Origin of the sequence: Rhodococcus sp. Leaf247, assembly GCF_001426185.1 — a bacterium.
Taxonomy (GTDB): domain Bacteria; phylum Actinomycetota; class Actinomycetes; order Mycobacteriales; family Mycobacteriaceae; genus Rhodococcoides.
The window spans coordinates 980418-1094221 of record NZ_LMRP01000002.1; the positions used below are offsets into that span (position 1 = coordinate 980418).

Genomic DNA, 113804 nt, shown 5'->3' on the forward strand with positions numbered 1-113804 from the left:
CCGGCGGAAGGTTCTGCAACCGTCGCTGCCGCTTCTCCTCCGTCTCCTCACCCCCGCCCAGGCTGGGGAGGTAGCCACCCAGGCAGGCCTCCGGCAGGACGAGCAGTGAACTGCCGCGTCGTCGTGCCTCGACGATGTTCCTCTCGATCGTCGCGTAGGACTCGGCCATATCGCGGCCGAAGCGTTCCGACGCAACCGATATCACGATCTCGCTCATGCTCGTCCCAATCCTGTGACTGCGGCGGACACCGCAGAGGTGACGACGCCGTCGGGCCACCGCAAGGTGACGCCCGGCGTCCTGGTGAGTCGGCCGCACACAGCCGACGTTGCCGGTCCTGCGGCCGGGACGCGGCGTCCCGGCCGGTCCGCGGTGATCATCGCGAACCCTGGAAAACACGTGATCCACCGGCCGAGATCTGCGCCGACAGGGCGTGGTATCCGGGCGACGTCGATCTCCGCACCCGTCCCCGACGCTTCGGCCATCATCCCGGTCGTGCCGGCGAAGCCGGCCATACTGACGTCCTTGGCCGCTCGCGGAGCCGCGCGGGCCACGAACGATCCCATCGCCACCAGATCGTCCCGCGACCTCGTCGACGACGAATCCCATTGCGCACCCTGGTATCCGGCGCGCCAGCCACCGCCGAGATCGGCGGTCAGTCGCAGGTCGTCGCCCACGCGTCCACCTCCTGCGGGCACGGGGCGGGTCGTTCTGCCGAGTGCCGTCACGGACAGTGACGCAGGAACGCCCACCTGGGTGTGTCCACCGAGGACCGGCACGCCCCACGCGTCCCCGGCACGCGCCAATCCACGAATCACGCGCGTCAGGAGAGAGGTCGTCGGAGCGCCGACCGCGTCGAGCATCCCGACCGGTGTCGCGCCCATCGCCGACAGATCGTTCAGATTGACCAGTGCCGCGCACCACCCGGCCCATTCGGGATCGCGCTCGACCATCGACGGCACAATGGCGTCGCACGCGGCGACGATGTCGGATCCGGGGACCGGCACGCCGTCGTCACCTCGGAAACCACTGGCGCCCAGCCCCAGTGGGCCCGTCGCCAGCGGGGCGAGGACGCGGGCGAGCATCGATTTGGTGGAGTCGACCAGTCGCTGCACGGTATGCAGGGGCCACCGCATCGACTCGTGCGGCGTGTCGGCGATCCATGCGGCTCCCACGGATTCCCAGCCGAGCTCGGTGAACATCGGCACGTACTGCTGTTGCACCGTCGCGTCGAAACGCAGGACGCCGAGGGTCTCCACGTACGCGCAGGCAGCTCGCACCAGCGCGGGACCTACCGTCCGACCCCGGCTTCCGCGCGCGACCACCAGACGACTACCCGCCCACCACCCCAGGTCGACGTCCGTGCACGGCGCCACCCGTACGCCGCCCAGCACCGTGCCGTCCGGGGCTGTCGCGACCAGCACGGTCGCCCGCGGATCGTCGTCGACATCGTCGCGATCGGAACCCTCGAACAACCCCTGGTCGACGACGAACGACTCGCGCCGGAGTTGCCGGTAGGCACCCAGGTCGGCGTTCGACTCCGCCGGTCGCACCAGGAAGGGCGCGAGGACGGTCGACGGTTCACCCGTCAGGATGGACAGTTCTGACGCCATGTCAGCCCCCCATCGTCTGCAGCACACTGCAGGCACCGCACGCCGCGCATCCGGCCTTCTGATCGGTGCCCAGCATTCCGGCGTCGGCAAGCGCCTCGGCGACCCTCGTACTGACGTCCGCGAGCAGATCCGACGAGGGTGCGCGGGCACCGTCGACGTCGACCGCCAGCGTGCCGGGATGCGGACGGAACGGGACGACGAAGGGATAGACGCCCATCTCGATCAGCTCGGCGGCCCCCGCCACCAGCTCGTCCGGATCTTCACCGAGGCCGACGAGCAGGTACGTCGACACCTGGTTGCGGCCGAAGACGCGGACGGCCTCGACCCATGCCGCGCGGTAGTCGTCCAGCGGTACCGACGCCTTGCCGGGCATCCACGCCCGGCGGACGTCCTCGTCGAGCGACTCGACGTGGATACCGATGGACCGGGCACCCGCGTCGTACAACTCCGTGATGGTGGCGAGGTCACCGGGAGGTTCGCACTGCACCTGGATCGGTAACTCCGGAACTCGTGCCTTCACGGCCCGGACGCAGCGCGCCAGATGCAACGCTCCACGGTCGGTGCCGGCGGAGGTGCCCGTCGTCATGACCATCTGCGTGACGCCGTCGAGCCGCACCGCGGCCTCGGCGACGGCGGCGAGATCGGCCGGCTTCTTGACGGCCACCGTCGCGCCGCTGCGCAGCGATTCCTCGATGGAGCAGAACCGGCACCGCTGGGACTCGTCGTAGCGGATGCAGGTCTGCACCACCGTCGTCGCCAGGACGCCCTTGCCGTGCAGTTTGGCCAGCTTCTCGTAGAGGACGCCCTCGTCGGTCGTCAGGTCGTAGAAGGCCGGCCGGGCGATGGCGGCGATGTCGAGTCCGATGTCGTCGCCGTCGAACAGGACCCGGTCGCCGTCCAGGACGTACGGACTCGACGGGTTGCGCGGCAGTGCGGCGCCCAGGCCGTCGATGCTGACATGACCGTCGTCGCTGGGTCCCGCGCCGGCCGTGCGCCGCACGGGCGGAGTGCCGCGGATACCGAGAAGAGCGAGGTCCACGCGGTGGTTCCTGGTCTGGGTGACGGACATCGGACCGGCCTCAGACCATGTAGGTGGAGTTGATGATCGCGCCCTTGCGGGCGTAGTGGATCAACGCGTCCTGCACGTCGAGCGGGTGCGCGGGAATCACGCCCTCGATCAAGTCCTCCTCGCGGCCGCCGTGCAGCGCGAGTCCGAAGCGGCAGCAGAACACCGTGCCGCCCTCGGAGATGAACGTCGCCAACGCGTCGTTGATGTTCTGCTCACCGGGAAAGCCGGAGTCCCCGGTGGTCGGGAAGCCGCGCGTGGCGAGGCAGTTGATCGCGCCCGGACCGTAGAAGTACATCGCCGACTCGTACCCCTTGCGCAGGGCGCGGGTGGCCTGGAGCACCGCGACGAAACTGACCGACGACTCGTGTGCGATACCGTGCACCAGGGTGAAGTAGGACTCCCCGTCCTCCGCCTTGTAGTCGGGGAAGATCTTCGTCCCGCCATAGATGTTGCTGCCCTTGGGAAGTGACGGGTGCGGAATCTCGGCGAGCGAAGCGGACATGTTGTCGAGGATGGTCTGATCGAACGCGGCCACTGGAAACCTCCGAAGATGAGGGAGCGAGGGAGACGATCCGTCTCTACGCACAAGTACAAGCGCGACCGATGTCCGGATGGTCACCCGCGGAACAACGCCCGGTTTCGTCCTGCTCACTCGGGTAACGCGCAGGACACATGCGCCGCCGTCCGGGGGACGAATCGGACGGGGATAAACTGAGGACACAATGTTCACTCCCATCACGGTCGCCCTCTACGTGCTGCCACTCGTCGCTGCCGTCTGGGCGATGGTGAAGTTGGTCCGCAACAAGGCCCTCCTGCTGGCGAACCGCAGCGACCGCGTGTTCTTCCGCTTCCTCGTGGGCATCGAGCTTCTGGTGATCGCGCAGGCCGTGGTCGGATTCGTCGCCCTGGCCACCACCGACCGTGACGTGCACGCCGTCACCTTCGGCGCCTACCTCGTCGGGCTCGCTCTGCTGCTGCCCATCGGTGTGTGGTGGTCCCTCGGAGATCGCAGCCGCGGCGGAACGGCCGTACTGATCGTCGTCACGCTCACGCTGGCCGTCATGGTGCTTCGCCTGAACCAGATCTGGGCCGGCCATGCCTGACTCTCTGCAGACGGCGACCCGCTCCGGGCCGGGGCGCGTGCTGATCGCGCTGTACGCCCTGTTCTCCGTCGCGGCGGCGTCACGCTCGGCCGTGCAGATCGGCACCCGGTTCGACGATGCTCCCGTCGCGTACCTGCTGTCGGCGTTCGCCGCCCTCGTCTACATCGTCGGCACGGTCTGTCTGGCGCGAGCATCGGTCGTGTCGCGCCGGATCGCCACCGTGTCGTGCATCGTGGAGATCGTCGGCGTGATCGGCGTGTCCATCGCGAGTTATGTCGTGCCGCAGGAGTTCCCGGAACCCACCGTGTGGTCGCACTTCGGATCCGGGTACGTGTTCATCCCGGTCATCCTGCCGATCGCGGCACTGTGGTGGTTGCGCAGAACCGACGGACGGCCGTGACGATCAGTCGACGGTGAGGTCCTGCGCCTGCGGATGGCCGAACAGGCCGGGTAGACCACCGCTCGCGAGGAACACGACGTCGGTTCCGGGTACGACGTCGCCGTCGGCGACTGCCGCGATCAGTCCGGCGAGTGCCCGCGCCGAGTAGGTCGGATCGAGGACGAGGCCCTCCGTGCGCGCCGCGATCGTCGACGCGTGCCGGGCTCCCGCAGCGAGGCTCTCGTAGCCGGCACCCACCTGATCGGTGCGGATACGCAGTGCAGCCGTCGCCGACACGCCGTCCATGCCGCCCAGCATGTGGCGCACGCGATCTGCCGCATCGGGCACCGCGCCCGTGTCGACACCCAGCACGTGATCGGCTCCGAGGCCGGCGACCAGCCCGGCCATCGTGCCGCCGGACCCCACCGCGCACACCACCAGGTCGACGCCCGGCGCCTGTTCGAGGATCTCGTGCCCCGCGAGCCGGTACCCGTGTGCACCGACGCTGTTCGAGCCACCGAACGGAATGATCGCGGGGTGCCGACCCTGCCGTCGCAGCCTGTCGGCGACCCGCTGCGCTGCGGCATCGAGTTCGGTCTGTGTGTCGGACCCGTCATCGATCGGACCGATCCACTCGATGACGGTGCCCAGCAGCGCGTCGAGCAGCAGATTCCCCACGAAAGGTCGTGGATCACCCGGGAACACGAGGACCGAGTCCAGCCCCAGCCGGGCGGCCGCAGCCGCGGTCAGCCGCGCGTGGTTGGACTGTGGCGCACCGGTGGTGATCAGGACGTCGGCACCGTCGGCGACCGCAGCGCCCACCGTCCACTCCAGTTTGCGGATCTTGTTGCCGCCCGCTCCGAGTCCGGTGAGATCGTCGCGCTTCACCCGCAGATCACCGGCCCGGAGGCCGATCGCCTCTGACAACCGCGGCGCCGGTTCGAGGGGCGTCGGCCACGTTGCGAGTCGGACACGTCGAGCGTCGCGAGGAGCAGTCATCGGGGACCTTCCGGCCGGGGTGGTCTAACCCAGTTTCGCGAGATTGGTGACGCTGTCACGCACGTCGGACTCGAGCACCTTGGCCACGACCCCGCCGATCGGCCCGGACAGCAAGCCGCCGCGGAAGTTCGCGTCGAGCGTGAACTCCGAGCCCGCATCCTTCGGCGCCACCGACATCTTCAGATCGATCTTGATGCCGCCCTTGCCTTTTCCGAGCAGCGCGATCTCGTAGGGCTTGTCGTACTCGGTGATGGTCCACGTGATGACGTTGCGGAAACCCTTCACCTTGATCAGCGAATCGATGGTCACGCCTTCGCTCAGGGTGGTCGGCACGGGGCCGCGCCACCCGCCGAAGATGGTCATCCACTCCTGGAAACTCGACAGGTCGGACGCCCTGGCCCATGCCTCGTCCGGTGTCATCGTCGATTCCACCGACACGTTCACTCCGGCCACGCGGTCCTCATTCCTTGATGCGGTGATGCTTGCAGGATGGATCCGGGAAGCCCCGGTCACCGTCTCGAACATACCCACCATGGCGGGCGCGCAACCTATCCTGGCGTCATGGCATCGCTCGACGTCGCAGGGCAGCGGATCCCGCTCACCAACGTGGACAAGGTGCTGTTCCCCGAGACCGGCACCACCAAGGGTGAGGTGATCGACTACTACGTCGAGATCGCCCCCGCCATGCTGCCTCACCTCGCGGGGCGGCCCGTCACCCGTAAACGCTGGCCGAACGGCGTCGAGTCGGGAGCGTTCTTCGAGAAGAACCTCGCAGCGTCCGCACCGGACTGGCTGGACCGTCGTCGTCTGCATCATTCCGACCGAGTGGTCGTCTACCCGGTGTTCCACACCGCAGCGGATCTGGCATGGCTGGGACAACAGGCCTCACTGGAAGCCCATGTGCCGCAATGGCGATTCGAGGGCGACGAGCAAGGGAAGGCGACGCGCATCGTCTTCGACCTCGACCCCGGCGAGGGAGTCGACCTCGACACGTGCGCGGAGGTCGCGCTCGAGGTACGCAGCATGATCGACGGCATCGGACTGACCGCATTCCCCCTCACGAGCGGCAGCAAGGGAATCCACCTCTACGTCCCCCTGGACAAACCCGTGTCGTCGTCCGGCGCGTCGACGGTCGCGAAACGCGTTGCGACGCTTCTGGAAGAGCGGATGCCGGACCTGGTCACCGCCTCGATGTCGAAAGCCGTCCGGCCCGGGAAGATCTTTCTCGACTGGAGTCAGAACAACGGCAAGAAGACCACCATCGCGCCCTATTCACTGCGGGGACGGAGTCGGCCGACAGTTGCCGCACCACGGACCTGGGACGAAATCTCCGGGGGCGGCCTCGCACAGCTGAGCTTCGAGGACGTCCTCGAGCGTTACCGCCGCGACGGCGACCTGCTCGCGGCACTCGACCCGGAGATCGATCCCACGCCCGACACGGACTCGCTCGGCCCGTACCGAGGCAAGCGAACTGCCTCGCGCACACCGGAACCCGTCCCCACACGCACCGAGAAGAAGGACGCCACCGACCCCGTCTTCGTCATCCAGGAACACCACGCGCGACGCCTGCACTACGACTTCCGACTCGAACACGACGGGGCCCTGGTGTCCTGGGCAGTGCCGAAGAACCTCCCGACCGACGAGAAGAAGAACCACCTGGCCGTGCACACCGAGGACCACCCGATGGACTACGCCGACTTCGAAGGCACCATCCCGAAGGGTGAATACGGCGGCGGTGAGGTCACCGTGTGGGACCACGGCACCTTCACCACCGAGAAGTGGAGGGACGACGAGGTCATCGTCGAGCTCACCGGCTCACGCATCACCGGCCGGTACGCCCTGATCCGGACGAACGGGGACCAGTGGCTGGTCCACAGGATGAAACCTCGACCCGGATCCGCCGGAGATCAGCCCGCTGCGGACCTCCCCAAGCATCTCCGCCCGATGCTGGCCTCCCCCGGCGACCTGGCGGGGCTCGATGCGGACGAGTGGTCGTTCGAGGGGAAATGGGACGGCGTCCGCGTCGTGGCGACGATCGACCACGGAGACATCGTGCTCGAGAGCAGGACGGGGCAGGACCTCACGCGTCGCTACGCAGGGATCGCGGCGTTGGCGGCCGATCTGAGCGATCACGCCGTCGTCCTCGACGGCGAGGCCGTCGTCTACCGGGAGGACGGGGTCACCAGCTTCCAGATGCTGCAGGACGCGCATCCGGACGACGTGCAGTTCATCTGCTTCGACGTGCTGTACCTGGACGGAACCGACCTGACGGGCAAACGGTTCTCCGACCGGCGGCGCATTCTCGAGCTCCTGCTGTCCGGACTCGAGACGGTCACGCTGTCTCCGTTGATGCCGGGAACGGCCGCCGGGGCGCTGTCCGAGAGCGAGCGGCGCGGCTGGGAAGGCATCGTCGCCAAGCGCCGGGAATCGACGTACGAAGTCGGTCGCCGCAGCTCGGCATGGATCAAGGTCAAGAACTGGCGCACGCAGGAGGTCGTGATCGGCGGGTGGCGAGCAGGCCAGGGTTCCCGCAGCGGCGGTATCGGATCCCTGCTGCTGGGCATCCCGTCGGACGACGGCCTGCGCTATGTCGGACGCGTCGGCACCGGGTTCACGGCGCGTCAGCGCGACGAACTTCTGGACCTGCTGACACCGACGGTGGTCGAGACGTCCCCGTTCGACCGGCCACTGCCGACGGCCGATCGTCGGGACGCGACATGGGTGACACCGACCCTGGTCGGAGAGGTCCGATTCTTCGAGTGGACCGACGGCGGTTCGTTGCGGCATCCGAGCTGGCGGGGCCTGCGCGAGGACAAGAGCATCGCGGATGTGCGGCGCGAAACCTGACCACACGCGAAACGAAGAACTTTGGAGCCTACACAGGAACCGCTTCTACTGGTTGCCTACGTCGGCGTGGCTGTTTACGGTTCGGTAACGAGGCGGGGGCGTCGGTAACTCGGGTGGAGTCAGACGCTCGGGCGGTGTTCACTACATCTGTCGTTCGATAACCGCACAGTCGGTTCGTAGGAGTGTTCTGTGAGATCCATTCGTCGCCTCGTGTTGGCAACCGTCACTGCGGCGCTGTTCGCAGCCGCACTTCCCGGCACCGCATCGGCCGATGCGCAATATCCGATCCCCAACGCCGACCCGTTCTACTCGGCGCCGGGAGACATCTCCGGCCTCGCTCCCGGCACCGTGCTGGCCAGCCGTCCGATGCCGAATCCGCCGAACTTCGTCGGCGTGAACACCTGGCAGCTCGCCTTCCGCAGCACCGGCGGCGAGGGCAATCCCATCGTCGGCGTGACCACGGTGTTCATCCCCCAGGTCAAGGCCCCCGACGGCCCGTTGCTGTCGTACCAGCAGATCGTCAACGCACTCGGCCTCAAGTGCGCGCCGTCGCAGGCGCTGTACTCGGAGGATCCGAACGTCGTCATCCGCGACGCTGCAGCGCTGAACGTCGTCTTCTCCCGCGGCTGGTCGGTGGCCATGCCCGATCACCTCGGCCCCAACAGTGCGTACGGCGCCGCCAAGATGGGTGGTCAGATCACCCTCGACGGCATCCGCGCCGCCAAGAACTTCGAGCCGCTGCAGTTGCGCAACAGTCCCATCGGCATGGGCGGCTACTCCGGTGGTGGCATGGCCACAGCCTGGGCTGCCGCACTGGCACCGTCGTACGCACCCGAACTCGACATCGTGGGAAGCGCGCAGGGCGGCGTTCCGATGAACCTGGTCAAGATGGCCTACATGCTCGGCGAGAACACCCCTCACCCCGTGTTCGGGCTCGCACTGGCCGCGGCAATCGGCTTGGGCCGCGAGTACCCCGACCGGATGCCGGTGTCGCAGAGCCTGACTCCCCAGGGCACGTCGATGATGAACCAGATCGCCAACTCCTGCACCAACGACATCCTGTCCGTGGGTGCCAACCACAGCGCCGCGGAGATCACCGCGAACAGGTCGGTCTTCGCGGATCCGCAGGGACGCGCCGTGGTGGAGGAGAACAGCGTCGAGCTCTACCCCGGAGTTCCCCGCGCGCCCATCTTCGAGTGGCACAGCCCGACCGATGCGCTGATCCCCGTCGACGCCATCGACAGCTCCACCGCCCGGTACTGCCGCGCCGGAACCCCGGTGCAGACGCTGCTCACACCCAGCCCGGACCACCTCAGTGCTGCACTGCTCGGATTGCCTGCAGCACTGCAGTGGCTGAACGACCGGTTCGCTCGACTTCCGGCGCCCAGCACCTGCTGAGCTGCTGCTCAGGCCCGGACGGGCTCGTCGAACTGCGTGCGATACAGCTGCGCATAACGACCCGACCGGGCCAGCAGCTCCGCGTGCGTCCCGTTCTCCGCGACCCGCCCGTCCTCGATCACCAGGATCTGGTCCGCCGCGCGAATGGTGGACAAACGGTGAGCGATGACGATGGACGTCCGACCCACCAGGGCCTCGGACAGCGCTTCCTGCACCGCCGCCTCGGACGTGGAGTCCAGCGACGCCGTGGCCTCGTCGAGCACCACGACAGTCGGCTGAGCCAACAGCAGCCGTGCGATGGTGACCCGCTGGCGCTCTCCACCCGAGAAGCGGTAGCCGCGCTCACCGACCACGGTCTCGAGCCCGTCGGGCAAGGATCGGACCAGGTCTTCGAGTCGTGCGCGTCGGAGCGCGGACCAGATGTCGTCCTCCGTCGCATCGGGACGCGCCAATGTCAGATTGGAGCGCAGCGTCTCGTGGAAGAGGTGCCCGTCCTGCGTCACCATGCCGACGGTGTGGCGGATCGACTCCGCCGTCAGGTCTCGCACGTCGATACCGCCGATCCGCACGGCCCCGGAATCCACGTCGTACAACCGTGAGACCAGCTGTGCGATGGTCGACTTACCGGCACCCGAGGACCCGACCAGGGCCACCATCTTGCCCGGCTCTGCGCGGAACGACACTCCGTGCAGCACTTCCTCGCCGCCGCGCGAATCCAGCACGGACACGTCTTCGAGCGATGCCAACGACACCTTGTCCGCCGACGGGTAGGCGAACCGGACGTCGTCGAACTCGACGGTGACAGGACCCTCCGGAACCGTCCGGGCATCGGGCGCATCCGTGATCAGCGGATCGAGGTCGAGGATCTCGAACACTCTCTCGAAGCTGACGACCGCGCTCATCACGTCGACGCGCGCGCTCGCCAGAGCTGTCAACGGTGCGTACAACCTGGTGAGCAGCAGCGCCAACGTGACGACGGCTCCGGCGTCCAGCTGGCCGCGCAATGCATAGAACCCTCCGAGCCCGTAGACCAGCGCGAGCGCGAGAGCCGAGACGAGAGTCAGCGTCGTGACGAAGACGGTCTGCACCATCGCCGACCGAACGCCGATGTCGCGGACTCGGCCTGCACGCAGCGCGAACTCCGACGATTCGTGGTCGGGACGCCCGAACAGCTTGATCAGTGTCGCTCCGGGCGCGGAGAAGCGCTCGGTCATCTGCGTCGACATGGCCGCGTTGTGGGCAGCGGCCTCCCGCTGCAGACGCGCCAACCGGGTGCCCATCCGTCGGGCGGGGAGGACGAACACCGGGAGGAGCAGGAGTGCGAGCAGCGTGATCTGCCAGGAGATGCCGACCATCACGACCAGCGTCAGCAGCAACGTGACCACGTTGCTGACCACACCGGAGAGCGTTCCACTGAACGCGCGCTGAGCACCGATCACGTCGTTGTTCAACCGACTCACCAGCGCGCCGGTACGGGTGCGGGTGAAGAACGCGATCGGCATCTTCTGCACGTGGTCGAACACCCGCGTGCGGAGATCGAGGATCAGGTTCTCCCCGATTCGCGACGACAGCCAGCGATTGACCAGGCCCGTCCCCGCATCGAGGAGCGCCACGACGGCGATGACGACGGCCAGGATCAGGACGATCCGATAGTCCTTGCCCTGCACGATGGCGTCGACCACGCGGCCGGCCAATACCGGCGTCGCCACGGCGAGGACCGCCGCGACGACGCTGAGCACCAGGAATCCGATGAGCAGCGTGCGGAGCGGCCGCGCGAACACCATGATCCGGCGCACCGTGACGCGGGAGAACGGACGTCTGCCCTTGTCGTCGGTGTGCATGGACCGATACATCTGGTTCCACGCGGTCATTTCCATACTCATCGGGAATCCCCCTTGCTCGTTCGGCGCCTCTGGTGCGTGGTCCCCCCGGGTCGCATCGCGAGGTCGTCTGCCTGTGGGGCAACTGTCCGTGACAACCTCGGCGAGCTCCCCGTCATTCCGCCGTCATGCTGCGGCGACCGCGTCCTCCGCACGGGGTTCGAGCGCCAGGGCGACGATATCGGCGACGTCCGACATCGGGCGCACCTCGACCGCGGCGAGCACGTCCGCCGACACGTCGTCCAGGTCCGGCTCGTTGCGGGAGGGGACGAAGACCGTCGTCAGTCCGGCACGTTGGGCGGCCAGCAACTTCTGCTTCAGTCCGCCGATCGGCATGACTCGGCCGTTCAGCGACACCTCCCCGGTCATGCCCACGTCGGACCGCACGGGCCGTCCGGTCGCCATGGACACCAGCGCGGTCACCATGGTCACGCCGGCCGAGGGGCCGTCCTTCGGCACCGCACCCGCAGGAACGTGGATGTGGATGGCCTTGTCCAGCGCTGCCGGGTCGACACCCAGCTGCTCCGCGTGCGACCGGACGTAGGACAGCGCGATCTGCGCCGACTCCTTCATCACGTCGCCCAGCTGGCCGGTCAACGTGAGCCCGGCCTTGTCGCCCGTCGAGCTGGCCTCGATGAACAGCACGTCCCCGCCGAGACCGGTCACGGCGAGACCCGTCGCCACGCCGGGAACCTCGGTGCGTTCGTGCACCTCGGGCGTGAATCGGGGTCGACCCAGGTAGGTGCGGAGATCCGGTTCGTCCACCGTCAGCATCCGCTCACCGGTAGCAAGTTCGATGGCGACCTTGCGCAGCACCTTCGCCAGCAGTCGTTCGAACTGACGCATACCCGGCTCGCGCGTGTAGTCGGCAGCGATCTTCCGCAGCGCCGCGTCGGTGACGGCCACGTCGGAGTCCGTCATCGCCGCACGTTCGAGCTGGCGCGGCAGCAGGTAGTTCCGCGCGATGACCACCTTGTCGTCCTCGGTGTAGCCGTCGATGGTCACCAGCTCCATGCGGTCGAGCAGTGCCGTCGGAATCTGGTCGACGACGTTGGCCGTGGCCAGGAACACCACGTCCGACAGGTCCAGATCCAGGTCGAGGTAGTGGTCTCGGTACGTGTGGTTCTGCGCGGGGTCGAGCACCTCGAGCAGTGCCGCGGCAGGATCGCCGCGGAAGTCCGATCCGATCTTGTCGATCTCGTCGAGCAGCACCACGGGGTTCATCGATCCTGCTTCGGCGATAGCCCTCACGATCCGACCGGGCAGCGCACCGACGTACGTGCGCCGGTGCCCGCGGATCTCCGCCTCGTCGCGGACGCCGCCGAGCGCGACGCGAACGAACTTGCGGCCCAGGGCTTTCGCGACCGATTCACCCAGGGACGTCTTACCGACACCGGGAGGACCGGCGAGCACCATGACGGCTCCGGAACCACGTCCACCCACCACTGCCATGCTTCGTTCAGCACGGCGCGAGCGCACGGCGAGGTACTCGGTGATGCGGTCCTTCACATCGTCCAAGCCGTGATGATCCGCGTCGAGCACGGCACGGGCCGCCTCGATGTCGGTGGTGTCGACGGTGGTCACCGTCCACGGCAGCTCCAGCACCGTGTCCAACCACGTTCTGATCCAGCCACTTTCGGGGCTCTGATCGCTGGACCGCTCCAGCCGACCGACCTCCCGCAGCGCGGCCTCACGCACCGCGTCCGGCAACTCGGCGGACTCGACGCGGCCGCGGTAGTCGTCGGCACCGTCGGGTTCACCCTCGCCGAGTTCCTTGCGGATCGCGGCCAATTGCTGACGCAGCAGGAATTCCTTCTGCGTCTTCTCCATGCCGTCGCGGACGTCGCCGGCGATCTTGTCCGTCACCTCTACCTCGGCGAGGTGGTCGGTGGTCCACTCGGTCAGCACCGTCAATCGTGCTGCCACGTCCGGGGTCTCGAGCAGCTGGCGCTTCTGGACATCGGTGAGCCATGACGCGTAGCCGGCGGTGTCGGCCAGCGCGGACGGGTCGAGAAGCTTGTTCACCGAGTCGATCACCTGCCACGCCTCGCGGCGCTGCAACATAGCCAGAACGAGCTTCTTGTACTCCGCGGCGAGAGTGCGTACGGCCTCCGTCGGCTCCGGTTCCGACACCGGCTCGGCCTCCACCCACAGAGCGGCGCCGGGGCCACTGACGCCGGTGCCGATGTGTGCACGCTTCTCGGCCTTGAGCACCGCGGCCGGCTCACCGGTCGCGAGACGGCCGACCTGCACGATCGTCGCCACGACGCCGTAGGCGGGGTAGCGGTCGTCCAGTCGTGGGGCGATCAGCAGAGTGCCGTCGGCGCTGGTCCGCGCAGCGTCGACCGCAGCGCGGGCAGCGTCGTCCAGTTCGACCGGCACAACCATGCCGGGCAGGACGACGGGGTCGGTCAGGAACAGAACGGGCAAGCGAGTCGATTCGCTCATGGGGTCCTCCAAGGTTGCGCGTGATCAGCTCAACTTGTCGAAGTGCCCTCGTGTTCCCGCTGGTGAGCACGTTCGCTGGAGGCGTACAGGACGGTATGGACGGCCCGCGCACTGCCTGCTCCGGCGCACCTGGCGTCATTCCCGCGCTAGTTCCGTCTTTCCGCTGCTACTGCAGCAACCACGGTAAGACGGAACGGCCGCGGGAAAAGGAATGTGTCAGGGCATAGTCTTCCACCGGCGACCCAGCCGACCGGAAGGCACCCGAATGACCATCGCTCTGTATGTCGTCACGATTTTCCTCGCCGTCGCACTGACCTTCTCTGCGATCGGCAAGCTGACCAAGAGCGCGTCGGTGATGCCCATCATGGACAGCGTGGGTGTGCCCGCGAACAGGGTGCCGGTCTTGGCATATCTCGAGATCGCGGGCGCGGTCGGCCTGGTCGTCGGACTGTTCGTCTGGCCCATCGGCGTCGCGGCGGCGATCGGGGTCATTCTTTACTTCGTGGGCGCCGTGGTCGCACATCTGCGAGTGAAGGACACGGCGGACATCGGGCCGTCGGCCTTCCTCACCGTCGTGTCCGTCGCGGCACTCGTTCTGCGGCTCGTCACCGCCTGATCAGCTCTTCAGGGCTACATCCACACCGGTGACCGACTTGAGGAACGGGCAGATCGATCGCGCCTGCTCGAGCACATCCCCCGGATTGTCGACGCCCGGAAGGGTGACGGCCAGCTGGTAGGCGGCGTCGTAGCCCGCTCCGTCGGCATTGGAAAGGGTGACACGGCCCTCGACGGCTGCCCCGTCGAGCGATCCACCAGCCGTACCGACGGCGATGCGCAGCGATTCGAGAAGGCAGGAACTCAGGGCGGCCGCCATCAGCTGCTCGGGGTTGGTCGCTCCGCCGGGCCCACCCAGGTCGGACGGCTCGTGGACGTCCAGGGACAGCACGTCGTCGCTCGAGGAGATCGATCCGTCGGTAGCAGTGACAGTGGCGGTGTACAGGTCTTGACTCATACGTCTCGGGTGTCCGCGAACAGGGGGATGCAAACCAGGGCGTTCGTCACCGATGTTCGGCCAGGAACGCGACGACCTCGTCCCCGAACTTCTGCGGTTCGTCGAGGAAGAGCGCATGACTGCTGTCCTCGAAGAGGACCGTGCGTGCTCCCGGAACGGTGTCGCCGACGTAGCGAGCCGCTTCCCACGGGAACGCCTTGTCGTGCTTGCCCACCATGACGAGGGACGGGAGATCGAGCGTCGGCAACAGGTCCCGCCAATCGTGGTGGGTGTGATCGGCCATCACCGCGTTCCGGGCCGCGCCGGACATCTTCGCCATTTCTGCGTGAAGAATCTCGACGCGGTCGGCCGGGAGGTCCGTCGCCGTGATCTCGTCCAGTTGCTCCGCATCGAAGTCGCTGCGGTCGTAGAGAACTCGGCCCTGGACGGCAGCGAGGGATGCATCGTCGAAGATGCTGGTGTGAGCCAGCGACCATTCCGGGGTGCGGTACTGACGGGGAGTCTGGGCGACATAGATGGCCTGCGCGAGACGTTCGTTGCCGAAGAGTTCCTGGTACGACCAGATGACCGGGCACCCCAGCGACCAGCCCAGCACCGTCACGTCGGCCAGGTCGAGTGCCGCGAGAACGTCGAAGAGGTCCTTCGCCAGACGTGATACGCGGTAACCGTGGCCTGGATCCTCGGAATCGCCGTGTGCCCGCATGTCCAGCGCGATCACCCGGGAGTGCTCGGCCAACCGATCCATGCTGCCGGAGAAGAACTCCCCACTGAATCCCCAGCCGTGAAGCAGGACGAGCGGACGGCCGGCGCCCTGCTCTCGGTAGTGCAGGACTGTTCCATCGCTGACGGTCACGGTGCTCATCGACAGCGGATACCCCGCGCCGAGTCGTCGGTAACGGTGCGGTCACACCTGCGCCGGGTCGGTCCGTGCGGGGTTACAGTGCAGCCGACCAGCCACGTTGCACGTCAGGAGGCACCATGAGCGGCCCCGCGTACCCGGGACAACCCGGCCCGGATGATCAGAACTATCCCGGCAATCAGTACGGACAGCAGCCTCAGTACCCCCAGTACGGCCAGGATCCGCAGTACGGCCAGCCTGCGTACGGCGGACCGCCGGTCGCTCCGAAGAACGGTCTCGGCATCGCGGCGCTGATCTTCGGCATCCTGTCCATTCTCGCGTTCTGGACGTTCGGCTTCGGCATCCTGCTCGGCATCATCGCTGTGATCCTCGGCGTCATCGGACGTGGCCGGGTCAAGCGCCGCGAGGCCACGAACGGCGGAGTTGCGACCACCGGCATAGTCCTCGGCATCCTGGGAATCATCGGCGGAGCAGTCTTCATCGCGTTGAGTATCTGGGTGTTCAACGCTGTGGGAGGTCAGGACCTGACATCGTGCGTGGCCGACGCAGGCGGGGACCAGGCCCGACAGGAGCAATGCGCGCGCGATTTCACCGGCAACCTCGAGGAGCAGTTCTCGGTGACCATCACTCCGTTCCCGACGCCGTGACCGCGCAGGGTTGACCGTCGGTTCGACCGGGCATTCCCGACGTATGAGCGATTCTGCAGACACCCCCGTCGACACCGCGTCCATCGATCCTCGTGAGGAATCGAAGGGAACGGGAGCCGATACCGCTCAGAGCTCGGGTGAGCGGGACGAAGCTATCCGCGAGTTCGACAACCATGCCGAGGCCGAGCCGGCGCCGACCCTCGATCGCAGTGAGGCCGCCGTGGACGAGGGCAAGGATCTACCCACGCCGAGTCCGCGCGACGTGACCGCCGGCAACAAGGACGACAAGCAGACCTCGCGCCAGGACTAGAACAACGTGACGGGCTCCTGCGCGCCGACCGGCTCGGACGGCGTCAGGACTCCGTCGCGGATCTCGCGTGCCGCGATTCCCGCCAGTTCGTCCGCCATCTCGTTGAACTGATTTCCGACGTGGCCGCGGACCCAGCGGAATCGCACGGGTCCCTCACGTTCGGTGATCGCCCGATCGATCGCGCGGACCAGCTCGAGGTTGCGGACGGGGGCGCCCGTCGACGTACGCCACCCCTTCCGCTTCCATCCCACGAGCCACTCGGACGCGCACTTGATGGCGTACTGACTGTCGGACTCGATGAGCATCGGCTCCGGCCCGGGATGCGCCTGGACTGCCTCGAACAACGCGCGCAGTTCGGCGATCTGATTGGTGCCCGACGCTTCACCACCGGAGGCACTGGGGCCGGTGTGGTCGACCCAGGCCCAGCCGATGGCTCCGCCGGGGTTCTTCAGGCACGAACCGTCGGTACTCACGATGATCACCCTCGAGAGAGTACGGGCGGCCACCGACAATCCTGTGGTCCCGCGCCGTACGACGCGGCGGCTCGGCAGGCATAGTCTCGATGTCGGCCGCCACCCGTCGATCGAGGAGTTCCCACCGTGAGCACCCAGCCCGGAAGCCTTTCCACCAGCGACACTTTCCGCGCGCTGGTCGCCCGCGAGTCGGGGGACCGGATCGACGTGGGCTTCGAGACCGTCGACCAGTCGTTCCTCCCGGAGGGTGAGGTGACGATCCGTGTCGAGTACTCCGGCGCGAACTACAAGGACGCCCTGGCCGTCACGCCGAAGGGCGGTGTGGTGCGCGGATATCCGATCGTTCCCGGTATCGACCTCGCCGGCGTCGTCGTCTCCTCGAGCGACGACTCCATCGCAGTCGGAGATCGCGTCGTGGCGCACGGCTACGAGATCGGCACCGGCCGCCACGGTGGATACGCCGAGTACGCCCGCGTTCCCGCGGACTGGGTCGTCCCGCTCGCCGACGCACTCTCCACAGCGGACGCGGCCACCATCGGCACCGCCGGATTCACCGCCGCCATGAGCGTGCAGGCGCTGCTGGCACGCGGACTGACTCCCGAGGACGGTCCGGTGCTGGTAACCGGCGCGAGCGGCGGCGTCGGATCGGTCAGCGTCGACCTGTTGTCGCACCGCGGCTTCGAGGTCGTCGCATCCACGGGCAAGGAGTCCGCTCACGACCTGCTGACGACGCTCGGCGCGTCCTCGATCATCGGCCGGTTGCCGGAGGATCCCGACGCGAAGCCGCGCCCGCTGGGCAAGGCGCAGTGGGCGGCCGCGGTGGATTGTGTCGGAGGCAAGACCCTCGCGCACGTGCTGAGCACGGTGAAGTACGGCGGGGCCGTCGCGGCCAGTGGACTCACCGGCGGTCCGGGATTGTCGACGACGGTGCTCCCGTTCATCCTCCGCGGAGTGGCGCTGCTCGGCATCGACTCGGTGCAGTTGCCCATCGCCGCTCGACGCACGTTGTGGAGCGAGTTGGCCGACGAGTTCCGCCCGAGCCGTCTCGCGGACGTCACCACGGAGGTCGCTCTCGACGACGTCGAGGCAGTTCTGGATGCCTTGCGCGCCGGTGACAACACCGGTCGCACCCTCGTCCGCGTCCAGTAGTCGGGTCGCGGTGGACATCGTCCTGACCTCGGAGCACCCGCTCAGCGTGCGGTATTCGCTGTCGCCGCACCGACGTGGCGCCGGCGATCCGTCCCACCGCGTGGATACCGACGGGTCGATCTGGCGGACAGCGCGGTTCCCGACGGGACCTGTCACGTACCGCATCCGACAGGCCGGCCGCACCGAGGTGACGTGCGAGGCGTGGGGGCCGGGGGCCGCCGAGTTCCTGGACTCACTCCCGGGCCTGGTCGGACTGGAGGACGACGCCTCCGGATTCGAACCCGAGCATCGCCTGCTCGCCGAGGCTCACCGACGGTTCCCGCACCTGCGCATCGGTAGGACCGGCCGGGTCATGGAAGCGCTCGTACCGGCCATCCTGGAGCAGAAGGTGCACGGTATCGCCGCCTTCGCGTCGTGGCGATATCTCTTGTCCACGTTCGGTGAGCCGGCGCCGGGTCCCGCGCCACGCGGCATGCGGGTGCCGCCGCCCTCCGAGGTGTGGCGACGCATCCCGTCGTGGGAATTCCACCGCGCCAACGTCGACCCGAAACGTTCCAAGACCATCGTGCGGAGCGCGCAGTTGGCCGACAAACTCGAACAGATCACGACGATGGGACGCGAGGACGCCGAGCGGCGGCTGCGAGTCGTACCCGGTATCGGAGCCTGGACTGCGGCCGAGGTGATGCAACGGGCGCTCGGAGACACCGATGCTCTGTCCGTCGGCGACTATCACCTGGCCTCGGTGATCGGGTGGACACTCACCGGCGCTCCCATGGACGACGACGCCATGGTCGAGTACCTGGCGCCGCTTCGTCCGCACCGGTATCGAGCAGTGCGGCTGCTCGAGGTGAGCGGCACGGCCGTGCGGCCGAAGTTCGGCCCCAGGACACAGGTGACCGATCACCGGCTGCATTGAGTCCCGACGGTTGCTGGACGGTGTGTGCACACAGGTGCTGGTGAGCGCACACCCTTACCCGCACGCAGGAGCGGGTGTTCGGCTCACACGGGCGGTGTACACACGGCTACGGGAACAACCGGAGTACGGTCTGAGTTGAAGCTTCAAGTCAACCTCGACCCGAAGGACACCCGATGGCCATCACTCGCCTCAACCACGCCGTTCTCTACGTCCGCGATGCCGGGCGGAGCGCCCAGTTCTACGCCGACGTCCTCGGCTTCCGCGTCGTGAACCGGATGGGCGACAGGGCGATCTTCCTGCAGGCACCCGACAGTGCGAACGACCACGATCTGGGCCTGTTCTCCATCGGCGATGCCGCGGGTGCACCCTCGGCCGGACGGTCCACCGTCGGCCTCTACCACCTCGCGTGGGAGGTGCAGACGCTGAACGACCTGGTCGGAATCCGCGACGCACTGGCCGCAGCGGGGGCACTGGTCGGTGCGACCGATCACTCCACGTCGAAGAGCCTGTACGGACAGGACCCCGACGGCATCGAATTCGAGATCGCGTGGCTCGTCCCCGCGGATCGCATCGACGCCGAGGTCATCGACCGTCGCAGCACGCTCGCCGCGCTCGACATCGACGCCGAGCTCGCCCGCTACGGCGCCGACACCCTCGGCGGCATCGGGGTCAGCAGCCCGGCGCGGTGACAGGAATAGCGTCGCGTGGACCGCGTTGCACAGAACATGACGCGTATCGGAACCTCTGACCTGGACGTCTTCCCCCTCGCGCTGGGCGCCAACACCTTCGGGTGGACCAGCGACGAAGCGGCATCACACGAGATCATCGAGGCCTTCCTCGGAGCCGGTGGTTCGCTGATCGACACCGCGGACTCGTATTCGGCCTTCGCTCCCGGCAACTCGGGCGGCGAGTCGGAGACGGTGATCGGGAACTGGTTCACCTCGACGGGTCGGCGCGACGATGTCGTCCTGGCCACCAAGGTGAGCCAGCACCCGCAGTTCAAGGGTCTTGCGGCGAGCACGGTCGCTGCCGCAGCCGACGCGTCGTTGCAGCGTCTGCAGACCGACCGCATCGACCTCTACTACGCGCACTTCGACGACGAGAACACTCCGCTGGAGGAGACGGTTGCCGCGTTCGACGCGTTGGTGAAGGCCGGAAAGGTGCGCTACGTCGGCATCTCGAACTACACGGCCGAGCGCGCACAGCAGTGGATCGACATCGCCCGACGCGAAGGATTCGACGTGCCGGTGGCGCTGCAGCCGCACTACAACCTGGTGCACCGTCGCAGCTACGAGCCCGATCTGATGGACCTCGCTGAGCAGAACCAGCTGGGCGTGTTCCCGTACTTCGCACTGGCCTCGGGATTCCTGACCGGCAAGTACCGCACACGTGAGGACATCGAGGGAACTCCGCGTTCGAGCATCACCTCCGGCTACTTCACCGACGAGGGGCTCGACGTGGTCGGTGCCCTCGCCGACATCGCCGCGGCGCACGACACAGCCGTTCCGACGGTCGCTCTCGCCTGGCTGCTGTCCCGTAACGGCATCGTGGCGCCCATCGCGAGTGCCAGCCGCATCGACCAGCTCGGATCGCTGACCGATGCTCCCGCTCTGTCGTTGACGGCGGACGAGCTCGACCGTCTGACCGCGCTGTCGGACAAGGTCGGCGCGTAGCGTCGGCGGGATGGGACGCGCGGAGGAACGCGAACGCAATCCACAGGGACGGGCTCAGAACGCGCGTCCTCGTGACGGGCTGGGTCGTCCTCTGCCGCGTGGCTCCGAGGGCGTCGAGCGAATTCCCGACGATGTGCAGCTGCCACCCGCGCAGTCCCTTCTCCGTGCGCAGCAGCTGCTCGACGAGGGCAAGCCGTTCCACGCCCACGAGATACTCGAGGGCACGTGGAAGATCTCCGAGCCCCACGAGCGCGAGTTGTGGCAGGGCCTCGCCCAACTCGCGGTGGGTCTCACCCACCTGATGCGTGGGAACGTCGTCGGCGCCGCGTCGTTGCTGACGCAAGGCAGGGACCGCATCGGCACCTACCCGGATGCGCCCCACGACATCGATGTCGCAGGTCTGATGGGGTGGGCGGACTCGCTCTCGGCAGCGCTGGCCCGCGGCGATGTGCCGCGCCCGACAGTCCCGTCTCTGACTCACGGGTAGTTGTTCACCCAGCCGTCACACGCGGCGGGAACACATCGGCGCTCGGCGGTGCTGCACTCCGGGTGACGACGAACCCCACCCTCACGACCGACACCGGCACGGCGGCGCACACCGCCACCGTGCCAGGCCCCTCCACTCTGCGCACGATTCTCGTTCTCGGTGCGCTCGTCGCACTCGGACCGCTGACTATCGACGTCTACCTACCGGCGCTTCCGGCGATCACGACCGACCTCGGCTCGACGGATGCCGCCGTCCAGTTCACGCTGACGGGAACACTCATCGGTCTCGCCGTCGGTCAGTTGGTCATCGGACCGCTCTCCGATTCGCTGGGCCGTCGACGGCCGTTGATCGCCGGCACCGTCGTGCACATCGCGGCGTCTCTGCTGTGCATGATCGCGCCGAACGTCGCGGTCCTCGGGTTCATGCGCGCGCTGCAGGGCTTCGGCGCCGCGGCGGCGATGGTCATCGCCATCGCCATCGTGCGTGACCTCTTCGACGGCAGAGCCGCCGCGACCGTGATGTCGCGGCTCGTCCTCGTCATGGGTGTCGCACCGATCGTCGCCCCCAGCCTGGGCAGCCTGGTTCTGATCCACGGGTCGTGGCGCGGCGTGTTCGCGGGCCTTGCCGTCGCCGGTGTGGCACTGATGCTCGTCGCCATCTTCCTGCTGAAGGAGACCCTGCCGCAGGAACGCCGCCGGCCGCCGGAGTTCGTCCCTGTCCTGCGGACGTACGGCTCGCTGCTCCGTGATCGACGGTTCGTCGTCCTCGTCCTGGTGGCCGGTTTGGGCATGTCGGCACTGTTCGCCTACATCTCCGGCAGCTCGTTCGTCCTGCAGGACGGCTACGGACTGGGCGAGCAGCAGTTCGCTCTCGTGTTCGGCATCGGCGCCGTGGCATTGATCAGCGCGTCGCAGCTCAATGTGCTTGCTCTGCAGCGGTTCAGCCCGCAGCGCATCGTTACGGTCGCCCTCGTCGCGATGGCTCTGTCCGGGGCGTCGCTCATCGCCACGACGACCACCGGCTTCGGCGGGATTGTCGGCTTCATGGTTCCCGTGCTGTTCGTCCTCGCGTCCGCCGGATTCGTCATGCCCAACTCACCGGCACTGGCACTCTCACGCCACGGCGAGGCAGCCGGAACCGCCGCCGCACTTCTCGGCGCCGCACAGTTCGGTATCGGTGCGCTCATCGCGCCGCTGGTCGGCGTCCTGGGTAACGACGGTCCTGCGATGGCTATCGCGATGACCGGTGGCGCCACCATCGCACTGCTCGCGCTGGCGAGCGTCCGGTCCGAGACCGAGTCGGAGTCAGAGAGCGCGTAGGAACGCCACGTCGGCTTTCATTCCGTCGGCGGGCGTCTCGAGCATGATCGGGGCGCCTGCCGCGGACGCCACTGCCGCGAGAAGCTGTGGATCGATCTCGCCGCTCTCGAGGTTCGCGTGCCGGTCTCGCGCGGAGTCGAACTCGTCGCGCGAATTGTTCAGATGGACCAGGTCGATTTGTCCGGTGATGGCCTTGATCCGCTCGACAGCGTCGACCAGGTCCTCACCGCCGGCCCAGGCATGGCACGTGTCCAGGCAGAAACCTGCACCGAACTCACCGACTGCGTCCCACAGACGGGCGATGCCGTCGAAGTGCCTCGCCATCGCGAAGTCGCCTCCGGCGGTGTTCTCGATCCAGATCGGCACCGCGAATCCGCCCGACTCCGCCTGACGCTCAAAGAGCTTGCGCCAGTTGGCAATACCCTCCGCCGGGTCTTCGCCGTCGCGAACATGCCCTCCGTGGACGACCATGCCGAGCGCGCCGATCTCCGCCGCCACGTCGGCCTGCTGCGCGACCGCCTTGCGCGACGGGATGCGGATGCGGTTGTTCAGGCTGGCGACGTTGATAACGTACGAGGAGTGCACGACGACATCGACGTCGCTCGCATGGATGGCCTCGAGGCCCTCGCCGACGACCGGCTTGTTCCACTTCTGCGGGTCGGTCACGAACAGCTGGACCAGATCGACGTCGAGCTCTCCGGCCTCGCCGAGCGGGTTCTCCGAGTCACGTACGTGGGCACCTATGCGCATGGAACGAGCCTACTCGAGCGGGCCGAGCTCCTCGTCCAACACTCGCTGCACCACACGCATGGCCGCCAGCGCGGCGGGAGCACCGCAGTAGCCGCTCGCGTGCACCACCGATTCGACGATCTCCTCGCGCGTGAGGCCGTTGGTCAACGCCCCGCGGATGTGTCCGCCCAGTTCCTGTTCGGCGCGCAGCGCGATCAGCATGCCGATGTTCAGCAGGCTCCTGCTGCGCCGGTCCAGGCCCGGCCGGTTCCACACCGCATCCCACACGTGCTCCGTGACGTGCGTCTGCAACGCCTCCGAATCGGTGCCCGCACTGCCCTCGAGAGCCGCGGAGACGAACGACTCGCCCATGACCTCGCGACGAACCGCCAGGCCGGCCTCGTACGCGTCGCTCACGCGAGCGACACCACGACTTTGCCGGTGGCCGTGCGGTTCTCGAGAGACGCGATGGCGTCGCCCGCATCCTCGAGCGAATAGACCACCGGTTCCGGAGCCGACAGCTCACCCGAGGCGAAAAGGGGTTCGAGCTCGGCCCACTGGGTCGCGGTGTACCCCGGTCGGCTCATCCACCACGCGCCCCAGCCGGCGCCGACGACCTCCACGTTGCTCAGCAGGAGGCGGTTGACCTTGACCGTGGGAATGTCGCCGCCGGTGAAGCCGATGACCACCAATCGGCCGCCCGGTGCGAGAGAGCGGATGCTGTCGGTGAACCTGTCACCGCCCACCGGGTCGATGACGATGTCGACGCCGCGGCCGCCGGTCAACTCCTTGACCGTGTCCTTCCACCCGTCGAGCATCACGACGTCCGATGCTCCGGCAGCGCGGGCGATCTCGGCCTTGCCCTCGCTGCTGACCACCGCGATGACGCGGGACGCACCCAGGGCGGGAGCCAGCCGCAGCGTGGAGGTACCGATGCCGCCACCGGCGCCGTGGACCAGAACCGTCTCGCCCTGTGCAAGACGACCGCGCTGACGCAACGCGAAGTGCACCGTCAGATCGTTGAACAGCAGGCCGGCACCTGCCTCGAAAGACACCGCGTCGGGAAGCGCGAAGACCAGATCGGGCGTCACCACGGCTACCTCGGCCATACCGCCGCCGAATCCGGTGAGGGCCGCGACGCGATCTCCGGCAGTGAAACCCGATCCCTCGGGCGCCGACCGCACTGTTCCCGCCACCTCGCTGCCCGGCACGAACGGCAGTTCCGGCTTGTACTGGTAGAGACCGCGACTGAGCAGCGCGTCGGGGAAGGCGACACCGGCGGCGCGCACATCGATCACGACGCCGTCACCTGTCGGTTCGTCGATGTCCACCACGGTCAGGGCTTCGGGGCCCTGAAGAGTGCTTACCTGAACTGCGCGCACGAGCGGTCCTTTCGTCGGGTCGACGCCCCCACGTTACAAAGGGTCCCCACGGCGGTGCGGCACGGGTCACACTCCGCTGATGGCCGCGCTGGTCGAGATGTTCACGGAACGCACGGTGGCCAGGACTTGGTCGGCTCGGACGGGACGGGCGATGTGGAAACCCTGCACCGCGTCGCACCCCAGCCCGTGCAGGACGCCGAGAGTGCGCGCGTCCTCCACACCCTCCGCCACGATGTGCAGTCCCATACTGTGCGCGAGGTCGATGGTGGACCGGACGATGGCCAGATTCGCCGAGTCGGTGAAGATCGAGGTGACGAACGACCGGTCCATCTTCAGTTGCTGGACCGGAAGAGACGCGAGATAGGCGAGGGAACTGTAGCCGGTGCCGAAGTCGTCGATCGAGATCGAAACCCCCAGTGAGCGAAGAGCTTCCAGGGTGTCGATGGAGCGCTCCGGATCCATCATCGCCGAGGTCTCCGTCACCTCGAACACCACCGCCGAACCCGGCAGGAGGTGTCGGTCGAGCGAGGTCTGCACCTGGTTCGCCAACGACGCGTCCACCAGGTCACGCACGGAGAGATTGATCGCGACGTCGACGTCCAGGCCCGCCAACCGCCACTGGCGGCATGCCGCCATGGAGGTGTCCAACACGAACGCGGTCACCGCCGGAAGCATGCCGGTCTGCTCCGCGCTGGCCAGGAAGGCGGCGGGTAGGAGCAAGCCTTCCGTCGGATGACGCCACCGCAGAAGAGCTTCCAGACCCGACACCCGTCCGGTCCGCAGGTCCAGACGGGGCTGGAACCAGACTTCGAGTTCGCCCGTCGCGATGGCGTCCTCGAGTTCGCCCATGCGCCGGAGCTGGTCCACCCGGTCGACGTCCATCGTGCGGTCCCACACAGCGAGTCTCGGTTGCCGCGTCTTGGCCGCCACGACGGCGGCGTACGCGCGCTGCACCAGCTCCTCCGACCCCACGCTGGGCCGATCGGCGGACAGCGCCACTCCCACGGAGCACTCGAGGGTGAGCTTGATGTCGCGGACAGTCATGGGTGCACCCACCGCGCGCTGCGCGGCCATCGCAGTCGCCACGGCGTCGTGTCGGTCGGAGGGGCCGGGGAGGACGACCGCGAACTCGTCGCCGCCGAGTCGTGCGACCAGTGCGTGCGGTCCGACGACCGACGTCAGACGGTGTCCGATCTCGGCGAGAACCTGGTCACCGACGGTGTAGCCGAAGGTCTGGTTGATGTCGGAGAACCGGTTGAGGTCGATCAACACCAGGGCCACGCCGTCACGACCGGTGGGCCCGAGGATTTCCCCGAGTCGGCGGCCCAGAAGTGCACGGTTGGCCAGCCCGGTGACCATGTCGGTGTCCGCCGCACGCCGCAGCGCGGCCGACTGACGTTGGAGCAGAGCCAGGAACGACCACATCCGGAGGGCACCCAGGGCCACGATGACGGACGCCGCGACGACCAGGACGGGTCCCCACTGCGTCACGGGCACACCGCGAGCGAGTTGCACACTCATCGCGATCGGCGTCATCGCGACCGCGGTCGTCAGAATTACCAGGCGCGTCATGCCCGTTCGCGCTCTGCTGATCGTGCTCACCCGCGGACGTTCGTCCTTCCGCAGCGCGGCGACTCCGAACAGCAGGTACGACGCCAGCCAGCAGATGTTGAGGACCCGCGTCGTGATCATGCCGTCCGCCTCGAGCACGTACGACGCGTAGTCCGCGATCACCATCAGCGCCATCGCCGAGCCGAGCAACCAGTGCGTGGGGGAGCCGGCGCGACGGTGCAGGACCACGAACACGACCAGTACGAGCAGGAACACGTCGAATTCGGTGTAGAAGATCCCGAGCCAGATCGACGCGTCCGGATCCTTGTTTCCCGACGCGAAAACCCACGACGCCAACCCGACGCCCGCTGTCATGATCGCCGCTTCGAGGATGTCGGGGAATCCGAGCATCGGTGTGCCTTCGCTTCGCACGGACACGAGAGCGAACCCGATCAGGAGGTAACCGGCCACGTAGGCGATGTCCGCGGGGGACGGAGTCGTCACGCCCGAGGTGTTCTCGGCGATGCCGAAGTAGATGTCTCCCGCGACCCACATGCCGAGTGCGACGACCATGAGCCACCACGAGTGCGCGCTGACCTTGCGACCCGACAGGATCCCCACGGGAACGGCCGCGACGACAGCGACCGCGATGGCGCAGTACATCGCGCTGGCGAGGATCCCGACGGGGAGGAATGCATAGATCGCGATGGCCGTGGACCCCAGCGCGAGAAATGCGGAGGGCGCGATGGATCTGGACGGCGAGGACACCGAGTTCATGTTCCCTCTCTCGTGACCCCGAGTACACAGTCGAAAACCAGCGCGAATACCCGTTCAATGTACTGCCAACCGGGCGCGCGCCACGGCCGATCGCCAGGATAGCGTCGACTCCCCTCTGCAAGTGAATCCCGACTAACCGAGTGGGGTAAACTGCGTGCTCAGCCGACGCGGAAGGGGAGCGAGACGATGGTGTCCCAGCGCCGCACCGCGGACGGTCCGACCGCGTCCACCGAGCGATCCCGCATGAAGGCCGAACGCCGGACCAACCTCGTCGACGCCGCCGCCGTTCTGGTCGCCGAGCGCGGCTACCACGGCCTCCGCCTCGAAGACCTCGGAGCTGCCGTCGGAATCAGCGGGCCGGCCGTCTACCGACACTTCCCCAACAAGGAAGCCGTACTCGTCGAGCTGCTCGTCGGAGTCTCCGAGTATCTGCATTCCGGTGGAGCCGCGGTCGTCGCTGCAGGAACACCGTCTTCTCTCGAGACGTTGAGAGCACTGGTCGACTTCCACCTCGATTTCGCCCTCACCTCACCCCGACTCATCGAGATCCAGTTCCGTGACCTCGCCAATCTCCCTGCGGACGCGCAGCGGACGGTGCGGTCACTGCAGCGTCGCTACATCGAGATCTGGGTGCGGACGCTGCGGGAGATCGATCCGGACCGCACCGAGGACGACGCACGAGTACAGGCCCACGCCGCGTTCGGATTGCTCAACTCGACACCGCAGTCCGTGGGACGGGTGTCGATCACCCTCCTGCGGCGTCGACTGTCGAGGATGGTCCTGCGCGCCCTGGAGATCGACGACCTGCCCGACACGTCAACCCCGCCCGTCACGACAAGCCAGTTCACCAGCAGTGAGGAATCAGCATGACCGCATCATCACGCCCCACATCCGTCATCGTGGCGGGCGCACGCACACCCGTCGGCCGCCTCCTGGGGTCGCTGTCGACCCTCTCCGGATCAGACCTCGGCGGCGTCGCCATCGCCGGCGCACTCGAGAAGGCCGGAATCACCGGTGACCAGGTCCAGTACGTCATCATGGGCCAGGTCCTCACCGCCGGCGCAGGTCAGATCCCCGCACGTCAGGCCGCCCACGCCGGTGGCATCCCGCTCAGTGTTCCCGCCCTGAGCATCAACAAGGTGTGCCTGTCGGGTGTCGACGCCATCGCCCTCGCCGACCAGCTCATCCGCGCCGGGGAATTCGACATCGTCGTCGCCGGCGGGCAGGAGTCGATGTCCCTGGCCCCGCACATGCTCGAGAAGAGCCGCAGCGGATTCAAGTACGGCGACGTCACCATGAAGGACCACATGGCCTACGACGGCCTGTACGACATCTTCACCGATCAGGCCATGGGCGCACTGACCGAGGACCGCAACGCCGACACGCAGTTCGTCACCCGCGAGGAGCAGGACGCCTTCGCCGCAGCGTCGCACCAGCGTGCCGCGCAGGCCTGGAAGAACGGTGTCTTCGACGACGAGGTCGTTCCCGTCAGCATCCCACAGCGCAAGGGCGATCCCGTCGTCGTCACCAGCGACGAGGGCATCCGCGCGGACACCACCGCCGAGAGCCTGTCCAAGTTGCGCCCGTCCTTCGACAAGAACGGCACCATCACCGCCGGCTCCGCATCGCAGATCTCCGACGGCGCCGCAGCGGTGGTCGTGATGAGCCGCTCCAAGGCCGAGGAGCTCGGTCTGACCTGGCTGGCCGAGATCGGCGCCCACGGCGTCGTCGCCGGACCCGACTCGTCGCTGCAGTCCCAGCCCGCCAACGCCATCACCGCAGCGTGCGCCAAGGAAGGCATCGCCCCCACCGACCTCGACCTCGTCGAGATCAACGAGGCATTCGCCGCGGTCGGCATCGTCTCCACCCGTGAACTGGGCATCGACGCCGACAAGGTCAACGTCAACGGCGGCGCCATCGCGATCGGTCACCCCCTCGGCGCGTCGGGCGCCCGCATCGCCCTGCACCTCGCCCTCGAGCTGAAGCGACGCGGCGGCGGAACCGGAGCCGCAGCCCTGTGCGGCGGCGGCGGTCAGGGCGACGCCCTGATCCTGCGGGTTCCGTCCGCCTGATCAGTCCGTCTGCGCGCGGAGGTAGCGGCCGAAGTGCGGGACGGTGAACCCGATGGACCCGCGCTCGGCGGAGTAGATCAAGCCCTTCTTGATCAACCCGTCGCGCGCGGGTGACAGCGAGGCGGGCTTACGGCCCAGCTCCACTGCAATCTTCGCGGTGGAGACGGGGCCGTCGTCGCCCGACAGGTCCGCCATCGCGCGCATGTACTCGCGTTCCGCGGGAGTTGCCCTCTCGTAACGGGATCCGAAGAATCCGACGGCCAATTCGTCCTCCGCGGTCGGTGCCGCCACGCGCACGTCGTCGACAGTGATGGGGCTGTCCGCCGCGTGATCCCAGGTCGCCTTGCCGTACGCCTGCACGAAGTACGGGTATCCGTCAGCGGCCTCGTACAGCGCATCCAGTGCCTCGGTCGTGTACTCGACGTCCTCACGTTCCGCAGGAGCGATCAAAGCGCGATCGGCCGAGAGGCGATCCAACCGATCGATGCGGTGGTAGCTGAACAGCCGCTCCGAGTAGCTCTTCGACGCCGACAGCACGGCGGGGAGATGCGGCAGCCCGGCCCCGACGACGATCAGCGGCGCGGCATCCTGACTGAGTTCGTGGCAGGCACCGCAGATGGCCGAGATGTCCTCGGTCGCCAGGTCCTGCATCTCGTCGATGAAGATGGCGATGCCCACACCGACATCGCGGGCGAGAGATGCTGCGTCCATCAACAATTCGACCAGATCGATCTCGATGTCGCCCGTGTCCGCGCGGCCCTTGAGCGCCGGGGCATCGATCCCCGGCTGCCACTTGTCCCGCATCCCCTTGTCGGCCGATGCGCGCAACGCGAACGATTTGAGGACGCCGAGGAACTGATCTACGCGCTCGGGATCACGATGTGCCACAGCGATTTCCCGTACTGCCATGTGCAACGCGGACGACAGGGGACGGCGCAGGTCCTGATCGGGTCGAGCCTCGATCTTCCCGGTACCCCACTTGCGGGAGATGGCGGCCGACCGCAGATGGTTGAGCAACACTGTCTTGCCGACGCCGCGTAGACCGGTGAGCACGACGCTGCGTTCGGGGCGACCGCGAGCGATGCGCTCGAGCACCACATCGAAGGCGTCGAGTTGCTTCGACCGCCCCGCGAGCTCGGGTGGCCGCTGACCGGCGCCGGGTGCGTACGGGTTGCGAACGGGATCCATGACGGGACGGTAGCAACGATCGCAGCCATCTCTGCGACTCTCTAGCGCGTGTCCTAGAACCGAGCAGAAACAGGTGTGTCAAATTTAGATCGTGATCGACTGGCTGGCCACGGCCCCTCAACTTGGGCGGCCAGGGAACCACGGATGGGCAACACCAAAAGCACCGCTATTAGCTCAGCTCCTCACCGTCTGCGGCGCGGTGCTCACCAACTCGATCGAACGGAACCTTGTCGACACCACCCGCGCGTACCGCGCCGAGAAGGGCCCGGCGTGGGTGTTCGACAGCGCAGGCGCTCCAGTTCCAAGATCCCGATATGGACATCGTCGAGTACGCGATCGCGTGCGGACTGCCCCGGTGGATGACACACAACTCCAACGGGAAGCCGAGTGGTGCGCTCGCGGCCGGCCTTCGGGGTCCGGTCATCTACCGTCCCGCTGAGCCCGCCACCACCCGACGCCGCACTTCGACCGGTAGCAGCAGTGCCCGGCCCGCGCGCCGGCGTTGCCCTGTTACCTCACATCATTCAGAATCCTCGGAAGCAACCCTCGCACGTTTGTGCCGCCGACGACTATGCGCCTCCCGCCTCGCCGACTACATTGTCGGCACGCGCTAGCAGTCACCAGTCCCCAGCCAGCAGTCACCAGTAGAGCGCAACGAACCCCACTTCGAGCTGCACCGCCGTTTCGTCCGGTTCCGTACTTGGCGGAGCTAGGACACGGTCGTGGACGGAGACCGCCATACTTGATCGGTTGATGCAGTCAGCTCGTACTCTCTGCAGTATCTCGCGATCACCCTCAGGTCCGGCTACAGCATTTGCCACAGGCTCGAACGCGTGACGGCGCTGTTCTATGGTGGTAGACATAGCAAGGATTGAGGTGGACTCCACAACAGCGTTTTCGACGAGTTGCCGACTAGGTGTGGCACCCGTGGCGCTCTCGTACGCGGCCGCGAAGTCTGTCAGAAGAAGTCGAGCTGTGGCCAGTGGATCGGGAGCCTCGACCACGGGAGTGTCGGCGAAGTTGAGTTGCTCAAATGGAAACACGACTGCATTCCGAAGCCCAGGTGATAGCGATCCTAGCAAATCCGCGATTTTAATCGGGGACCATCGCTCGGTGAGTACCGGCCCTTCGGCGCGCGCATACATAGTGAACACTGATCCCGAAAACAGTGTTCGGCGTAAGTCTCGCCAGAACGATTCAGATTCAGCAAAGCCCACAATTTCAAGGGGCTTGGCGTTTGTCTGCAGTTCGGCGCCAAGTAGTTCGCTCGCAATCACGATCTGCTGGCCGGAAATTTCGACAACCTTGTGACTAGCTGCAACCCCGCGAATAGGCACGAGCCCCACCAGAAGTTCTTTCAACACTTCAATCATTGGCGCCATTTCACGAAACTCTGCCTCCGAAACCCCGAATAAATTCTCCCGCCCATGCATCATGTCGAGGAACGTAGTACCAACAGTAATCATTTCGAAGAATCGATCGGCGCGAACCTCGATTTCCATTTCTACGATGTCGCCGCGGCTTATTTTGTTTAGCGGGACGGCCATCTTGGCTTTTGTCAGCCGTGGTAGTACGTTCTCAAGTTCCCGTAACGTGCTGATAGGTCTACGCGCCTTAGGTTTCGCGCCCGAGATGTCGTGCAGGAGCACGCCAATATCTCTCTGCCAAAGATCACGGAAAGTACTTTGTATTATTGCGCGACGAACGACTTCGTTCGTTGAACTGCGCGATGCGCCTAGACGAGACTCAAGACCAACACCTGCCGCGCCGATCGACGCTCCCACGCTGCGGTCCTCGGTACGTGCGAGGGTCTGGGTAACCGAGTCCTTGATTTCACCTTGTAGACCTGCAAGCAGGCTTACGACGCTGACTTCATCCAGGTATATAAACTCGCGCTGCCGGTCGTGGGGAACGTTGTGCTTCTTGCTCCAAACGGCCATCACTTTTCCTTCACATAGGAATTTCGATCGCGGCCTACTGCCTCGATACCAATCAGTATGTCCTCCCACACGATGGACTTGCGGCGGTCAAGGGTGGCAGCTAAACCAGCCTCGGTCCACACTGCTGCAAGATCAGCCGCCGTCCATCCATCGGTGAACTGGGCAAGCATCGACCAGTCAGGCTGGTCCTCAAATTTGATGTTTCGACTTGATGACTGGAGAATTCGCATCCGGTCCTGCCCCGATGGCAGGGAAAAGACTAGTTTGTGCCCTAGACGTCCAGGACGCAAAAGCGCGTCATCAAGAGCGCCCGGAAGATTTGTTGTTGCAATGATCAGGACTTGGTCGTACGCCACGAAACCATCGAGAAGGGACAAAAATTGCCCGACAAGACGGTTGGTTGACTCGTGGTTGTTGTCTCCACGCTGTGTATACAGGCTGTCGATCTCATCGAAAAATAGGATTGCCGGGCTATTGGATCGAGCATGTTCGAAAATTTCTCGGAGACGACGTTCCGTTTGGCCAACAAACTTGTCGACGATGGCGGGCCCGCCCACGTTGTAGAAAGAGGCATCGAGTTGAGCGGCCAGCGCGCGGGCAAGAAATGTCTTGCCAGTGCCGGACGGCCCACTGAAGAGCATGCCCTTTATCGGATTGACTCCCAATGATCGCAAAGGATTGTCGACCGAGAGCGCAACGGTCGCGAGATCTAAAGCCCGTTTAACGAGCGGGGCGTTACCTCCAAAGTCATCGAGCGAAGTGTCGTTGTCCTCCTTCCGGACAATCAATGACCTGGGGTCAAATTTGTCGTCACTGAGCATGCTCAGGTCGTCGATGGGCTCATCGGCGATGACTTCAACCGGTTGGCCGTCCGGCAAGAGGCGAACCGTTTGCCCCCTGAGGAAGGGGTTCGCGGCGCGCTGTCGGAAGGCGTGGGTCGAGCCAGCTGATTTCACCACGATGTCGTTGTCCCCGGCCCAAACAACTGTGCCTGTACGATCGCCAGCCGGCCATGAATCATAGGGAAGGTTCTCGATCTGCCCGTTCGCGAAAAGGAGAACGTCACCGGGAACAAGGTCTGAAGAAGACAAACCGTTGACGATGCCCGTCCGACCGTCTCGCAGCTCGACTAGGACGGTCCCGTCAACACTGCTCAAAACTCGGAACAACTGCCCCTCTGTGAACTCAACTTCTCCGTCAAACTCGTCAAAAACGCCAGCTGTCATGGGGTCCTTTGAATCAGTCGACGGAACCAGAAGTTCTAGCTATAGTTCAGCCTTTTGGCATATGCCGCTACCCTCGGGGCGCACAATTATTCGTGACTCTAGATCCCGCATTGTCAACATTATCAGAAAGTGTCCACGTCGGATTTTGAGTCTCACATGACTACGAGCGACAAGATGTGTTTCGAACAATGCAGAAGCCATGAGTAGACCTACTCAAAATCAACTTTTCGGCTTACTTTCGGCTAGTTTCTGGATCCACGCGTCAGTGGTTCGGCCGTGCCTCTTGTCGACGGCCATCCGGATCCGCGCAGCCGATGCGCGCTGTGCGTCCGATACCGGATCGGCTTTGCCATCCTTGATCCGGGCGTTCAACGCCGAAAATTTTGCTCGCTGCTCCGACGTGCCTGCCATCGTCACCGCCTCCTCTGTCCTCCACCACTATAGTGCTCGCCTCAGCGAGGACCGTGCACGTCGTCAACATCATTGTCCTCAACCTGCACTGTTGGGGCATCAAGAAGGATCGAGGTTACTGCGCCGACCATCTCCGCTTCAGTGTCAGTCGCCTCTGTCAGAACGACCTCGATGGCCGCCAGACCGACATCTCTATCCGAGCCATTGTCTGACATGGCGAGGTTCAATGCCCACTCGGCTCTGTCCCACCACTCATCTCGTCTCGCTGCCTGTCTCGCAGTGTTGGAAGTGAACCAGGCCGCGGCAAAAGCAATGATTGCGCCCGCGACCGCGAACAGCCCGGCGGCTGGTGGACCGGTCCAAAACTCACGCCAGAACGGACTGTCCAGGACGAAGGGTGGCAGGCAACGGCCGACAAGGGCACCAACAACAGCGGCACCGATTGCGAGCACGATCACCCAGCAGACACGCGAAGTTCTCGCTTCCGGATGCGTGTTACTCATCGCTTCATCTCGTTGTCTCCACGTGCCGTGTCCTCGTCTTGATTCACGCAACTTGGTCGCTTGGAATGTTGCCCGCCCTGGACTCGACGGGCCGCACCCGACCACTATCTCGGTCGAGCCTAACGGTGCCCTTGCGCCAGCTAGGCCAACCTTTACCGCGCGTGGCCATCGCCGACGTCCCGTGCACTTCTGTTGGTCCTGTCCGCCACGGCACTCGGTGACGCGGTTGGTGCGTATTCGGGGCCGTCCCGGTGCGGAGCGCCGCCTACGTTGCCCAGACCAGTCAGCTGGTTGGCTTCCCACGTTTCCGCGGACACACCGTCCGGGCGGCCGTCGGCGCGCGCGATAGTTGCTTGTGGAGCCGAGGTCGGCGCGGGTGAGACCACACTGCGGTCGGCGACCGAGGTGTGCACGAGCTGGGTGTGCAGCGTCGTCAGTTCGCGTTCAGTACTCGAACAAGTTCGTGCGCCTCCTGTGCGTTCCCGGCGGCGCGCTCGGCGTGGGCAAGGGCTTCCATCGTGCGCATCATCTGACGCAGCAGCAGAGCGTTCGCCGCGGGTCGCGAGCGCAACCTACATCACGACCAATGCGGCCCCACCCGCCTGACGTCGTTCCGGGTCCGGGGTGATGCGTTGGTGCGCCGGGATCTGAGCGGTCTGCGACAGAGCCGCCACGGCTTTCGCCAACGGTCCCGGTGTCGGCTCGGTACGCGCGGACCAAGCAGCAAACACGCCTGCGGTGCGGCCGGCTGCGCGCGCCCACTGTGCGGTGTCCTCGACCGGAATCGACGTCAGGCAGATGTTCCACTTGCCGATATCTTCTGCCGCGCGCACCAACAATTCCGGGCCGAGCGGCGTGCGTTCGCGCCCGGTGGTGATGGTCACCGCCGCGCCCCGACGCGCGGCTGACCACTCCGCTGAAGCGTCCTGCCGTGCGGTCCCGGTGGCGTCCCATTCGTCGCGCAGCCGCGGCAGCGTCAGGTCTTTCGCCAACCGACCACGGTGGCGGGTGGTTCCGGTGTCGTAGCGGCGGCGAGCAGTGCCAGACGTTGCGGTCACTAGTGGCGTCGGCTAGCGCCACCGACCGGGACGTGCCAATGTCGATCGCCGCGTTCATCTGACGGCGGTTCGTGTACGAGATCTCGGCGCCGAACACGACCCGCGCCGTGTCGATCTCGTCCGCCAACCCTCGGCGAGCGAGAGCTCTCCGGCCGGTGCACGCAGAATCACGCTCTCGTGGCCGGCGACGACGTGCGGATTCTCGTGCTCGTTCGACCGGCCGGGACCGGCGAGGTACGACACCAGTCCCGTCATCTTGGCGCCGCGCGTGATGTTCGGGATCACGTACCGGTCAGCTCTCGCGGCAGAATGCGGATCCGGTCGAAGACCCGGAGCAGCGACGCCAGCGTCGCCTCCGTCTCCGGCGCCAACTGCCCCGCCGCATTGGCGACCTTCGCGAGCTGGTTGACGTTGAGCCCGAGCGCCGCGATGAGCTTGGTCACCCGCAGGTCTACTAGGATACTTGAGGTGACGGACGACACGGCCAAGCACGTATTCATCTCCTACGTCCGCCAAGACAGCGACCAAGTCGATCGACTGTGCAAGCTGTTGGACAAAGCGCAAATCCCGTACTGGACTGACCGCTCGAAGCTTGGGCCCGGTGACTCTTGGAAACGGAAAATTCGAGATGCCATTCGCTCAGGGTCTGCCGTTTTCCTGGCATGCTTCTCGGAGAACCAGCGGTCGAAAGACACTTCGTACATGAACGTTGAGTTGACTGTCGCAGTTGAGGAGTATCAGCAGCGGCCTCCCAGCCGAACCTGGCTGATCCCGGTTCGCTTCGACGACGTGGAAGTGGAGGACTGGGATCTCGGAGCCGGCCGTTCGCTCCGAGACATCAATTACGCGGATCTCTTCGGTGACGACTACACGGCCAACGCCGTAGGTCTGGTCACGACGATCACAGAAGTTCTCGGCGGACCACGCCCGGACGCGGCCACAGTGCGAGCTTCGGTCGATGAAGCCGCGGACACTGACCGTCCAACAATGCTGAGGACCCTGACCAAATCGTTGATCCTTGAGCCTCGCAAACGGATCGAACTGAACGACCTGGTCCAAGCTGAGACGCAACGAATCCTGACCGAGCTCAAGTCACCAGGACGTTTTCCGACGTCATTTCCCGCTGGCACGGAGGATGTCGACTATGCAGTAGCCGCGACGGCCGAGGACTACTGGAAGTTGGTCGAGCCGCTCTGCTGGTCGATCCAGATTGCCGCGCGATACTCTGAGTCTGCTGAACAACTAACTCCGTGGATACGCGCGATGACGGCGTTGCATTCGTACGGCAACGAACAGGTCAGCGGTAGCAGCGCCCTTATAAAGTTGCGCCTCGTGCCGTTGCTGGCGTGCGTGGTTACCGCGGCGGTGGCGGCAGTCGGCGACGAGCGGTGGACGAACGTACGCGCCTTATTGGTCGACTGCAGTGTCAAGATCCGATACGGCGACGCGAGAACAGAACCCATCTCGGAATCGGTGGACTTCTACGCACCGTTCACCGACGCCGGGCAGTTAGCTCCAAGCGCACTCGCCTATGCAGCGGACGGTGACACATACACCGTCCAAACTGCATTGGATGCGATGCGACGCGATCGCCAAAATAGTCCTTTACCGCGGCGTCTGCAACCCGTGGCTGATTGGATGTTCGAGATCATGAAGCCACTCTTCGTCGAGCAATTCCCGGGCAACGACGCGTACGAGGAAGCATTCGAGCAAGCTGAAACGATGCTTGGCTTAATAACCCAAGACAGCATCACCAACTTCAAGGCGCTGCACCCCGAACTCACGTGGCTGGGCGGGACTCGCTGGTTCGGTCGCGCCACCTGGCGAAATCGTCACTCCGATTCCCCGCCCGTAGCAGAATTCGCCGAGCGGTTGACCACAGATGGTCACCTGTACGCGCCCCTACGCGCCGGTCTGTTCGGTGGTCAGATCGAGCGTGCCAGAGAGGCGGCTAACGCGTACGCGGAAGACTTTCAGAAAGTTTCACGGAACCGTTGGTGACCTCCGCGCCTGGGGTTCGAGTACGGGTCAGGGCCGACCGCATGTACCCGGAATGGACGAGTGCGGTTCAGCTCCGTGAAGTGAGGGATGATCGGGAGGCCGTGCGGGCCGCCCCGGTCAGTCCCCTTTATGGGTGAGTCGAGCGGTCGCTTGCGCAGCAGGCCGACTCACGGTGACTCACCCGGACTGACTAACTCCGAAAGGCCCGCATCATGTCTGTCACCACTGTCACCACTGTCACTCCTGTCGACCCGGCCGCCGTTCGCGCCGCCGCAGAGGCCGCATTGAACGACCGCCTCGCCCACATCGACACCATCGTCACGGCGCAGAACGACCGCGCCGCCGCCGACAACGAAGTGCGCATAGCACAGGCACGGGTAGCGGGGCTCGCGGCCGCCGCGTGCCGCACCGCAGTCGCTTGCGGGCGGACCGTCCCGAGCTCCGCAAGGCGGGCCTGTCCGTCCCGGACTCCGTTGCCCGACCCAGCAAGCGCGCCACCCGCACCACCGGCGGCCGCGGACGCGGCACCGACACTGCGTCCGGCCGGCCCCAGGACACCAGGGACCGCGGTGGTGAGTGGTTCGCGACTGATGCAACAGCGCAGCGGCGCGGACCGGTCGCACGGAATCCGGAGGCATGAGCCGCCTGTCGAACAGTCGAGGGTTCCGACCGCTGGGCCCGTACCCTGCCCCGGCACCGGTGAATGTGGTCGGCGTTGTCGTTGTGGGCATACCCGCTGATCGGTGCCGGATCGGCTGGTGTGCTGGCCCCTCAGTTCGCGTCCTGTAGGGGCCCGCCGTGCTCGGGCGGTGTCTGACTGCCACGGTGTTCGCCAGTGCGCCTCTCGGCAGGTGGCCGCTCGTAGCGGCGAAGGGGTGGTACCCGGGGCATTGGGATCGAACACCGTCGATCCGAGCAACGACGTGGGCCTCGGGTGTATACCGGTGTCGGCGGCAACACGGCCGGAGTGTGGTTGGGTGACGCGCATGACGAAGCTGATGGCGTGGGCTGCCCTCGCGGGTGCGGTTATCGGTCTGGTTTTTCTGGGCGCCGAGGGCATCGCCATGAACACCGATGGCGGGTCTGTTGTCGTGTACGAGGGCTCGTACGAGCCGCTGCGCGGCGTCGAGATGATCCGGGAGACGCCGGAGGACGTCTCTCGTGCATTGGAGGATGCACTGAACTGGTGGAACCAACTGCCGCTCCCGTGGTGGGCCTACCCGCTGATCGGTGCCGTATCAGCTGCGGTGCTGTCGACACCGTTCGCGATCGCCGGAGTTCGGCTGGGTCGTCAACGGCGGTGAATAGCGACCTGAGTCCGACTGTGCCGCTTGCTGTCGACGTGACCTGGATGGTCTGTGTCCTGTTGTGGGCCGTCTCGACGGGCATCGCTGTCGTGTCGATCACGCGAGCTCGGCACAGCCGGGAGGGCGCGAAAGCGTAGTGGAGCCTGTTCGTGATCGCCGTCCCGTTCATCGGAGCTTTGGCGTGGTTCTGGCAGCGCCGACCTGAACGATGAACTCGACCGCGAGCGCCATCACCAGAGCGCAACTAATGTCATCCGGCCGGTCGCGATCAGAACCGGGCGTGTTGCGCCTCTTCGGCGGTCTGATCGCGGGCGGTGCACCAGAGGGTATCTAGATGCCGGGCAACGCGAGGGTGTACCTCAAGGGTGCCCCAGTCGGCGCCTTGTGCGTGTTCGGCGTCGAGCCACCGGCCGGCGCCCTCACCGTCCGCGGTGAGCGCCCCGTCGGCAGTGACGTACCGGTCCGGTCCCGCAGCGTCGGCGGTGTTGTCGCCGTTCATGTGTGCGCTCCCCCGGCTTGGAAGGTGTTCAGCCGCTTACAAGCTGCCCGCTGCATGGTGACGAGTTCGACCATGTAGTCGAACAGTTCCTCCTCGGGGCCTTGTTCGGCGGCCTGGATGAGCCGCTGCCCGGTGATGTGGAACGACCGCCGGTACGACTGAGAGAGGACGATGTCGGCGTAGTGCACGGCGGCGGAGGATCCGGTGGTGTCGGCGGTGACGACGTCCGCCAACGCTCGGCGCAGCGGTGCGCCCTTCTGACCCCTGGTTTTACGCAGGACGGCGGCGACGGAGGCGGGGCCGTGCGTTTGTCCACTGGTGACGAGTCAGCGATGGCGGTGAAAAATTCGGTGTAGGCGGGTTCGGAGAAGTCGGCCGGTACCCAGGGCGTCGGTGACCTGGACGGCGGTATCGGTGTCGACGCTCCACATGAGCGCGCAGAAGGTCAACTATTCCGGGGCGGTCCGCGGGTCGAGGCCGGGAATGTCGAAGGCGCTGGTGGTCTCGGCGGCGAGGTCCGATTCGCTCTCTAGCGCGATGAATACCGAGCCCTTGCCTGTGACCTCGATGAACGGTTAACCTGGAGCCATGTCGCGCATTCTCGTAGTTCGCCGCCGCAGCGGGGTCTGATCTCGGACCGACCCCCCGCTGCGGGTCGTCGGGTTGCGTGTCGGTCCTTCCTCTTCTCGGAAAGACCTCGCCATGAGTACCAGCGCACATTCCTTCACGCCGGATTTCTTCTCGCACAATTCGGCTGCCATTCATGCCTCCTCACCCTTGCCGCACGGTTTGCGCGCGGAAGCTGACGGCATGTTCTTCGCAGAGTTCGCCCGCACGTATTCGCCGACTACAGGTCCGATCCGGCTGGGTTCCGCGGAGTGCGCTCCGAAGGGCGCGGGCCGGTTCGAATTCACGGCCACTCTCGCCGTCGGCGACACGATCCGTAGCTCGTCGGTGACCTGCCACGGCCCCGCCGAAGCATTCACGTCGATGCTCTACGACGCCGGGGTGAACCTCGAGATCCTCTCGTTCCACCAGCAGATCACCGAGACGGGAATCGTCACGTTCATTCGCGGACAGCAGGATTCACGCATCGCGTGGGCGATGGGCACCGGATCGAATGCGACCGAGGCGACCGCGAAGGCCCTGGTGGCCGCGGCCAACCGCACCGCCTGAGTCAGGAGAGCAGTCGCGCGAGTGCGTCGTCCCAGTCGCGCTCGCGCGTCCGGTCGTAGACGCGCACGAGGGCCGAGCGAGTGACGACCAGGGCCAAAGCGATCAGGCCGATGAGGGCTCCCGCGCCGAAGACGCTGACAACGGCGACGTCGACACCTGTCGGCGGCGGCGATGTCCGACGGCCCTGGTCGTCGACGGTGATCGGCAGGGTCGTCCCCGCCGGGCTGTGGGCTGCAACCGGGACGGACCCGACGTGCTTCGTACCGTCGAGGGTCCACGTCGCGGGAGTGAGCACCGTCGGCTCGACGGGGGAGAACTGATCGGATGCCACCACACCGGCAGGCGCCTCGATGGTCGTCGACGCCTGGACCGTCGAGGTCCTGGCGGCGAGTTCCAGGGCGGACGACTGCTGCGAGTGGAAGAGAGTCACGCCGACCACGACGGCGAACGGCACGGACATCAGGAACAGCGTTACCAGGATCCGGTGCATGCGCGCCTCGGCTCGGTCGACGGGACGCATCAGCGGATGTCGAGAATCGAGCGGTCGTCCGGACGCATCCGTCCGACGTGCAGTTCTCTTGTTGTCCGCCATGTGGATGTCCTGACTGAGTGTCGCGCCGCGAGCGGCGTCCGAGGTTCCGACCTCTACCGAGGGTCCCGTCCCGTCGACGTCCTCGCAAGGTAGTTCGTTTCACATCACATGTGTTCCCGGTTACCCGAGGTGCTTTACCGTTACCGTCTGTCATAGTAATCTGTGTAAGCCGGACCACAGCCGGTGATCATGCATCGAAAGGACCTGCCATGACGGCCGACGCCGACAACTTGGTGCTGCAGGCACGCGACGTCCATTTCGACTGGGACGACCTCCCGATGCATTGGATCCCCGACGAGCCGTTCTCCACACATGCGCTCAACGTTCTGCATCTGCTGCTGCCCGCCGGCGAGGAATGGTTCGTCGAGACGTTCCGTCAGGCACTGCCCTTCATCGAGGACGAGAAGCTCCGCGACGACGTGATCGGCTTCATCGGCCAGGAAGCGATGCACTCGTCCGCCCACTCCGGCGTTCTCGAGCACCTCCAGCGCAGCGGCCTCGACCCCACGCCGTTCACCGATCAGATGAACTGGGTCTTCGGCAAGGTTCTCGGTCCGCGGCCCGTCACCAGCAGCCGCGAGAAGAACTACCTGGTCGAGCGGCTGGCCATCATTGCCGCCATCGAGCACATCACGGCCTTCCTGGGCGACTGGGTGCTCAATGCCGAGGGACTGGACCGCGCCGGCATCCACCCGACCATGCTCGACCTGCTGCGCTGGCACGGGTCGGAGGAAGTCGAGCACCGGTCCGTCGCCTACGAGACGATGCGCTACTTCGATCGGCGTGAGGTCCGCCGGCTGCGGACGCAGGCCCTCGCCGCACCGCTGCTGGTCTACCTGTGGATCCGCGGCACCCGCTTCCTGATGCAGAACGACCCGACCCTGGCCGATGCACCCGCGTCGCATCGCCGACCCACGCCACTGGCATGGCGTCGTGCTGCCAAGAAGGGCACGGTGCCGGGGCCCATCGATCTCGGCCTGCGGCTCTCCCGCTACTTCCGACGCAGTTACCACCCCAGCCAGGAAGGCTCGACCGCTCAGGCCGTCGCGTACCTGGCCTCGTCGCCCGCCGCGCGGGCCGCGTCGCGATGATCGACGCGCCTCGCGACCTCCGGGGCCGCCCACGCTCGGACCGGGCTCTCGGTCTCATCGGGCTCGTGGTCGGTAACTACCTCGGCGCCCTGTCGCGCATGCCGTACGACTCCCGGGTCGCACTCCGCCCGCCGGACACCGCGGCGACTCTCGTCGTCGATGCGGCCGTACCGATCACCGCCGACGGTGACGTCGTGCAGATCGACCTCGTCGACGCCGGCGGCTCTCCGCTGCCTCGGTGGCAGCCCGGGTGCCACATCGACATCCACCTCGACGGCGACGCGAACGGACCGCTCCGACGGCAGTACTCGCTGTGCGGCGACCCCGAGGACACCTCGCGCTACCGGATCGCGGTGCGCCACATCGGGGCCGTCTCCGCTCGGATGCATGCACTGCGCGTCGGCGACACCGTGACCGTGCGCGGTCCACGCAACGCATTCCTGTTCGCCGGGGAACCCGCCGTCCACTTCGTCGCCGGCGGCATCGGCATCACCCCGATCCTTCCGATGGTCCGCGCCGCGCGCGATGCCGGCCTGGACTGGACCTTCGTCTACTGCGGCCGCTCCCGGGACAGCATGCCGTTCCTGGAGGAGATCGAGAGCTGGGGCTCCTCGCGCGTTCGCATCCTCGACGGCGGAATCCCGACTGCTGCAGATCTTCTGGGCGCCGCGCCGGCGAACTCGGCCGTGTACTGCTGCGGCCCGACACCCATGCTGAACTCGGTGCGGACCTCGTTCGCCGACTGCGGGGCGTCCGCCCTGCACTTCGAACGGTTCGGAGCACCCCCCGTCGTGGGTGGAACCCCGTTCACCGTCACCCTCGCACGCAGTGGGCGCACCCTCGAAGTACCCGCGGACCGGTCGGCGCTGTCCGTCATCGTCGACCAGGATCCGACCGTCGCCTACTCGTGCCGCCAAGGATTCTGCGGTACCTGCAAAGTGCGCGTCCTGGCCGGCGAACCCGACCACCGCGAGACCCGACTCGATCCCGCCGAACAGCGAGAGCACATGCTGCCGTGCGTCTCTCGTGCATACTCCGACACGTTGACCCTCGACCTCTGAGAGAAGAGAATTCCGCGATGACCGTTACCGACGTACGTTCGACCGTCTCGAACGGCGACGTGGACCTCGCGGTCTACACCTCGGGCACCGCCGACGGGCCGACGATCGTCCTGGTGCACGGGTGGCCCGACAGCCACACACTCTGGAATCACGTCGCGGCTCTGCTGGCCGATCGCTACCGCGTCGTCACCTACGACTCGCGCGGTGCAGGTGACTCCACCGTTCCGGCCCGCACTCGGGACTACAGCCTGGCGCACATGGCCTCGGACCTCCGCACAGTCATCGATGCGGTGAGTCCCGATGCGCCGGTGCACATCCTGGGTCACGACTGGGGCGCCGTCGAGGCGTGGGAACTGGTCGCCGAAGCCGATGCACCGCTCCGCATCGCGTCGTACACGTCGGTGTCCGGCCCCAACCTCGACCATCTCGCGCTCTGGGCCCGATCACGGCTGCGCCGCCCGACCCCCCGCAATCTGGCGCAGGTGTTCGCGCAGACGCGCGCGTCCTGGTACACCGTCACCTTCCACATCCCGCCGCTCGCTCGCCTGCGGATGTACCGGATGAAGCGCAAGGGGTGGACCCAGTTCATCGGAGAGTTCTCCGACGTTCCCGCCTCGATGGTCGACGAGTCACCGACACTGCTGGACGACGCCTGGAACGGTCTGCGTATCTACCGGGCGAACCTGCTGCCTCGTTTCCGAAAGCCGCGTCGCCGCTACGTCACCCTCCCGGTGCACCTGATCGTGAACACGCGAGACGCTGCCGTGCGCCCGTTCCACTACGACGACACCGAGCGGTGGGTCGCAGATCTCTCGCGCACGGATCTGGATGCAGGACACTGGTCTCCGCTGTCGCACCCCTGGGACATCGCTCGGATCACCGCCGACTTCGTCGACCGCATCGACGCGACGCGTCAGACCGCGTCGACGTAGACCCAGGCTCCGTCGACGCGGGAGAACGTGCTGTTCTCCCGCTGCGAACCCGGCCGGCGCGCACCGGCGTCGCGGAAGTGTGCGACGAAGTCGACGGTGCCGGTGGCGTGAAGCATCCCGCCGCCCGTCGTGCCCAGGATCTCGAGGCCCGTCCATTCGCGGCGGTCGTCGAGGTCCAAGGACGACGGTCGGGTGTCGGGATGCCATGTGCGCAGGAGGTAGTCGGCGTCGAGCACGGTGAACGCCGTGTACCGCGAGCGCATCAGACGCTCGGCTGTCGGCGCACTGATCCGACCGTCGAGCAGCGGTCCGCAGCACTCGGACATCGGTAGCGGAGTGCCGCACGGGCATGTGTCGGGCATGGATGAAAAGCCTACGGTCCCCGCAGCGGATCGATGCGCCGCCGTGCACGTAGACGCACCCGATCACGCAGATTTCTGCCGGATGGCAGAACATCCACTCAAAATGTGGCGAAACGTGCGTCGCTCGCCTGCAACGACGATCGAGCGTTCGACATCAGGTTCTGCACTGATCTACCACTATCGCTAGATACTCGAATATCGTCCTGTGCACGCAGTGTTCCGGAATATCGCGCGGTCAGCCCCGTCGAACCCCGCGTCAGCTCGGCAGCATCCCGAGTCTCGTGACGGCGTCGCGCTCGGCCTGCAGTTCCGCGACTGACGCGTCGATACGGCGCCGGGAGAACTCGCCGATCTCGAGACCCTCCACGATCTGCCAGGCACCGCCGGAGGACTGCACGGGGAACGAGGACACCAGTCCCTCGGGCACGCCGTACGCGCCCGACGACGGGAGTGCGACGGACGTCCAGTCGTCGGCGGGAGTGCCCAGGACCCAGTCGCGCACATGATCGATGGTGGCGTTCGCTGCGGAAGCAGCGGACGACGCACCGCGTGCCTCGATGATCGCGGTGCCGCGGCGCGCCACCGTCGGCACGAAGACGTCCTCGAGCCAGGTGGTGTCCGCGGCGAACTCGGCGCCCGACCGGTCCCCGACTCGCGCATGGAAGATGTCCGGGTACTGCGTGGCGGAGTGATTCCCCCAGATGCTGACCCGCGAGATCTCGCCGACCCGGACGTCCGCACGAGCGGACAGTTGCGCGACGGCACGGTTGTGGTCGAGCCGGGTCAGCGCTGTGAACCGGTCCGCGGGGATGCTCGGTGCATGCGCCGCGGCGATGGCCGCATTGGTGTTGGCGGGATTGCCCACGACCACCACCCGGATGTCGGACGCGGCGCCCGCCTCGAGAGCGACGCCCTGCGGACCGAAGATCGACCCGTTGGCCTCGAGCAGGTCGGCGCGTTCCATCCCTGCGGTGCGAGGACGAGCGCCGATCAACAGCGCGACGTTCGTCCCGTCGAAGGCGTCGACCGGGTCGTCGTGGATCTCGACCGACCGCAGCAGGGGGAACGCGCTGTCGTGCAACTCCATCGCCGTGCCCTCGGCGGCGCGCAGTGCCGGCGGAATTTCGAGAAGCCGCAGCGTGACGGACGTGTCCGGACCGAGCATCGCACCCGAGGCGATGCGGAACAGTGCCGCGTAGCCGATGCTGCCGGCCGCGCCCGTGACGGTGACGATGCTGTGCGTCATGTGAACTCCTTCGTTCCCATCGACCGTAGATCCCGCAGCCGACCGAGCGCACGGATGTGTGTCGGACTGCACCGGATCACCGTCCATCGGGCTCTCTTCGGCTTTCTAGCTGGCGAGCAAGAATGGTGAATATCGACCTGCGATCGCCCGATTTGCCCAACACCCGATCCTCGTCCACAGTGGCGCCATGACCCTGTCGGACAGTTGGGCCAGCAAACAGGCCACGGTGACGCGTGTGGGGGCGGCCGAGGCCGTTCTTCGTGAGCTCCGCTCGGCGATCGAGAGCGGCGAGCTCGAGGTCGGCACGCGCCTGCCGTCCGAGGCTGCACTGGCCACACGGTTCGGTGTCAGCAGGTCCGTCGTCCGGGAGGCACTGCGGTCGACGACCGCTCTCGGTCTGACCGAGACGCACACGGGCAAGGGCACGTTCGTCCTCGCGTCGACGGTGGAGACCAACGCCGTCTTCGGCAATCACTCGGTGGCGTCCCTGCGCGAGGCCCGACCCCACATCGAGGTGCCGGCAGCCGCACTGGCGGCAGAGCGCCGTACTCCGGAACAGATGGCCGCCATGCGCGCGTTGCTGCAGACGATGATCGCGGAGACCGACCCGAAGGAGTGGGTGCGGCTCGACGCCGAGTTCCACCTGCTGATCGCCACGGCCAGTGGCAACGACGTGTTCGCCGCCGTCATCGCAGAGATCCGCGAGGCGCTGGCGCAGCAGTCCGAGATGGTCAACCTGCTGCCGGATCGCCAGCACCGCTCCAATGTCGAGCACGAGAGCATCGTCGACGCCATCGAGTCCGGGTCCGGCGAGGCCGCATCGGACGCGATGGACCGGCATCTGACCCACGTCCAGGACGCGATCGGGCAGCTCCGAGGGGACTGAGCTCGTGGCCGGGAGCACCGCCGTCTGCCCGTAGAATAACCAGGTCACACGGCCGTCGCGCCCACACCGGGAAGGTTCACCATCACACAGCCACCAGCTCTCCACAACGTCGAGACACCGGACGTCTACCTCGTCCCGCCGGACAGCGACGAGATCGAACGCGCACGTGTGGCATCGGCAGCATCCCGGACGCGTCTGACCGAACGCTCGGACATCTCGCTGGTGAAGGACAAGTTCGCGTTGTCCATCACGACGACCACTCCGCACGAGGCCATGGTCGAGGACCTGCTCTTCGTGCGCGACGTCCTGGATGCGACCGCTATCGAGTACCTGCTGGTGCGTGGCAACGACGAACGTCCGGTCATCGCGATCGATCGACACGACCGACCCACGCTTCGCGACGCCTTGGTGGCAGCCTGCGCGAACGAGCCGTTCTACTCCAAGCCGATGGACGTCAAGGGCGGCACCGCGCTCCTGATCGCCGACGGACTGCTGGCCTCGGCGTCGCAGGCGCGCATCTTCCGGCTGTTCCGTCCACGAGCACATCGCACCAGCGGATTGTTCTACGGCTCCGCGAAGGGCATTCAGGTCGAATTGTGGGAGTTCTCCGACGACACCATCGTGCTGCCCGTGGAGAACTCGCTGACACGGCGCACGATCCGGGAGGACGAGGCGGTGCGCGGCACCGTCGAACGTTTCGGTCGGCACTGGCCCACCATCGAGAACATGTTCGCCGATCACGCGTCGGACATCGACTTCGATATCGACCTGGTCTTCTCGTGGGTCGACGGCTCGGACGCCGAGTGGCAGGCAGAACGCGCCGCGCACCTGCGCGAGTTCGTCGTCGGCGAGGGTGACGACCACGAGGCGCGGTTCCGTCAGATCGACGAATTGAAGTACGCGCTGCGCTCGGTGCATCTGTACGCGCCGTGGATCCGGCGGATCTTCGTCGTCACCGACTCACCGAAACCGGCATGGTTGGCCGAGCACGCCGACGTCACGTTCGTGCGCAGCGAGGAGTTCTTCACCGACACCTCGGTGCTCCCGACGTACAACTCTCAGGCAGTCGAGTGCCAGCTGCACCACATCAACGGTCTCGCCGAGCATTTCCTGTATTCGAACGACGACATGTTCTTCGGACGCCCGGTGGGCCCGCAGATGTTCTTCTCGCCCGGCGGGATCAGCATGTTCGTCGAAGCGGGAACTCGAATCGGGTTGGGCAGCAACGACGAACAGCGCAGCGGCTTCGAGAATGCTGCCCGCGTGAATCGGCGGCTGCTGCACGAGCGGTTCGGCCGCATCACCACCCGGCACCTCGAACACGCGCCGGTTCCGTTGCGGCGCAGTGTGATGTTCGAGCTCGAGAAAGAATTCCCGGACGAGTTCACCGCCACTGCGGGCAGCAGATTCCGTGCGAGCTCCAACATCTCGGTGACCAATTCGCTCTATCACTACTACGCGCTGCTTACCGGCCGTGCCGTGGTGCAGACCCGCGCTGCCGTGAAGTACGTCGACACCACGATGCGCAGTGGACTCCGCGACATGGACCGCCTGCTGGCGAAACGCTCGATGGACTTCTTCTGCTTGAACGACGGCAGTTTCCCCGAGATCGGCGCCGACGAGCGCGCCACGAAGGTCACGGCGTTCCTCGAGACGTACTTCCCCGTTCCGGCGCCGTGGGAGCAGAACTAGCGCTGAGTGGCCAGCTTTCCCGGAGCATCGGCGATGACGATCCCGGCGTCGTGCAGACGTCGGGCGGTCTCGTCGGCCGAGACGTAGGTGCCGACCGTCGTTCCCGTCCCGATGGGGACGACCGAGTGCACGACGGTGTCCTCGTACAGGTGCACGAGGTTGTATGCCTGGGCTCCGTCCCGTCCGCGCTGCGCACCGACGGGCACGTTCAGGTCCTGGGTGTAGCAGGTGGCAGAGGCGACGGACACCGGGATGCCGGCGAACGTCGCACTGGTGGAGTAGTGCAGGTGGCCCGCGAGAATCGCACGCACGTCGGTGCCCGCGAGAACGTCGGCGAGGGATTTCTGCTGCCGGAGTTCGACCAGCACCGCCAGATCCTGGACGCAGGGAACCGGCGGATGGTGCATGGCCAGGACAGTGCCGAAGGGAGCCGGTGACGCGAGGACGTCCGCGAGCCAGCGCAGCTGGTCCTCGGACACGGCTCCGTAGTGGTGCCCCGGCACTGTCGAGTCGAGCGTGATCACGCGGAGGCCGCCCACGTCGTAGACGATGTCGACCGGATCGGCGGAGCCCTGTTCGTCCAGCAGCGCCCGTCGGAACGTCGTCCGATCGTCGTGGTTGCCCATCGCCCAGACCACTTGCGCGCCGAGCGCATCCGCCACCGGCTCGACCATCGCGCGGAGCGACCGGTAGGCGTCGGACTCACCCTTGTCGGCCAGGTCGCCGGTGAAGACCAGCGCATCGGGACGGGCGCCGCTCGCCTCGAGCTCGTCGAAGATCTGACGCAGCCGCGCCTCGCTGTCCACGGCGCCGTACAGCTCACCGTCGACGACGAGGTGCGTGTCGCTGATGTGCAGGAGGAAGTGCTCGGGCCTGGGGTGCTCGGAGGTACGCCAGGTGTGCTCGGCCGACTCCATGAGTTCTCGCTTCCCGGTGCTGCCGCATCGCCGTTCGGCGCGTGGCATGAAGCTGTCCGGCTCCGCGGGAGAGCCGGGCACCGTCCACCCTAACCACACCGGGTGTCGGGCTGCCGAACGGAAGGCGACACGGGGTTGACGGCATACCGTAGGGGGGTATGGTAGGTCTCATGAACACGAAGACAGTCACCGTCGTCGGAATGACCTGCCAGCACTGCGTCTCGGCCGTGACGGAGGAGGTCGGCGCCCTGGACGGAGTCACCGGAGTGACGGTCGACCTCGCCTCCGGACGTGTCGATGTCGCGTCGGACACACCCATCGACGACGCTGCCATCGCCGCCGCAGTGGACGAGGCCGGGTACGAAGTAGCGCAGCCGTGACCACCGGGGAGAAGGCTGCGAACATCCAGCTCGACATCGGCGGCATGACCTGCGCGTCGTGCGCCAACCGCATCGAGAAGAAGCTCAACCGCCTCGACGGGGTGACGGCCACGGTCAACTACGCCACCGAGAAGGCGAGCATCGTCAGCGACGGGGCGGTCGGCCCCGAGGACATGGTGGCCGCGGTCGAGAAGGCCGGATACACCGCGACCGTCCCGCGCAAGGACGACCCGGCGGACACCGCCGCGCCGAGCGATCCGCTCCGCACACGGCTGATCGTGTCCGCGGTGCTGTCGATCCCGGTCATCGCGATGGCCATGATTCCCGTCCTCCAGTTCGACAACTGGCAGTGGCTCTCGCTCACCCTCGCCGCACCCGTCGTCGTGTGGGGCGGACTGCCCTTCCACCGCGCTGCCTGGACCAACCTGCGTCATGGCGCCGCGACCATGGACACGCTCGTGTCCGTCGGCACGCTGGCCGCCTTCGCGTGGTCCCTGTACGCCCTGTTCCTCGGTCACGCCGGCATGCCGGGCATGCGGCACGCCTTCGAGTTGACCGTCGCACGCACCGACGGCAGTTCGAACATCTACCTCGAAGCCGCCGCGGGAGTCACCACCTTCCTGCTCGCCGGCCGCTACCTCGAGGCACGGTCCAAGCGCAGCGCCGGCGCTGCCCTGCGCGCGCTGCTCGATGTCGGCACCAAGAACGTGACCGTCCTGCGCGACGGCCGTGAGTCGAGCGTCCCCGCCAAGTCGGTGGTGGTCGGCGACCGCCTGCTGGTCAGGCCCGGCGAGACCATCGCCGTGGACGGCACGGTCGAGAGCGGGACATCCGCAGTGGACACCTCGACGATGACGGGTGAGTCCGTCCCCGTCGAGGTCGGTCCCGGCGACACCGTGATCGGCGGAACCGTCAACGTAGGCGGCGCACTCACCCTGCTCGCCGAGCGCGTGGGGTCCGACACCAACCTGGCGCGGATGGCCCGCATCGTCGAGGACGCTCAGAACGGCAAGGCCGAGGCGCAGCGCCTGGCCGACCGTGTCTCCGGCGTCTTCGTCCCGGTGGTGATCGGGCTGGCACTCGCCACCCTGGTCGCCTGGGTGCTGCTCACGGGCAGCTGGTCCGCCGCCTTCACTGCGGCGGTGGCCGTCCTGATCATCGCGTGCCCCTGCGCCCTGGGTCTGGCGACACCCACCGCTCTGATGGTCGGCACGGGTCGCGGCGCCCAACTCGGCGTCCTGATCAAAGGCCCGGAGGTGCTCGAGCGCACCCGCGTGGTCGACACGATCGTGCTCGACAAGACCGGCACGGTGACCACCGGGATCATGAGCGTGCGCTCGGTGGTCGGCGACGATGTCGACACCGCACTGCGTCTCGCGGCGGCGGCGGAGTCGGGTTCCGAGCATCCGGTCGCGCGGGCCATCGTCGACAAGTACCGGGCGTCGTTCGGCGAGCCGGTGGAGGCGACCGAGTTCACGACGACGGCCGGTCGCGGAATCTCCGCACTGGTCGAGGGACACCGCGTCGTGGTCGGACGTCCCGGCCTCGCATCGTCGGGATCGTCGACCACGGACCTCCCCGACGACCTCCGACGCGCGTTCACCGACGCCGAGGCCGGGGGCGCGACCGCCGTGGTCGTCGCATGGGACGGTCGAGACCGAGCCGTCGTCGCCGTCGCCGACTCGGTCAAGGAGACCTCGGCATCCGCTGTCGCGGGACTCCGCAGACTGGGCCTGGAGCCCATCATGCTCACCGGGGACAACGAGTTCGCGGCTCGCGCAGCGGCCGACGCCGTCGGTATCGACACCGTGATCGCAGGAGTCCTCCCCGAGCAGAAGGCGGACGCGATCCGCGAGCTGCAGGCGTCGGGCAAGACCGTGGCGATGGTCGGGGACGGCGTCAACGACGCTGCTGCGCTGGCGACATCGGATCTCGGACTGTCCATGGGCACGGGGACGGACGTCGCCATCGAAGCCGGTGACCTCACTCTGGTCCGAGGCGATCTGCGCGTCGCCGTCGACGCCGTACGCCTGGCGCGGGCCACGCTGCGGACCATCAAGGTCAACCTCTTCTGGGCGTTCGCCTACAACGTGGCGGCCATCCCGCTCGCAGCAGCCGGTCTGCTGACCCCGATGTTCGCCGGTGCAGCGATGGCGCTGTCGTCGCTGTTCGTGGTGACCAACAGCCTGCGCCTACGGTCGTTCCGCTCCACCATCTGACTCAGGGCAGGAGCAGGGCGCGAACTCTGCTGTCGCGCAACCACACCCCGAGCCACGCGAAGATCCCGACGTAGACCGCGAACAGGACGGTCGAGACCAGCGGTTGGTCGGTGCGCCAGTTCGTGATCACCGCTCCGCCGAGGTAGCCGGTCAGCAGGACGGCGCCCAGCGGAGCCGTGCGGGGAATCGCGTACAGCACGATGATGATCAGCGCGATGATCCCGATCTTCGGCGCCATGTCCACGGGCAGACCCAGGTCGGCGGACGAGGTCTTCACCACGTCCAGGTTCAGCAGGTGGATGATCGAGTCGAACAGCATGAAGGCGATAACGAGGAGGCTGATGATCCAGCCCGCTCGGACGGCTCCGCGGGACGGTGCGGTGGTCGTGGCACGGGTGGGGTGAGTGGTCATGTGACTGTCGACCGCGTGCGCCACGGAAACTCATCACGGAGCCCCGGAAATTTTCCTCGGCGAGTCGTCCCTGCGAGGACTATCCTCCTCGCATGACTGCGACGCAGGAGCTCGGCAGCGACTTCATGACCCTCGCGGAACCGTATCGACGCGAGCTCCTGGCGCACTGCTACCGCATGACCGGATCGATCCACGATGCCGAGGATCTGGTTCAGGACACCCTGGTCAGAGGGTGGAAGGGATACGCGAACTTCAAGGGCGACTCGTCCCTGCGCACATGGCTGTACCGCATCGCCACGAATACGTGCCTCACCTCGCTCGAAGGTCGCAAGCGCCGGCCGCTCCCGTCGGGGCTGGGCACGCCGTCGTCGGATCCGTCGGACGAGCTGGTCGAGCGCCACGAGATCGCGTGGCTCGAGCCGGCGCCGCCGTTCGGCGATCCTGTCGACGACGACCCGGCGTCGATGGTGGGCTCGCGAGAATCGGTGCGCCTGGCGTTCATCGCCGCGCTCCAGCACCTGTCCGCTCGGCAGCGCGCCGTGCTGGTGCTGCGAGAAGTACTGCAGTGGAAAGCATCCGAGGTGGCGGAGCTACTCGGTACGACTCCGGCGGCAGTCAACAGTCTGCTCCAGCGTGCACGAGGGCAGATCGACGCGATCATGCCCGACGAGAACTCCGTGGTGGAACCCGAGTCGGCGGAGACACGTGAACTACTGAAGCGGTACGTCGACGGATTCGAGAACTACGACATCGACGGCATCGTCAAGCTCTTTGCCGCAGAGGCGATCTGGGAAATGCCCCCGTTCGTCGGGTGGTACCGCGGCCCGGCCGACATCGGCGCCCTCATTTCGACCAAGTGCCCCGCGACCGGCCCCGAGTCGATGAGGATGATGGCGACCACCGCCAACGGGCAGCCGGCCTTCGGCCTCTACATGCTCGGAGAGGACGGAGTGCATCATCCGTTCCAGCTTCACGTCCTCGAAGTCGTCGACAATCGAGTCGCCCACGTCGCGTGCTTCTTCGACACGACTCTCTTCGAGCGGTTCGGCCTGCCCGCGGCGTACACCGCGGGCGGCTGAGCGCTCACATGTCGGGGGGAGACGCTTCACCCGAGGCGACGGCCGGGTCCATCCAGGTCACTTCCCACACGTGACCGTCGAGGTCGCGGAACGACCGCCCGTACATGAACCCGTGGTCCTGGGGATCCATCCAGTCACTGCCGCCCGCGGCGAGCGCCGCGTCGGCCATGGCGTCGACGGCCTCCTTGCTGTCGGCCGACACGGCCAGCAGCATCTCGCGCGACGTGGAGAGGTCCGCGACGTCGTCGCGGATGAAGTCCTTGAAGCGCGGGACGTTCAGCAGCATCACGACGGCCTGCTCGTTGATGATCAGGCACGCGGTGTTCTCGTCGCTGAAGGTGTCGTTGAAAGAGAATCCCAGCGACGTGAAGAACGCGCGGCTCGCGGCGACGTCCTGGACGAAGGTGTTGACGAAGATCATGCCGGACATGGTGTCTCCTGGTGTGGTGTCGTCGGCCCCGTCATCAGGGCCACTCACCACTACCGACACCGCTGACCCGCGAAATTCATCGCGGCCGGTCAGGCTGCGTTCGCGTGCAGGTGCTGCTCCGCGAGCAGCCGGTAGGACTCGAGTCGCTCCTCGCGGTCGTCGACGGCGCTGGCCACGATGACCTCGTCCGCCTGTGCATGTGCGGCGAAACGATCGATGTAATCCGACGCCTCGGCCGGGGTACCGACTGCGGAGTACCGCACCATTCCCTGGATCTGACGGCCTGCCGGCGAATCCATGATCATGTCGACCTCCTCCTCGGAGAACGACCGGCCGCGCCCCACCATCATGACCACGCGACGGCGCACGCTCGCGGTGAAGATCTCCTGCGCACGTGCGGTCGTCCGCGCGACGACCGCGTTGACGGCGGCGATGACGTACGGCTCGGACAACTGTGCGGAGGGGCGGAACGTCTCGCGGTAGACGGCTACCGCTTCCTCCAGCGACTCGGGGGAGAAGTGCGACGCGTTGGCGTACGGAAGTCCGAGCTGCGCGGCCAACTGGGCACCGAACAGCGAGGATCCGAGAATGTAGAGAGGAACGTCGGTGCCCGCTCCGGGGATGGCCTGCACCCCGGGAACCCGACTGGACGACGACAGATATCCCTGCAGTTCGAGCACGTCCTGCGGGAAGGTCTCGGCGGACGACGGGTCACGGCGCAGCGCGCGCATGGTGGTCTGGTCCGAGCCGGGCGCGCGCCCGAGTCCGAGGTCGATACGGTCGGGGTGCAGTGTCGCGAGTGTCCCGAATTGCTCGGCAATGGTCAACGGAGAATGGTTCGGGAGCATGACTCCGCCACTTCCCAGACGGATGCTCGACGTGTGCGCTGCCACGTGTGCGATCAACACCGACGTCGCGGACGACGCGATGGACGGCATGTTGTGGTGCTCGGCGTACCAGACCCGTCGATAACCACTCGTCTCCGCGAGTTGGGCCAGAGCAACACTCGCGTCGAAACTGTCGCGAGGCGTCGTGCCCTCGCCGACCTGTGCGAGATCGAGTACGGACAGCGGAACAGCCACGAGCGTTCACCCTTTCGACGACAACTACTTCTTCACTGTCGCAACGCTCACCGCCGTCCGTATATTTCCGCGCACGCTGCGGCCGTCGACCGGACCATTCGGTTTCACCTGACGCCCGATACCCGAATTGCGCCGTAACTCGCTTATTGCACGTCGACGTGGATAAACTCGGTCCAACTGGACCGTGACACACCGAATCCCCATCGCGAGTTCCATGGGGAATTCGGGTCGCCGGTGCGGTCGGGGACATCACACATCGAAAGGACATTCGTCATGGCTAAACAGGTCTACGTAGAATTGGTCGACGATATCGACGGCGCGCCTATCAAAACGGGTAAAGGCGAGACCATCGGATTCTCGGTGGACGGCGTGGAGTACGAGATCGATCTGGGCGTGAAGAACGCCAAGGAGTTCCGCAAACAACTCGACTACTGGGCCGAGCATGCGACCAAGGTCAGCTCGCGCGGCAAGAAGGCGACTGCGAAGAAGTCGTCCTCGACGGCATCGACCGTTCCGGCACGTGACCCGTTGCAGACCAAGGCAATTCGTGAATGGGCGAACCAGAACGGTTTCACCGTGTCGAGTCGCGGCCGCATTCCCGCAGACGTCGAGCAGGCGTACAACTCCGCTCAGTGATGTGAGCCGCGCCTGGTCACCCACCGACCGACCGCACCGACCGTCAGCACGCACGATCCGGTGACGAGAGCGGTGGTCGGGAGGGTGAATACCAGGGCGGCGCATCCGAGAAGCCCGACGATCTGCAGCACCGGGGAATAACGCCGATCGCTGCCGGATTGGGTGAAGGCCGCGACATTCGCGACGGCGTAGTAGACGAGCACGCCGAACGAGGAGAAACCGATCGCCTCCCGCAGATCGACGGTGAGGACCAGCGCGACGATCACGACGCACAGGGTCAGTTCCGCAGCGCGTGGCACCGATCGCGACACATCGACGCGTGCCAGATATACCGGCAGATCCCGTTCACGGGCCATCGCCATGGTCGTGCGCGACACCCCGGCGATCAACCCGAGCAGGGCGCCGAGGGACGCTGCGGCAGCTCCGACGCGCACCACGGGATCGGCCCACTGCGCGCCGACCGCGCTCATCGCGGCGGCGACAGGAGCGCTCGACCGCGCCACACCGTCGGCGCCGAGGACGTGCAGAACCATCAGCGCCACGGCCGTGTAGACGACGACCGCACACGCGAGTGCGACGACGATCGCGCGGGGAATGGTGCGAGCCGGATCACGCACCTCCTCGCCCAGTGTCGCGATGCGTGCATATCCGGCGAATGCGAAGAACAGGATTCCCGCCGATTGCAGGATCGCGACCGGTGATCCAGTGGATCCGATGTCGACTCCTACCGGTCGCCCTGTGGTTCCCACGATCACCGCGACGAGAAGAACTGCCAGCACGATCGCGACGAGAATCCTGGTGACGAATGCCGTGCGCGTGATTCCGACCAGGTTCACGCACGTGAGAGCCACCACGGCACCGACGGCGACGATGCGTGCGTGGTCGGGCCACGCGTAGGCGCCGAACGTGAGTGCCATCGCCGCGCAGCTGGCCGTCTTCCCCACCACGAAGCCCCACCCGGCGACGAAGCCCCAGAAGTCGGACAGCCGCGCACGTCCGTAGGCGTAGGTACCGCCCGATGTGGGGTATGCCGCGGCGAGCTGCGCGGAGGAGGTCGCGTTGCAGAACGCGACGACGGCAGCGACGGCGAGGCCGATCAGCAAACCCCTGCCCGCGACGGCGGCGGCCGGCGCGAACGCCGAGAACACCCCGGCGCCGACCATCGAGCCGACTCCGATGACCACGGCGTCGCGGGTTCCCAGTCGTCTCTCGAGTGTCACCTGCGACAGCGTAGGTGTTCCGCACGGTAACGCGATTTCGATGAATCGCCGTTAACCGAATTCGCGGAAACGCCACGCAGCGACCACCGCGGTGCGTTAGCGTCGTCGACGAACCGAGCCGTCAGGAGCGTCGATGTCCCCTCAGCTTTCCTCCTCGTCAGGACCGACCGACACCCCGTTGCTCGACGAGACGATCGGACAGAACTTCGATCGCACGGTCGAGCGCGTCGGATCCTCCGATGCCCTCGTCGACGTTCCGTCCGGGCGTCGATGGACCTACGCACAGTTGCAGGCGGACGTGGACGTCGTCGCCGCAGGACTGATCACCCGTGGCATCGGACACGGTGACCGCGTCGCCATCTGGGCACCGAACTGTCCCGAGTGGACGATCACGCAGTATGCGACGGCCAAGGTCGGCGCCGTGCTGGTCACCGTCAATCCTGCGTATCGGGCGCACGAACTGCAGTACGTGCTCGATCAGTCCGGCGCGTCCATGCTGGTCGCGGTCCGCGCGCACGGCACCTCCGACTACGCCGACATGATCGACACGGTCCGAGGAGAGTGCCCGACGCTGCAGAACGTGGTGTACATCGGGACCGCCGACTGGGAGGACCTGACCGGGGCTGGAGCCGCCGCCGGACGCGACGCCCTGATCGAGCGAGCCGGCCATCTCGCTCCCGACGACGCGATCAACATCCAGTACACCTCGGGCACAACGGGATTCCCTAAGGGTGCGACGCTGAGCCATCGCAACATCCTCAACAACGGCTTCTTCGTGGGCGAACTCTGCCATTACACCGATGCTGATTCGGTCTGCATCCCCGTGCCGTTCTACCACTGCTTCGGCATGGTGATGGGCAACCTGGCGTGCACGTCGCACGGGTCGACCATGGTCATTCCCGGACCGTCGTTCTCGCCGGCCGCGACGCTGGCGGCCGTGGCGTCGGAGCGATGCACGTCGCTCTACGGTGTGCCGACCATGTTCATCGCCGAACTGGCTGTCCCGGAACTGGACTCGTACGATCTGAGCTCGCTCCGGACGGGAATCATGGCCGGCTCCCCCTGCCCCACCGAAGTGATGAAGCAGGTCATCGACATCATGGGGATGGCCGAGGTGTCCATCTGTTACGGCATGACCGAGACCTCACCGGTGTCCCTGCAGACCCGCTCGGACGACTCGATCGAACAACGCGTGTCCACCGTGGGCCGCGTCGGCCCGCACCTCGAGGTCAAGATCGTCGATCCGGTCACCGGGGAGACGGTTCCGCGCGGGGAGCCGGGGGAGCTGTGCACGCGCGGGTACTCGGTCATGCTCGGGTACTGGGACGATCCGGAGAAGACAGCGGAGGCACTCGACGCCGACAAATGGATGCACACCGGCGACATCGGCACCATGGACGACGAGGGCTACGTGGCCATCACCGGACGCATCAAGGACATGGTGATCCGCGGCGGCGAGAACATCTACCCCCGCGAGATCGAGGAATTCCTCTACTCGCATCCCGACATCCTCGACGCCCAGGTCATCGGGGTCCCGGACGAGAAGTACGGCGAAGAACTGATGGCCTGCGTCCGACTGCGTGACGATGCCCCCGCCATGACCGTGGACGACCTCCGGGAGTTCTGCGACGGTCGGATCGCCCGCTACAAGATCCCGCGGTACCTGCGCGTCATGGACGCGTTCCCCATGACGGTCACCGGCAAGATCCGCAAGATCGATCTGCGGCGCGACGCCGAGGAGTTCCTCGCCTGACCTCGGATCAGGACGCGTGGAACAGCATCGTCTCCGCGGTGAGTCCGGGGCCGAACGCCATGGCGCACCCCGACCCGGTGTCTCCGCGCTCGAGCATATCGGCGAGCACGAACAGCACGGTGGCCGAGGACATGTTGCCGTAGTTGTCCAACACCGAGCGCGAGGACGTCAACGCGTCCGCATCGAGGTGCAGCGCGCCCTCCACGGCGTCGAGAATCGACCGGCCGCCGGGATGTACCGCCCACAAATCCACCGACGACGTCTCGGCCCCGTCGAGCACCGTCTTCATGGTGGTCTCGTCCAGCGCTCGCGAGAGCGACCCCGGGACCTTGCCGGACAGGACCATGTCGAAGCCCATGCCGCCGATGCGCCACGTGATCAGGTCGCGGGAGTCCTCGATCATCAACGCGCGGAACGAGTCGATGGCGAGCCCGGTGGGTTCCGCGGTCACCAGGACCGCTGCTGCACCGTCACCGAACACGAGGAACGACAGCATCGTCTCGAGGTCGTCCGTCTTCTGCATGTGCAGCGAGCACAGTTCCACACTGACCACCAGGACGCGTGCGGACGGCTCGGACCGGACGATGTGATGCGCCAGCTTGAGACCGTTGATGCCGGCGAAACACCCCATGAACCCCACCTGCGTACGCTCGGCCGACGTCGGCACACCGCACTGCTTCATGATCTCGAAATCGATTCCGGGAGTGTAGAACCCGGTGCAGGTCAGAACGATGAGATGAGTGATGTCCGCCGCGGTGTCGCCCAACCCCAGACCGTCCACGGCGCGGACCGCGAGTCCCGGCGCGGTGCGTTCGAACTCCTGCATGCGAGCCTGCGTGTCCACCGCGTTCGGATCGTCGCCGTAGAAGGACGCGATCGACGGGAACGCCGAATACCGATGCGAGATCTGCGCCCGGTCGGCCATTCTGCGGAACAACAGTTGTTTGCGCCGCAGCGTGAAGGTGCTGTCGGCGTAGGCGACGAAATCGTCGTGCACGTCGTGCTCGGGTACAGCTGTCGAGATCGAGTTGATGTACGCAGTAGTCACTGGTGCCTTTCCTGCAGGGTTGCTCGTCGGGTTCCCTACCGCCTCCCGAGTCAATCACCGGTCGCGGTGTGACGCTGGTCGGACAGAATGGCCGCATGAGAATCGAAGACCGCGCCTGGGTCGAGAACGCCCTCCGCATCGTCGAGGCCGATGCCAACCGCAGCGCCGACACGCACCTGCATCCGTTCCCGCTGCCGGCCGAGTGGGGCATCGACCTGTACTTGAAGGACGAGTCCGTACACCCCACCGGCTCGCTGAAGCACCGTCTCGCGCGTTCGCTGTTCCTGTTCGGACTCGCCAACGGTGACATCGGCCCGCGAACCACGCTGGTCGAGGCCTCGTCCGGGTCCACGGCAGTGTCGGAGGCGTATTTCGCCCGATTGATCGGTCTCGAATTCGTCGCCGTGATGCCCGCCGCGACCAGCCCCGCGAAGATCAAGCTCATCGAGCGGTACGGCGGCATCTGTCGCCTCGTCGACCATTCCGGCGCCGTGTACGACGTGGCCGAGGACCTGGGCCGCCAGCGAGACTGGCTGTATCTCGATCAGTTCACCAACGCCTCCGTGGTCACCGACTGGCGCGGGAACAACAGCATCGCGGCGTCGATCTTCGACCAGATGGCCCTCGAACGCTTCCCCGTCCCCACCTGGATCGTGGTCGGCGCCGGCACCGGAGGAACCAGCGCCACCATCGGCAGGTACTGCCGGTATCGCCGCGTCGTCACGCGGGTGTGTGTGGTGGACCCGGAAGGCTCCGCGTTCTTCGAGGCCTGGCGGGACGACACCCGTGACGCGGTCGGAACCGGATCACGCATCGAAGGCATCGGGCGGCCTCGCGTCGAGCCGTCGTTCGTTCCCGCGGTCATCGAGCACATGATGCAGATTCCCGACGCCGCCTCCGTCGCCGCCGTTCGCATGCTCGACGACGTCACCGGACTGCACGCCGGCGGATCGACCGGCACGAACCTGATCGGCGCGTTCCGGTTGGCCGCGGACATGAAGAAGCGAGGGGAGAAGGGAAGCATCGTCACGTTGCTGTGTGACGGCGGTGAACGGTACGAGGGGACCTATTACGACGATTCCTGGGTAGAGAGCCACGGTATGGACCCGCGACTGCACCGTGCCCGCATCGACCGTTTCCTGGCGACGGGTGACTGGACGGAGGACGCATGATCAGGCTCTACTCCGATCTACCGGCTCGCCGCGCACGGCAGGTGATCGCGGACGTGGTGGCCGCGGTGTGGACGATCTTCTGGATCCGCACCGGCATGTCGTTGCACGACGCGGTCGCCTCGCTCGCCGCGCCGGGACGTGAGATAGCCGACGCCGGAAGCGGATTGGAGAACAACCTGCGCGCGGCGGGGGAGAAGGTGTCGGGCGTACCGCTGATAGGTGACGACGTCCGCACCCCCTTCGACCGCGCGAGCGACGCGGGTGCCGCGTTGCGGTCGGCGGGCGAAGCGCAGGTCGACGCCGTGCAGACCCTGGCGACGTTCCTCGGTGTCACCATCGCGCTGCTCCCCATCGCGCTCCTGCTGCTCGTGTGGCTCCCTCGGCGTCTCCGCTTCGCACGCCAGGCCACTGCCGCGGCAACGCTGCTGGACTCGGGCGCCGACCTCGACCTGTTCGCGCTGCGAGCGTTGACTCGCCGGCCGCTGACGGATCTCGCGACAGTGCACGACGATCCCGCGGGAGCGTGGCGGGGCGGCGACACCGACGTCATCAGGAAACTCGCGAGGCTCGAACTGTCCGCGTCGGGCCTGCGCCTGCCGGACTACGCTGCCATCATGGCGACCGACAAGAAGAAGAACGACGAGACCGAACCGAAGGGTGGCCGCCCGGGCCCGTCGGATCAGGGTGGTGCCGGCGGCATGGCGACGCGCGAGAACGCCCCCGAGGTTGCCGATGCCGAGGCACGCGAGGGCGCAGACTAGGTTTCGACCGACGTATCGGGGCTTTCGTTCGGGGGAAACATGTCACGCAGTCGTATCGGAATCGTCCTGACCGCCGCAGTCGCTGCGGTCGTGCTGACGGGTGGAAGTGCCACGGCCGCGCCCACTCCCCAGGTGTACGTCGCACTGGGTGACTCCTTCGCCGCGGGCAGCGGCATCGCGCCGCAGACACCGTCGGGAATCTGCGGTCGATCCGGCGTCAACTACCCCAGTCTCCTCGCACGTGACCTGCAGATCCCGGTGGTCCGGGACGTGACGTGCGGGTCGGCCGAGTCCGCGAACCTCGCCGGACCGCAGCGCGGGCCGGGCGGCATCGCCGAACCGCAGTACGACGCGCTGAGCACGGACACGACGCTGGTCACCGTGGGCATCGGGGGCAACGACATCCAGTTGGTGCAGTTGGCGGCCCGTTGTATCGCGCTGCCTCTCAGCGCGCCGTGCGCCACGGTTCCCGACGACACCTACCCCTCGCGTATCGACGCCTTCGCCGCCACCTACGACACGGTGCTCGACGAGGTTGCTCGCCGGGCCCCGGCTGCGCGCGTCCTCATGGTCGGGTACCCGACCGGCATCAGACCCGGCGGTTGCCCCGATCGTCAGCCCGTCCGGCCCACCGATGCGACCTACCTGCAGGCACGCATCGACCAGCTGAACGACGTCATGGAGGCCGCGGCCGACCGGCACGGCGCCACCTACGTCGATCTCGCCGAGTCCTCGCGTGACCACGACGTGTGTGCCGAGGACAGCTGGATGGTCGGCATCGTTCCGACCTCCCTCGACGCGTTCGTCCCCCTGCATCCGACGGCGGCGGGTCACGCGAACGCCGCGCGGCAGATCGAGGCCGTGCTGCGCTGAGTGCACCCGCGATGCGCCCGCCGAGGACCCCTCACTGGTCATCGTGCTCATCGCGGCTGCTTTCTCTTGCGCACAGTGACAGTCGGTGCTTGTGTGATGTGACACACAGCTACACACGACGTGCACTCACGAGGAGCATCCGCCATGTCCACGGTCAAGACCTTCCTGCTTCCCGACCTCGGTGAGGGACTCGCCGACGCCGAACTGCTCGCGTGGTCCGTCGACATCGGCGACACCGTCACCTTGAACCAGACCATCGCCGAGGTGGAGACCGCGAAGGCATCGGTCGAACTGCCGTCTCCCTACGCCGGCGTCGTCGTCGCACGGCATGCGGAGGAGGGCACGACCGTCGACGTGGGCGCACCGTTCCTCGACATCGAGGTGCCGTCCACCGACACGGTCGACGTCCCTGTTCCCGCCCCTGCAGATCCCCCGGCAGATCCCCCGAAGCGCACACCCGTTCTGGTCGGCTACGGCGTCGCGGAAGAGTCGTCGTCACGCCGGCCGCTCGCGGCCCCGCCTGTCCGTAAGGAGGCGCGTGATCGCGGCATCGACCTGTCCACGATCGTCCCGACGGGTTCCCACGGCGACGTGACCCGCGCCGACCTCGCGTCGTCGCGACTCGACGAGGACCGCACGCCGATCAAGGGCGTGCGTAAGCACACGGCCGAGGCGATGGTGCGCAGCGCGTTCACCGCGCCGCACGTGACCGAGTTCGTCACCGTCGACGTCACCCCGACGATGGAGCTGCTCGAGCAGCTGAAGAGCAGCCCGCTGCTCGCCGACGTCCGCGTCACACCGCTCGCGCTCGTCGCGAAGGCACTCCTCATCGCTGTGCGTGAGCACCCCAGCCTCAACTCGCACTGGGACGAGGCAGCCGACGAGATCGTCACCAAGAAGTACGTCAACCTGGGCATCGCCGCGGCGACTCCGCGCGGACTCATGGTGCCCAACGTCAAGAACGCGCACGCTCTCGGTTTCCGGGATCTCTGCGCCGCCCTCGCGGACCTCACGTCCGTCGCCAAGGAGGGAAAGACCGGTCCGGCCGACCTCGCGGACGGCACGATCACGATCACCAACATCGGGGTGTTCGGCATCGACTCCGGCACCCCGATCCTCACGCCCGGCGAGGCGGCGATCCTGTGCTTCGGAGCGATCCGTCGTCAGCCGTGGGAATACCGAGGTGAGGTCGCGCTGCGACACGTCACGACGCTGAGCCTGTCGTTCGACCACCGACTCGTCGACGGCGAGCAGGGCTCGAAGTTCCTGTCGACGGTCGCGACGCTGCTGTCGGATCCGGTGGGGTTCACGGCCCTGGGATAGTGGGGAGGTGACCAGCATTCACCACGCCACCGTTCGCGACGTCGATCCCGTTGCGCTGTACCGCATCCTGCAGTTGCGCACCGAGGTGTTCATCCACGAGCAGGGCATCGTGGGCGACCAGGAGATCGACGGCCGTGACCTCGAACCGACCACCACGCTCTTCTGGGCGGAGGACGACGGTCGCGTCGTCTCGACGCTGCGTCTGCTGCAGGACGAGCTCCCCGCCCACATCGGCCGCGTCGCCACCGCGACATCCGCTCGCGGTCGGGGGGTCGCGGCCGAGGTGATGCGCGCCGCCATGGAGTACGCCGGTACCGACATCGCCATCTCCGCGCAGGCTTACCTCGAGGAGTGGTACGGCCGATTCGGTTTCGTGCGTACCGGCGCGAACTACCTCGAGGCGGGCATAGACCACGTGCCGATGCTGTTCACCCGGGCATGATCATCGACCTCTCGGGTAAGACTGCCCTCGTGACCGGTTCGACCCAAGGAATCGGCTACGCCATCGCGGCCGGCCTCGCGCGCAGCGGAGCCACCGTGCTGGTGAACGGCAGAACCGAAGCCTCGGTGTCCGCGGCCATCGAGCGACTGACCGCGGAGGTCGTCGACGGCACCTTCGTCGCCGCGCCCGCCGACGTCGGAACCGAATCGGGGTCGCGGTCCCTGACCGACGCGCATCCCCGGGTCGACATCCTGGTCAACAACCTCGGAATCTTCGGCGCGCAGCCGGCTCTCGAGATCGACGACGACGAATGGCGTCGCTACTTCGAGATCAACGTCCTCGCTGCCGTGCGCCTCATCCGCGCCTACCTGCCGTCGATGAAGGACGCCGGATGGGGACGCGTGCTCAGCATCGCCAGCGACTCGGCCGTCGTCGTTCCCACCGAGATGATCCACTACGGCATGACGAAGACGGCGCTGCTGTCCGTCTCCCGCGGATTCGCCAAGGACGCCGCTGGGTCCGGGGTGACGGTCAACTCGGTCATGGCCGGTCCGACCCACACGGGGGGAGTGGAGACCTTCGTGCGCGAGCTGGTCGGCGACGACCTCCCGTGGGACGAGGCCCAGCACGAGTTCATGGTGAAGTACCGCCCGCAGAGCCTGATCCAGCGACTGATCGAGCCCGAGGAGATCGCGAACATGGTGGTCTACCTGAGTTCTCCGCTGGCGTCCGCGACCACGGGCGGGGCACTACGTGTCGACGGTGGTTACGTGGACTCGATCCTCCCCTGAGTCGCGTCGCCGTCCGAGGACGGCCACTCCGCCAACTCGGCTGCCACCCGCGCGGTGCTGTCCAGGAACGTCCGCAGGGTCGCGTCGGGGTTCTCCGACTGCCGGACCACCGAGTACGGGAGGACGAATTCGCCGAGCGCGGTGTCGAAATAGGCGGCCTCGGGTTCGACTGTCGCAGTGTCGAATCCGTCGGGCTGGGGGTAGGCGTAGGAGTAGAAGATGCCCTCCGATGCGCCTCCTGGCCAGTAGCCGGCGCTCGAGACCTCGTCGCTGTAGGCCTCGTGCATCACCCAGTCCGGGCAGTTCGGCACGCCGCCGGGGTGCTGCGCCGCGCGTCGACCCGAGAAGCGGGTCACCGCGAGATCGAAAGCACCCCAGAAGAAGTGGGACGGGCTCGTCTTGCCGCGGAAGTCACCGCGGAACGCCGAGAACACCCTGTCGGCGGACACCAGCGACATCCAGTACCGGTGCATCGCGTCGGCGTCGTAGCTGCTGTGCACCGTGTCTTCCGCGAACGGGATCGCCGGGTCGACCTCGACGGGTGATCCCATGATCGTCACCTCGATCCCGAGGGCGCGCAGATGCTCGAACAGTTCGTCGTGGAAGCTCGCCACGGTGCGCGCCCGCAGTTCCAGCTCCCGGGAGGTGCCCTGCGTCGTCGCGACGATCAGCCGGTGACGGACGAAGTCGAACCTGATTTCCACACCCATGGTGCGGTACGGCATCAACGACGTCGTCAGTCCGGTCGCGTCGACGTAGAAGGTGACGTTCCACCAGTGGTTGACGTGCGGCGACAATGCCATCCGCACCTTTCCGACGATCTGTGTCCACATGTGCACGGTGTCGCGTGTGTCCTGCCAGGAGGCGACGTCGAGCTCGGGCCAGGGTTCGAACTCTGGTGACACGGGCGTCCTTTCCGAGAAGATTCTGCGATCACGGTGGACGATATCCCCATGACGACGATTGCTCCCCTCGGTCTGCACCACGTCACCGCCATCGCCTCCGATCCCGGCCGGAACGTCGAGTTCTACACGCGAGTGCTCGGCCTCCGGTTGGTGAAGCAGACGGTGAACTTCGACGACCCCGGCACGTACCACCTGTACTACGGCGACGAGCACGGGAGCCCGTCGTCCCTGATCACCTTCTTCCCGTGGAAGGACGTCGAGCGAGGGCGGCAAGGAACGGGTCTGGCCACCTCGACCGCGTTCAGCGTGCCGGGGTCGTCCCTGTCCTTCTGGCACGACCGTCTCCGAGCGATGAACGTCCGCGTCGACGATCCGGTCACGCGGGGCGACGACGAGGTACTGCGCCTGTACGACCACGACGGGATGGTCCTCGACCTCGTCGCGTCCGACGGGGACACCCGCTCCGGCTGGGACGGCGTGGGATCGATCCCCGCGGAACACGCGGTGCGCGGACTGCACTCGGTGACGCTGACCGAGAAGACGCTCGACGCCACGGCCGAACTCCTCACCGGACGCATGAGCATGACCGTCGCGAGCGAAGCGTCGGGCAGCGCGCGGTTCGCGATGTCGTCGGGCGGCGCCGGCGCACTGGTCGACGTCGCCGCCGACCGCGCCGACAAAGGCCTGCAAGCAGGCGGAACAGTCCACCACGTGGCCTTCCGCGCACCCGATCACGAGACGCTGACGGCGTGGCGCGCCGAGCTGCTCGACAGCGGCGCGCATGTCACGGAGATCCTCGACCGGCAGTACTTCCAGTCGATCTACTTCCGCGAACCCGGCGGCGTCCTGTTCGAGATCGCGACGGAGGCCCCCGGCTTCGACGTCGACGAGCCGCTCCTCGAACTCGGCAAGTCGCTCAAACTGCCGCCGTGGCTCGAACCGACGCGGGAACAGATCCAGCAGAACCTGCCGGCGCTGCCCCCGAGCGACGAGTCGTGACCTGGACCGAGGTGACCGACAGCGACCAGCTGACGGCGATGTACGGCACCCCGTCCTTCCGCGCCGCGCACAAGGACCGTCCGAGGCTTCATCCGCTCGATCGGGACTTCCTCGCGGCGTCGCCGTTCTGCCTGGTGGCGACCGCCGACGACACCGGGCGGTGCGACGTCTCCCCGAAAGGCGACCCGGCGGGCTCGCTGGTCCACGTCCTCGACGACGCGACCATCGCGTTGGCGGAGAGGCCGGGCAACAAGCGCATGGACGGCTACCGCAACGTCCTGCTCAACCCGTTCGTCGGCCTCGACTTCCTGGTGCCCGGCCGAGGCGACACCCTGCGCATCAACGGCCGCGCGCGCCTGATCTCGGATGCACCGTTCTTCGACGACCTCGTCGTCAAGGGGCACCGGCCGATCCTGTGTCTGGTCGTCGACATCGAGCAGATCTTCCACCACTGCGCGAAGGCGTTCATGCGCTCGCGGCTGTGGGAACCCGAGACGTGGAACCCGTCCGTTCTTCCCACGGTGGCCGAGATGACGAAGATCCTGATCCCGGAGTCCCCCGAATCCCTCGACCAGCTCCGGGAGTACTACGGGCCCGCGTACGAGGAGTCGCTGTACCGGTCCTAGATTTCCGTCACGGGGGTATGGTTCGCCTCGTGGCGAATGCGACGCTGTCGGTGCTGGTCTACAGCAGTCACGCCCGCACGCGCGACGCCGTCCACGGCGCTCTGGGCCGGCGTCCACACCCCGACCTCCCCGAAATCGAGTACCTCGACGTCGCTACCGCGCCCGTCGTCCTCGAGCGGTTGGACCGCGGCGGCGTCGACCTGGTCATCCTCGACGGCGAATCCGCTCCCGTCGGCGGCATGGGGCTGGCCAAGCAGCTGCGCGACGAGATCGACCCATGTCCACCACTTCTCGTGATCACCGGCCGCCCCGACGACGCGTGGCTCGCCACGTGGTCGCGCGCCGACGCGTCGGTCACGCATCCGATCGACCCGCTCGAACTCTCGCGCGCCGTGGTGTCGCTGCTCCGCCCTCCTGCCTGAGGTCACCGATCCGTTGCGATTGTCGTGACAACGCTCGAAATCAGACCCATCGCGCCGTCGAACGTCCTACTGTGTGGCACAGGTCACTTCCACTGATGGTTTCGACTCCCTCGGGAGCCGACACGACAGGCAGGAGTTCGAGCGGCATGAATGCTTATGTGCCAGTCCTCGTACTCGGTGTGATCGCTGTCGCCTTCGCCGTGTTCTCGGTCTTCGTCGCGTCCGCGGTGGGCCCGAAGCGCTACAACCGCGCCAAACTCGATGCCTACGAATGCGGCGTCGAGCCCACACCGCAGCATCCGGGTGGTGGCCGATTTCCGGTCAAGTTCTACCTCACCGCAATGCTTTTCATCATTTTCGACATCGAGATCGTGTTCCTCTACCCGTGGGCTGTGCACTTCGAGGCGCTGGGCGTCTTCGGCTTGGCTGCGATGGCCCTCTTCATCGTCAACGTTTCCGTCGCCTACGCATACGAGTGGCGTCGTGGAGGTCTCAGCTGGGACTGATCCACACGTCGTGGAAGAAGTGATCGAATGGGATTGGAAGAGAAGCTGCCGAGCGGCTTCCTGCTGACCACTGTCGAGGGACTGGCCGGCTTCGCGCGCAAAGGGTCCCTGTGGCCCGCGACGTTCGGGCTGGCCTGCTGCGCCATCGAGATGATGTCCACCACGTCGGGCCGCTTCGATCTGGCACGGTTCGGGATGGAAGCGTTCCGAGCCTCACCCCGTCAGGCCGATCTGATGATCGTCGCCGGACGCGTCAGCCAGAAGATGGCTCCCGTCCTGCGGCAGGTGTACGACCAGATGGCGGAGCCCAAATGGGTTCTGGCCATGGGTGTCTGCGCATCGTCGGGCGGGATGTTCAACAACTACGCCATCGTCCAGGGCGTCGATCACGTGGTTCCGGTCGACATCTACCTCCCCGGGTGCCCGCCGCGTCCGGAGATGCTGATCAACGCCATCCTGCAACTGCACGCGTCCATCCAAGCGATGCCACTCGGTGTCGACCGGGTCCGTGCGATCGCCGAGACCGAGAAGGCTGCACTGGCCTCACCGTCCGTCATCGACGCGAAGACGCTGTTCCGATGAGCACCCGGGGGCCGCGAGGCATGTTCGGCGTCCGCGGATCGGGCGACGTGTCCGGGTACGGTCGACTGGCGCCGCCGAAACCCCGACACGACACCGCAACTCGACCTTTCGACGGTTCCTTCGAGGACGTCGCCGTCGCACTCGACCGGGCGCTGGGCGGGCACCTGTCCGATGCCGTGGAACGAGCCGTCGTCCACCGCGGCGAACTCACCTTCCACATTGCGCGGACCCACCTTCCGTCCGTGGCCTCGGCATTGCGCGACGACGCGGCTCTGCGCTACGAACTCTGTCTCGGAGTCAGCGGGGTGCATCGTCCCGACGACGCGGGTCGTGAACTGCACGCCGTGTACCACCTGCAGTCCATCACCCACGGACGCCGTCTGCGTCTCGAAGTGTCGGTGCCCGAGTCGGATCCGCATATTCCCTCCCTGTGCGGCATCTATCCCACCACCGACTGGCACGAGCGCGAGACGTACGACTTCTTCGGCATCGAATTCGACGGCCACCCGTCGTTGACACGTATCCAGATGCCGGACGACTGGGCGGGTCACCCGCAGCGCAAGGACTATCCACTGGGCGGAATCCCTGTCGAATTCAAGGGCGCGCAGATTCCTCCCCCCGATCAGCGCAGGTCGTACAACTGATGACACTCGAGAAGGATCACGACACACCGACCGTCTACACCGCGTCGGGACAGGACTGGGACGAGATCGTCGATCTGGCCGGCACCGCCGGTGAGGAGCGCATCGTCGTCAACATGGGTCCCCAGCACCCGTCGACGCACGGAGTGCTGCGCCTGATCCTCGAGATAGAGGGCGAGACGGTGACCGAAGCGCGGTGCGGAATCGGCTACCTGCACACCGGTATCGAGAAGAACCTGGAGTACCGCAACTGGACTCAGGGCGTCACCTATGTGACACGGATGGACTACCTGTCGCCGTTCTTCAACGAGACCGCCTACTGCCTGGGCGTCGAGAAGTTGCTCGGGATCACCGACGACATTCCCGAGCGCGCGACGGTGGTGCGTGTCCTGCTGATGGAGCTCAATCGAATCTCCTCGCACCTGGTGGCGCTGGCGACCGGCGGCATGGAACTCGGCGCCGTCACCGCCATGCTGTTCGGCTTCCGGGAGCGGGAACTGATCCTCGACATCTTCGAGACGATCACGGGCCTGCGCATGAACCACGCCTTCATCCGCCCCGGCGGGCTGGCCATGGACCTTCCGGACGACGCGGTACCCAAGATCCGGGACCTGCTGACGCTGTTGCCGGTTCGACTGCGGGACATGGGTGCGATGCTCGACGACAACCCCATCTGGAAGGGGCGGACCCGCGGCATCGGTTTCCTCGATCTGACGGGGTGCATGGCGCTCGGAGTGACCGGCCCAGTTCTCCGCGCCACCGGACTGCCGCACGACCTGCGGCGCGCGGAGCCGTACTGCGGGTACGAGAACTACGAGTTCGACGTGATCACCGAGCAGGAAAGCGACTGCTACGCGCGCTATCTCATCCGTGTCGACGAGATGACGGAGTCACTGAAGATCGTCGAGCAGTGCCTGGACGCCCTGCGGCCGGGGCCCGTGATGATCTCGGACAAGAAGATCGCATGGCCGGCGGATCTGGTCTCCGAATCCGACGGATTGGGCAACTCCCGCGAACACGTCGCGAAGATCATGGACGGGTCCATGGAATCGCTCATCCACCATTTCAAGCTGGTGACCGAGGGAATCCGCGTGCCCGCGGGTCAGGTGTACGTGGCCGTCGAGTCGCCACGCGGCGAGTTGGGCGTGCACATGGTGTCCGACGGCGGCTCGAGACCGTATCGGGTCCATTTCCGCGATCCGTCGTTCACCAATCTCCAGGCAGTGGCCGCTATGTGCGAGGGAGGCATGGTGTCCGACGTCATCGCCTCGGTGGCCAGTATCGATCCGGTCATGGGTGGGGTGGATCGATGAGCAGCGGGAAGGCCGGAGGCCGGCCGGAATCGAGCGGGAAGGCCGGAGGCCGGCCGGAATCGAGCATGCACGAACCGGTGTTCGTGGCGTTCGGGCCGAAGCCGGAGGAACGGGTTCAGCTGGTGCAGCCGGGTGCCCGACGCAGCTATCCCGACGCGGTGCTGGGCCGACTCACTCGTGATGCGGCGGAGATCATCGCGCGCTATCCCCACCCGCGGTCGGCCATCATCCCGATCCTCCATCTCCTGCAGGCCGAGGACGGCTATCTCACTCCCGCGGCGATCGACTTCTGTTCCGACACCCTGTCGTTGACGGGGGCCGAGGTCGCGGCGGTGGCGACGTTCTATTCGATGTACCGACGCGAACCCACCGCGAACTACCTCGTCGGGGTCTGCACCAACACGTTGTGCGCGGTGATGGGCGGCGACGCCATCTACGACGCGCTGACCGAGCACCTCGACGGCGACGATGCGATCACCCTCGAGCACATCGAGTGCAATGCCGCCTGCGATTACGCGCCGGTGGTGATGGTCAACTGGGAATTCTTCGACAACCAGACGCCCGAGTCGGCGCGAACACTCGTCGACGATCTGCGGTCGGGCGCTCCCGTGACACCGACACGCGGCGCGACTCTGTGTACGTTCCGCGAGACGTCGCGCATTCTCGCCGGGTTCCCCGATCCTCGACCGGGCGCCGGGGGCACCGCCACCGCGGGACCGGCCACCCTGGCCGGCCTGACGATCGCCCGCGAACGGGGAATGGCAGCACCCTCGACGGACGACCGCCGAGCCGAGGTGCCCGCGCCGGACGCGGCAGCGGTGCCCACCGATTCCACCCGCGACAAGCCGGCGCCCGCACCGTCCGCCGACGTTCCGAAGGGACCACGGCCGTGACGCTGACCCCCGTGCTGAGCCGCTACTGGGACGAACCCGAGTCCTGGACTCTGGAGACCTATCTCCGACACGGAGGTTACGACGGCCTGCGGGCGGCGCTGTCCTCCGCGCCCGACGAGGTGATCGCCACCGTCAAGGAGTCTGGTCTGCGCGGCCGCGGTGGCGCCGGATTCCCGACGGGCATGAAGTGGAGTTTCATCCCGCAGGACGGTCCGACACCCGCGGACCAGACAGTGCCGCACTATCTGGTGGTCAACGCGGACGAGTCGGAGCCCGGCACGTGCAAGGACATGCCGCTGCTGATGGCCACTCCGCACGTGCTGGTCGAGGGCATCATCATCGCCGCGTACGCCATCCGGTCCACGCGCGCCTTCATCTATCTCCGCGGCGAGGTGGTTCCGGTGCTCCGGCGACTGCAGACCGCGGTCGCGGAGGCGTACGACGCCGGGTACCTGGGCAGGGACATCCAGGGGTCGGGCTTCGATCTCGACCTCGTCGTCCATGCCGGCGCCGGTGCCTACATCTGCGGCGAGGAGACCGCCCTTCTCGATTCGCTCGAGGGGCGACGCGGCCAGCCCCGGCTGCGGCCGCCCTTCCCCGCGGTGGCCGGCCTCTACGCAAGTCCGACCGTCGTCAACAATGTGGAATCCATTGCGAGCGTGCCGTCCATTCTGGCGAACGGGACGCAGTGGTTCCGGTCGATGGGGAGCGAGAAGTCGCCCGGGTTCACGCTGTATTCCCTCTCGGGGCACGTGACCACGCCCGGCCAGTACGAGGCCCCTCTCGGAATCACGTTGCGCGAGTTGCTCGATCTCGCGGGCGGTGTGCGCGCCGGTCATCGTCTGAAGTTCTGGACTCCCGGTGGATCGTCGACGCCGATCTTCACCGACGAGCACCTCGACGTACCCCTGGACTACGAGGGCGTCAGCGCCGCCGGGTCCATGTTGGGAACCAAGGCTCTGCAGATCTTCGACGAGACCACGTGCGTGGTCCGCGCCGTGCGGCGGTGGAGCGAGTTCTACGCCCACGAGTCCTGCGGCAAGTGCACCCCGTGCCGTGAGGGCACGTACTGGTTGGTGCAGATCCTGGCACGGCTCGAGAACGGCACCGGGTCGGAGGGCGATCTGCAGAAGCTGCTCGACGTCGCGGACAGCATCCTCGGAAAGTCGTTCTGCGCCTTGGGCGACGGTGCCGCCAGTCCCATCGTGTCCTCGATCGCGCATTTCCGTGACGAGTACGTCGCCCATGTCGAGCAGGGCGGATGCCCGTTCGACCCGCATCTCTCCACCCTGATGGCAGGTGAGTACGCGTGACCGCAGTACAGCAGAGCACGGTGGACATCACGATCGACGGCGTGCCCATGACGGTTCCGAAGGGCACGTTGGTCATTCGTGCCGCCGAGATGCTGGGCATTCAGATCCCCCGGTTCTGCGACCACCCGCTCCTCGACCCGGTCGGAGCGTGCCGGCAGTGCCTCGTCGACGTCGAAGGTCAGCGGAAACCGTTGGCGTCGTGCACGACCACCGTGTCCGACGGCATGATCGTCAGGACGCAGCACAGTTCGGAGATCGCCGAGAAGGCGCAGCGCGGTGTCATGGAACTGCTTCTGATCAACCACCCCCTCGATTGCCCCGTCTGCGACAAGGGCGGCGAGTGCCCCCTGCAGAACCAGGCCATGTCGTCCGGGCGCACGGAGTCCCGGTTCACCGAGACCAAACGCACCTACCCCAAACCCGTTCCGCTGTCGACGGAAGTCCTGCTCGATCGGGAGCGCTGCGTCCTGTGTGCCCGGTGCACGCGCTTCTCCGAGCAGATCGCGGGGGACCCCTTCATCGATCTACTCGAACGCGGTGCGCTGCAACAGGTCGGGATCTACGGGGCCGAGCCGTTCGAGTCGTACTTCTCCGGCAACACCGTGCAGATCTGCCCGGTCGGGGCGTTGACCAACACCGCCTACCGCTTCCGCGCCCGGCCCTTCGACCTGGTGTCGACGCCCAGTGTGTGCGAGCACTGCGCCAGCGGGTGTTCCCAGCGCACCGATCACCGTCGCGGCAAGGTCGTCCGCAGGCTCGCCGGGGACGATCCCGAGACCAACGAGGAGTGGACCTGCGACAAGGGCCGGTGGGCGTTCGCCTACGGCACCCTCCCGGACCGTCTGACCACCCCGCTGGTGCGCCGCGCCGGCGGTGACCTCGAGCCGGCCTCGTGGCCGGAAGCGTTGGCCGTCGCGGCCCGCGGACTGGCCGGCGCGAGGGGAGATGCCGGCGTCCTCACCGGCGGACGCCTCACCGTCGAGGACGCCTACGCCTACAGCAAGTTCACTCGGATCGCCCTGCACAGCAACGACATCGACTTCCGCGCGCGGGCATTGTCCGACGAGGAGACCGACTTCCTCACTGCCCGGGTCGCCGGTCGCGACATGGCAGTGACCTACTCGTCCCTCGAGGCGGCGCCGACCGTACTGCTCGTCTGCGTCGAGCCGGAGGAGGAGAGTCCGATCGTCTTCCTCCGCCTGCGCAAGGCCGTCCGACGCGGTGGTACTCGCGTCGTCACGCTCGCACCGTTCACTTCGGCCGGCTCCCGCAAGATGTCGGCCGACGTCGTGCAGACGGTCCCCGGCCGCGAAGCCGCCGTGCTCGACACCCTCGGGACCGAGACGGTCATCGGCGATACCGTCGTTCTGGTTGGCGAGCGCGCCGCCACCAGTCCCGGCGCCCTGGCCGCCGCCGTCCGACTGTCCGAGCGGACCGGCGCTCGTCTCGCATGGATCCCGCGCCGCGCCGGAGACCGCGGGGCGCTCGAAGCAGGGGCGCTTCCCACACTTCTGCACGGCGGGCGGCGTGTCGACGACGAGGATGCGCGGCAGGCCGTCGCAACCTCGTGGAACGCGTCCGATCTCCCCGAGCGTCCGGGTCGCGATGCCGCTGCGATGCTCGCCGGGTCCCTCGGTGCCCTGGTCGTCGCGGGTGTCGATCCGGACGACTTCCCCGACCCGGCGGCAGCCCGGGCAGGGCTGGAACGCGCACGGTTCGTCGTCGCACTCGACATCCGCTCGAGTTCGGTCACCGCCATGGCCGACGTGGTGTTCCCCGTCGCCTCCGTCTCCGAGAAGTCCGGCTCATTTCTCGACTGGGAAGGACGCCGGAAGACGTTCGAGGCCGCACTTCCCACCCCGTCCAGGATGTCCGACCTCCGCGTGCTCGATGCGCTGGCCTCGGAGATGGGCGTGCACCTCGGACTTCCGGATGCGGCCTCGGCTCGTCGGGAACTGGATGCGGCCGGGTCCGCAACGCGCGACTCGCACGTCGGCGCTCCGCAGCCCGTGCCGTCCATCGCCCTCGGGTCGGATTCCGCGGTGCTCGCGGGCTGGCACATGCTGCTCGACTCGGGTCGCCTGCAGGACGGGGAGGACGATCTCGCGGGTACGGCACGCACCCCCGTGGTCCGACTTTCCCCGAGCACCGCCTCGGATATCGGCGCCGCCGACGGTGACCCCGTCACCGTGTCCACGGCCTCGGGTGCGATCACTCTGCCGCTCCTGGTCACCGCGATGCCCGACCAGGTCGTCTGGCTCCCCCTGAACTCCGGACCGTCGCGCGTCGGCGTCGAACTCGGGGTCTCACCGGGCGCGACCGTCTCGATCGCCGCCGGAGGTGAACGATGACCACGCCGACCGATCTGTCGATGTTCGGGCTCGACCCGCTGTGGCTCGTCGTGGCCAAGGCGCTCGCCGTCTTCGGATTCCTCGTGCTGACCCCGCTGATCGCGATCTACGTCGAGCGCAAGGTCATGGCGTGGATGCAGATGCGCATCGGTCCCAACCGCACCGGACCGCGGGGCATGCTGCAGAGCCTTGCCGACGGCATCAAGCTGGCGCTCAAGGAAGGCATCATCCCGAAGGGCGTCGATCGCCCCATCTACCTGCTGGCGCCGGTCATCTCGGTCGTTCCCGCGTTCATGGCCTTCGCCGTCATCCCGTTCGGTCCGACCGTCTCGATCTTCGGCCACACCACCCCGCTGCAGCTGACCGACATGCCCGTCGCGGTCCTCTACATCCTGGCCGTGACCTCGATCGGTGTGTACGGGATCGTGCTCGCCGGATGGTCGTCGGGGTCGACGTATCCGCTGCTGGGAGCGTTGCGGTCGACCGCGCAGGTGATCTCGTACGAGGTCGCGATGGGACTCAGTTTCGCCGCCGTGTTCCTGTATGCGGGCACCATGTCGACGTCGGGCATCATCGCCTCGCAGGAACGCCTGTGGTTCGTGGTCATGCTGCTGCCGTCGTTCCTCGTCTACGTCACCTCGATGGTCGGGGAGACCAACCGCGCACCCTTCGATCTGCCGGAGGCAGAAGGCGAACTGGTGGGCGGATTCCACACGGAGTACTCGTCGCTGCGCTTCGCCATGTTCATGCTGGCGGAGTACGTCAACATGGTCACCGTGTCCGCGCTCGCGACCACCCTGTTCCTCGGAGGATGGCGGGCACCGTTCCCGATCAGTCTGTGGGACGGTGCGAATCAAGGATGGTGGCCCGTCCTCTGGTTCACGATCAAGGTGTGGGGATTCCTGTTCGTCTTCATCTGGCTGCGCAGCACGCTGCCGAGGCTGCGCTACGACCAGTTCATGAACTTCGGGTGGAAGGTGCTGATCCCGGCCGCCCTGCTGTGGATCCTGGTCATCGCCGGCGTGCGGATTCTGCTGGTCGACTCACCGCACATCCGGCCGGTCACCGTGGTCGCATCGCTCGTCTACACCGCCGCCCTGGTTGCCGTCCTGACCAGGACGCTGCGACGCGGTCGGCTCGAGCGCACCGTCTCGGACTCCGAGAACACCGCGCCGGCCGATCCTCTCGCCGGTGGCTTCCCTGTACCGCCGCTTCCCGCTCGAAAAACTCGCCCCACTGCGAAGGAGACCACCGATGCCTGAATTCCTCGGTCCCGTAGCCGGTTTCGGTGTCACCTTCGCGACGATGTTCAAGAAGGCCGAGACCGAGTCGTATCCGGAGGAGAAGGTTCCCACGGCGACGCGCTACCACGGGCGGCATCAGCTCAACCGGTACGCGGACGGACTCGAGAAGTGCATCGGATGCGAACTGTGCGCGTGGGCGTGCCCCGCCGATGCGATCTACGTCGAGGGTGCCGACAACACCGAGACCGAAAGGTTCTCTCCCGGCGAGCGATACGGCCGCGTCTACCAGATCAACTATCTCCGGTGCATCGGCTGCGGGCTCTGCATCGAGGCGTGCCCGACGCGAGCCCTGACCATGACCAACGAGTACGAGATGTGCGACGACAACCGCGCCGATCTCATCTACGAGAAGACGGACCTGCTGGCCTCGCTCACCGAGGGCATGGACGCCCCACCCCACGCGATGGCCGAGGGTGCGTCCGACGAGGACTACTACCGCGGCACCGTCGCCGCCCGACGGGACGGCGACCGATGATCGTGTCGACGTCGGAAGCCGTCGCCTTCTGGATCCTCGCACCTCTCGCCCTCATCGGCGGGATCGGCGTCGTCGCCTCGGCCAAGGCCGTGTACTCGGCACTGTTCCTCGCCTCGACCATGGTCGTCCTGGCGATCTTCTACATCATGCAGGGCGCGGTCTTCCTCGGCGTCGTGCAAATCGTCGTCTACACCGGTGCCGTGATGATGCTGTTCCTGTTCGTGCTGATGCTCGTCGGTGTCGACTCGTCCGATTCACTGGTCGAGACGCTGCGCGGACAGCGCGTCGCCGCCATCGTCGTCGGACTGGGCTTCGGCATCCTCCTGATCGGCGGCCTCGGCAACGCGTCGCTCTCCGACTTCCAGGGGTTCACCGCCGCATCTCCGCCGAACGTCGAGGGTCTCGCCGAGTTGGTCTTCGTGCGCTACGTGTGGGCCTTCGAACTGACCGGCGCCCTGCTGATCACCGCGACGATCGGCGCCATGGTGCTCACCCACCGCGACGCGATCGGCCGCACCAGAACGCAGAAGGAGTTGTCGCAGGACCGCTTCCGACTCGGAGCGCGAGTGACTCCGCTGCCGAGCCCCGGCGTCTTCGCCCGACACAACGGCGTCGACATCCCCGCCCGGATACCCGGCGGAGCACCGGCCGCCGACTCCGTGAGCCGACAGTTCCGCGAGGACCGGCCATGAATCCCGAGTACTACCTGTACCTGTCGGCGGCTCTGTTCACGATCGGTGCTGCCGGAGTGCTGCTGCGGCGCAACGCGATCGTCGTCTTCATGTGTGTCGAGCTGATGCTCAATGCGTCGAATCTGGCGTTCGTCACGTTCTCGCGGATGCATGGCGGACTCGACGGCCAGGTGTTCGCCTTCTTCACGATGGTCGTCGCCGCCGCGGAAGTGGTCGTCGGACTCGCCATCATCATGTCCATCTTCCGATCCCGTCGATCCGTCTCGGTCGACGACGACAGTCTGCTGAAGTACTGACATGGGGACGAATCCGGTTCTGCTGCCGATGATCCCACTCCTCGGCGCGGCAGTGCTTCTCCTCGGAGGTCGACGTACCGATGCGTGGGGCCATCTGCTCGCCTGTGCGGCGATGGCCGCATCGTTCGTCGTGGCGGTGGTGGCGTTCCTCGACATGGCCGGCCGCGCCGAGGACGACCGGACCCTCTCCCGCACCGTGTTCTCGTGGATACCCGTCGACACCCTCCAGGTCGACCTCGGGCTCCGGCTCGATCAACTCTCCGTCTGCTTCGTCCTGCTGATCACCGGAGTCGGCGCCCTGATCCACGTCTACTCCATCGGCTACATGCGGGACGACCCCGACCGGCGCCGCTTCTTCGCGTATCTCAATCTCTTCGTCGCCGCGATGCTGCTGCTGGTCATGTCCGACAACTTCCTCGGCCTGTATGTCGGCTGGGAAGGTGTCGGACTGGCCTCCTACCTGCTGATCGGCTTCTGGTCGGCCAAGCCCTCCGCCGCGACCGCGGCGCGCAAGGCCTTCGTCGTCAACCGGGTCGGAGACATCGGCCTGGCGGTGGCCCTGATGATCATGTTCGCCACGTTCGGCTCCGTCTCCTACGACGACGTGTTCGCCGGAATCGGTGACGCCGGCACCGGCACGGCGACAGCACTCGGATTGATGCTTCTCCTCGCCGCCTGCGGCAAGTCCGCCCAGGTGCCCCTCCAGTCCTGGCTCGGCGACGCGATGGAGGGGCCGACCCCGGTGTCGGCCCTGATCCACGCGGCGACCATGGTCACCGCCGGGGTGTATCTGATCGTGCGGTCCGGCGCAGTGTTCGAGGCGTCGCCGGTCGCCCAGAACGTCGTCGCTGCAGTCGGTGCGGTCACACTGCTCTTCGGCGCTGTCATCGGCTGCGCCAAGGACGACATCAAGAAGGCTCTGGCCGCGTCGACGATGAGCCAGATCGGCTACATGGTTCTGGCCGCGGGTCTCGGTCCGGCCGGTTACGCGGTGGCGATCATGCATCTGCTCACGCACGGCTTCTTCAAGGCGGGACTCTTCCTCGGCGCGGGCTCCGTCATGCACGCGATGGACGACGAGACCGACATGCGCCGGTTCGGCGGCCTGCGGACGGTCCTGCCCGTCACCTTCGTGACCTTCGGGTTGGGCTACCTCGCGATCATCGGAGTGCCCCCGTTCTCGGGATTCTGGTCGAAGGACGGCATCATCGAGGCCGCTCTCGACGCCGGCGGCGTCAAAGGTGTTCTGCTGGGCATCGCCACCCTGGTCGGCGCGGGTCTGACTGCTTTCTACATGACGCGTGTCATGGTCCTCACCTTCTTCGGCGAGCGTCGGTGGACGGACCACGCGCACCCCCACGAGGCGCCGGCGAGCATGACGGCACCGATGATCGTGCTGGCGGTCGGATCTGTCGGCGCGGGAGCACTTCTCGCGGTCGGGAGCCGACTCGAAGGGTGGCTGGCCCCGGTCGTCGGCGAGCACGAGGCAGCTCACGTCGTGCCCGCCTGGATCGTCACGGCCGTCGTCCTCGTCGTCGTGGCCGCCGGAATCGCCGTGGCGCTGCGCATGTACGGCCGATCGGCTGTTCCACGGACCGCCCCTGCCGGGTCGGTGCTCACCACCGCGGCACGACGCGATCTGTACGGAGACGCCGTGAACGAGGCCGTGTTCATGCGCCCGGGTCGGCGCGTCACCGAGGCCGTCGTCACAGCCGACCGCGCCGGGGTCGACGGCGTCGTCGAGGCCTTCGCCCTGTCGGTCCGCACCGCCTCGACGCGGTTGCGACGCTGGCAGAACGGCTTCGTACGGTCCTACGCGCTCTCGATGTTCACCGGCGCGGTTCTCGTCGTCGTCGCCCTGACCGTGGCACTGGGGGTGACGCGATGACCGATCTTCCCGTACTCAGCGCACTGTGGATCGTGCCGCTGCTCGGCGCCCTCGCCGTCATGGCGGTCCCGCGATCGAACAGCCGCGCCGCGCGGATCACCGGGATCGTCGCGGCAGGCGCGGTCCTCGTCCTCGCGGCTGCGCTGGCGGTGAACTTCGAGCCCGGGCGTGAGGGCTACCAGTTCGTCGAATCACGGGAGTGGATACCGACATTCGGCGCCGGTTACACACTCGGGATCGACGGCATCGCGTTGACACTGGTCCTGCTGACCGCCGTGCTGGTGCCGTTGCTCCTGCTGGCCGGGTGGAACGACACCGCACACGCGCAGGATTCACGACGCCCCCAGACCTACGTCGCGCTGATCCTGGTCGTCGAATCGATGGTCATGGTGTCCTTCGTCTCCCTCGACATCCTGCTGTTCTACATCTTCTTCGAGGCGATGCTCGTACCGATGTATTTCCTGATCGGCGGCTTCGGACGGGACGCGGCGCGATCACGTGTCGCGGCGGTGAAGTTCCTGATGTACAACCTGGTCGGCGGACTGGTGATGCTGGCGGCGGTGATCGGTCTCTACGTCGTGACCGCGTCGGACACCAGCCCGTTCGAGTCCGGGACGTTCGACGTGCGGGCGATCGCCGACGCGGCCGCGGCGGGAGAACTCGGTGCATCGCCGGGCGTCCTGAACGCGATCTTCCTCGGCTTCCTCGTGGCCTTCGCCGTGAAGGCGCCGCTGTGGCCCCTGCACACCTGGCTACCCGGGGCGGCGACCGAAAGTACGCCTGCCACAGCCGTGTTGATGATGGCCGTCGTGGACAAGGTCGGCACGTTCGGCATGCTGCGGTACTGCCTGCAACTCTTTCCCGACGCGTCGGCCACCTTCGCGCCGCTCGTGATCACCCTCGCCGTCGTCGGCATCGTCTACGGCGCGATCCTCGCGATCGGGTCGACGGACATCATGCGCCTCATCGCCTACACCTCGATCTCGCACTTCGGATTCATCATCCTCGGCATCTTCGCGATGACCAGCCAGTCGCAGGCCGGTTCCGCGCTGTACATGGTGAACCACGGGATTGCCACGGCTGCACTGTTTCTCGTGGCCGGATTCCTGGTCACCCGTCGAGGAACTGCTCTGATCGCCGAGTACGGAGGAGTGCAGAAGGTGGCGCCGATCCTGGCGGGCACCTTCCTCGTCGCCGGGCTCGCGACGCTGTCGCTCCCCGGGCTCGCCCCGTTCGTCAGCGAGTTCCTCGTCCTGATCGGCACGTTCCCCCGATACGGCGTCGCCGCGGTGATCGCCGCGACCGCGTTGGTGCTGTCCGCGATGTACGTGCTCTGGCTCTACCAACGCGTGATGACAGGGCCGGCAGCCGCCGGTTCCGACCGCATCGGGGACCTCGTACCGCGCGAGATAGCGGTGGTGGCACCACTTCTGGCGTTGGTGATCGTCCTCGGGGTGTACCCCAAGCCGCTTCTCGACATCATCACGCCCGCAGTCGAACGCACATCCGTCGAACAGGTGGAGACAGGGGTGGCGCAACCATGACCGTCGAAACGCCGTCGATCGAGTACAGCCTGCTCTCGCCGATGATCATCGTGTTGGCAGCAGCGGTGATCGGAGTTCTCGTCGAGGCATTCGTCTCCGCCGAACGCCGGCGGACGACGCACCTCGTCCTGAGCATCGGGTCCCTCGCCGCGGCACTGGTGGCAGTCGTCGCGCTGGCGGGCACCAGTACCGTCGCCGCGGCCGGGTCCGTCGTCGTCGACGGGCCGACACTGTTCCTGCAGGGTGTGCTCCTGACCGTCTCGGCAGCATCGATCGCGCTGATGGCCCATCGCACCGTCGACCATCCCGAAGCGGAAGCGGCGGACGCCTTCACACCTCTCGCGTCGGTCGTCCCCGGCAGCCTCGCCGAGGCCCGCGCCGTCACCGCGAAGGTGACCCGCACCGAGATCTACCCGCTGACACTGTTCGCGGTCGGCGGCATGATGGTGCTGCCCGCGTCGAACGATCTCCTGACGATGTTCGTCGCCCTCGAAGTGTTGTCGCTGCCGCTCTATCTGCTGTGCGGGCTGGCCCGTCGTCGACGCCTGTTGTCGCAGGAGGCATCGCTCAAGTACTTCCTGCTCGGCGCTTTCTCGTCGGCATTCTTCCTGTTCGGGACGGCGCTGCTCTACGGCTACGCGGGCAGCGTGCGCTTCGACGACCTGGCGGTGGCCGACGGCGATCGCGTGCTCGGGGTTCTCGGCGTCGGCCTCGTCGCGGTGGGACTGCTGTTCAAGGTCGGTGCGGTGCCGTTCCATTCGTGGATCCCCGACGTCTACCAGGGCGCCCCGACGCCGGTGACGGCCTTCATGGCGTCGGCAACCAAGGTTGCGGCCTTCGGCGCCCTCGTCCGCATCCTGGTCGTGGGCGTCCCCGATCTGCAGGACGCGTGGCGTCCCATGCTCTGGGCCGTCGCCATCGTGACGATGCTGGTGGGTGCCGTCATCGCCGTCACCCAGACCGACGTGATCCGTATGCTGGCCTACTCCTCCATCGCCCACGCCGGGTTCATCCTCACCGGTGTCTACGCCGGAGGCCCCGGTGTCTCGGCGACGCTGTTCTACCTCGCGGCCTACGCGTTCAGCACCCTCGGTGCGTTCGCGGTGGTGTCGCTCGTCCGCGACCAGGGCGGCGAAGTGTCGGAGCTCCGCCGATGGGCCGGCTTGGGTCGGCAATCTCCGGCGGTGGCGGGCGCGTTCGCGCTGTTCCTGCTCGCGTTCGCCGGCATTCCGTTGACCAGCGGGTTCACCAGCAAGTTCGCGGTGTTCCAGGCGGCCCTCGCCGACGGCGGGACAGCTCTCGTGATCGTCGGAGTCGTCAGCAGCGCCATCGCGGCGTCGTTCTACATCCGGGTGGTGGTCGTCCTGTTCTTCAACGACGCGGACGGGGATTCCGTGACGATGAGCCGAAGTCCCGGTGCCGCCCTGACCATCGGTGTCTGCGCGATCGTCACGGTTGCGCTCGGCGTCTTCCCCCAGCCCCTGATCGACCTCGCCGAGCGCGCGGCCGCAGCCATTGCCTGACCATCCATAACCCCCCGCGAGTACGTCCATACCGTCGTGATTCCAGGGGGAGTTGCGACGTTATGGACGTACTCGCGGGGGTGGGGGGTGGTTGGTCAGCTCAGGGCAGCGACGAGCCTGTCCGCCAGCGGCTTGGTCGACGCCGGGTTCTGGCCCGTGAAGACGGTGCGGTCGACGATGACGTGGGGTCCCCAGGCGTCGCCGGAGGAGAACTCGGCTCCGCCGTCGCGCAACCGCGTCTCGAGTAGCCAGGGTGCCTTGGCGGCGAGACCGGCCTGCTCTTCTTCCTCGTTGGTGAAGCCGGTGAGCTTGTATCCCGAGAAGGGCCAGCTGCCGTCGTCGCGGGTGGCGGACAGCAGAGCTGCCGGCGCGTGGCAGACGGCGGACACGATCTTGCCCGATTCGAGGAACTCCGTGACCAGGGCTCCGAAGTCGGTCGACACGGCCAGATCCTCCATCGGACCGTGACCGCCGGGGACGAACACGACGTCGAAGGAGGACGCGGTCTGATCCTCGAGGCGAGCGGGGGAGGCCAGCACGCCCTCGATGGACTCGAGGTACTGCTTCTGATCGGCGACCTTGCTCTCGTCGCCGCCGTTGGCCTCCACTGCGAGCGATCCCTGGTCGACCGTGGGCGTCACGCCGCCGGGAGTGGCGACGACGACATCCCACCCTGCCTCGGTGAAGGTCCGGTGGCTCTCTACGAGCTCCTCCGCCCAGTAGCCGGTGGGGTGCTTCGTCCCGTCGTTCAGGGTCCAGTGATCGGAGCCGGTGACCACGAAGAGCAGTTTCGTCATGAGGTGATGTCCATCCGTCGTAGAAATGTGGTCGTGTTCGATCCGGGGGTACCCCCGGACGACCTTCACAACGCGGGAACGGACGAGGCCGCCCATTCGTTGCACCCATCACAGTCACTTCACACTCTGCGAGGTAGTCATGAGCGGCAACGGACAGTTCGGTTTCGATCCCGAGGATTTCGAGCGCGTCGCACGCGAGGCCGGCGACGGCATCCGCGACATGCTCGGTCAGGCGATGAAGAAGGCCAACCAGTCGGGCGTCGACGTGCCCTGGGCCGGTCTGTTCGGGGCAGCCCCCGGCAAGGCCACTGCGCCCGAGCCTGAGACCACCGGTCAGAAAGGCGACGGCGTGTGGGCGATCTACACGGTCGACGAGACCGGGACGGCCGGTGTCGACCAGGTCTTCGCGACGGAACTCGACGCACTCCGGGCCCACCGTGACAACGTCGATCCCAGCCGCAAGGTGCGGTTCCTTCCCTACGGCGTCTCGGTCGGCATCCTCTCCGCGGGCACCGACCTGCCGACGGAGGAGTGAGAACCTGACCCGATCGTGACCCACCGCTGCGGCATCACCTGAAGGAACATGTGGGCCAGCGGTCCGATCGCCAGCGCGTACAGCACGGTCCCGATGCCGACGGTCCCGCCGAGAAGCCACCCCGTGGCCAGCACGGTCACCTCGATCGCCGTGCGCACGGAGCGCACCGTCATACCCGTCCGCGCGACGAGCCCCGTCATGAGGCCGTCGCGCGGGCCCGCGCCCAGCCCGGCGGAGATGTACGCCGCGGTCGCCAGTCCGTTGAGGACCACCCCACCGACGAGCAGCGCCGATCCGACCAGGTGACCGCTGTTCGTCGGCAGGAATGTCAGCGCGAGATCGACCGTCACGGCGATGACGACGATGTTGGCGACGGTGCCGATGCCCGGACGCTGGCGCAGCGGTATCCACAGCAGCAGAACCACGGCTCCCGTCAGTGCGGTCACCGCACCGAAGCTCACCGGGAGGCGATTCTCGAGGCCCTGGTGCAACACGTCCCACGGGTTGAGGCCGAGTCCGCCCGCGATCATCATGGCCATCGAGGTGCCGTAGAGCGCGAGACCGCCGATCAGCAGTCCCGTACGCAGCACGGTCTCGCGCAGAGCGGAGTAGGTCATGCGCTCGAGTCTCGCCGCTCGCGTACGTCGCCAGAGCAGGCCACTGCACGCAGGTGGACTGCATTCGTAGGTTCCGTTCCCATTCTCGGCTCTCACGCGAGCGCGAAGCATGACCCGGCGGACCGCGTGTGCCTCAACCCCCTCACGGCACGTTGAGGTAGTGGATACTGCACTTCGTACCAACAACATGGCTGGGAACGACTGAAAAGTCACAGGGGGTTCCTTTCCTTACGAAGGATGGCCCTGCCCGTGACCCGTTCGATCGACGTACCCGTGTCGCGCGCGACGACGTACGTGGCGTTGTTCGCGGTCGTCGTGTTCGTCGCGGCACTCGTCGGCATCCAGTCGCGCCCGCCCGGACTGCTGGCCTCGGTATGGCTGGCCAACGCCGTCGCGCTCGCCGTGTTCGCGCGGTGGCCCAGAATGTTCACCGTCACTGCCGTTGCCGCGGCCCTGGTGGCACTGATTGCCGCAGATCTGGTGTCGGGCACGGACACGTACGCGGCCGTGACGTTCAACGTGGCCAACATCGTCGGAGTGATCGGCGGCTCCTTCGTGATCCGCCACCGCCGAGACGCACCTCTCACCCTGTCGGGCTCCGCCGACTTCTCCAGAATGTGTATCGGCATCGTCGTGGCCGCGATCCTGTCGGCGTCCGTCGCCGCCCTGTCGGCGCGACATCCCGACCCCGGTGCACCGGCCGTCGAAGCGCTCAGCTGGTTCAGTTCCGAGGTCACGAGCTACCTGCTGCTGGTACCCGTCTTCCTGTCGATCCGAGCAACGACGCCTCGGCGCAGACCCACCTCGAAGTCGACACTTGCCTGGGAGTGGGCACCTGTCGCCCTCACCGTCGCGCTCATGCTGGTCGGTCTGGGAGTGCAGGGTCCGCTGCTGCTGGCGTTGCCGCTACCGGCCCTACTCTGGTGTGCGACACGGATTCCGATGCTCGGAACAGCGCTGCTCACCGCGCTGTGGGCGGGGTGGACTCTCGTCCTCCTGGGCCAGGGCGCTCTGGAGACCGGCGGAATCCTGGGCGCCGACGGTCAGGACGGCGCGACGGCCACCCTGTCGGTCGCGTTGATCGCCCTCGGCCCGCTGCTCGTCGCCACGGTGTGCCTCGACCGGATGGCCGTCCAGAACAAGCTGCGCGCTGCGCTCGAGTACGACAGCCTGACCGGAGTGCTCTCTCGCGCAGCATTTCTGCGCAGGAGCCAGCAACGACTGCTCGCCGATTCCGGACCCGTCGCCCTCCTCATGCTGGACCTCGATCACTTCAAATCCATCAACGACACCCTCGGTCACGCCGTCGGAGACATCGCGTTGGTGCGCAGTGCCGCCTGCATCCTCGGAGCACTGCCGACCGACGCCATCGCCGGGCGGATCGGCGGGGAGGAGTTCGCCGTGCTGCTCCCCCGCGCCGGCCGAGATCACGCGGCTGCCATCGCCGACCTGATCCGCCGCGACCACGAGCGGCTGCACGTCCTGTCCGCGCGAACCGCCACCGTCAGCATCGGGCTCGCGTGGACCAACGACTCACCTCCCTCGGTGTCGCCCCTGTTGATCTCCGCCGATCACGCGCTGTACGACGCCAAGCGGTCGGGCCGCAACACCGTGGTCTCCGTCGACCTGGTGTGAACTACCTCGGCGGCGGCCCGCCCATACCGCCCGACGGCGCGGCCGCGGTGTTCTCGGACGCGGCGGCGACGCCGATGGTGATCGACATCTCCATCCCGCTCGACGGTTCTCCGGTCACCGTCGCGAGCTCCGCATCCCATCCGTCGCCGAAGACGTTGTCGGACGCCAACGACACCTTCGACAGATTCGCCGTACTGCTCGAATATCCACTGTCGTAATCGAATACGGTGGCGCACGCCTCCTGAGGCACTGCGATCTGCGACGTGAGGCGAGCGCTCTCGCCGGCGACCGCGGCCTCGAGGGACTCGAAGACCTCGAAGTGGATATGAGGCCAGCGACCGGAATAGCAGGCCGGGAAGATCGACGTGAACGACACCTTCCCGGACGCGTCCGCGACCTGGATGCCGCGCAGATAGTTCTGGTCCGTGATGCCGTCGCCGTACAGCGAGTACTCGCCGTCCCGGTTGCAGTGCCACAGGTACACGGCCATCCCCACAGCCGGCGCACAGTCCGCAGTGAGGTCCTGCAGGGTCATCGAGACGGTGGTCGGCACGCCGTCCGCAGTTCCCGTCGACGACCCGAAACTGGTGGTGATGTCCTGGCGGACGATCCCCGACTCGATCAGTACGTTCGGGCCGTTGCTTCCATCTCCGGGATACGGGCCCGCCGTCTCCTGCGGGACGGCAGCGACACATGTTCCGGCCGCGGCGGTCTCGGCACTCGACGACGACGCGGCCGTCTCCACTGCCGGCGTCGAGGTTCCGGACGAGCACGCCGCGAGGGCCGCTGCACTCGCGGTGCCGAACACCAGCAGGGCGCGTCGCCGGGACAGCATCGTCGTCATGTCGTGGCCCAGGCCGCGATCGTGGTCGTGTGTCATCGATTCCTCCGTGAACGGTTGGTGGTCGACACCAGACAACAGGGCACGTCTGCGACGGACCCGGGGTCACGCTGGGAGCTCCCCGGGACACGTCCCGGGGGGTTCGGGCGAACTGTGGATACAGTCGGTGCAATGACTTCCTCGACATGGACCCTGTCGGCCTCCGACGGCGGTGCGCTGGAGATACGAACGGGCGTCACCGGACGCGCCTCGAAGATGGGGCACCGACTGCGTCTGCGCATGGCGACGTGGGAGGCCACTGTCGAGCAGACCGACGGTCAGCTCACCTCGGTCAGCCTGCGGGTACCCGTCGACTCCCTCGAGGTGGTGTCGGGTGAGGGCGGTGTCACCCCGCTGATCGGACCGGAGAAGATGCTGGCGCGGTCGAACGCACTGGGAACGTTCCACGCCGACAAGTTCCCCGAGATCCACTTCGAGACGACGGATGTCGAGGCCACCGAGGAGGGCCACCGCCTGACCGGCACGCTGCAGATCCACGGCGTGAGCCGCACGCGAACGGTCGACATCGCCGTCGACGGCAGAACCGTGTCGATGAATGCCGTTGTCCGACAGACGGATTTCGACATCAAGCCCTACTCGCAGCTGCTGGGGGCAATGAAGGTGGTCGACGACGTGACCGTCACCTTCGAGGCCGAACTACCCCGCTAGACCTATCCCCGCGCCATGTCGACGAACCGCGACAGATGCAGCTGGTGCGCAACGGTGATGGTCGCGGTCGGGCCGTTTCGGTGCTTACCCAGAATCAGGTCGGCCTCGCCGCCGCGCGGATCGTCCCGCTCGGTGGCGTCGGGACGGTAGAGAAGGATGACCATGTCGGCGTCCTGCTCGAGTGAACCCGACTCTCGGAGGTCGGAGACCATCGGCTTCTTGTCTGTGCGCTGCTCGGGACCACGGTTGAGCTGACAGATCGCCACGACGGGCACCATCAGTTCCTTCGCCAGCAGCTTCAGCGAACGGGAGAAGTCCGAGACTTCCTGCTGGCGTGACTCCACCTTCTTGCCCGACGACATCAGCTGCAGGTAGTCGATGACGATCAACTTGAGGTCGTGCCGCTGCTTGAGGCGTCGCGCCTTGGCGCGGATCTCCATCATCGTGAGGTTGGGAGAGTCGTCGACGAAGAGCGGCGCCTCGCTGATCTCGCTCATCCGTCGAGCGAGACGAGTCCAGTCGTCGTCGGTCATCTTTCCCGAGCGCATGTCGCCGAGCTTGATCTTGGCCTCGGCGGAGAGCAGACGCATGACGATCTCGGTGCGGCTCATCTCGAGCGAGAACATGACGCTGGCCATGCCGTGCTTGATGGAGCACGAGCGCATGAAATCCATTCCGAGGGTGGAGTTGTGTGTCGGCACCATCGAACGACCGGCGAGATAGAGGTGGTCCGTGTTGTCGACCTCGACACATCGAACCGGCACCGAGTCGACGCGACGAACGTCGACGATGAAGCGACTCGAAGACCTGGACACATTCGACGAAGCACGGCGCTCTTTGTGCAGCAATTGCTTTCGATGCAGACCGAAGACCACGTCATCGGTGGAGAAGGTGAGCGTGAACGCCGTCGACGACGCCTCGGTACGTCCTGCCACCCTTTTCGTCGATCGATGTACTCGGTACCCCAGACTGACGATGAGTTCCTCGACGTCGCGTGCCAGTCGCTCGTTGGTCACACCGAACTGCGCGGATCCGCCTGCCGTGACGGTCCCGTCGGTGTCCAGCAGGCCGGCGAGTACAGCTCGCCGCTGCGACTCCGACGACCTGAGGTACTCCATGGGAATGTGCTTGTTGTTCAACACACCGAGTGTTCGGAGGCGAGCTTGCACCGTCCCCGTGGCGTTGCGGCACTTCTGGCACATCCGAAGTCCGGTGCACAGCTCGCCGCAGAGCGGGCACAGCGGCTGATCCACCACGTCATCCTGGAAACGAGCCCGGCCACCGCATGACCGGCCGCAGGTACGCACCTGAGAAGAGAACGGCACGAAGCGATTTCCGCATACCGTGCAAAACTTGGCCGGTACAGGTTCGGGTGCGGGAAGCTGAATCGAGTACCGCAACTCAGCAGCTGCCGATCGAACGGCCACCAACCCCTCACCTTCGATCCGAGCAATGATCTCGGGATCGTCGGAGGTGATCTGCGCGCACGCGCTGGTGCCGTCCCCCAACCACGCGCCCAGCGTGTACGGAGGCACCAGAAGGGCGGCTTCCGGTCGCTGAATCGGCTTGGCGTTGGTCACCGAGTGATTCAATCGCGCATCCTTGGTCGCGCACCTGACCGATCCCGCGATCTCTTCGGTGGTGCGCACTGACGCGAACGTTCCTTGGTTCCTTGTCCGGTTGTACTGGGCCGCTGCAGCCTGCGCCGACTTCCGCGATGCGCGAGTATCCGTCAGCCACTGGTGCTGAGCATCGGCCACGATCTTCGTGCCGTCGGAGAACTCGACCTCGAAACACGGCCGACCCACCATGACGTCGGTCGCAGCGACGACCCGGGTCGCAGATCCGGACGCATCGATGAGATGGTCCCCGACCTCGACCTCGCCCATCGTCGTCCACCCTGTGGGCGTCGCCAGCGGCGTATCGAGGGCGAGCGCCTTGCCCACACCAGGCCTCGCCGCGACGATGATCATCTGGCCCGGATGCAGGCCGTTGGTGACCTCGTCGAGTTCGGTGAAGCCGGTGGGCACACCGTTCGACATGCCGCCGCGGCTGGCAATGGAGTCGATCTCGTCCATCGTGGGCTGCAGCAGCTCTTCGAGCTGGACGAAGTCCTCGGCGGTACGACGCTCGGTGACCTCGTAGACCTCGGCTTGCGCGCGGTCCACCACCTCCGCGACGTCCTGCCCGTCGGCGCCGGCGTAGCCGAACTGCACGATGCGGGTACCGGCCTCCACGAGGCGACGCAGGATGGCCTTCTCGACGACGATCTCCGCGTAGAACGACGCGTTGGCCGCGGTGGGCACCGTCTGCGTCAGCGTGACCAGGTAGGGCGGTCCGCCGATGCGCTTGAGTTCGCCGCGACGCTCGAGTTCGGCCGAGACCGTCACCGGGTCGGCGGGATCTCCGCGGCCGTACAGATCGAGGATCGCGTCGTAGACCATCTGGTGAGCGGGGCGGTAGAAGTCACCGGGCCGCAGGACCTCGAGGACGTCGGCGATGGCGTCCTTGCTGAGCAACATGCCACCGAGTACCGACTGCTCGGCCGCCATGTCCTGAGGGGGCTGACGACCGAAGTCCTCGCCCGGCGCCTCGGACGGTCCCTGGTAGTCGTTCGCTCCTCGATCGTCCACGACCGCCACGGATGCCGCCCTCTCCCTCGCTCGTCGAACGGCGCGTGACCGAAGAATTTTCGGACACGACGCCGTTGCAGACAACTTGTACTCCCGACGTCCGACACGTGTGCCGTGAGCTCGAGATGGTGTGCCGGAGGGACGTTAGGGCTTGTGAACCTCAGCGCCAAACCGTCATGTTGGCGAACCTGTGGAGCAATTGGGGATACCGCAGGACCGCCGTGTTGACCACCTGTGCAGAACCTGGGGACCAACAACATCACAGTGAGTGTCGCCGCACGTCAGAGCCGTTTCGATTGTTGACCGTCTGTGGATGAATGCGGCCTCGGCGTGTCCCGCCGAGTTGACATGTCGGGCGTGTCAGGTCTCGGACGGCCGCACTTATCAACATGACGCAGCTCACATCTCGGTAACCGGTGGTAAACGGCCAGCGAATTCTGATCCGGTCCGGAAAACCGTCACGGCACACTCACCGCGGCTCGTTTCACGCCGGACATCTACGTCCGAGGGCGCACACGACACGGGCGCCGCGACGCACAGTGCGTCGCGGCGCCCGTCAGGGTCGGTCGGTGGTTCAGCCGGCGTCGATCGGCTCCCGGAGCTCGGTCACGGAGGCCGCGTCGACAAGGAGGACGCGCGCCGTCGGAATGTCGAAGAACAAGCCGACGACGCGAAGGCAACCCTCCGCGGAGGCCTTGCCCACCACGGAGTGTCGGGACAGCGTCTGCAGCTGTACGGCGACGTTCACCATCGCCAACTGGTCGATGTCGGAGAAGCCCAGTTCTGCCGCGTCCCGAGCCACAGGGTGCCCGCTGCGGAACGCACTGAGGCTCGCACGGCCGTGTGACAGCCAGTCGGCGACGACCCCGTCACCGTCGTGGGCACCGGCCAGCAATCCCCGCATGGCTCCGCAGCCGGAGTGACCGCACACAACGATCGAGCTGATGTTCAGCGTGTCGACTCCGTAGTGCAGTGCCGCTTCCAGCGACGTGTCCGGGGCGCCCACCGGGATCAGGTTGCCCATGTTGCGGACGGTGAACAGGTCTCCGGGGCCTGCGCTGGTGATCGTGTTGGGCATCACCCGTGAATCCACGCAGCTCAGGAAGAAGGTATCGGGGTCCTGGAACTCGCTCAGTTTCTCGAGGTGCGGACGCATGGAGTCCGCGCTCCGGCGGTGGTACTCCTCCACGCCGGCCAGGACCGGCCGCAGCGCTGCCGGGGTGACAGCGTCGGCGGTGAACGGTCCGGAATGGCTGTCCACCGTCTGCCACTGCGACCAGGGCATGAACGTACGAGCGGAGAGGAGGTTGGGCAGGCGCTTCGGCGGACCCTCGGTGGCCGACTCCATGTCGACAGCGCCGACCTCGTCCACCACGACGGTGCCGCCGGTGGCCTCGTACTGCCGGATCCATTCGTGGAGAGCGTCGTAGACCGCGTGGTCGAGGAAGTCGACGACCAGTTCGACGGTGACCGAGCGGCCGGCCGGGACGGCCTGCAGCACACGGGTCAGGCGCGGAAGCGACAGGAAGCTCAGCGAACCCTCGACGACGACCCTCCAGGAGTCGGCACCCACTTCCTCGGAACGCACACGCGCCCAGAGCACTCGACGCAGAACCAGCAGCACCGACAGGGCCAGACCGATCAGAACACCCTCGAGAAGGTTGAGCGCGACCACACCGACGACGGTCACGGCGTAGACGGCGACGTCACCGGTCCGCTTCGCCGACTTGATGTCGGCGAGTTTGACCAGCTGCACACCGATCATCACCAACAGACCTGCGAGTGCGGCGTACGGCACCAGCTCGACGACACCGATGAACAGTACGGAGAAGACGAGGACCCAGACACCGTGCAGCACAGCGGAAGCCGGCGAGCGTGCACCGGACTTGACGTTGGTCGCGCTGCGCACGATGACTCCGGTCACCGGAAGGCCGCCGGCGACACCGGACACCATGTTGGCGGCGCCCTGTCCCATCAGTTCACGGTCGAAGTTCGTGCGCCGACCCGAGTGCATCTTGTCGATGGCGACTGCGGACAGCAGGGACTCGACGCTGGCGATCAACGCGATGGTGAGCACACCGGTCGCGAATCCCATCCATTGCCCTTCGGGCAGGAGCGGCAGCTCGATGGCGTCGATCAGGTTGCCGGGCAGGTCGATTCGTTCGACATCCATCGCGAGGGCCAGCGACAGACCGGTACCGGCGACGACCGCGACGAGAGGACCGGGCACCTTGCCCAGCGGACCCTTGACGCGGGGCCACAGAAGCATCAGGGCGACGACCACTGCACCGATGGCGACGGACGCGAGTTCCGCATCGACGAGCGACGCCGGGAGCGACGTGATGTTCTCTATCGCGGAGCTCTTGCTGTCACCGCCCAGAAGAACGTGGATCTGCTGCAGCGCGATGGTGATACCGATGCCCGCGAGCATCGCGTGCACCACCACGGGTGAGATGGCCAACGCCTGGCGAGCGATCCTGCTCAGTCCCAGACCGACCTGTAGAACGCCCGCGGCCACCGTGATGAGACACGTGACGCGCCATCCGAACTGGGCGACCAACTCGGCGACGACGACCGTCAGTCCGGCGGCCGGGCCACTGACCTGAAGGGGTGAGCCTCCGAGAAGCCCCGCCAGGATGCCACCGATCACGGCGGCGATGAGCCCCGCCATGACCGGGGCGCCGGACGCGACCGCGATACCGATGGAGAGGGGGACCGCGACGAGGAACACCACCAGGGAGGCGGGCACGTCGTATCTCAGGACGGATGCCACACGATCGCGGATCGGATTCGGCTGCAGGGACACGGGCGGATCGTCGGACGATGGTCGGTCGAGTTGTGCAGTCACGAGTGAACCTCCAGGCGACACGTGGGTGTTTGTCTGTGCGGTTACGTCATCAGGGATGCTCGACGAATGAGTCAAGACTTCCCAAAGGGTACGTAAGGCTTTCGGAGCACTGCAGACCCTGGAGGTGGATCGAGACCGCGTTCACACGATGTTTGGGCACTGCACCAGAAAGTGCCGGCAGAAACACTCGCCGAGCATAAAAAATCGGCTGTGAATGGCGCGAAGAATGCAGCGGGTGTAGAGAACAGAATGCACGCAAATGCACGAAGACCCCGGCTGCGAACAGCCGGGGTCTTCGTGGTCGAGAAGGGATATCACTCCGAGGCAGTGACCTCGAGGTCGAACGCCGCGGTGACGTCGGGGTGCAGCGCGACGGAGATGCGGTGCTTGCCCGTGGACTTCACGTGCGACTTCGGCAGTTCGATGCTGCGCTTGTCGACGACGGGTCCGCCGGCGCTCTTGAGCGCGGCGGCGACGTCGGCTGCGGTGACCGAGCCGAAGAGCTTGCCCGAACCACCCGCGGTACGCACCGCGAGAGTCACGGACTCGAGGGCCTCGATGGCCTGCTTGAGCTCGTTGGCGTGGTCGAGCCCGCGCACGGCGCGAGCTTCCTGGGCGCGGCGGATGCCTTCGACCTGCTTCTGTGCTCCGCGAGTGGCCGCGATGGCCAGCCCACGGGGCAGGAGGAAGTTACGGCCGTAGCCGTCCTTGACCTCCACGGTGTCTCCGGGAACGCCGAGGTTGTCGACATCAGCGGTGAGGATGAGCTTCATGGTTACCTTTCCCCTTATCGCGCAGTCGCCGCGTAGGGCAGCAGTGCTACCTCACGCGAGTTCTTGACTGCGATGGCGATGTCCCGCTGATGCTGGACGCAGTTGCCGGTGACACGACGAGCGCGGATCTTGCCGCGATCACTGACGTACTTACGCAGCAGTGTCGTGTCCTTGTAATCGATGGACGTGTTCTTTTCCTTGCAGAAGGCACACACCTTCTTCTTGATCACCTTGTCGCGCAATGGCGGTTTAGGCATGTACAAACTCCGAATCTTTGTTCACTGCATGTGGGTGAAGAATCAGAACGGAGGTTCGTCGTCGCCACCACGGGAGCCGCCGAACGAGCCCGATGCCTGCGGAGCGCTGCCCCACGGATCGTCGCCGCCCGAGCTGCCACCGGACTGACGGCTCGACGAGCCACCACCCGATCCACCGGAGGAACCGAACCCGCCGCCGCTGTTGCCGCCTCCTCCACCGCCGCCGCGACTGACCTTGTTGACCTTGGCCGTCGCGTACTTCAGGGAGGGGCCGACCTCGTCGACTTCGAGTTCCACGACAGTGCGCTTCTCGCCCTCACGCGTCTCGTAGGAACGCTGCTTCAACCGGCCCGTCACGACGACTCGTGCGCCGCGGGTCAGGGACTCCGCGACGTTCTCCGCAGCCTCACGCCAGATGTTGCACCGCATGAAAAGAGCGTCGCCGTCTTTCCATTCGTTGCTCTGGCGATCGAAGGTGCGGGGTGTGGACGCGACGGTGAAGTTCGCGACCGCCGCACCTGCCGGGGTGAATCGAAGCTCGGGATCGGCCGTCAGGTTCCCGACGACGGTGATGACGGTTTCGCCTGCCATGATTCCTCTTTCTCGTGCCTTGTCAGCGCATGATCTTTCTCTGTTGCCGTCAGCCTAGGGCGATACGGTGACAGATACGGATCACTTGCCGCGGCGCAGAACCTTGGTGCGGAGCACCGATTCGTTCAGGCCCAGCTGGCGGTCGAGTTCGGACACCGTGGCCGGCTCCGCGTTGATGTCGATCACCGCGTAGATGCCTTCCGCGTGCTTGTCGATCTCGTAGGCGAGACGGCGCTTTCCCCACACGTCGACCTTGTCGACCTTGCCGCCGTCCTTGCGGATGACGTTCAGGAACGTATCCAGCGACGGGGCGACCGTGCGCTCGTCGAGATTGGGGTCGAGAATGACCATCAGTTCGTAATGACGCATAAGACCTCATCACCTCCTATGGACTGTGAAACGGTCACGGACGATCCGTGACAGGAGGGTCGTTGCGTCAGCAACCGGTCCAGGGTACCCGGGAGAACACCCAGAGCGAAATCGTCGGCATTCACGGTGCGGGAGCCACGGCACCTAGTCTTGTCCCCATGACCACGGGCCGTGCAGGTGTGGCGACCGCGACGGTCGTCACCGCAGTGTCCGTGGTGACGATGATTCTCGGCTACCTGAACAAGGCCCGCTGCACCGGAGCGCCGTTCGACGAGGCAGGCCGCAGCCTGGTGTTCGACCGGATCAAGGACTCGTCCGTCTGCTACTCGGACATCCAGTTCCTCTGGCTCGACCGCGGTATCGACCAGCACATCTTCCCGTATCTGAATGGTGGCATCTCCGCCGACGGGACCTTGATCGGCGGCACCGTGGAGTACCCCGTGCTCAGCGGGATCCTGATGTGGATCGGCGGGCTCGCCAGCCACACCGATGCTCAGTTCCTCTTCTACTCCGCCGTGCTGCTCGCACCGTTCGGCGCCCTGACGGCCTGGATGCTGGGCCGCACGGTCGGCTCGATCGCGCTGCTGTGGTCCGCAGGACCGGCACTGATCCTCTACGCGTTCCACAACTGGGAGCTGCCCGTCGTGGCCACCGCGGTGGGCGCCGTCTACGTCATGTCCACGACGTGGCCGCTGCGGGTGCGCGCATGCCTCGCGGCAGCCCTACTGGCAGTGGGGTTCTGCCTCAAGCTCTATCCGGGCGCCTTCGTCCTGCCACTCGCGCTGTTCGTCCTGGTCGGCGGACGCGGCGGACGTGAGCTCGCCGTTCCGGGCAGGCTCGACGTCCGGGGCGCCGCCGCCGTCGTCGCTGTCGCCGGCGCGGTCGTCGCAGCCGTCAATCTGCCGTTCGCCCTCCTCGGATACGACGGCTGGCGTGCGTCGTTCGCCTTCCAGGAGATGCGCGAGGCGGACATCACCACCAACTCGATCTGGTACTGGGGATTGCGCGTCCTCTACGCGACACCGTCCACATCGCCCGAGACGAGCGAGGCGAACGAGGCCGCCTACCAGTCGATGGTGTCGGTCCTGTCACCGATGTTCGTCCTGGCAGCGTTCGCCGCTGCACTGTGGTTCGGCTGGCGCCGCTACGGAACGGAGGGCACATACCCGTGGATACAGATCAGCGCGGTGATGCTGGCGTCGTTCCTGCTGTTCCACAAGGTGCACTCGCCGCAGTACACGCTCTGGCTCGTTCCGTTCTTCGTCCTGCTCCGCATCCCGTGGCAGGTGGTGACCGCGTATCTGCTCGCCGACCTGGTCATGGGAATCGGTGTGTTCAAGTACTTCGCGGCGCTGTCCAGCGGCAGTGACGCCTCGACGGAGGAGAACGTCGTCCTGGTCGGGGTGTGGGGTCGTGCGGCCCTGCTGGTGGTGCTGATCGTGCTGTTCGCTCGGTCGCGCGAACGACGACACTCCGAGTCGCCCGTCCGAGTCGTCGATCCCCCGTCCCCCCGAATCACCGAGGTGTCCGCATGAGTGCGACCGACGAGACCTTTCCGCTGCTCGGTGATCATGTGCACCTCGAGCCCCTGCGGACCGACCACGCGGACGAGCTGCTCACCGCCGCGGACGACCCCGAGATCTTCCGGTGGACGGGCGCCGTCGTGTCCGACCGTGCCGGTGCCGCCGCGTACATCGACACGGCTCTCGCGGATCCCGCGCGAATCGCCTACCTGCAGCGCGACGCGCACACGGGCGTCGCCGTGGGGACGACGTCGTACTACCAGGTCGACCACCGCAACCGCAGCCTCGCCATCGGGTACACCTGGTTGTCGCGGTCGGCCCAGGGGACGCGGATCAACCCGGAATCGAAGTACCTGCTCCTCGATCACGCCTTCGGTCCGCGTGCGGCCGTGCGGGTCGAGTGGCACACCGATTCGAACAACGCGCAGTCACGCGCGGCCATCGCCAAGTTGGGCGCGCAGTTCGAGGGCCTGCTGCGGAAGCACCGGGCGCGCCCGGACGGCTCGTGGCGCACCACGGCACTGTTCTCCATGACGGACGACGAGTGGCCCGCCGCCGCGGACGCGCTGCGTGCACGCCTGCGCGGCTGAGTGCGCGCCCCACCTGTGTGTTTTGCAGAATCTTCACACCACCCGGCCATGCTCGGAACGACAATGGTCTGCCGGTGACAAAACCGACTGATCGGTGTAGAACATGGGACACAACCGGTCGGCTGACCGGTTCCGGGGAAACGAGAGCAGAACTTATGGCCACCATGACGAATCCGGGCGCGAGAACCACACCCGACTCGGCCGAGCAGACCGGTCTTCCTCGCCCGAACCTGACCGTCCGCGAGATCGAGGTCCTGGTCAGCTGGTTCCGGTGCGATTCCAAGCCGGCCGTCGCCGCACACCTGTTCCTCTCCCTCGGAACCGTCAACACCCACCTCACGCGCATCCGTCAGAAGTACGCGGCTGTCGGACGTCCCGCCCCCACCAAGGCGTCCCTGGTGGCCAGGGCGCTGCAGGACGGACTCGTCGACATCGACGAACTCTGACCCACCCCACACCGACGAAAGAGCCGCCCGGCCTCGCATGTGCGACGCCGGGCGGCTCTTCTCGTGAGGGGGTCAGCCCGTGATGTCGACCTTGGCCTCGTCGGAATGCCCCTCGGCCGCGAGTCGGCGATTGCGCCGCACGCTGGAGAAGAACGACAGTCCGATGAGGACGACGCCGACCAGTCCGGTGATGATCTCGTTGATGTGCACGCCGATGGACACCAGCAGGATGATCGACAGTGCGCCGATGGCCCAGTGCGCGCCGTGCTCGAGGTAGACGTAGTCGTCGAGCGTGCCCTTGCGGACCAGGTAGACCGTCAGCGACCGGACGAACATCGCGCCGATGAACCCGAGGCCCAACGCGATGATGATGGGGTCGGCGGTGATGGCGAACGCGCCGATGACGCCGTCGAAGCTGAAGGACGCGTCGAGAACCTCCAGGTAGAGGAACAGGAAGAAGCCGGCCTTACCGGTGGCTTTCGCCAGATCCGACGGTCCGCTGCTCGCCTCCTCCTCGTCGTCCTCGCCCGGCACGTGGAAGAGGTTGCCGAGCCCGTTGACCGCGATGTAGGTGACCATGCCCAGCACGCCCGAGACCATGACGGTGGAGATCTTGTCGTCCTCCGCGATCAGTTCCGCAGTGAGGACCAGCAGGATGCCGGCGACGATGACGCCGACCATGTCGAGCTTGCCGGCCTTCGCGAGAGGCTTCTCGATCCACGAGAGCCACGTGTGCTCGCGTTCTTCGAAGATGAAGCCGAGGAAGAGCATCAGCAGGAACATGCCGCCGAACGCCGCGATCTGCGGGTGAGCGTCGGTGATCAGGGTTTCGTACGACGGGCTGCCGTCGGGGAAGTACGCGGCGTCGTCGGCGGGGGGGTTCAGCGCGAGGCGTAGTGCGGCGACCGGGCCCAGACCCGACGCGACCCACACGATGACCAACGGGAAGACCAACCGCATACCGAAGACGGCGATGATGATGCCGACGGTGAGGAAGATCTTCTGCCAGAATTCGCTCATCCGCCGCAGGACGGTCGCATTGATGACCGCGTTGTCGAAGGACAGCGAGACCTCGAGGATTCCGAGGATCAACACCAGCGCTACGGCTTCCCAGCTGCCGTAGATGAATGCCACGACAACGGACACGGCGGTGATCGCGAAGGACCACCCGAATATTCGTAGAACCACGGCGTGTGGCCTTTCTCTGCTGACGTTCGAAGGTGCACGGCCGAGGTTCGACCCCGTACAGACAACGGAGAGTGTCGCGGCGCCGCCCGCGGGACAACCACGGTGACGACGAGCAACACTCTCCGGTGCCGGAGGCAAATACCCCGTCGAACGGGACATTACTCCAACAGAGGGGTCAGACGTTTACTCCGAAATCGCGGGCGATTCCGGCCAGACCCGATGCATAACCCTGGCCGACGGCGCGGAACTTCCATTCGGCGCCGTTGCGGTACAGCTCGCCGAACACCATGGCGGTCTCCGTCGAGGCGTCCTCGCTGAGGTCGTAGCGCGCCAACTCGGTGCCGTTGGACTTGTCCACGACGCGGATGTACGCGTTGCGGACCTGACCGAACGACTGCGACCGGGCGTCCGCCTCGTAGATGGACACGGGGAAGTTGATGGTGTCGATGTTCGGCGGAACGGCGGAGAGTTCGACGTTGATGACCTCGTCGTCGCCGTCACCCTCGCCCGTGGTGTTGTCACCGGTGTGCTCGATCGAGCCGTCCGGGCTCTTGAGGTTGTTGAAGAACACGAAGTGCTGGTCGCTGACAACCTTCTTGTCCGTGCCCAGCGCGATGGCACTGGCATCGAGGTCGAAGTCCGTGCCGGTGGTCGTCCTGATGTCCCACCCGAGGCCTACCGAGACGGCCGTGAGGTTGGGTGCGGCCTTGGTGAGGGAGACGTTGCCACCCTTGGTCAAGCTGACGCCCATGAGAAGTGTCCTTTCGGTTGCTTCGGTTGTTCATACCGCAAACGTCCCGGCGGCTGCGCGCGTTCCCGGAAGTCGAAGAAATACGGCGTCGGTAGCATCGCAGACGTGACACACCGTTGGCCGGGACGCCTGAGCCGCGGCAAGGCGCGACTCGATGCCGTCGCCGGCATCAGGGCGGACACGGTCACGACATTCCTCGACATGGACAAGCGGCAGTCCATCGCGTCGTCCGGGGTGGACGCACTGGAACGCCTCGGGCGATCCGACGACGGCCTCCGGACGCAGTGGCGCAGCGTCGAGGAGCAGTGTTTCGCCGCGGGTGCGTCCTATCTGACGGCGACCGAGCGTCCCGAGTCCGACGCCTCCGAGACGGCGTACGACGCCTTCGCCACCGCGATCGCCCAGCTCGCGGCAGCGAGCGCGTCCGTCGACCGCTTCTACGAGAACTACCGAGCCCGTCTCGAGCATGCGATCGGCGAGTACGCGGCCGTCCCCCGGCTCGCTCAGGACGCGCGCTCCGCGGCGAACACCGCGCTCTCCGCCGTCACCGGATCCGAACCGCATCACCGCTACCCGTCGGTCGTCGCCGGCGTAGGCAGTGTGCACGCAGCCCTGGCAGCGCTGGAACGTGCGGAGGCCACGGGCAGCGGACCTGCCGTGACCCGCGCGGCCGCGGACACCCGTTCCGCGTCGGACGTCCTCCGGACAGCCCTCGCCGAGGCACCCGGCAAGTCCAGGCCTGCGACGACGGCACTGGCGTCGGTACGCACCCGGCTGCAGGCGGTGGGCACGAAGGCCGAGAACATCGCTCCGGCCTACTCCGCACTGCTCCGTGAGTTCGTCGCGGCCAGCTCGAACGATCTGGCCAGGGCTCGGGACAACTGCGACGCCCACGTCGCCGCTGCCACTCGGGACATAGATGCCGCCGCCGACGCCCTCGGAGCCGGGAACCCGGAGACTGCCCTGGACCTGATCACGGCCGCGCGCGCCGACCTGGCCGACGCGGAAGCCGACATCGAAGCCGTGACCGGCCGGCTGGCGCGTCTCCGCGAGGTCCGGGACGACCCGGCGTCGGTCGAGCAGCGCGTGCGCTTCCGACTGCGCGATGCGCAACTCCTGGTGGTGGACCGAGGAATGGTTGCCGAATGGGGTTCGGTGCTGGATGCTCAGCTCGCACGCATCGAGCGGGCCACCCGGGCGCTCGGTACGGGGCGGCCCGACTACTGGGCGTACCTCCGAGAACTCGATTCCATCGGTGACTTCATCTCCGGTGTGGTCGATCGCATTCGCGGTCGACACGGCCATACGTGAACAGAAAGGGTTGCAGTGCAGCACTTCTCTCATCTGGAGCCCGCTACCCTCGACTACTTGTTCCACCGGCCTCCCGAACAGGTCGACGAGTCGAGTGACATGAGGACCAGGGCGCTCGCGCTCGGGGCCACCCTCTACATCCCGGCGACGCGGCCCGGCCTCGTCGCGACCGTCACGAAGCGCGCCGCGGAGGGATCGCGGTCGATGGTGCTCGACCTCGAGGACGCCGTGGCCGACGCGGACCTCGACATCGCCCGGGCTGCCGTGATCGCGGCGCTCGACGAGCTGGCGGACACACCGCCCGACGCTGCCGTGTTCGTCCGCGTGCGCACCGAGGACGACATGCACTTCGTGTGCGACCGGCTGGGCCCGGGTCTCGAGGTCCTCACCGGTTTCGTGTTACCGAAGTTCCGGCCCGAGAGCGGAGAGGCGTTCCTCCGCAGCGTCTCCGAGCGTTCCGCCGCATCCGGGCGACACCTGGTGGTGATGCCGGTGGTGGAGTCGCCCGAGGTGGTCTACCGCGAATCACGCGACGACGAACTGATCGGTGCCCGCGAGGTGCTGGGACGGCACCGGGATTCGGTTCTCGCCGTCCGCATCGGAGCGACCGACATGAGCAGCGCGTTCGGTATCCGCCGGGACCGCGATCTGACCATCTACGACGTCCGCGTCGTCGCCGACACCATCGGCGCCGTCGTCAATCATCTCGGCCGCAGCGACGGCACCGGCTTCGTCGTCACCGGTCCGGTGTGGGAGTACTTCGCCGACCACGAACGTCTGTTCCGGCCGATGCTGCGCGCCACCCCGTTCGCCGAACACGACGCCGTCCGCTTCCGCCAGCAGCTGGTCAGCCGCGACATCGACGGCCTGCTCCGCGAAGTCGCGCTCGATCGGGCCAACGGATTGCACGGCAAGACGGTGATCCACCCGTCGCACGTCGCTGCCGTGCACTCGTTGTCGGTCGTGACGCACGAGGAATACCAAGACGCGCAGGCCATCGCGTCGGCGACCAGGGGCGGCGGCGTCATGGCGTCGGGCTACGGCAACAAGATGAACGAGATCGGCCCGCATCGACCGTGGGCCGAACAGACACTGCGCCGCGCCGCGGTGTTCGGCGTGACCGCCGAGAACGTCTCGTTCGTCGACGTCATGCAGGCACTGGCGCGACCGCGCGGGAACGTCGCATGAGCCGGCCCGTGGACCGGCTACTGCCCTGGGCGACAGCCGAACTGGGACTGGTTCTCGAGCACGGCAACTCGTCGGTCGGCATGCGAGTGGGAGATCTGGTCCAACCCGGACTGCGACGCAATCCCAAGCGCGCCCACCTGCTGGTATCCACCGTGCTGGGCAAGCACATCCCGCAGGAACCCGCGCACGTCATCGCGGCGGGCGAACTGCTCGGATCGCTCTGCGCCGACGTCCTCACCGGCAGTGAGGACGGTGTCGTGGTCCTGGGATTCGCCGAGACGGCGACCGGCCTGGGCCACTGCGTGGCGACGCGATTACGAGCGACGAGCTACCTCCACTCCACCCGCAGACCGGTCGACGGCTTCCCGGTGTACGGCACGTTCGAGGAAGGGCATTCGCATGCGACGAATCACCTTCTCCTCCCGGCCGATGCACACCTCGACCTTCCGCCCCACATCCCGATGGTCCTTGTCGACGACGAGATATCGACGGGAACAACGGCTCTCGAAGCCGTCCGAGCCCTGCACGCCATGTCGCCGCGCGCGCGGTACGTGATCGCCTCGCTCGTCGACATGCGCACCGGCGCACATCGCCGTGCCACCGAGCAGGCCGCGGCCGAGATGGGCGTCATCATCGACTCCGTCTCCCTCGCCACCGGAACGGTGCACCTGCCCGACGACATCGTCGAGACCGTCGCGGCGCTCCCGCCCACCCCCGAGAGTCCCGACGCGGTGAGCGCCGGCTCGGTGACCCGCATCGACATCGACTGGCCCGCAGGGGTTCCCGACGGTGGTCGGCACGGGTTCCGATGCACCGATGCCGCTGCTTTCGAGCACGCGCTGACTGCCGTCGCCGATACCCTCGCTACCCGCGTCGGCCCCGAACCTCTCGTCGTCGTCGGACACGAGGAGTTCATGTACCTGCCGCTGCGGATCGCCGGAGCGCTGGCCGACCGAGGCACGCCCACCCTGTTCCAGACCACCACACGATCACCGGCGTACGTGCTCGATGTGCCCGGGTACCCGCTGCGACGCGGGTTCTCCTTCGTCGCACCGGAATCCGGGAGCGCACCGCGTCGGCACCTGTACAACGCCCGCGTCGCCGACGAGGACTCGCCGACACCGGTGCTGCTCGTGGTGGACACTCCCGCCGACACCGCCGAGCTCGTCGGTCCCGACGGTCTGGTGGATGCGCTGGCCCGCGCCGGCATCGACGTCACCGTCGCTGTCGTCCATTCCGATCCGAGTTCGTTGATCGGACGAGCGTGATGACGACGCCTCTGCACGGGCCCGCTTTCGGTTCCTACGCTGCCGACGAGGTGTCCTGGCTTCTGCAGGACCTGTCCCATGTCGCACTGGAAGCCGACACCGAGTCACGCGAGAGCCGCATCCAGTCGGGGCATGCCCACTACGCGGAGTCTCTTCCCGTCGAGTACCAACCCGACGCGGCCTACCGGGATCTGTTCGACACGGTGCTGGAGGAGAGCGCATCACGATTGGCCACTGCCGTGGGGGTCGTCACCGACCTGCTGATCGCCGAGCGCGGCGAGCACCTGGTGCTCGCCTCCCTCGCCCGAGCCGGAACCCCGATCGGAATCCTCATGCGTCGGTGGGCGCGCGCCGTGCACGGCCTGGACTGGCCGCACTACGCCGTGTCCATCGTGCGGGACCGCGGCATCGATACCGCAGCGCTGGACTATCTTTCGCGTGCCCACGATCCGTCGTCCGTGGTCTTCGTCGACGGATGGACCGGCAAGGGAGCCATCGCCAAGGAGCTCTCTGCCGCACTCGAGGCGTATCACCACGCCGGAGGCGCACGCTTCGACGACAGGCTGGCAGTACTGGCCGATCCCGGCCACTGCGTCACCACCTACGGAACACGCGACGACTTCCTCATCGCGTCGGCCTGTCTGAACTCCACGGTGTCCGGGCTGGTCTCCCGCACCGTCCTGAACGACGAGTTGATCGGCCCCGGCGAGTTCCACGGAGCGAAGTTCTACTCCGAGCTCGCGTCGTCGGACGTGTCGAACCGGTTGCTGGACAGAGTGTCCGACTGCTTCCCGGCGGTCCGAGCGGACGTGACGACCGGCGTCGAAACCGTGCAGGGGTCGGACCGGACTCCGACGTGGAGCGGCTGGGCCTCGGTCGAAAAGGTACGGGCCGAGTACGGCATCACCACCGTGAACTTCGTCAAACCCGGTGTCGGAGAGACTACTCGGGTTCTGCTGCGCCGAGTACCGTGGCGGATCCTCGTGCGCGACGCCGATGCCCCCGACCATCGGCACATCCGCATGCTGGCATCGTCGCGCGGCGTTCCCGTCGACGTCGTGCCCGACCTGGCCTATGCCTGCATGGGATTGATCCGCGACGTGGGAAGCCGGACCGAATGACGACCGCACTCGTGGCGACCGACCTGGACCGCACCATGATCTACAGCCGTGCTGCGCTGGCGGAGGGCGGATCGAGCGAGGTGCAGTGTGTCGAGATGTACGAGGGTGCCCCGCTGTCCTTCATGACGGTCCGGGCAGCAGATCTCCTCGCCGAGCTGGCCGCGGCGACGACAGTCGTTCCGACGACGACCCGCACGGTCGAACAGTTCCGACGCATCACACTCCCCGGTGCGCCGTGGCGTCACGCGATCACGACGAACGGCGCCTCGATTCTCGTGGACGGGGAACCCGACCGCCAGTGGCGTGCGGCCGTGGACGAGGCTGTCGCCGACACTGCCGCCCCCCTCGACGAGGTGACGGCCGAGATGCGCCGGCGCGGCGACGATTCGTGGGTTCTGAAGCAGCGCACCGCCGACGACCTGTTCTGCTACCTGGTCGTCGACGTCGCAACGATGCCGGCGACGTTCGTCGAGAGCTTCGGTCGATGGTGCGCCCACCGGGGGTGGGGGGTGTCGCAGCAGGGCCGCAAGATCTACGCGATGCCCGACGTGGTGTGTAAGTCGCGGGCCATCGCCGAGGTTCGACGACGACTGATCGACGACGGCACTCTCGATCCGGCGACGCCGGTACTCGCCGCGGGGGACGGTGCACTGGACGCGGAGATGCTGCGCAGCGCCGACGCCGCGATCCGACCCCGGCACGGAGAGCTCGAACTGTTGCAGTGGCAGGCCCCGGGGCTGATGGTGACCGAGCATTCCGGCGGCCCGGCCAGCGAGGAGATCCTGGACTGGTTCCACGCGAACCTGAATCGGACATTGCGCCACGTACGCTGAAGTTTCACGCACCCGATGTAGCCGAGCATGTGGAAGAGGACGATTCGTGTCTGCACAGCCGTTGACCAAGGGACAGAACGCACCGCTGTCCACCGCCACCGTTCGCATCGGCCTCGAGCTGACAGCACCTGCGGACATCTCTGCGCTGCTGGTCACCGACAGCGGCAAGGTCCGTTCCGACGCGGACTTCGTCTTCTTCAACCAGCCGACGGGCCCCGGTGTACAGCTGGTCCCGGGTCAGAACGGTCCTGCCGAGGTTGCCGTGACGCTCGCATCCGTTCCGTCCGACATCACCCAGATCCGCGTCGTCATCACCCTCGACGACGCGTCGAGCAGCTTCGGTCGCTCCTCCGCCCCTACTGCGCACGTCATCGACGGCGGAACCGGATCGACGCTGTACTCGTACACGATCGACGGACTCAGTTCGGAGTCCATCGTGATCGCCCTCGAGCTCTACCGCCGAGGCGACGGTTGGAAAGTGCGTGCGGTCGGCCAGGGATACGCCGGTGGGTTCGAGGCGCTGGTGCGCGATCACGGCGTGTCCGTCGACGACGCTCCTTCGGCACCGGCCCCCGCTGCGCCACCGGTTGCGGCTCCTGCCCCCACACCGCCGCCCATCCCGGCACCGGCACCGGTCGCGAGTGCGCCGACACCCGCACCGACAGGGCCGCCCGAGGTCAGCCTCACGAAGTCGCGCCCGGTCAGCCTGTCCAAGGGCCAGAAGGTGACGCTGAAGAAGGACGGTGGCGTCGCCCTCACCGCCATCCGCATGGGTCTCGGCTGGGACCCCATCAAGAAGGCGGGCTTCTTCGGCGGCGGCCGCAGCGCGGACATCGACCTCGACGCGTCGGCGTTGATGTTCTCGGGCGACAAGCACGCCGACGTCGTCTACTTCGGCCAACTGACGTCGAAGGACGGCTCGATCGTCCACCAGGGTGACAACCTCACCGGTGAGGGCGAAGGCGACGACGAGGTCATCACCGTCGACCTGACCAGGGTGCCCGCGCACATCAGCGCCATCGTCTTCATCGTCACCTCCTACCGCGGTCAGACGTTCGAGCAGGTGGCGAACGCGTTCACCAGGCTCGTCGACAACACGATCAACACCGAGCTCGCCCGCTTCACGCTGCAGGGCGGGATGCCGTTCACGGGCCTGGTCATGGCGAAGGTCTACCGCGCAGGCAGTGAGTGGAAGCTCCAGGCCATCGGTGACGGCATCAACGCCAAGCACGCAGGAGAGGCGCTTCCGCAGCTCCGCCCGTACTTGTCCTGAGGCCGGACGTACTCTGAGATCGTGACCTCGTCAAACGAATCTACCGGTTTCGAGTACGGCGTCGACGGCCCCAAGCTCATCGTCGTCGGGCTCGACGGTACGGACTCGTCGTGGCGCGCCGCCGCCTACGCAGCGGGGTCCGCACGACGGCAGAACTCGAAACTCGTTCTCGTCTATGTGCAGACTCTCGCCGCCGGCGCCTTCGCGCAGGCGAGCGGCGTCGTCTACGACTCGGGTACCCAGGTCGCCGACCAGTTGCTCGGAGAGATCCGGGACCACGTCGTGCGGTTCGGCGAGCACCAGCACGTCGACTGGGAGTTCCGCACGTTCCGCGGTGATCCTGCGATGGGACTGGCGGCCGTGGGCGACGAACTGCGTGCCGACGCCATCGTGGTGGGAACCTCGGAGTCGGCGGGTCACCGCATCTTCGGGTCCGTCGCCGTGCGCCTGGTCAAATTGGGTCGGTGGCCGGTGACCGTGGTGCCCTAGGTGCCGGCACGTGTTCCGGAACAGGCACCGCGACGGGACGTGGACGCAGAGAGGCGGGGACCCATGCCGGGTAGCTGTCGGGCGCTCCGTCCAGGACGCCGCCGGCCGGGTCGTCGTCGCCACTACTGCGGACCAGGTCGTCCACCGGACGGTAGATCTGCCGGACGATCAGGACACAGAGCGCGACGACCGCCAGGTCGCGGAACACCACCGTGGTGGTGAAGTACTGCTCGGGCAGTCCCTTGTTCGACACTCCGAGGTAGTACATCATCCGCGGAACCCAGACCAGCGCGTCGATCGTCATCCACGCCAACAGGATTCGACGATGCGGGAGTGCGAGCACCGCGAGCGGGACGAGCCACAGCGAGTACTGGGGACTCCACACCTTGTTCGTCAGCAGGAAGCCCGCGACGACGAGGAATCCGAGTTGCGCCAGGCGCGGGCGCCTCGGCGCCGTCATCCCCACGTAGGCGACGGCAGCGCACGCGGCGATGAAGAGCACCGCGGTGACCAGATTGAGGAGTACCGGCTTCTCACCGGGCGCGAGCGGACCGTCGAAACCCGACCAGCCGGTGAAGGATCGGACGACGTTGTAGATCGAGTCCGGATCGGCACCACGGTCGGAGTTCAGGCGGAAGAACTCCGACCACCCCCGCGGAAAGAGCAGTGCGATCGGAAGATTGATCAGAACCCACGCCGAAACGGCCGCGGCCGCGGTACGAGTCCAGTCACGCAGGTTGCCGGTACGCAGACACAGCACCAGGAGCGGACCCAGCAGGAACAGCGGGTACAGCTTGGTGGCGCCGCCGATGCCGAGCAGGATGCCCGCCAGCACCGGGCGGCGGCGCGCCCATGCGAGCATGCCTCCCGCCGCGAATGCTGTTGCGAGAGCGTCGAAATTGGTGAAGACGTGCACGATGACGAGCGGTGAGCACGCGGCCAGGGCGGAGTCCCACACTCGGCGTCCCGCCAGCATCGTCGTCGCCCAGATGGTCACGATCCACGCGAGTGCGGACCCGAACGCCACCACGTTGAAGTACAGCGCCACCGTCAGCGCCTGCGGGAGCCACGGAACCGCCGACCACGCGTGCGCGATCTGCATCGACACGTACTGGTACATGCCGGCCACCACCGGATACTCCATGTACCGCGTGATGGTCGAGCCGTCGGAACCTGTGTCCTCCCATGACTTCTTGTACGGGAAGGCGCCCTGATCGAGGCGTTCCGCGCCGTACAGGGGCACCACGTCCGAGTAACACATCGCGACGTACTGCCGGCTGCCGCTCCAGTCCAGACCCAGCTCCCCGCCGGGGCCTATGGGGGCCTGCTGGATGCACGCCGCCTTGCCGAACCATCCGAGAGCCAGGAACACCACCGTGAACGCGAAGATCACGCGCAGCGGCGTGATGTGACGCTGGCGCCCGACCAGCGCGTGCTTGCCGATGGGACCGCCGACCACCGAGGACAATTCCCCGACCATCGGATCCGTCAGACTCGGGCGGTCCCGTCTCCGAGCGGACCGGCGATCACGCGCCAGCTCACCCGGACTGGCCAAGAGCTCCTCGTCCTCAGGACCACCCGGTCCATCACGACCGTCCTCCGGACTACCCGGCACCCCTATCGGCCCGGCGGTGCGGCCGGCTGAGGCGTCGCCCCGTCGTCCGGCGCCGTCTCGGGCGTCGGCTGGGTCGTCGCCGCGGGCGCGAGCCCCGGTACGGGGATCGTGATGCCGGGCAGGATCTCGACCTGCGACGGTACGACCACCGGCGGCGCCACAGGCTCGGGAGCCTCCGACGTCGGTGTCTCCACCGTCGTCACCGGAGCGGCGGTCCGAGTCGGCGCGGCGGGTGCCGAGTACTGCGGCACACCGGCCTGTCCTGCGATGGCGCCCGGTGCCGGGAAGGTCTCGACGGGAGTGCCCTCGAGGGACGCGTCGAGGGTGTCCTTCCAGATGTCGGACGGGAGCCCCGAGCCGTAGATGGGGCCGCCGTAGCTGTTCTGCAACGGGAGTCCCTGCTCGGTACCCACCCAGACGGCGGTCGCGAGTGACGGGGTGTACCCGACCATCCAGGCGTCCTTGTTCTCGCCCGTGTCACCGAGCTGCGCGGTTCCGGTCTTCGCTGCGGACTGTCGACCCTCGGCCAGGTTGTGGCCGTTGGAGTACCCGGCGATGGGACGCATGGCGGCGGTGACGTTGTCGGCGACGTTCGGGTCGACGCGCTGCTCGCCGGGCTCGGCGCCGCGGTCGAGGAGCACCGTGCCGTCGGCCGTGACGACCTTCTGCACGAAGTGCGGAGCGTGATAGGTGCCCGACGCGGCGAGCGTCGCGTACGCGCTGGCCATGTCGATGACGCGGGACTGGTACTGACCCAGCACGATGCCGTTGTTCGGGCCTGCATCGTTCGGCTCGGTGAGGGTCTCACCGATGCCCTCCACCTCGGTGGGGATGCCGAGGCGATGCGCCATGTCGGCAACGGCCTGCGGGCCGCCGTCGAGACTGAGCTGCAAGCGGTAGAAGCTGGTGTTCAGTGATCGCTTCAGTGCCTCGGCGATGGTGCACGTGCCGCACGATTCGCCTTCGACGTTGCCGATCGAGATGCCGTTGACCGTCAGCGGGGAGCTGTCGTACATCTGCGACAGCGGAATTCCCTGGTCGAGCGCGGCAGCGAGTCCGAACACCTTGAACGACGATCCGGTCTGCAGGCCGGACTGCGCGAAGTCGAAGCCTCGACCGTCCGCTCCGCCGTAGTACGAACGGACCGCACCGGTGCGCGGGTCGATCGAGACCGACGCCGTCCGCAGCTCCGGTGACTCGCCCTCCATGTTCGAGTTCACGGCATCGATGGCTGCCTGCTGATCCCTCGGGTCGATCGTGGTGGTGACCTGCAGGCCGGCGGTGTTCAGGTCCTGCTCGCTGATGCCCGACGCTGTCAGCTCCTTGAGGACCTGGTTCTTGATCAGGCCGTTGGGACCGGCGTCGGCGGCGTCACCGCTGTCCACGGAGGCGAGCGGTCGCCACTGCGGGTACTGCATGGCCTGACGCTGCGTCTGGTCGAGCGCACCCATGGTGACCATGCCGTCCAGGACGTAGTTCCACCGGGACTGCGCACCCGTGAGATTGTTCTCCGGATCCAGACCCGACGGCTGCTGGATGGTCGCGGCCAGGACCGCGCCCTCCTCGACGCTGAGCTGCTCGACGGGCTTGTCGAAGTACGCCTTCGACGCCGCGGCGATGCCGTAGGCACCTCGGCCGAAGTAGATGGTGTTGAGGTAGGCGGCGAGGATGTCGTCCTTGGTCCACTGACGAGCCATCTTCGAGGAGATGACCAACTCGCGCATCTTGCGGGTCAGGGTCCGCTCGGACCCGACCAGGGCGTTCTTCACGTACTGCTGCGTGATGGTCGATCCGCCGCCGGCGCTGTCACGTCCGAGGACGTTGTCGCGTGCCGCGCGGGCGAAACCGGTGACGGAGAAGCCCGGATTCGAATAGAAGTCGCGGTCCTCCGCGGACAGCACCGCGTTACGCACGTGCTCGGGAATCTGCCCGATCTCGACGTCGGTGCGGTTGCCCTCGGGAGGGACCACCGTGCCGAGGACGGACGTGCCGTCCGACGCGAGGATCGTGGCGACCTGGTTGGTCTTGATGTCACCGGGACGCGGAACGTCCTCGATGACGTACGCGACCATGAACACGAGGATGGGAACGACCATGCCGAGTGCGATCAAGCCGTACAGCGAGCGCCGGACGACCTTCCACTTCGACTTCTTCTTCGTCTTCGTCGCACTACCTCCTGATGGCGGTTCGGTGGGTCCTCCACCGAACCGATCCGGACCCGTGTCCGCGTCGTCGCGTGAATGCGACGCGAAGGGTCGGGATCGCGGTGAGTCGCTCGACTCGTAACTGTCCGTGTACGGCCGGGGCTGCGAGAAAGCTCGGGAGCCCGGCGGCGGCGCGGTCGGCGGGATCTGCGTCGTGTCCGGGCCGCGATCGTCGTACGAGGGCCTGCTGCCCGTCCCGTACGCGGGGCCTGCGGGCCGGCCGCGCTCCGGCGGCGGCCAGCTGGGGGGATCCATCCTCGGAGCGCGCGGGGGAGGCGGCCCGGAGGGTCGCTGCTGCGGAGGTCGAGGCGGCTCGATGTTCGGCCGCCCGCGCTGTGGTGGCTCTCCCGGACCGTCGGGGCGACCGTGCCGTGCCGAGGGTCGCTCTGGACGGTCGTCTCGGGAATTGCCGTAGGGGGAACTCACTGACGTACTCCACTGTCGGGACGCACAGGGCCGTTCGGCGTGAACGGCGCTTGCGCGTCGGGGTTCGAAGACCACATCGAGAGGGTCGGGCGGCAGTCCTGTCCGGATCGTGGCGATGCCACCGACGGACGGTACCGCCGACTACCGACCCGCGTCACTCACTGGCCGTGCGTCGGCGACTCGTCGAACGTGTTCGGGGGCGCCCCGGAGCCGGCACGACACCCAGCACGTACGACTGGACGAGGTGATTCCAGCTGCAGGTGCGGCAGACCTCGACGTCGTGAACGGTGAATTCTTCCTCGCTCGCACCGAGCCGGAGAAGTTCCTCCGCGGTACGTGCAGAACCGTTCATCGTGCCGAGCTTGTCTCCGAACACCCAGGAGACCAGCGTGAGCTGCTCCTTGCGGCAGATGGGGCACGCCACCGTCGACGGGCGACCGTGGAACTTGGCCGCCCTGAGCAGGTAGGGGTCCGCGTCGCAGACCTGAGCCATCGCCGTTCGTCCCGAGTAGACCTCGGCGAGCAGCGACTTGCGCTGCAACGCGTAGTCCACCACCTGCCGTTGTGATCGCACGGTGACCAGAGTACGTGCGCCCGCGGACAGGGGTGGGGGCCAACCCCGCACCGGCCATCTGTGAGGAGTGCGCCGAGCCACCTCTGTCGGAAACCCGTGAACGCACCTATCATCTGCCGATGCCGCTGAAGGGTTCCCTGGCGATCCGCGCCCGTGACCAGGACAGAGTCGCTGCGTGCGCCGCGTTGGACCTCGCGCTCGCGGAGGGTCAGATCGACGCGGAGGAGCACTCCTCACGCATCGCTCTCGCCACCGACGCGGCGACGCTCGCGGACCTGCACTATCTGATCGACGACCTGCAGGGTGAGACGGATCTCGCGCCGATCGCGTCACCCGGTGCTGCCGTGGCCTCGCTCTCGCGACGAGGTCGACCCAGCATTATCGGTGCGTTCGTTCGGTGGGGAGTGCTCGTCGCCGTCGGCGCAGTGGTCTTCGTCGGTGTCCGGGCCTGTGCGTCCGACGAGAGCGCGACCGGAACCTACGGCCCGGCCGGCTACCTCGAACCCCGCGCGATGGACGAGATCGTGGCGTCGACGGAAGCATTGCTCGGAACCACCGTCGTCGACGAGCTCATGTTCTATCCCGAGTACGCGCTGCTGAGCGCGCCGAGTCCCGACAATCCGGGTCGGGAACAGCGTTATAAATACCGCGACGGTGAGTGGAGGCAGTCCGACGACGCGGACAGGGACCGGGACGCGGCGACCGTCGACCTCGCCGACCTGGGCCCCGGCGTGCTCGGCGGGCTGGTTCTGGGCGCCGGCGAAAGCCTGAACATCGATCACATCGAGTCGATGTACCTCTTCCTCCGCGCCGACGAGAGCGGTGCGTCCATCAGTCTGTATGCGAGCGACGAGGGCGCGAACGAGGACGGTCGATTCGACGCCACACTGTCGGGCGACTTCCTCCGCGTCTACCCGTTCGATCCGGCGAAGTAGGTAGACGTGAGTCGAGTACACCGGGCCACTCGGGCACGCGACATCGATCGCGCGCTCGTCGCGACAGCCTTGGACAGTGCCTATGCCGATGGTCAATTGACGTACGACGAGCACCGGCTGCGAACCGATGGTGCGCGGACAGCAGTCACTCTGGGAGATCTTCAGCTCCTGGCGGGTGACCTGCAGGCCGACGTTCCGCTGCCGGAGCCGAAGCCTGCGTCCGTCCGAGAAGAACCCACGGGACGTCGCCCCTTAGTGCTCGGGGCCGTCGTCGTCCTGGCGGTCGTGACGACGGCGGTGGTGCTCGGGATCCGTGATTCCGGCCCGACCGCGCCGTCGCCCGGCATGATCGCTGCGGAGAAGGTTGAGCCCATCGTGGCGGTGCCGTTCGAC

At 66.7% G+C, this 113804-nt stretch carries 111 protein-coding genes and 2 pseudogenes (2 of these 113 cut by a window edge); 66 read left to right on the plus strand and 47 right to left on the minus strand.

All coding sequences use genetic code 11. The annotated features are described in order from the left end of the window. The 4 genes in view from ASG64_RS13945 to ASG64_RS13960 are tightly spaced (at most 10 nt apart) and all read right to left on the minus strand, a layout consistent with a single transcriptional unit that may run on beyond the window. Window positions 1-217, minus strand: partial view of a carbon-nitrogen hydrolase family protein gene (locus ASG64_RS13945; protein ID WP_056074092.1) — the 5' portion only. It extends 692 nt beyond the left edge of the window; only the first 217 of its 909 coding nucleotides appear in the window; its start codon is at window positions 215-217; its stop codon lies beyond the left edge, outside the window. After that, the gene (locus tag ASG64_RS13950) at window positions 214-1611 is read right to left on the minus strand and encodes an MSMEG_0567/sll0787 family protein (RefSeq protein ID WP_056074093.1); all 1398 of its coding nucleotides are present in this window, start codon (window positions 1609-1611) and stop codon (window positions 214-216) included. Before ASG64_RS13950 ends, ASG64_RS13945 begins: the two co-directional genes overlap by 4 nt. Before the next feature lies 1 nt (window position 1612). After that, a complete protein-coding gene (locus ASG64_RS13955) occupies window positions 1613-2680 on the minus strand; it encodes an MSMEG_0568 family radical SAM protein (protein ID WP_056074094.1) in 1068 nt (355 codons plus the stop codon). Between the two features lie 10 nt (window positions 2681-2690). After that, a complete protein-coding gene (locus ASG64_RS13960) occupies window positions 2691-3215 on the minus strand; it encodes an MSMEG_0572/Sll0783 family nitrogen starvation response protein (RefSeq protein WP_042576255.1) in 525 nt (174 codons plus the stop codon). A gap of 187 nt (window positions 3216-3402) precedes the next feature. On the opposite strand from ASG64_RS13960, the gene ASG64_RS13965 reads away from it, so the two are divergent. Beyond that, the gene (locus ASG64_RS13965; protein WP_042576256.1) at window positions 3403-3783 is read left to right on the plus strand and encodes a hypothetical protein; all 381 of its coding nucleotides are present in this window, start codon (window positions 3403-3405) and stop codon (window positions 3781-3783) included. Beyond that, window positions 3776-4183, plus strand: coding sequence for a hypothetical protein (locus tag ASG64_RS13970; protein ID WP_042576257.1), 408 nt, complete (start codon window positions 3776-3778; stop codon window positions 4181-4183). Before ASG64_RS13965 ends, ASG64_RS13970 begins: the two co-directional genes overlap by 8 nt. Window positions 4184-4186: 3 nt before the next feature. Here the strand turns inward: ASG64_RS13970 and ASG64_RS13975 are convergent, their stop codons facing one another. Continuing rightward, window positions 4187-5161, minus strand: a complete 975-nt coding sequence (locus ASG64_RS13975; RefSeq protein ID WP_056074095.1) for a pyridoxal-phosphate dependent enzyme — start codon at window positions 5159-5161, stop codon at window positions 4187-4189. A 24-nt stretch (window positions 5162-5185) separates the two neighbouring features. Further along, complete coding sequence (locus tag ASG64_RS13980; protein WP_042576259.1) at window positions 5186-5614, minus strand: type II toxin-antitoxin system Rv0910 family toxin; 429 nt, start codon at window positions 5612-5614, stop codon at window positions 5186-5188. A gap of 108 nt (window positions 5615-5722) precedes the next feature. On the opposite strand from ASG64_RS13980, the gene ASG64_RS13985 reads away from it, so the two are divergent. Together ASG64_RS13985 and ASG64_RS13990 are read left to right on the plus strand one after the other, a co-directional pair. Beyond that, window positions 5723-8008, plus strand: a complete 2286-nt coding sequence (locus ASG64_RS13985) for an ATP-dependent DNA ligase (RefSeq protein ID WP_056074096.1) — start codon at window positions 5723-5725, stop codon at window positions 8006-8008. Window positions 8009-8197: 189 nt separating this feature from the next. After that, a complete protein-coding gene (locus tag ASG64_RS13990) occupies window positions 8198-9406 on the plus strand; it encodes a lipase family protein (protein ID WP_056074097.1) in 1209 nt (402 codons plus the stop codon). An 8-nt stretch (window positions 9407-9414) separates the two neighbouring features. Here ASG64_RS13990 and ASG64_RS13995 read toward each other — a convergent pair whose 3' ends face one another. Beyond that, window positions 9415-11289: an ABC transporter ATP-binding protein gene (locus ASG64_RS13995; protein ID WP_056074098.1), complete on the minus strand. Its 1875-nt coding sequence runs from the start codon at window positions 11287-11289 to the stop codon at window positions 9415-9417. A gap of 123 nt (window positions 11290-11412) precedes the next feature. Next, window positions 11413-13734 carry an endopeptidase La gene (gene lon / locus ASG64_RS14000; RefSeq protein WP_056074392.1) on the minus strand — a complete coding sequence of 774 codons (2322 nt, stop codon included), beginning with the start codon at window positions 13732-13734 and terminating at the stop codon, window positions 11413-11415. 265 nt (window positions 13735-13999) lie between these two features. Here lon and ASG64_RS14005 point away from each other — a divergent pair, with 265 nt between their 5' ends. Further along, a complete protein-coding gene (locus tag ASG64_RS14005) occupies window positions 14000-14350 on the plus strand; it encodes a DoxX family protein (RefSeq protein ID WP_082518437.1) in 351 nt (116 codons plus the stop codon). Here ASG64_RS14005 and ASG64_RS14010 read toward each other — a convergent pair whose 3' ends face one another. Both ASG64_RS14010 and ASG64_RS14015 read right to left on the minus strand, forming a co-directional pair. Continuing rightward, window positions 14351-14746 carry an OsmC family protein gene (locus tag ASG64_RS14010; RefSeq protein WP_042576264.1) on the minus strand — a complete coding sequence of 132 codons (396 nt, stop codon included), beginning with the start codon at window positions 14744-14746 and terminating at the stop codon, window positions 14351-14353. Between the two features lie 46 nt (window positions 14747-14792). Then, on the minus strand, window positions 14793-15608 hold the full coding sequence (locus ASG64_RS14015; RefSeq protein ID WP_056074100.1) for an alpha/beta fold hydrolase: 816 nt from the start codon (window positions 15606-15608) through the stop codon (window positions 14793-14795). A 116-nt stretch (window positions 15609-15724) separates the two neighbouring features. Between ASG64_RS14015 and ASG64_RS14020 the strand changes: the two genes are divergently transcribed. Next, window positions 15725-16252: a DUF4190 domain-containing protein gene (locus tag ASG64_RS14020; RefSeq protein ID WP_056074101.1), complete on the plus strand. Its 528-nt coding sequence runs from the start codon at window positions 15725-15727 to the stop codon at window positions 16250-16252. A 43-nt stretch (window positions 16253-16295) separates the two neighbouring features. After that, the gene (locus ASG64_RS14025; protein WP_056074102.1) at window positions 16296-16562 is read left to right on the plus strand and encodes a hypothetical protein; all 267 of its coding nucleotides are present in this window, start codon (window positions 16296-16298) and stop codon (window positions 16560-16562) included. On the opposite strand, the gene ASG64_RS14030 is transcribed toward ASG64_RS14025, so the two are convergent. Next, window positions 16559-17044 carry a ribonuclease H family protein gene (locus ASG64_RS14030; RefSeq protein ID WP_042576268.1) on the minus strand — a complete coding sequence of 162 codons (486 nt, stop codon included), beginning with the start codon at window positions 17042-17044 and terminating at the stop codon, window positions 16559-16561. The genes ASG64_RS14025 and ASG64_RS14030 overlap by 4 nt on opposite strands. Before the next feature lie 117 nt (window positions 17045-17161). Between ASG64_RS14030 and ASG64_RS14035 the strand changes: the two genes are divergently transcribed. From ASG64_RS14035 to ASG64_RS14060, 6 genes are all read left to right on the plus strand, one after another. Next, a complete protein-coding gene (locus ASG64_RS14035) occupies window positions 17162-18184 on the plus strand; it encodes an oxidoreductase (RefSeq protein ID WP_056074103.1) in 1023 nt (340 codons plus the stop codon). Next, window positions 18132-19100, plus strand: a complete 969-nt coding sequence (locus ASG64_RS14040; protein ID WP_056074393.1) for a DNA-3-methyladenine glycosylase family protein — start codon at window positions 18132-18134, stop codon at window positions 19098-19100. The genes ASG64_RS14035 and ASG64_RS14040 overlap by 53 nt, the downstream gene beginning before the upstream one ends. A gap of 173 nt (window positions 19101-19273) precedes the next feature. Further along, window positions 19274-19789, plus strand: coding sequence for a VOC family protein (locus ASG64_RS14045; protein WP_042576270.1), 516 nt, complete (start codon window positions 19274-19276; stop codon window positions 19787-19789). 36 nt (window positions 19790-19825) lie between these two features. Then, on the plus strand, window positions 19826-20773 hold the full coding sequence (locus tag ASG64_RS14050; protein ID WP_056074395.1) for an aldo/keto reductase: 948 nt from the start codon (window positions 19826-19828) through the stop codon (window positions 20771-20773). Between the two features lie 10 nt (window positions 20774-20783). Then, window positions 20784-21260, plus strand: coding sequence for a DUF309 domain-containing protein (locus ASG64_RS14055; protein WP_056074104.1), 477 nt, complete (start codon window positions 20784-20786; stop codon window positions 21258-21260). A 62-nt stretch (window positions 21261-21322) separates the two neighbouring features. Next, the gene (locus tag ASG64_RS14060) at window positions 21323-22579 is read left to right on the plus strand and encodes a multidrug effflux MFS transporter (protein ID WP_056074105.1); all 1257 of its coding nucleotides are present in this window, start codon (window positions 21323-21325) and stop codon (window positions 22577-22579) included. Here ASG64_RS14060 and ASG64_RS14065 read toward each other — a convergent pair. From ASG64_RS14065 to ASG64_RS14080, 4 genes are all read right to left on the minus strand, one after another. After that, window positions 22565-23329, minus strand: coding sequence for a deoxyribonuclease IV (locus ASG64_RS14065; protein ID WP_056074106.1), 765 nt, complete (start codon window positions 23327-23329; stop codon window positions 22565-22567). The genes ASG64_RS14060 and ASG64_RS14065 overlap by 15 nt on opposite strands. 9 nt (window positions 23330-23338) lie before the next feature. Continuing rightward, on the minus strand, window positions 23339-23680 hold the full coding sequence (locus ASG64_RS14070) for a carboxymuconolactone decarboxylase family protein (RefSeq protein ID WP_082518481.1): 342 nt from the start codon (window positions 23678-23680) through the stop codon (window positions 23339-23341). A gap of 41 nt (window positions 23681-23721) precedes the next feature. Then, complete coding sequence (locus tag ASG64_RS14075) at window positions 23722-24690, minus strand: NADPH:quinone oxidoreductase family protein (RefSeq protein WP_056074108.1); 969 nt, start codon at window positions 24688-24690, stop codon at window positions 23722-23724. 66 nt (window positions 24691-24756) lie between these two features. Continuing rightward, window positions 24757-27018: a putative bifunctional diguanylate cyclase/phosphodiesterase gene (locus ASG64_RS14080; RefSeq protein WP_056074109.1), complete on the minus strand. Its 2262-nt coding sequence runs from the start codon at window positions 27016-27018 to the stop codon at window positions 24757-24759. A 186-nt stretch (window positions 27019-27204) separates the two neighbouring features. Between ASG64_RS14080 and ASG64_RS14085 the strand changes: the two genes are divergently transcribed. Together ASG64_RS14085 and ASG64_RS14090 are read left to right on the plus strand one after the other, a co-directional pair. Next, window positions 27205-27888 carry a TetR/AcrR family transcriptional regulator gene (locus ASG64_RS14085; RefSeq protein ID WP_056074110.1) on the plus strand — a complete coding sequence of 228 codons (684 nt, stop codon included), beginning with the start codon at window positions 27205-27207 and terminating at the stop codon, window positions 27886-27888. Then, complete coding sequence (locus ASG64_RS14090) at window positions 27885-29090, plus strand: acetyl-CoA C-acetyltransferase (RefSeq protein WP_056074111.1); 1206 nt, start codon at window positions 27885-27887, stop codon at window positions 29088-29090. The genes ASG64_RS14085 and ASG64_RS14090 overlap by 4 nt, the downstream gene beginning before the upstream one ends. On the opposite strand, the gene ASG64_RS14095 is transcribed toward ASG64_RS14090, so the two are convergent. From ASG64_RS14095 to ASG64_RS21640, 6 genes are all read right to left on the minus strand, one after another. Beyond that, window positions 29091-30278: an AAA family ATPase gene (locus ASG64_RS14095; protein ID WP_042576278.1), complete on the minus strand. Its 1188-nt coding sequence runs from the start codon at window positions 30276-30278 to the stop codon at window positions 29091-29093. 638 nt (window positions 30279-30916) lie between these two features. Next, window positions 30917-32218, minus strand: coding sequence for a DUF6414 family protein (locus ASG64_RS14100; protein WP_156388378.1), 1302 nt, complete (start codon window positions 32216-32218; stop codon window positions 30917-30919). After that, window positions 32218-33444 carry an ATP-binding protein gene (locus tag ASG64_RS14105; protein ID WP_056074113.1) on the minus strand — a complete coding sequence of 409 codons (1227 nt, stop codon included), beginning with the start codon at window positions 33442-33444 and terminating at the stop codon, window positions 32218-32220. Before ASG64_RS14105 ends, ASG64_RS14100 begins: the two co-directional genes overlap by 1 nt. Window positions 33445-33896: 452 nt before the next feature. Then, complete coding sequence (locus ASG64_RS21635) at window positions 33897-34358, minus strand: hypothetical protein (protein ID WP_156388379.1); 462 nt, start codon at window positions 34356-34358, stop codon at window positions 33897-33899. A 572-nt stretch (window positions 34359-34930) separates the two neighbouring features. Then, window positions 34931-35350, minus strand: a complete 420-nt coding sequence (locus ASG64_RS14115) for a hypothetical protein (protein ID WP_056074115.1) — start codon at window positions 35348-35350, stop codon at window positions 34931-34933. A gap of 347 nt (window positions 35351-35697) precedes the next feature. Further along, the gene (locus ASG64_RS21640; protein ID WP_162245392.1) at window positions 35698-35859 is read right to left on the minus strand and encodes a plasmid mobilization relaxosome protein MobC; all 162 of its coding nucleotides are present in this window, start codon (window positions 35857-35859) and stop codon (window positions 35698-35700) included. A 25-nt stretch (window positions 35860-35884) separates the two neighbouring features. Between ASG64_RS21640 and ASG64_RS14125 the strand changes: the two genes are divergently transcribed. Both ASG64_RS14125 and ASG64_RS14130 read left to right on the plus strand, forming a co-directional pair. After that, a complete protein-coding gene (locus ASG64_RS14125; protein WP_235579593.1) occupies window positions 35885-37417 on the plus strand; it encodes a toll/interleukin-1 receptor domain-containing protein in 1533 nt (510 codons plus the stop codon). Between the two features lie 977 nt (window positions 37418-38394). Then, window positions 38395-38721, plus strand: coding sequence for a hypothetical protein (locus ASG64_RS14130; protein WP_156388381.1), 327 nt, complete (start codon window positions 38395-38397; stop codon window positions 38719-38721). A 271-nt stretch (window positions 38722-38992) separates the two neighbouring features. Here ASG64_RS14130 and ASG64_RS14135 read toward each other — a convergent pair whose 3' ends face one another. Both ASG64_RS14135 and ASG64_RS14140 read right to left on the minus strand, forming a co-directional pair. Continuing rightward, complete coding sequence (locus tag ASG64_RS14135) at window positions 38993-39223, minus strand: hypothetical protein (RefSeq protein WP_056074123.1); 231 nt, start codon at window positions 39221-39223, stop codon at window positions 38993-38995. Next, complete coding sequence (locus ASG64_RS14140) at window positions 39220-39456, minus strand: hypothetical protein (RefSeq protein WP_056074125.1); 237 nt, start codon at window positions 39454-39456, stop codon at window positions 39220-39222. The genes ASG64_RS14135 and ASG64_RS14140 overlap by 4 nt, the downstream gene beginning before the upstream one ends. A 469-nt stretch (window positions 39457-39925) precedes the next feature. On the opposite strand from ASG64_RS14140, the gene ASG64_RS14145 reads away from it, so the two are divergent. Further along, window positions 39926-40399, plus strand: coding sequence for an alpha-isopropylmalate synthase regulatory domain-containing protein (locus ASG64_RS14145; RefSeq protein ID WP_042576279.1), 474 nt, complete (start codon window positions 39926-39928; stop codon window positions 40397-40399). Window position 40400: 1 nt separating this feature from the next. Here the strand turns inward: ASG64_RS14145 and ASG64_RS14150 are convergent, their stop codons facing one another. Further along, on the minus strand, window positions 40401-40991 hold the full coding sequence (locus tag ASG64_RS14150) for an Rv1733c family protein (RefSeq protein ID WP_156149009.1): 591 nt from the start codon (window positions 40989-40991) through the stop codon (window positions 40401-40403). Between the two features lie 209 nt (window positions 40992-41200). On the opposite strand from ASG64_RS14150, the gene ASG64_RS14155 reads away from it, so the two are divergent. The 3 genes from ASG64_RS14155 to ASG64_RS14165 are packed head-to-tail and all read left to right on the plus strand — an operon-like array spanning window position 41201 to window position 44075. Then, window positions 41201-42082 carry a metal-dependent hydrolase gene (locus ASG64_RS14155; protein WP_042576281.1) on the plus strand — a complete coding sequence of 294 codons (882 nt, stop codon included), beginning with the start codon at window positions 41201-41203 and terminating at the stop codon, window positions 42080-42082. Then, window positions 42079-43143, plus strand: coding sequence for a PDR/VanB family oxidoreductase (locus tag ASG64_RS14160; protein WP_056074127.1), 1065 nt, complete (start codon window positions 42079-42081; stop codon window positions 43141-43143). Before ASG64_RS14155 ends, ASG64_RS14160 begins: the two co-directional genes overlap by 4 nt. Window positions 43144-43160: 17 nt before the next feature. Then, entirely contained in the window at window positions 43161-44075 is a 915-nt protein-coding gene (locus ASG64_RS14165) for an alpha/beta fold hydrolase (RefSeq protein ID WP_056074129.1), read from the plus strand. Here ASG64_RS14165 and ASG64_RS14170 read toward each other — a convergent pair. Both ASG64_RS14170 and ASG64_RS14175 read right to left on the minus strand, forming a co-directional pair. Further along, window positions 44057-44437, minus strand: coding sequence for a YchJ family protein (locus tag ASG64_RS14170; RefSeq protein ID WP_056074131.1), 381 nt, complete (start codon window positions 44435-44437; stop codon window positions 44057-44059). The two genes, ASG64_RS14165 and ASG64_RS14170, sit on opposite strands and share 19 nt — an antisense overlap. Window positions 44438-44693: 256 nt before the next feature. Further along, the gene (locus ASG64_RS14175; RefSeq protein ID WP_056074398.1) at window positions 44694-45683 is read right to left on the minus strand and encodes a malate dehydrogenase; all 990 of its coding nucleotides are present in this window, start codon (window positions 45681-45683) and stop codon (window positions 44694-44696) included. Window positions 45684-45870: 187 nt separating this feature from the next. Between ASG64_RS14175 and ASG64_RS14180 the strand changes: the two genes are divergently transcribed. Continuing rightward, window positions 45871-46569 carry a FadR/GntR family transcriptional regulator gene (locus tag ASG64_RS14180; protein ID WP_042576285.1) on the plus strand — a complete coding sequence of 233 codons (699 nt, stop codon included), beginning with the start codon at window positions 45871-45873 and terminating at the stop codon, window positions 46567-46569. Window positions 46570-46842: 273 nt separating this feature from the next. Then, the gene (locus tag ASG64_RS14185) at window positions 46843-48261 is read left to right on the plus strand and encodes a stealth family protein (protein ID WP_442971152.1); all 1419 of its coding nucleotides are present in this window, start codon (window positions 46843-46845) and stop codon (window positions 48259-48261) included. On the opposite strand, the gene ASG64_RS14190 is transcribed toward ASG64_RS14185, so the two are convergent. Continuing rightward, entirely contained in the window at window positions 48258-49178 is a 921-nt protein-coding gene (locus ASG64_RS14190; RefSeq protein WP_056074133.1) for a phosphodiesterase, read from the minus strand. The genes ASG64_RS14185 and ASG64_RS14190 overlap by 4 nt on opposite strands. A gap of 170 nt (window positions 49179-49348) precedes the next feature. On the opposite strand from ASG64_RS14190, the gene ASG64_RS14195 reads away from it, so the two are divergent. After that, window positions 49349-49558 (plus strand): heavy-metal-associated domain-containing protein, encoded by a 210-nt coding sequence (locus ASG64_RS14195; RefSeq protein WP_042576287.1) that lies wholly within the window; start codon window positions 49349-49351, stop codon window positions 49556-49558. A 44-nt stretch (window positions 49559-49602) separates the two neighbouring features. Beyond that, window positions 49603-51777 (plus strand): heavy metal translocating P-type ATPase, encoded by a 2175-nt coding sequence (locus ASG64_RS14200; RefSeq protein ID WP_056074402.1) that lies wholly within the window; start codon window positions 49603-49605, stop codon window positions 51775-51777. Window position 51778: 1 nt separating this feature from the next. Here the strand turns inward: ASG64_RS14200 and ASG64_RS14205 are convergent, their stop codons facing one another. Further along, on the minus strand, window positions 51779-52189 hold the full coding sequence (locus ASG64_RS14205; RefSeq protein ID WP_056074404.1) for a DoxX family protein: 411 nt from the start codon (window positions 52187-52189) through the stop codon (window positions 51779-51781). A 92-nt stretch (window positions 52190-52281) separates the two neighbouring features. On the opposite strand from ASG64_RS14205, the gene ASG64_RS14210 reads away from it, so the two are divergent. Beyond that, window positions 52282-53268: a sigma-70 family RNA polymerase sigma factor gene (locus tag ASG64_RS14210; protein ID WP_056074135.1), complete on the plus strand. Its 987-nt coding sequence runs from the start codon at window positions 52282-52284 to the stop codon at window positions 53266-53268. 4 nt (window positions 53269-53272) lie between these two features. Here the strand turns inward: ASG64_RS14210 and ASG64_RS14215 are convergent, their stop codons facing one another. After that, window positions 53273-53698 carry a VOC family protein gene (locus ASG64_RS14215; protein WP_056074137.1) on the minus strand — a complete coding sequence of 142 codons (426 nt, stop codon included), beginning with the start codon at window positions 53696-53698 and terminating at the stop codon, window positions 53273-53275. 89 nt (window positions 53699-53787) lie between these two features. After that, window positions 53788-54780 carry an LLM class flavin-dependent oxidoreductase gene (locus tag ASG64_RS14220; protein ID WP_056074138.1) on the minus strand — a complete coding sequence of 331 codons (993 nt, stop codon included), beginning with the start codon at window positions 54778-54780 and terminating at the stop codon, window positions 53788-53790. A gap of 273 nt (window positions 54781-55053) precedes the next feature. Between ASG64_RS14220 and ASG64_RS14225 the strand changes: the two genes are divergently transcribed. Next, a complete protein-coding gene (locus ASG64_RS14225) occupies window positions 55054-55416 on the plus strand; it encodes a histone-like nucleoid-structuring protein Lsr2 (RefSeq protein WP_056074141.1) in 363 nt (120 codons plus the stop codon). Here ASG64_RS14225 and ASG64_RS14230 read toward each other — a convergent pair. Further along, on the minus strand, window positions 55410-56645 hold the full coding sequence (locus ASG64_RS14230; protein WP_056074143.1) for an APC family permease: 1236 nt from the start codon (window positions 56643-56645) through the stop codon (window positions 55410-55412). The two genes, ASG64_RS14225 and ASG64_RS14230, sit on opposite strands and share 7 nt — an antisense overlap. Before the next feature lie 124 nt (window positions 56646-56769). On the opposite strand from ASG64_RS14230, the gene ASG64_RS14235 reads away from it, so the two are divergent. Continuing rightward, window positions 56770-58389, plus strand: a complete 1620-nt coding sequence (locus ASG64_RS14235) for an AMP-binding protein (RefSeq protein ID WP_056074144.1) — start codon at window positions 56770-56772, stop codon at window positions 58387-58389. Between the two features lie 7 nt (window positions 58390-58396). Here ASG64_RS14235 and ASG64_RS14240 read toward each other — a convergent pair whose 3' ends face one another. Continuing rightward, on the minus strand, window positions 58397-59437 hold the full coding sequence (locus ASG64_RS14240) for a type III polyketide synthase (RefSeq protein WP_056074146.1): 1041 nt from the start codon (window positions 59435-59437) through the stop codon (window positions 58397-58399). A gap of 95 nt (window positions 59438-59532) precedes the next feature. Here ASG64_RS14240 and ASG64_RS14245 point away from each other — a divergent pair, with 95 nt between their 5' ends. The 6 genes from ASG64_RS14245 (at window position 59533) to ASG64_RS14270 (ending at window position 64799) form a co-directional block, all read left to right on the plus strand. Next, window positions 59533-60609: a PLP-dependent cysteine synthase family protein gene (locus ASG64_RS14245; RefSeq protein ID WP_056074148.1), complete on the plus strand. Its 1077-nt coding sequence runs from the start codon at window positions 59533-59535 to the stop codon at window positions 60607-60609. Further along, window positions 60606-61370, plus strand: a complete 765-nt coding sequence (locus ASG64_RS14250; protein WP_200933485.1) for a hypothetical protein — start codon at window positions 60606-60608, stop codon at window positions 61368-61370. The genes ASG64_RS14245 and ASG64_RS14250 overlap by 4 nt, the downstream gene beginning before the upstream one ends. Before the next feature lie 39 nt (window positions 61371-61409). Further along, window positions 61410-62243, plus strand: coding sequence for an SGNH/GDSL hydrolase family protein (locus ASG64_RS14255; RefSeq protein WP_082518440.1), 834 nt, complete (start codon window positions 61410-61412; stop codon window positions 62241-62243). A gap of 144 nt (window positions 62244-62387) precedes the next feature. Continuing rightward, window positions 62388-63566: a dihydrolipoamide acetyltransferase family protein gene (locus tag ASG64_RS14260; RefSeq protein WP_056074150.1), complete on the plus strand. Its 1179-nt coding sequence runs from the start codon at window positions 62388-62390 to the stop codon at window positions 63564-63566. 7 nt (window positions 63567-63573) lie between these two features. Next, window positions 63574-64008 (plus strand): GNAT family N-acetyltransferase, encoded by a 435-nt coding sequence (locus tag ASG64_RS14265; protein ID WP_056074152.1) that lies wholly within the window; start codon window positions 63574-63576, stop codon window positions 64006-64008. Next, on the plus strand, window positions 64005-64799 hold the full coding sequence (locus ASG64_RS14270; protein ID WP_056074153.1) for an SDR family NAD(P)-dependent oxidoreductase: 795 nt from the start codon (window positions 64005-64007) through the stop codon (window positions 64797-64799). Before ASG64_RS14265 ends, ASG64_RS14270 begins: the two co-directional genes overlap by 4 nt. Here ASG64_RS14270 and ASG64_RS14275 read toward each other — a convergent pair. Further along, window positions 64775-65704 (minus strand): DUF5996 family protein, encoded by a 930-nt coding sequence (locus ASG64_RS14275; RefSeq protein WP_056074156.1) that lies wholly within the window; start codon window positions 65702-65704, stop codon window positions 64775-64777. The genes ASG64_RS14270 and ASG64_RS14275 overlap by 25 nt on opposite strands. A 48-nt stretch (window positions 65705-65752) precedes the next feature. On the opposite strand from ASG64_RS14275, the gene ASG64_RS14280 reads away from it, so the two are divergent. The 17 genes and pseudogenes from ASG64_RS14280 to nuoN form a co-directional block, all read left to right on the plus strand. Further along, window positions 65753-66703, plus strand: coding sequence for a ring-cleaving dioxygenase (locus ASG64_RS14280; RefSeq protein WP_042576300.1), 951 nt, complete (start codon window positions 65753-65755; stop codon window positions 66701-66703). Continuing rightward, entirely contained in the window at window positions 66700-67329 is a 630-nt protein-coding gene (locus tag ASG64_RS14285) for an MSMEG_1061 family FMN-dependent PPOX-type flavoprotein (protein WP_042576301.1), read from the plus strand. Before ASG64_RS14280 ends, ASG64_RS14285 begins: the two co-directional genes overlap by 4 nt. 17 nt (window positions 67330-67346) lie before the next feature. Further along, window positions 67347-67751, plus strand: a complete 405-nt coding sequence (locus ASG64_RS14290) for an Rv3143 family two-component system response regulator (RefSeq protein ID WP_042576302.1) — start codon at window positions 67347-67349, stop codon at window positions 67749-67751. A 146-nt stretch (window positions 67752-67897) separates the two neighbouring features. Further along, window positions 67898-68257, plus strand: a complete 360-nt coding sequence (locus ASG64_RS14295; protein WP_042576303.1) for an NADH-quinone oxidoreductase subunit A — start codon at window positions 67898-67900, stop codon at window positions 68255-68257. A 27-nt stretch (window positions 68258-68284) separates the two neighbouring features. Next, the gene (locus ASG64_RS14300; protein WP_042576304.1) at window positions 68285-68839 is read left to right on the plus strand and encodes a NuoB/complex I 20 kDa subunit family protein; all 555 of its coding nucleotides are present in this window, start codon (window positions 68285-68287) and stop codon (window positions 68837-68839) included. Continuing rightward, complete coding sequence (locus ASG64_RS14305; protein ID WP_042576305.1) at window positions 68836-69483, plus strand: NADH-quinone oxidoreductase subunit C; 648 nt, start codon at window positions 68836-68838, stop codon at window positions 69481-69483. Before ASG64_RS14300 ends, ASG64_RS14305 begins: the two co-directional genes overlap by 4 nt. Next, complete coding sequence (gene nuoD / locus ASG64_RS14310) at window positions 69483-70793, plus strand: NADH dehydrogenase (quinone) subunit D (protein ID WP_056074157.1); 1311 nt, start codon at window positions 69483-69485, stop codon at window positions 70791-70793. The genes ASG64_RS14305 and nuoD overlap by 1 nt, the downstream gene beginning before the upstream one ends. Before the next feature lie 65 nt (window positions 70794-70858). Continuing rightward, window positions 70859-71686 carry an NADH-quinone oxidoreductase subunit NuoE gene (nuoE, locus tag ASG64_RS14315; protein ID WP_056074407.1) on the plus strand — a complete coding sequence of 276 codons (828 nt, stop codon included), beginning with the start codon at window positions 70859-70861 and terminating at the stop codon, window positions 71684-71686. After that, a complete protein-coding gene (gene nuoF, locus ASG64_RS14320; protein WP_042576308.1) occupies window positions 71683-72999 on the plus strand; it encodes an NADH-quinone oxidoreductase subunit NuoF in 1317 nt (438 codons plus the stop codon). The genes nuoE and nuoF overlap by 4 nt, the downstream gene beginning before the upstream one ends. Next, the gene (locus ASG64_RS14325; protein WP_268793331.1) at window positions 72996-75350 is read left to right on the plus strand and encodes an NADH-quinone oxidoreductase subunit G; all 2355 of its coding nucleotides are present in this window, start codon (window positions 72996-72998) and stop codon (window positions 75348-75350) included. Before nuoF ends, ASG64_RS14325 begins: the two co-directional genes overlap by 4 nt. Further along, entirely contained in the window at window positions 75347-76612 is a 1266-nt protein-coding gene (gene nuoH, locus ASG64_RS14330; protein ID WP_056074160.1) for an NADH-quinone oxidoreductase subunit NuoH, read from the plus strand. Before ASG64_RS14325 ends, nuoH begins: the two co-directional genes overlap by 4 nt. After that, window positions 76605-77129: an NADH-quinone oxidoreductase subunit NuoI gene (nuoI, locus tag ASG64_RS14335; protein ID WP_056074162.1), complete on the plus strand. Its 525-nt coding sequence runs from the start codon at window positions 76605-76607 to the stop codon at window positions 77127-77129. The genes nuoH and nuoI overlap by 8 nt, the downstream gene beginning before the upstream one ends. After that, a complete protein-coding gene (locus ASG64_RS14340; protein WP_056074164.1) occupies window positions 77126-77821 on the plus strand; it encodes an NADH-quinone oxidoreductase subunit J in 696 nt (231 codons plus the stop codon). The genes nuoI and ASG64_RS14340 overlap by 4 nt, the downstream gene beginning before the upstream one ends. After that, window positions 77818-78117, plus strand: coding sequence for an NADH-quinone oxidoreductase subunit NuoK (gene nuoK / locus ASG64_RS14345; protein ID WP_056074166.1), 300 nt, complete (start codon window positions 77818-77820; stop codon window positions 78115-78117). The genes ASG64_RS14340 and nuoK overlap by 4 nt, the downstream gene beginning before the upstream one ends. A 1-nt stretch (window position 78118) precedes the next feature. Beyond that, window positions 78119-80005: an NADH-quinone oxidoreductase subunit L gene (nuoL, locus tag ASG64_RS14350; protein WP_056074168.1), complete on the plus strand. Its 1887-nt coding sequence runs from the start codon at window positions 78119-78121 to the stop codon at window positions 80003-80005. After that, the gene (locus ASG64_RS14355) at window positions 80002-81549 is read left to right on the plus strand and encodes an NADH-quinone oxidoreductase subunit M (RefSeq protein WP_056074171.1); all 1548 of its coding nucleotides are present in this window, start codon (window positions 80002-80004) and stop codon (window positions 81547-81549) included. The genes nuoL and ASG64_RS14355 overlap by 4 nt, the downstream gene beginning before the upstream one ends. A gap of 41 nt (window positions 81550-81590) precedes the next feature. Next, window positions 81591-83000: pseudogene (nuoN, locus tag ASG64_RS14360) on the plus strand (NADH-quinone oxidoreductase subunit NuoN); the annotation flags it as partial. A 167-nt stretch (window positions 83001-83167) separates the two neighbouring features. Here nuoN and ASG64_RS14365 read toward each other — a convergent pair. Continuing rightward, on the minus strand, window positions 83168-83869 hold the full coding sequence (locus ASG64_RS14365) for a type 1 glutamine amidotransferase domain-containing protein (protein ID WP_042576316.1): 702 nt from the start codon (window positions 83867-83869) through the stop codon (window positions 83168-83170). A 139-nt stretch (window positions 83870-84008) separates the two neighbouring features. On the opposite strand from ASG64_RS14365, the gene ASG64_RS14370 reads away from it, so the two are divergent. Then, window positions 84009-84404, plus strand: coding sequence for a hypothetical protein (locus tag ASG64_RS14370; RefSeq protein ID WP_042576317.1), 396 nt, complete (start codon window positions 84009-84011; stop codon window positions 84402-84404). Here ASG64_RS14370 and yczE read toward each other — a convergent pair. Further along, on the minus strand, window positions 84347-85021 hold the full coding sequence (gene yczE / locus ASG64_RS14375; protein WP_082518442.1) for a membrane protein YczE: 675 nt from the start codon (window positions 85019-85021) through the stop codon (window positions 84347-84349). The genes ASG64_RS14370 and yczE overlap by 58 nt on opposite strands. A 249-nt stretch (window positions 85022-85270) precedes the next feature. On the opposite strand from yczE, the gene ASG64_RS14380 reads away from it, so the two are divergent. Continuing rightward, window positions 85271-86656 (plus strand): GGDEF domain-containing protein, encoded by a 1386-nt coding sequence (locus tag ASG64_RS14380; RefSeq protein WP_162245393.1) that lies wholly within the window; start codon window positions 85271-85273, stop codon window positions 86654-86656. A gap of 1 nt (window position 86657) precedes the next feature. On the opposite strand, the gene ASG64_RS14385 is transcribed toward ASG64_RS14380, so the two are convergent. Beyond that, window positions 86658-87536 carry a dioxygenase family protein gene (locus tag ASG64_RS14385; protein ID WP_056074177.1) on the minus strand — a complete coding sequence of 293 codons (879 nt, stop codon included), beginning with the start codon at window positions 87534-87536 and terminating at the stop codon, window positions 86658-86660. A gap of 132 nt (window positions 87537-87668) precedes the next feature. On the opposite strand from ASG64_RS14385, the gene ASG64_RS14390 reads away from it, so the two are divergent. After that, window positions 87669-88205: a YceI family protein gene (locus ASG64_RS14390; RefSeq protein WP_056074178.1), complete on the plus strand. Its 537-nt coding sequence runs from the start codon at window positions 87669-87671 to the stop codon at window positions 88203-88205. 2 nt (window positions 88206-88207) lie between these two features. Here ASG64_RS14390 and dnaB read toward each other — a convergent pair whose 3' ends face one another. From dnaB to rpsF, 6 genes are all read right to left on the minus strand, one after another. Next, window positions 88208-90847 carry a replicative DNA helicase gene (gene dnaB / locus ASG64_RS14395; RefSeq protein WP_056074179.1) on the minus strand — a complete coding sequence of 880 codons (2640 nt, stop codon included), beginning with the start codon at window positions 90845-90847 and terminating at the stop codon, window positions 88208-88210. Between the two features lie 565 nt (window positions 90848-91412). Then, the gene (locus ASG64_RS14400) at window positions 91413-93686 is read right to left on the minus strand and encodes a SulP family inorganic anion transporter (protein ID WP_056074180.1); all 2274 of its coding nucleotides are present in this window, start codon (window positions 93684-93686) and stop codon (window positions 91413-91415) included. 314 nt (window positions 93687-94000) lie between these two features. Then, window positions 94001-94459 (minus strand): 50S ribosomal protein L9, encoded by a 459-nt coding sequence (gene rplI, locus ASG64_RS14405; RefSeq protein ID WP_056074181.1) that lies wholly within the window; start codon window positions 94457-94459, stop codon window positions 94001-94003. A 14-nt stretch (window positions 94460-94473) separates the two neighbouring features. Continuing rightward, window positions 94474-94716 carry a 30S ribosomal protein S18 gene (rpsR, locus tag ASG64_RS14410; RefSeq protein ID WP_027506021.1) on the minus strand — a complete coding sequence of 81 codons (243 nt, stop codon included), beginning with the start codon at window positions 94714-94716 and terminating at the stop codon, window positions 94474-94476. A gap of 42 nt (window positions 94717-94758) precedes the next feature. Continuing rightward, window positions 94759-95307, minus strand: a complete 549-nt coding sequence (locus ASG64_RS14415) for a single-stranded DNA-binding protein (protein ID WP_042576324.1) — start codon at window positions 95305-95307, stop codon at window positions 94759-94761. Between the two features lie 81 nt (window positions 95308-95388). Continuing rightward, window positions 95389-95676: a 30S ribosomal protein S6 gene (rpsF, locus tag ASG64_RS14420; RefSeq protein ID WP_042576325.1), complete on the minus strand. Its 288-nt coding sequence runs from the start codon at window positions 95674-95676 to the stop codon at window positions 95389-95391. A gap of 158 nt (window positions 95677-95834) precedes the next feature. Here rpsF and ASG64_RS14425 point away from each other — a divergent pair, with 158 nt between their 5' ends. From ASG64_RS14425 to ASG64_RS14435, 3 genes and pseudogenes are all read left to right on the plus strand, one after another. Then, window positions 95835-97211 carry a glycosyltransferase 87 family protein gene (locus ASG64_RS14425; protein ID WP_056074182.1) on the plus strand — a complete coding sequence of 459 codons (1377 nt, stop codon included), beginning with the start codon at window positions 95835-95837 and terminating at the stop codon, window positions 97209-97211. Beyond that, a complete protein-coding gene (locus ASG64_RS14430; RefSeq protein ID WP_042576327.1) occupies window positions 97208-97789 on the plus strand; it encodes a GNAT family N-acetyltransferase in 582 nt (193 codons plus the stop codon). Before ASG64_RS14425 ends, ASG64_RS14430 begins: the two co-directional genes overlap by 4 nt. A gap of 209 nt (window positions 97790-97998) precedes the next feature. Next, window positions 97999-98235 (plus strand): annotated as a pseudogene (locus ASG64_RS14435) (LuxR C-terminal-related transcriptional regulator); the annotation flags it as partial. Between the two features lie 72 nt (window positions 98236-98307). Here the strand turns inward: ASG64_RS14435 and ASG64_RS14440 are convergent. Both ASG64_RS14440 and ASG64_RS14445 read right to left on the minus strand, forming a co-directional pair. Continuing rightward, a complete protein-coding gene (locus ASG64_RS14440; protein ID WP_042576328.1) occupies window positions 98308-99423 on the minus strand; it encodes a DUF475 domain-containing protein in 1116 nt (371 codons plus the stop codon). A gap of 175 nt (window positions 99424-99598) precedes the next feature. Beyond that, window positions 99599-100174, minus strand: a complete 576-nt coding sequence (locus ASG64_RS14445) for a TerD family protein (protein WP_027506015.1) — start codon at window positions 100172-100174, stop codon at window positions 99599-99601. A 105-nt stretch (window positions 100175-100279) separates the two neighbouring features. Here ASG64_RS14445 and ASG64_RS14450 point away from each other — a divergent pair, with 105 nt between their 5' ends. From ASG64_RS14450 to ASG64_RS14480, 7 genes are read left to right on the plus strand one after another with little or no spacing between them, the layout of a single operon-like run. Beyond that, the gene (locus ASG64_RS14450) at window positions 100280-101485 is read left to right on the plus strand and encodes a hypothetical protein (protein WP_056074183.1); all 1206 of its coding nucleotides are present in this window, start codon (window positions 100280-100282) and stop codon (window positions 101483-101485) included. A 15-nt stretch (window positions 101486-101500) separates the two neighbouring features. Further along, window positions 101501-102673 carry an HpcH/HpaI aldolase/citrate lyase family protein gene (locus ASG64_RS14455; RefSeq protein WP_056074184.1) on the plus strand — a complete coding sequence of 391 codons (1173 nt, stop codon included), beginning with the start codon at window positions 101501-101503 and terminating at the stop codon, window positions 102671-102673. Continuing rightward, complete coding sequence (locus ASG64_RS14460; protein WP_056074185.1) at window positions 102670-103941, plus strand: phosphoribosyltransferase family protein; 1272 nt, start codon at window positions 102670-102672, stop codon at window positions 103939-103941. Before ASG64_RS14455 ends, ASG64_RS14460 begins: the two co-directional genes overlap by 4 nt. Then, window positions 103941-105062, plus strand: a complete 1122-nt coding sequence (locus ASG64_RS14465; protein WP_056074186.1) for a cysteine protease StiP family protein — start codon at window positions 103941-103943, stop codon at window positions 105060-105062. The genes ASG64_RS14460 and ASG64_RS14465 overlap by 1 nt, the downstream gene beginning before the upstream one ends. Continuing rightward, the gene (locus ASG64_RS14470; RefSeq protein ID WP_056074187.1) at window positions 105059-105895 is read left to right on the plus strand and encodes a hypothetical protein; all 837 of its coding nucleotides are present in this window, start codon (window positions 105059-105061) and stop codon (window positions 105893-105895) included. Before ASG64_RS14465 ends, ASG64_RS14470 begins: the two co-directional genes overlap by 4 nt. Before the next feature lie 46 nt (window positions 105896-105941). After that, a complete protein-coding gene (locus ASG64_RS14475; RefSeq protein ID WP_235579594.1) occupies window positions 105942-107168 on the plus strand; it encodes a TerD family protein in 1227 nt (408 codons plus the stop codon). 21 nt (window positions 107169-107189) lie between these two features. Further along, the gene (locus ASG64_RS14480; protein ID WP_042573424.1) at window positions 107190-107657 is read left to right on the plus strand and encodes a universal stress protein; all 468 of its coding nucleotides are present in this window, start codon (window positions 107190-107192) and stop codon (window positions 107655-107657) included. Here ASG64_RS14480 and ASG64_RS14485 read toward each other — a convergent pair. From ASG64_RS14485 to ASG64_RS14500, 3 genes are all read right to left on the minus strand, one after another. After that, the gene (locus ASG64_RS14485) at window positions 107620-109212 is read right to left on the minus strand and encodes a glycosyltransferase family 87 protein (protein ID WP_056074413.1); all 1593 of its coding nucleotides are present in this window, start codon (window positions 109210-109212) and stop codon (window positions 107620-107622) included. The genes ASG64_RS14480 and ASG64_RS14485 overlap by 38 nt on opposite strands. Before the next feature lie 62 nt (window positions 109213-109274). Further along, window positions 109275-111368, minus strand: a complete 2094-nt coding sequence (locus ASG64_RS14490; RefSeq protein ID WP_056074188.1) for a transglycosylase domain-containing protein — start codon at window positions 111366-111368, stop codon at window positions 109275-109277. A 688-nt stretch (window positions 111369-112056) separates the two neighbouring features. Continuing rightward, a complete protein-coding gene (locus tag ASG64_RS14500; protein WP_162245394.1) occupies window positions 112057-112476 on the minus strand; it encodes a DUF5318 family protein in 420 nt (139 codons plus the stop codon). 119 nt (window positions 112477-112595) lie between these two features. Here ASG64_RS14500 and ASG64_RS14505 point away from each other — a divergent pair, with 119 nt between their 5' ends. After that, window positions 112596-113411 carry a DUF1707 domain-containing protein gene (locus tag ASG64_RS14505; protein WP_056074189.1) on the plus strand — a complete coding sequence of 272 codons (816 nt, stop codon included), beginning with the start codon at window positions 112596-112598 and terminating at the stop codon, window positions 113409-113411. Window positions 113412-113417: 6 nt separating this feature from the next. Further along, window positions 113418-113804: the 5' portion of a DUF1707 SHOCT-like domain-containing protein gene (locus ASG64_RS14510; RefSeq protein ID WP_056074190.1), read on the plus strand. The gene runs 426 nt beyond the window's last position; 387 of the gene's 813 nt are visible here — the first part of the coding sequence; its start codon is at window positions 113418-113420; the stop codon falls past the right edge of the window.

Bases quoted from the DNA above. Each gene is read 5' to 3' on its own strand.
- ASG64_RS14050 (WP_056074395.1), top strand. From the start codon at position 19,826: ATGACGCGTATCGGAACCTCTGACCTGGACGTCTTCCCCCTCGCGCTG.
- nuoD (WP_056074157.1), top strand. From the start codon at position 69,483: ATGACACTCGAGAAGGATCACGACACACCGACCGTCTACACCGCGTCG.
- ASG64_RS13950 (WP_056074093.1), bottom strand. From the start codon at position 1,611: ATGGCGTCAGAACTGTCCATCCTGACGGGTGAACCGTCGACCGTCCTC.
- rpsF (WP_042576325.1), bottom strand. From the start codon at position 95,676: ATGCGTCATTACGAACTGATGGTCATTCTCGACCCCAATCTCGACGAG.
- ASG64_RS14505 (WP_056074189.1), top strand. From the start codon at position 112,596: ATGCCGCTGAAGGGTTCCCTGGCGATCCGCGCCCGTGACCAGGACAGA.
- ASG64_RS14015 (WP_056074100.1), bottom strand. From the start codon at position 15,608: ATGAGCACCGTGACCGTCAGCGATGGAACAGTCCTGCACTACCGAGAG.
- ASG64_RS13970 (WP_042576257.1), top strand. From the start codon at position 3,776: ATGCCTGACTCTCTGCAGACGGCGACCCGCTCCGGGCCGGGGCGCGTG.
- ASG64_RS14195 (WP_042576287.1), top strand. From the start codon at position 49,349: ATGAACACGAAGACAGTCACCGTCGTCGGAATGACCTGCCAGCACTGC.
- ASG64_RS14415 (WP_042576324.1), bottom strand. From the start codon at position 95,307: ATGGCAGGCGAAACCGTCATCACCGTCGTCGGGAACCTGACGGCCGAT.
- ASG64_RS14045 (WP_042576270.1), top strand. From the start codon at position 19,274: ATGGCCATCACTCGCCTCAACCACGCCGTTCTCTACGTCCGCGATGCC.
- ASG64_RS14365 (WP_042576316.1), bottom strand. From the start codon at position 83,869: ATGACGAAACTGCTCTTCGTGGTCACCGGCTCCGATCACTGGACCCTG.
- ASG64_RS14080 (WP_056074109.1), bottom strand. From the start codon at position 27,018: ATGAACTCGGTGTCCTCGCCGTCCAGATCCATCGCGCCCTCCGCATTT.
- ASG64_RS14185 (WP_442971152.1), top strand. From the start codon at position 46,843: ATGGTCGAGGACCTGCTCTTCGTGCGCGACGTCCTGGATGCGACCGCT.
- ASG64_RS14190 (WP_056074133.1), bottom strand. From the start codon at position 49,178: ATGGAGTCGGCCGAGCACACCTGGCGTACCTCCGAGCACCCCAGGCCC.
- ASG64_RS14150 (WP_156149009.1), bottom strand. From the start codon at position 40,991: ATGGCGGACAACAAGAGAACTGCACGTCGGACGGATGCGTCCGGACGA.
- yczE (WP_082518442.1), bottom strand. From the start codon at position 85,021: ATGACCTACTCCGCTCTGCGCGAGACCGTGCTGCGTACGGGACTGCTG.
- ASG64_RS14095 (WP_042576278.1), bottom strand. From the start codon at position 30,278: ATGGATCCCGTTCGCAACCCGTACGCACCCGGCGCCGGTCAGCGGCCA.
- rplI (WP_056074181.1), bottom strand. From the start codon at position 94,459: ATGAAGCTCATCCTCACCGCTGATGTCGACAACCTCGGCGTTCCCGGA.
- ASG64_RS14025 (WP_056074102.1), top strand. From the start codon at position 16,296: ATGAGCGATTCTGCAGACACCCCCGTCGACACCGCGTCCATCGATCCT.
- ASG64_RS14225 (WP_056074141.1), top strand. From the start codon at position 55,054: ATGGCTAAACAGGTCTACGTAGAATTGGTCGACGATATCGACGGCGCG.
- nuoK (WP_056074166.1), top strand. From the start codon at position 77,818: ATGAATCCCGAGTACTACCTGTACCTGTCGGCGGCTCTGTTCACGATC.
- ASG64_RS14260 (WP_056074150.1), top strand. From the start codon at position 62,388: ATGTCCACGGTCAAGACCTTCCTGCTTCCCGACCTCGGTGAGGGACTC.
- ASG64_RS13975 (WP_056074095.1), bottom strand. From the start codon at position 5,161: ATGACTGCTCCTCGCGACGCTCGACGTGTCCGACTCGCAACGTGGCCG.
- rpsR (WP_027506021.1), bottom strand. From the start codon at position 94,716: ATGCCTAAACCGCCATTGCGCGACAAGGTGATCAAGAAGAAGGTGTGT.
- ASG64_RS14255 (WP_082518440.1), top strand. From the start codon at position 61,410: ATGTCACGCAGTCGTATCGGAATCGTCCTGACCGCCGCAGTCGCTGCG.
- nuoH (WP_056074160.1), top strand. From the start codon at position 75,347: ATGACCACGCCGACCGATCTGTCGATGTTCGGGCTCGACCCGCTGTGG.
- ASG64_RS14290 (WP_042576302.1), top strand. From the start codon at position 67,347: ATGGTTCGCCTCGTGGCGAATGCGACGCTGTCGGTGCTGGTCTACAGC.
- ASG64_RS14145 (WP_042576279.1), top strand. From the start codon at position 39,926: ATGAGTACCAGCGCACATTCCTTCACGCCGGATTTCTTCTCGCACAAT.
- ASG64_RS14295 (WP_042576303.1), top strand. From the start codon at position 67,898: ATGAATGCTTATGTGCCAGTCCTCGTACTCGGTGTGATCGCTGTCGCC.
- ASG64_RS14235 (WP_056074144.1), top strand. From the start codon at position 56,770: ATGTCCCCTCAGCTTTCCTCCTCGTCAGGACCGACCGACACCCCGTTG.
- nuoI (WP_056074162.1), top strand. From the start codon at position 76,605: ATGCCTGAATTCCTCGGTCCCGTAGCCGGTTTCGGTGTCACCTTCGCG.
- ASG64_RS14200 (WP_056074402.1), top strand. From the start codon at position 49,603: ATGACCTGCGCGTCGTGCGCCAACCGCATCGAGAAGAAGCTCAACCGC.
- ASG64_RS14010 (WP_042576264.1), bottom strand. From the start codon at position 14,746: ATGAGTCAAGACCTGTACACCGCCACTGTCACTGCTACCGACGGATCG.
- ASG64_RS14370 (WP_042576317.1), top strand. From the start codon at position 84,009: ATGAGCGGCAACGGACAGTTCGGTTTCGATCCCGAGGATTTCGAGCGC.
- ASG64_RS13985 (WP_056074096.1), top strand. From the start codon at position 5,723: ATGGCATCGCTCGACGTCGCAGGGCAGCGGATCCCGCTCACCAACGTG.
- ASG64_RS14090 (WP_056074111.1), top strand. From the start codon at position 27,885: ATGACCGCATCATCACGCCCCACATCCGTCATCGTGGCGGGCGCACGC.
- nuoE (WP_056074407.1), top strand. From the start codon at position 70,859: ATGCACGAACCGGTGTTCGTGGCGTTCGGGCCGAAGCCGGAGGAACGG.
- ASG64_RS14215 (WP_056074137.1), bottom strand. From the start codon at position 53,698: ATGTCCGGCATGATCTTCGTCAACACCTTCGTCCAGGACGTCGCCGCG.
- ASG64_RS14390 (WP_056074178.1), top strand. From the start codon at position 87,669: ATGACTTCCTCGACATGGACCCTGTCGGCCTCCGACGGCGGTGCGCTG.
- ASG64_RS14165 (WP_056074129.1), top strand. From the start codon at position 43,161: ATGACCGTTACCGACGTACGTTCGACCGTCTCGAACGGCGACGTGGAC.
- ASG64_RS14040 (WP_056074393.1), top strand. From the start codon at position 18,132: ATGCCTTGCGCGCCGGTGACAACACCGGTCGCACCCTCGTCCGCGTCC.
- ASG64_RS14245 (WP_056074148.1), top strand. From the start codon at position 59,533: ATGAGAATCGAAGACCGCGCCTGGGTCGAGAACGCCCTCCGCATCGTC.
- ASG64_RS14445 (WP_027506015.1), bottom strand. From the start codon at position 100,174: ATGGGCGTCAGCTTGACCAAGGGTGGCAACGTCTCCCTCACCAAGGCC.
- ASG64_RS14425 (WP_056074182.1), top strand. From the start codon at position 95,835: ATGACCACGGGCCGTGCAGGTGTGGCGACCGCGACGGTCGTCACCGCA.
- ASG64_RS14085 (WP_056074110.1), top strand. From the start codon at position 27,205: ATGGTGTCCCAGCGCCGCACCGCGGACGGTCCGACCGCGTCCACCGAG.
- ASG64_RS21635 (WP_156388379.1), bottom strand. From the start codon at position 34,358: ATGAGTAACACGCATCCGGAAGCGAGAACTTCGCGTGTCTGCTGGGTG.
- ASG64_RS14465 (WP_056074186.1), top strand. From the start codon at position 103,941: ATGACGACGCCTCTGCACGGGCCCGCTTTCGGTTCCTACGCTGCCGAC.
- ASG64_RS14005 (WP_082518437.1), top strand. From the start codon at position 14,000: ATGACCATCGCTCTGTATGTCGTCACGATTTTCCTCGCCGTCGCACTG.
- ASG64_RS14305 (WP_042576305.1), top strand. From the start codon at position 68,836: ATGAGCACCCGGGGGCCGCGAGGCATGTTCGGCGTCCGCGGATCGGGC.
- ASG64_RS14175 (WP_056074398.1), bottom strand. From the start codon at position 45,683: ATGACGCACAGCATCGTCACCGTCACGGGCGCGGCCGGCAGCATCGGC.
- ASG64_RS14460 (WP_056074185.1), top strand. From the start codon at position 102,670: ATGAGCCGGCCCGTGGACCGGCTACTGCCCTGGGCGACAGCCGAACTG.
- ASG64_RS14135 (WP_056074123.1), bottom strand. From the start codon at position 39,223: ATGAACGGCGACAACACCGCCGACGCTGCGGGACCGGACCGGTACGTC.
- ASG64_RS14280 (WP_042576300.1), top strand. From the start codon at position 65,753: ATGACGACGATTGCTCCCCTCGGTCTGCACCACGTCACCGCCATCGCC.
- ASG64_RS14100 (WP_156388378.1), bottom strand. From the start codon at position 32,218: ATGGCCGTTTGGAGCAAGAAGCACAACGTTCCCCACGACCGGCAGCGC.
- ASG64_RS14065 (WP_056074106.1), bottom strand. From the start codon at position 23,329: ATGCGCATAGGTGCCCACGTACGTGACTCGGAGAACCCGCTCGGCGAG.
- ASG64_RS14210 (WP_056074135.1), top strand. From the start codon at position 52,282: ATGACTGCGACGCAGGAGCTCGGCAGCGACTTCATGACCCTCGCGGAA.
- ASG64_RS14180 (WP_042576285.1), top strand. From the start codon at position 45,871: ATGACCCTGTCGGACAGTTGGGCCAGCAAACAGGCCACGGTGACGCGT.
- ASG64_RS14155 (WP_042576281.1), top strand. From the start codon at position 41,201: ATGACGGCCGACGCCGACAACTTGGTGCTGCAGGCACGCGACGTCCAT.
- ASG64_RS14205 (WP_056074404.1), bottom strand. From the start codon at position 52,189: ATGACCACTCACCCCACCCGTGCCACGACCACCGCACCGTCCCGCGGA.
- ASG64_RS14020 (WP_056074101.1), top strand. From the start codon at position 15,725: ATGAGCGGCCCCGCGTACCCGGGACAACCCGGCCCGGATGATCAGAAC.
- ASG64_RS13955 (WP_056074094.1), bottom strand. From the start codon at position 2,680: ATGTCCGTCACCCAGACCAGGAACCACCGCGTGGACCTCGCTCTTCTC.
- ASG64_RS14340 (WP_056074164.1), top strand. From the start codon at position 77,126: ATGATCGTGTCGACGTCGGAAGCCGTCGCCTTCTGGATCCTCGCACCT.
- ASG64_RS14160 (WP_056074127.1), top strand. From the start codon at position 42,079: ATGATCGACGCGCCTCGCGACCTCCGGGGCCGCCCACGCTCGGACCGG.
- nuoL (WP_056074168.1), top strand. From the start codon at position 78,119: ATGGGGACGAATCCGGTTCTGCTGCCGATGATCCCACTCCTCGGCGCG.
- ASG64_RS14055 (WP_056074104.1), top strand. From the start codon at position 20,784: ATGGGACGCGCGGAGGAACGCGAACGCAATCCACAGGGACGGGCTCAG.
- ASG64_RS13965 (WP_042576256.1), top strand. From the start codon at position 3,403: ATGTTCACTCCCATCACGGTCGCCCTCTACGTGCTGCCACTCGTCGCT.
- ASG64_RS14490 (WP_056074188.1), bottom strand. From the start codon at position 111,368: ATGGTCGTTCCCATCCTCGTGTTCATGGTCGCGTACGTCATCGAGGAC.
- ASG64_RS14170 (WP_056074131.1), bottom strand. From the start codon at position 44,437: ATGCCCGACACATGCCCGTGCGGCACTCCGCTACCGATGTCCGAGTGC.
- ASG64_RS13995 (WP_056074098.1), bottom strand. From the start codon at position 11,289: ATGAGTATGGAAATGACCGCGTGGAACCAGATGTATCGGTCCATGCAC.
- ASG64_RS14270 (WP_056074153.1), top strand. From the start codon at position 64,005: ATGATCATCGACCTCTCGGGTAAGACTGCCCTCGTGACCGGTTCGACC.
- ASG64_RS14105 (WP_056074113.1), bottom strand. From the start codon at position 33,444: ATGACAGCTGGCGTTTTTGACGAGTTTGACGGAGAAGTTGAGTTCACA.
- ASG64_RS14300 (WP_042576304.1), top strand. From the start codon at position 68,285: ATGGGATTGGAAGAGAAGCTGCCGAGCGGCTTCCTGCTGACCACTGTC.
- ASG64_RS14470 (WP_056074187.1), top strand. From the start codon at position 105,059: ATGACGACCGCACTCGTGGCGACCGACCTGGACCGCACCATGATCTAC.
- ASG64_RS14430 (WP_042576327.1), top strand. From the start codon at position 97,208: ATGAGTGCGACCGACGAGACCTTTCCGCTGCTCGGTGATCATGTGCAC.
- lon (WP_056074392.1), bottom strand. From the start codon at position 13,734: ATGAGCGAATCGACTCGCTTGCCCGTTCTGTTCCTGACCGACCCCGTC.
- ASG64_RS14250 (WP_200933485.1), top strand. From the start codon at position 60,606: ATGATCAGGCTCTACTCCGATCTACCGGCTCGCCGCGCACGGCAGGTG.
- ASG64_RS14355 (WP_056074171.1), top strand. From the start codon at position 80,002: ATGACCGATCTTCCCGTACTCAGCGCACTGTGGATCGTGCCGCTGCTC.
- ASG64_RS14385 (WP_056074177.1), bottom strand. From the start codon at position 87,536: ATGACACACGACCACGATCGCGGCCTGGGCCACGACATGACGACGATG.
- ASG64_RS14070 (WP_082518481.1), bottom strand. From the start codon at position 23,680: ATGGGCGAGTCGTTCGTCTCCGCGGCTCTCGAGGGCAGTGCGGGCACC.